Genomic DNA, 112,855 nt, shown 5'->3' with positions numbered 1-112,855 from the left:
TTGGCGGTTGTCACCTTCCACTCGGTCGAGGACCGGATGGTCAAACGCTTCTTCCAGCACCGCGCAGGCAAGACCGGCCGCGCAAACCGCTGGGCGCCGGAGCAGGAAGAAGCGCCGTCACAGTTCGAACTGGTCACCCGCAAGGCGGTGGGGCCGGACGATCAGGAACTGGCCGAAAACCCGCGCTCCCGTTCCGCCCGTCTGCGGGTCGGGCGCCGCACCGATGCTGAACCCGGGCCAATCTCGGCCAAGGAACTTGGAATGCCGCAGCTGAAAGAGGCGCGCAAATGAAGACTTTGCTGTATGCCGCAACTTGCCTGGCCGTCTTCGGCCTCGCCTTCTGGGCCTACCGCGAAAACTATGCCACCCAGCAGGTGCTGAAAGACACCCGCGCGCTGCAGCGTGAAATCGGCGCGGCGCAGGTCCGTCTGAGTGTGCTGCGCGCCGAATGGGCCTATCTCAACCGGCCGCAGCGCCTGCGCGATCTGGCCGACATCAACTTCGACAGCCTCGGTCTCTTGCCGCTGCGTCCGGATCAGTTCGGCCGCGTGGACGAGGTCTCCTACCCGGCGCCGCCGGAACTGGAGATCACCAACGAGGTCGAAGTCTCTGGCCTCAATGCCGGCCAGAACTCAGACGGGAGCCAGCCATGATCCGCACGCCGCTCCGCCCGCTGGCCCGCATCCTCCACGCCCGCGCAAGCGGTGAAAACCCGGATGTGATCGAAGAAGAAAACATCTCCCTGCGCCATCAGGAAATGCAGGTGCAGGCCCGCCAGCGCTCCGAAGGGCGGCTCCTGGTGCTGGGCCTGTTTTTCGTCTGCGCCTTCGGCGCCATCATCGCCCGCATGGGCATGACCGCAGTGTCGGAACCGGCCGAGCCCGTCGCCAGCGTCCCCGGCGCAGCCATCGCCGCGCAGCGCGCCGATATCGTTGACCGCAACGGCAGCCTGCTGGCCACCAATTTTGAAACGCACTCTCTCTATGCCCAGCCGCCGCAGATGATCGACCCAATCGGTGCCGCGGAAAAGCTGGTGGAGATTTTCCCCGATCTCGACCGCGGGCGCCTGATCAAGGATTTCACCGGCAAGCGCAAGTTTTTGTGGGTGAAGAAGAAAATCAGCCCTGAGCAGCTGCAGGCCGTCCATGACATCGGCGATCCCGGCCTAATGTTCGGCCCGCGCGAGATGCGCCTGTATCCAAACGGCAGCCTGGCGGCTCACGTGCTGGGCGGGGCCGGTTTCGGCAAGGAAGGCGTGAACGCCGCCGAGGTGATCGGCGTTGCCGGAGTCGAGCGCCAGTTCGACGATTACCTGCGCGATCCCGCCAACGCGGGCAAGCCGCTGCAGCTGTCGCTGGACCTCACCGTGCAAGCGGCGGCGGAGCAGGTGCTCTATGGCGGCATGAAGCTGATGAACGCCAAAGGCGCAACCTCGATCCTGATGGATGCCCACACCGGCGAGGTGATCTCGGTGGTCTCCTTCCCGGACTTCGACCCCAACGACCGGCCGCGCCCGCCGACCTCCGGCTTTGACCCCTCTGACAGCCCGCTGTTCAACCGCGCGGTGCAGGGCGTGTATGAGCTCGGCTCCACTTTCAAGATCTTCACCGCCGCGCAGGCGATGGACCTGGGCCTGGTCAACGCCGACACCGTGATTGACACCCGCGGGCCGCTGCGCTGGGGCCGCTTTGCGATCCGCGATTTCCGCAACTACGGAAACGAGATGTCGGTGACCAAGATCATCGTTAAATCCTCCAACATCGGCACCGCGCGGCTGGCACAGCAGATCGGGGTGGAACGGCAGAAAAGCTTCCTCGAAACGATGGGAATGCTGGAGCCGACGCCGTTTGAAATTTCTGAGGCTGCTGGCGGCAAGCCCCTTCTGCCCGCCAACTGGTCGGAGTTGTCTGCGATGACCATCTCCTACGGCCACGGCATCTCTACCACGCCGATGCATCTGGCGGCGGGCTATGCGGCGGTGGCCAATGGCGGCCTTTACGTGGCGCCGACGATTCTGAAACAGACCGCGCCGCAGCTGGGCCAGCGGGTGATGAGCGAGGCATCTGCCAGGGCCGCGCGCAAGATGTTGCGCAAGGTGGTCAGCGAAGGCACCGCCTCTTTTGCCGAGGTTGAAGGCTATCAGGTGGGCGGCAAGACCGGCACCGCTGACAAGCCCAAGCCCCGCGGCGGCTATTATGATGACAAGGTCATTGCCACTTTTGCCTCTATTTTCCCGGCACATGACCCCAAGTATGTGCTGATCGTGACGCTGGACGAGCCCTCCATCATCGCCCACGGCGAGGAGCGCCGCACCGCAGGCTGGACCGCCACCCCGGTGGCGGCTGAGATGATCGGCCGTGTCGCGCCGCTCTTGGGGCTGCGTCCGCAAGTTGAACCCGCAGAGGTGACTGGTATAACCCTCACCTCGAACTGACACAGGTGAGGGCCGCCATGAGCAGCAGCAGACCAGACCAGCCCCAGAACCAATTGAGACTGAGCCAATTGGGGCTTACTGCCCGCGGCGGCGCTGACCCGCAGATTTCCGGACTGGCAGTGGACAGCCGCGAAGTGCGCGAAGGCTTCCTGTTTGCCGCCCTGCCGGGCAGCCAGATGCATGGCGCCAAGTTCATTCCGGGCGCATTGGATAAGGGCGCAACTGCGATCCTGACGGATGCCGCAGGGGCGGAAATCGCCGCCAAGGTGCTGGACGAAAGCCACGCCGCCCTGGTGGTTGTCGAAGACCCTCGCCAGACGCTGGCCTATGCCGCCGCCCTGTGGTTCGGCGGCCAGCCGCAGACCGTGGTGGCAGTGACCGGCACCAACGGCAAGACCTCTGTTGCGACCTTTGTGCGCCAGATCTGGAGCGAGCTGGGCCATGAGGCCGTCAACATGGGCACCACCGGCATCGAAGGCGCCTGGAGCTACCCGTTGGCCCATACCACACCGGAACCCGTCACTCTGCACCGCGCGCTGGCCGCCGCGGCAGAGGCAGGCGTTACCCATGCGGCGATGGAGGCCTCCTCGCACGGGCTGGATCAGCGGCGTCTGGACGGGGTGCAACTGGCGGCTGCCGGCTTCACCAATTTCACCCAGGACCATCTGGACTACCACGAGACATTCGACGCCTATTTTACCGCCAAGGCGGGCCTGTTCCGCCGGGTGCTGCCGGATGAGGGCGTGGCCGTCATCAACATGAACGACCCGCGCGGCGCCGAGATGCGTGCCGTGGCCGCTGCCCGGGGGCAGGAAGTGATTTCGGTTGGCCGGGGCCTTGGCGATCTGAACCTGATGGGCATGCGCTATGACGGCACCGGGCAGGACGTGCGGTTCTCCTGGCATGACAAGCCGTATCAGGTTCGGCTGAACCTCATCGGCGGCTTCCAGGCGGAAAACGTGCTGCTCGCCTGCGGGCTGGTGATTGCCGGCGGCGAGGACCCGGAGCGGGTGTTTGAAACCCTGCCGCATCTGACCACCGTGCGCGGCCGGATGCAGCTGGCGGCATCGCGCGACAACGGCTCTGCCGTGTTTGTCGACTACGCCCATACGCCGGATGCCGTTGCCAGCGCCATCAAGGCGCTGCGCCCGCATGTGCTGGGCCGGCTGATTGCCATTGTCGGCGCAGGCGGCGACCGCGACACCACCAAGCGGCCGCTGATGGGGCAGGCTGCGCATGAGAACGCCGATGTGGTGATCGTCACCGACGACAACCCCCGCAGCGAAGACCCGGCCATCATCCGCGCCGCGGTCAAGGGCGGCGCGCCGGATTGCATTGAGATCGGAGACCGCGCCGAGGCGATCCTGCGCGGCGCTGACATGCTGCAGGCGGGTGATGCGCTGATCGTCTGCGGCAAGGGGCATGAGACCGGTCAGACCGTCGGCGACACGGTGCTGCCGTTTGATGATGTGGAGCAGGCCAGCATTGCCGTGGCAGCATTGGACGGGAGGATCGCATGACCCTTTGGACCGCATCTGAGGCCGCCGCCGCCACTGGCGGAAAGGCACAAGGGGACTGGGCTGTCTCCGGCCTGTCGATCGACACCCGCACCATCGAACCCGGCGACATGTTTGTCGCGTTGAAAGCCGCGCGCGACGGCCATGACTTCGTGGCGCAGGCGCTGGAGAAGGGTGCAGGCGCCGCACTGGTGTCCCGCGTTCCGGATGGGGTGCCTGCGGATGCGCCGCTCTTGATCGTTGAGGACGTGCAGGCGGGGCTGGAGGCCCTGGGCTGTGCCTCGCGCGCCCGCACGAACGCCAAGGTCGTTGCCGTCACTGGCTCGGTCGGCAAGACCTCGACCAAGGAAATGCTGGCGCGGATGCTCAGCGATCAGGGCCGCACTCATGCTGCGGTGGCCAGCTACAACAACCACTGGGGCGTGCCGCTGACGCTGGCGCGGATGCCGCGCGATACCGAGTTTGCGGTGATCGAGATCGGCATGAACCACCCCGGCGAAATCGCGCCGCTGGCAAAGCAGGCGCGCCCGCATGTGGCGATGGTGACCACCGTGGCCGCAGTGCATCTGGAGGCGTTTGAAAACGTTGAGGGTATCGCCCGCGAAAAAGCCGCGATCATGGAAGGGCTGGAGCCCGGCGGCGTCGCGGTTCTGAACGCCGACATTGCAGAGGCCGATGTGCTGCGGGATGTGGCCGCGGACCTGGGCGCAACCGCCCGCTGGTTTGGCGAAAGCGCAACCGATTACGCCCTGATGTCTGCCGGGATCGAGGGCGAGGAGACCGTTGCCCGCGCCACCACCGCGGGGCGCGAAGTTGAGCTGCATATTCAATCCCTTGGCGCCCATTTTGCGATGAATGCCTTGGGCGCTCTGGCCTGTGTCGAAGCCTTGGGTGCTGATCCGGTTAAAGCCGTTGAAAGCCTCGCCCTGTGGTCGCCGGTCAAGGGCCGCGGCGTGCGCGAGACTGTCCGGCTGTCAGGCGGTGCCATCACCCTGCTGGACGACAGCTACAACGCCAATCCGACCTCGATGGCGGCCGCGCTGGCGGTGCTGGCGGCCACGCCGGGGCAGGGGCGAAGGATCGCCTATGTCGGCGACATGAAGGAGCTTGGCCCGCAGGAGGCGGAGCTTCACGCCGGGCTGGCCGGTCTGGATGCGGTGCAGGGCATCGACAGGATCCACTGCATCGGCCCGCTGATGCAGGCGCTGCATGATGCCTTGCCGGAGGAAAAACGCGGCGGCTGGTATCAATCCAGCGCCGAGGCAGTGCCCGGCCTGGGTGATGAAATCCGCGGCGGCGACATCGTGCTCGCCAAGGGATCGCTCAGCATGGCACTGGCCAGGATTGTTGACGGCATCCGCGAAATGGGTCACTCCACCCCCACACAAGAAAACGCGTAAAGAACGAGGGAAGGGCTCAGATGCTCTATTGGCTGACCGCTTTGTCGGACGGGGGGGATGTTTTCAACCTCTTCCGCTACATCACATTCCGCGCAGGCGGCGCCTTCATGACCGCGCTGATCTTCGGCTTCCTGTTCGGCAAGCCGCTGATCAACGTGCTGCGCAAGCGCCAGGGCAAGGGCCAGCCGATCCGCGATGACGGGCCGGAGGGGCATTTTTCCAAGGCAGGCACCCCGACCATGGGCGGCCTTTTGGTGGTCGGCGCGCTGCTGACCGCAACCCTGATGTGGGCGCGCTGGGACAATCCCTTTGTCTGGCTGGTGCTGTTCGTGACACTGGCCTACGGCCTAATCGGCTTTGCCGATGATTACGCCAAAGTGTCCAAGCAGAACACCAAGGGCGTGCCCGGCAAGGTCCGGCTGGCGCTGGGGATCATGATTGCGGTGATAGCGGCGATCTGGGCTGCAGCCTATCATCCGGAACCTCTGCAAAACCATCTGGCTCTGCCGGTGTTCAAGGACACGCTGATCAATCTCGGGATCTTCTATGTGCCGTTCTCGATCTGCGTGGTGGTTGGTGCTGCCAATGCGGTGAACCTGACAGATGGCCTGGACGGTCTGGCGATCATGCCGGTGATGATCGCGGCAGGCACCCTGGGCGTCATCGCCTATGCGGTGGGCCGCGTCGACTTCACCGAGTATCTGGACGTGCATTACGTGCCGGGCACCGGCGAGATCCTGATTTTCTGCTCAGCGCTGTTCGGTGCCGGCCTCGGCTTCCTGTGGTACAACGCGCCGCCTGCGGCGGTGTTCATGGGCGACACCGGCTCGCTGGCCCTGGGCGGCGCGCTGGGCGCAATCGCCATTGCCACCAAGCACGAGCTGGTGCTGGCCATCGTCGGCGGCCTGTTTGTGGTCGAGGCGTTGTCGGTGATCATCCAAGTCCTCTACTTCAAGCGCACCGGGCGGCGGGTCTTCCTGATGGCGCCGATCCATCACCATTACGAGAAGAAGGGCTGGGCCGAGCCGCAGATCGTGATCCGCTTCTGGATCATCTCGCTGATCCTGGCGATGATCGGGCTGGCGACCTTGAAAGTGCGCTAAGACACGCCGTTTGGCTGCCGCGCCGTCACGCCGGCGGGGCAGTTTGAACTCTCATTTCATTGAACCGCCCGGGGCTGCTGCTGAGGGCGGTTTGTCTTTGAGGAAGAAGGCGGCGCCGCCGGAGGGGCGGAGCATCGGACAGCACTTGCCAAGGGGCTGAGCCCGTCTATCGGCCTATGCGGGCCCGCCCTGCACCCAATGAAGAGGTGGTCTGAGGGGGCCGGTCTCCTGATCTTCGCGTTGCAACGCTTGGAGACTAACCTGACGGAGTGAAGATGCGGTGAGGGCAGCGTACGGTGGGTACGCAACACCCGCGCGGCCTTCAGAACACCGACCAGTCCATTTCGCGCGCCAAAACCTCCATCGCCTCAGTACCAAGCTTGGAGTTGCCGTTGTGGTCCAGCCCCGGCGACCAGACCGCGATGCTGGCCTTGCCCGGCACAATCGCCAGAATGCCGCCGCCAACCCCGCTCTTGGCGGGCAGGCCGACGCGATAGGCGAACTCTCCCGAGCCGTCGTAATGGCCGCAGGTCAGCATCAGCGCATTGAGCCGCCGTACCCTGCCTTGCGACACCAGCACCGGTTTCGCACCACCGCCGATCAGGAAGCGGCCGGCCTTGGCCAGCTGTACTGTTGTCAGTTCAGTGGCGCATTGGTGGAAATAGGTGCCCAGTGTTTTCTCTGGCGTGTTTTTGAGGTTGCTGAAAGATGCCAGGAAATTGGCAAGGGCAAAGTTGCGGTGGCCGTGGCGGGTTTCCGAGCTGGCCACCGCCTTGTTGATGTGGATGTCCTCGTCCCCTGCAGCGGCGCGGATGAAGGCGAGGATTTCCGCCAGCGCTTCCTTGGGCGCGCGGCCGGCCAGCAGCTCATCCGTGGTGACGATGGCGCCTGCGTTGACAAAGGGATTGCGAGGGCGGCCGCGCTCATGCTCCAGCTGGACGATGGAATTGAAGGCGGTGCCCGAGGGCTCGCGCCCGACCCGGTTCCACAGCTGGTCGCCTGCGCGCCCCAGCGCGATGGCGAGGGTGAAGACCTTGGTGATGCTTTGGGCGGAAAACCGGGTCAGCGCGTCGCCCGCGTGGAACAGGCCGCCATCGGCAGTGGCCACCGCGATGGCGAACTGGTTGGGATCAACCTGCCCCAGCTCCGGGATATAGCTGGCGACGGCGCCGCGGTCGGTGTGGCTCTGCATTTCAGCACTGATCCGGTTTAGCAAAACCTGCATATCCGCAGCCAAGGGGCAATCCTTCCTTCTTGATTTGCGCGGAATCTCCGGCAAGGGCCGCGGCTTGTCAATCTGACGGCACTGGCAAAGGCCTGCGGGATCGGATAGCGGTTCTGGCAATAGACATATGGGAGGGCAGGTGATGATCCCGGTCAAAGGTTATGAAGGCGCGAAAGTTGCTGTGCTGGGTCTGGGGCGATCGGGCCTGGCAACCGCACGGGCCTTGCGGGCAGGCGATGCAGTGCCGCTGTGCTGGGACGACAACCCGGCCGCGCGCGAGGCAGCTGAGGCAGAAGGTTTTGACTGCCGCGACCTGCATAAAGCCGGTGCCTTTGACGATGTGGCGGCGCTGATCACCTCACCCGGCATTCCGCATCTCTATCCCAAGCCCAACCCGGTGATCCGCGCGGCGATTGAGGCGGGCGTACCGGTGGACAATGACATCGGGCTGTTCTTCCTCTCCTTTGCTGATGCTGAGTGGCAGATGTTTGAGCAGCCGCCCAAGGTGGTGGCGGTGACAGGCTCCAACGGCAAGTCGACCACGGTGGCGCTGCTGCACCACATCCTGCAGGAGGCGGGCCGCGACAGCCAGCTGGCGGGCAATATCGGCCGCGGCGTGCTGGACATCGACCCGCCGGGCGAGGGCGGCGTTGTGGTGCTGGAGCTGTCCAGCTATCAGACCGAACTCGCCCGCGCATTGACCCCGGATGTGGCGGTCTTCACCAACCTGTCGCCCGATCATCTGGACCGGCATGGTGGCATGGGCGGCTATTTCGCTTCCAAACGGCGCCTCTTTGCCGAAGGCGGGCCGGACCGCGCGGTCATTGGCATCGACGAGGATGAGGGGCTGTTCCTGGCGGGCCAGCTGTCCGAAGGGCTGGGGGACGACCGGGTGATCCGGGTGTCCGCCGCGCGCAAGCTGACCGGGCCGGGCTGGCAGGTCTTTGCCCGCAAAGGGTTCCTGAGCGAGTACCGCAAGGGGCGGCAGGCGGCCTCGGTCGACCTGCGTGAGATGATGGGCCTGCCGGGCGCGCATAATCACCAGAACGCCTGCGCGGCCTATGCTGCGGCGCGCACCCTGGGACTGGCGCCGCGGCTGATCGGCGAGGCGATGGCGACCTTCCCGGGCTTGCCGCACCGCAGCCAGACCATCGCCGAGGCAGATGGCGTGCGCTATGTGAATGACAGCAAGGCCACCAACCTGGACAGCGCGGTGAAGGCGCTGAGCGCCTTCAAGAACATCCGCTGGATCTGCGGCGGGCTGGAAAAGGACGGCGGGCTGGATGCGCTGAAGGGGCAGACCGGTAATGTGCAAAAGGCCTATGTGATCGGCCGCGAGGCGGCAGGGTTCGCGCTGCAGCTGGACGTGGAGGCGGAAGTCTGCACCACCATGGCCGCAGCGGTGGAGCGCGCCATGGAGGAGGCTGAGGCCGGTGATACGGTGCTGCTGGCACCCGCCGCTGCAAGCTTTGACCAGTACGACAATTTTGAGCAGCGCGGCGATGATTTCGTTTCAGAAGTGAAATCGCGGCTTGGCTAAGCCGCAGGAGGAAACAGGCATGACCGCAGGCTCTTCAACAGAAAACACCGTTATGCTGGCATTTCAGGTCATTCCGCGGCTGCGCGAGGGCAACAACTTTGAGGCGGTGGATGCGGCGATTGCCGTGGTGAAATCCGCAGGCGTGCCGTTCCAGGTGGGAGCGATGGAAACCACCATGAAGGGGGAGCTGGATCACCTGCTGGAGATCGTCAAGCAGGCAGAGAAAGCCTGCCTGGAGTTCGGCGCGGTGGAGGTGATCACCAATATCAAGATCCACACCACCACTCCCGAGGCGCATGACACCTTCTGCACCTATACCCGCGGCGTGACGCCGAGCAACAAGGTGTTCATCGGGGAATGAGCAAAGTCGGCGGGGCAGGATGCCCCGGCCGACTTCCTGAGCCAGTCTCACTGGTCGACTCACAGGCCGATGTCCCGCAGCAGGTGCTCGGGCAGGTGGCTCAGCCGCCTGCGGGCCAGCTGTTGACTGGCGGTTTGGCTGGCCTGATCGCCCCGGCGGCGGGGAGAGGCAAAAAATCCATTGATAACGTGCCAGAGGTTCATCTGCGAAAGCAATTCAGCCATGATGGCAATCCTTGTTCTGTATGAACAAGATGTGGGCGCTTGCTGCGCCAATGACCAATTGAATCTCAGCGGTGCTGGTATAAGCTCCCTTTATGGAACGCTCTGTAACTCCCTTGCCGCCGCTGCAGGCGGTGCGCGTTTTTGAGGCCGCGGCCAGGCTGGGCAGTTTCAGCCGCGCGGCGGAGGAACTTGCGATGACGCAAGCCGCGGTCAGTTACCAGATCAAGCTGCTGGAGGACCGGGCCGGCCAGCCCCTTTTCAAACGGTTGCCGCGCGGGGTGGAACCCACGGCCGCGGGCAAGCTGTTGCAGCGGCATGCTGCCGAGGCTCTGGACCTGCTGCGCCAAGGCTGGGCAGACCTGCGCGGCGGCGGCGAGGAGCTGGTGATCAGCACCCTCACCAGTTTTGCGGCCTTCATCCTGGCGCCTCGATTGGGGCAGTTTCAGGTCGCGCATCCGGGCATCACCACACGGGTGGACGTCAATCCGAGGGTGGCGGACTTGCTGGCGGGGGAGGCCACCGTCGCGATCCGGGCCGGGCGCGGCAGCTGGCCGGGGCTGGCGGCGGACCTGCTGATCCGCGGCAGCTATGCGCCGCTGATGACGCCTGCGCTGATGGAGGCCTATGGCCCCATAAGAGACCCCGCCGACCTGCTGCGGGTTCCGCGGGTGGATGCCGGCGACCCGGCCTGGGCCCTGTGGTTCCGGGCTGCGGGGGTGGCGCCGCCAAAACCGGCGGAGCAGCACAGCCTGGGCACCCAGATGCTGGAAGTGCAGGCGGCGCTTGCGGGCCAGGGCGCTTGCTTGCTGACACCGGCCTATGCCCGCGGCCTGATTGCCAGCGGCGCGCTGGTGCAGCCGTTCGATCTGGTGACGGAGGATGATATCTCTGTCTGGCTGGTTTACCCGGAGGCGCGCCGCGATGCCCCGGCCATAGCAGCCTTCCGCAGCTGGCTGCTGGCGGAGGTGGCAGAATTCGCCGGGTGAAGGCTGAATTGAGAGAAGGAGGATTTCATTCTCGCCCAAGAGGAAAACCCAGCAACTCAGCCTTTGGACATTTCCTGTGACAAAATCTTGAAGTAGCCGGGAAGAGTCTCTTTGAGCCGGTGGCGGCCTTCTGCTGTCAGCTTGGCCTTTTTTGACCGCCCGTCGGAAGGGCTTGCCGATATGGTTATCAGCCCGTCTTTCTGCAGCGATTGCAGGGTGCGGGTCATCACCGGTTTGGACACGTCGATGCGCTCGGCGATCTCGTTTGGACTCAGCCAGTCGCGGTCCGGTTCCCGGTCGATCACGATCAGCACAAGGAACCGCAGCTGGGACAGGCCTTGTGCTGCGAAAAAGGCTTCCAGGCTGCGGATCAGAAGGCTGGCGCGGCGCATCATCAGAAGCGCGCCGCTGATATGGGCCGGGTCGGCACCGTAAGCCTCGGCATAGGTGCCGACCATTTGCTGCGATGGCAGGTCCTTGAGGAAGAACATTCGCGTCAGGCCAGCGGGGTCATCTTGTGGATTTCCACCGGGGCGGCAAGCCAAGCCTCGTATTTGGCGAAGACCGGCGTGATGTAATCTGCTGCGTAATGCGCCGCCAAGGCGTCGTCGCTGGCCCATTCTTCGTCCAGATAGAAGCAATCGCCATCGCGGCCTTCGGCCAGCAGGAACTTCAGGCAGCCCGGTTCGGCCCGGGTCGGCTCCAGAATGTCCAGCAGGCTTTGGCGCACATCCTGCATGTGCTCCTGCTTCGGGGTGATTTTGGCGACTAATTGAAATGGGGAAGTCATGGCACGCTCCATTTAAGTTATCATGATAACTATATGAGCGGAGCATTGCCGGAAGTCAAGCCGAGTTCAGCCTTTGGCGGCGATGGCGGTGCCCGCGGCATGGCCCGACGCCCAGGCCCATTGAAAATTGTAGCCGCCGAGCCAGCCGGTCACGTCCACTGCTTCGCCGATTGCATAGAGCCCGGGGGCGGCCTTGGCCTCCATGGTTTTGGAGGAGAGGTCATCGGTGCAGATGCCGCCTAGGGTGACTTCGGCGGTGCGGTAGCCCTCGGTGCCGGCGGGCAGCAGATGCCAGGTTTGCAGGGCTTCGCTTAAGCCTTGAAGCGCGGCGTCGGACTGGTCCGCCAGGCGGCCCTTGAGGCCCAGCTGCGGGGCAAGGAAATCCACCAGCTTGCCGGGCAGGTGGCGGGAAAGTTCGGTTGTCAGGTCGCGGCGGCCTTCGGTCTGACGCTGGTCGCGCAGGAGAGCATAAAGCGGCGTTTCCGGGATCAGGTTGACCGTGATCTCCTCGCCCTCGCGCCAGTAGGAGGAGAGCTGCAGCACCGAAGGCCCGGAAAGGCCGCGGTGCGTGAACAAGAGCGCTTCGTCGAAGGAGGTGCGCGCGTTACTGAGACGCGCAGGAAGCGAGACGCCCGCCAGCGGCTGGAACCGCCCGTCGGGGAATGTGAAAGGCACCAGGCCTGCGCGGGTCTCTGTCACCTCAAGTCCGAACTGGCGGGCAAGGTCATAGGCGAGGCCAGTGGCGCCCATCTTGGGGATCGACTTGCCGCCGGTCGCCAGCACCAGGTTGCGGCAGGTGACGGTCTGCGCCTTGCCCTCGCGCAGCAGCCGGACGTTATAGCCGTCTGCGGTCCGCTCCACGGCCTCAACAGCGGTGTGCAGCCACAGGTCGGCGCCGGCCGCCCGCATCTCCTCAACCAGCATGGCGATGATCTGTTTGGAGGAGCCGTCGCAGAACAGCTGGCCCAGGGTCTTTTCGTGCCAGGCGATGCCGTGGCGGTCTACCAGTTCGATGAAATCCCACTGGGTATAGCGCGCCAGTGCCGATTTGCAGAAATGCGGATTGGCAGAGAGGTAGTTCTTCGCCTCTGCATACATATTGGTGAAGTTGCAGCGGCCGCCGCCGGAAATGCGGATCTTTTCACCCGGCGCCTTGGCGTGGTCAATCACCAATGTGCTGCCGCCCGCGCGGGCCGCGCACATCATGCCAGCCGCGCCGGCGCCGAGAATCAGGGTGTTTATCCGCATGGCGCGCATCCACCACGGAACTGGTGGTGGCGCAAGGGGCAGGCCGGCGGGCGCGGCCCGGCGGATTGGCGCTGGCAGGCGGGCGGCTTCCTGCCTGTCAAGACGGGCCGCCGCGCGGGCGGTGGATTCTTGCCGAACTGTGTTCTTTTTCTGGCGCCGCGGCTCACGAATCGTTACAGTTTCTGTGAGACCCCGAAAAATGGGGCGGAACGAGGCATATAGTGGCGGTATTCCCATGACTGAGATGGTCTATGGCGCGGTTCCCGTGCAGGCTGGTGAACCGATTCTTCCCAAGTGGTGGCGGACGCTGGATAAATGGACAATGTCCTGCATCCTGATGCTGTTCGTGATCGGGCTGCTGCTGGGGCTTGCCGCCTCGGTGCCGCTTGCAGAAAGAAACGGGTTCGGAAATTTCCACTATGTTCAGCGGCAGGCGGTTTTCGGCCTGACGGCGCTGATGGCGATGCTGATCACCTCGGTGATGTCGCCCACGCTGGTGCGGCGGCTGGCAGTGCTGGGTTTTGCCGTGGCCTTTGTGGCGCTGGCCTTCCTGCCGATTTTCGGCACCGATTTCGGCAAGGGCGCGGTGCGCTGGTACTCGCTTGGCTTTGCCTCGCTGCAGCCCTCGGAATTCCTGAAGCCCGGTTTCATCGTGGTGGCCGCCTGGATGATTGCGGCAAGCCAGCAAATCAACGGCCCGCCGGGCACGCTGATGTCCTTTGCACTGTGCATGATGGTGGTGATGATGCTGGTTTTGCAGCCGGATTTCGGCCAGGCGAGCCTGATCTTGTTCGGCTGGGGGGTAATGTATTTCGTTGCCGGGGCGCCGATGCTGCTGCTGGTCTGCATGGCCGCCGTGGTCGTGATGGGCGGTGTCTTCGCCTATAACAGCTCGGAACACTTCGCCCGCCGCATCGACGGCTTCCTGAACCCGGATGTCGATCCCACAACCCAGCTGGGCTATGCCACCAACGCGATCCGCGAGGGCGGGCTGTTCGGGGTCGGCGTTGGCGAGGGGCAGGTGAAATGGTCGCTGCCCGATGCGCACACCGACTTCATCGTTGCCGTCGCGGCAGAGGAATACGGGCTGGTGCTGGTGGCGGTGCTGATTGCGCTTTACGCCTCTATCGTGGTGCGCTCGCTGTTCCGGCTGATGCGCGAGCGCGATACCTTCATCCGCCTCGCAGGCACTGGCCTTGTGTGCATGTTCGGTGTGCAGGCGATGATCAACATGGGGGTTGCGGTGCGGCTCTTGCCCGCCAAAGGCATGACTTTGCCGTTTGTCAGCTATGGCGGATCTTCGCTGATTGCCACCGGGATCGCGGTGGGTATGCTCCTGGCCTTTACCCGGACGCGCCCGCAGGGCGGGATTGCCGATTACCTGAACGGCCGCGGCCGCTGACGAGATAAGAAAAGAGACCAGCTGCGATGGCACAGAAAATGCTTTTGATGGCTGCCGGGGGAACCGGCGGCCATATGTTTCCTGCACAGGCGCTGGCCGAGATGATGCTGGCACGCGGCTGGCGGGTGAAGCTGTCGACGGATGCGCGCGGCGCGCGCTACACCGCGTCCTTCCCCAGCGCAGTGGAAATCTCGCAGGTGTCCTCTGCCACTTTTGCCCGCGGCGGTCTGCTGGCCAAGGCGCTGGTGGCGCCGAAGATTGCCGGCGGCGTCCTGTCGATGGCGATGCAGATGCGCAGTGACCGCCCCGATGCGGTGATCGGCTTTGGCGGCTACCCGTCGATCCCGGCGCTGGGGGCGGCAACGCTGCTGAAACTGCCGCGGATGATCCATGAGCAGAACGGCGTGCTGGGCCGCGTCAACCAGATCTTTGCCACCCGCGTCGCGGGCGTGGCTTGCGGCACCTGGCCGACCGCGCTGCCAGAAGGCGTTGCGCATGAGCATGTGGGCAACCCGGTCCGCAGCGCGGTGAAGGAACGAGCCGGCGCCGGCTATATCCCGCCGGGGGATTACCCGATGTCGCTGCTGGTGATGGGCGGCAGCCAGGGTGCGCGCATCCTGTCCGACGTGGTCCCCGCTGCTGTGGCGGCGCTGCCGGAAGAGATCCGCAGGCACCTGCGCGTGTCGCATCAGGCGCGCGAGGAGGACCTGCAGCGGGTCAGTGCGTTTTATGCCGAACACGGCATAAATGCCGATGTGCAGACGTTTTTCACCGATGTGCCCGCTCGCATGTCGGAGGCGCAGCTGGTGATCTCGCGCTCAGGCGCCTCCTCGGTCGCGGATATCTCGATCGTCGGGCGGCCGTCGATCCTGATCCCCTTTGCCGCCGCTGCAGGCGACCACCAGAGCGCCAATGCCCGCGGTCTGGTCGATGCCAATGCTGCCGTGATGATTCCCGAAAGCGCCCTTGATATCCCGGTGCTGGCAGAGCATATGGGCGCGATTCTGAGTAACCCGCAGGCTGCCACCCAGATGGCAACCGCTGCACTGAGCGCCGGGGTCCCCGATGCCGCCGAACGTCTGGCAGCACTGGTGGAGCAACTGGCCGAGGAAGGATAACGATCATGAACCCTGCAACCAAACTGCCTGGCGACGTCGGCCCGATCCATTTCGTGGGTATCGGAGGCATCGGCATGTCGGGCATCGCCGAGGTGCTCTTGAACCTCGGCTACATGGTGCAGGGCTCGGACCTGAAGTCCTCCAAGATCACCCAGCGGCTGGAGAAGCTGGGCGCGCGGATTTTCGTGGGCCAGAAGGCGGAGAACCTTGAGGAGGCCGCGGTTGTGGTGATCTCCTCTGCAATCAAGCCGGGCAACCCGGAGCTGGACGAAGCGCGTCTGCGCGGCCTTCCGGTGGTGCGCCGCGCCGACATGCTGGCAGAGCTGATGCGGCTCAAGTCCAACGTCGCCATTGCCGGCACCCACGGCAAGACCACCACCACCACCATGATGGCCGAACTGATGGTGGCCGGCGGCTTTGACCCGACCATCGTCAACGGCGGCATCATTCACGCATATGGCTCCAACGCACGGATGGGGCAGGGCGAATGGATGGTGGTCGAGGCGGATGAGAGCGACGGCTCCTTCAACCGGCTGCCTGCAACCATCGCTGTAGTGACCAATATCGACCCTGAGCATATGGAGCACTGGGGCGACTTCGACACGCTGCGCGACGGCTTCCTGGAGTTTGTCTCCAACATCCCGTTCTACGGTGTGGCTGTCTGCTGCACCGACCACCCCGAGGTGCAGGCGCTGGTGGGCCGGATTTCCGACCGCCGGGTGGTGACCTATGGCTTCAATGCGCAGGCGGATGTGCGCGCCGTCAATCTGACCTACAAGGGCGGCGTTGCGCATTTCGACGTGGTACTGCAGGCCGAGGACCGGGTGATCGAGGGCTGCACCCTGCCGATGCCGGGGGACCACAATGTCTCCAACGCGCTGTCTGCGGTGGCAGTGGCGCGGCATCTGGGCATGAACAGTGTTGAGATCCGCGAGGCGCTGGCGGCCTTTGGCGGCGTCAACCGCCGCTTCACCAAGGTGGGCGAGGTGAACGGCGTCACCATCATTGACGATTACGGCCACCACCCGGTGGAGATTGCCGCAGTGCTGAAGGCGGCGCGCCAGGCTTGTGAGGGCCGGGTGATCGCGGTGCATCAGCCGCACCGCTATTCGCGCCTGTCGAACCTGTTCGAAGATTTCTGCGCCTGCTTCAACGAGGCGGACGTGGTGGCAATCGCCGAAGTGTTCGCGGCCGGCGAAGAGCCGATTGAGGGCGCCAGTCGCGATGACCTCGTCGAGGGGTTGATCCGCCACGGCCACCGCCACGCCCGTGCCATCTTGAACGAGGAAGATTTGGAGCGCCTGGTGCGCGAGCAGGCGCGCCCCGGCGACATGGTTGTCTGCCTTGGCGCCGGCACCATCAGCACCTGGGCCAACGGCCTGCCGGAACGGCTGGAGCGCTAAGAGGATGACGCTGTCACTGACCCTGGCCGCCGTCTGGGCGCTGGCAGCAAACGTGCTGGCGATGATCCCCAGCCGCGACAACCACTGGCGGCGGGCCTATGTGCTGATTGCGCTGGGCATTCCGTTGCTGGGGTATGTGACCTATGAAAACGGCCCCTGGTGGGGGCTGGCTGTGCTCTTGGCGGGGATGTCGGTGCTGCGCTGGCCGGTGCTGTATTTCGGGCGCTGGGTTAAACGCGCGTTGGGCCGGTAAAACTTCACAAAAGGGCTGCCGGATCGAAAGGTTTAACCTTTTCTTCCGGTTGGCCTGATACTCAGGCGGGAATACTCTTTGTAACCCGTTTGATGCCGGTACGTGCTTTCCGGCGGTGGAGGCAGGCAATGATCGCCGTTTCTGCAATTTGGCTGTCCTTTGGCCTGATGTGGCTGCTTGGCTTTTATTACCTCGGCCGCTTCCGGCGGCATTGGCTGGCGGCATTGGCTGCAGCAGGCTGGCTGGCCATGCTGGTCTGGCTGGAGCAGAAGCAGTGTTTTGCTGATCACATCCATGATTTCCGCGAGGTTGCGTTGTCCCTTTATTTCCGCGGCCATCTTGTTTACGGACTATGCGCGTTTGTAGGATGGAACTTGGGGCGGAAGCGGCGATGGCGGCGCAAGATCAAGCTATACTTCCGGCGGTGCGTGGCCGCCTTACTGGGCAGAAGCCGCTTGCGGAACTGACCTGGCTGCGGGTCGGCGGCCCGGCTGACTATCTGTTTCAGCCTGCGGATGTTGATGACCTGGCTGATTTCCTGCGCCAGCTGGACCCGGGCGTGCGGGTTTTTCCGATGGGCGTCGGCTCCAATCTGATCGTGCGCGACGGCGGCATGCGGGCTGTGGTGATCCGTCTGGGCCGCGGGTTCAACAGTATTGAAGCTGACGGCGATACAGTGACCGCGGGCGCCGCGGCGCTGGATGCGCATGTAGCGAAGCGCGCGGCGGATGCGGGGATTGACCTGACCTTCCTGCGCACCATTCCCGGCTCCATCGGCGGCGCGGTGCGGATGAACGCGGGCTGCTATGGCAGCTATACGGCGGATGTATTCGTGTCGGCTACCATCGTCACCCGCCAAGGCGAGATCCGGGAGATCGGCGCGGAAGAACTGGCTTTCCAATACAGGCAAACCGCATTCCCGGAGGGCGCGGTGCTGGTCTCAGCCACCCTGCGCGGCGCTAAGGGAGACCCGGAAGAGCTGCACGCCCGGATGGCGGCGCAGTTGCAGAAGCGGGACGATACCCAGCCGACCAGGGACCGCTCGGCCGGCTCCACCTTCCGCAATCCGGCGGGGTTCTCCTCAACCGGGCGCGCCGACGACGTTCATGACCTCAAGGCCTGGAAGGTGATCGACAACGCGGGCATGCGCGGTGCGCGGCGCGGCGGCGCGCAGATGAGCGAGAAGCATTCCAACTTCCTGATCAATACGGGTGGCGCAACTGCCGCAGATTTGGAGGGGCTGGGCGAAGATGTGCGGAAAAAGGTTTACGAGGATTCGGGCATCACGCTAGAGTGGGAAATCATGCGGATAGGTGATCCGCTTCCCGAATAACCGGAAATCTTGAGCGCCGGCAAAGGCTTCTGCACCGGCAGCTGGAGAAGGAACAGGGCTTGGCACAGGTCCGGGAAGCGGAAATCTTAACCGTGGTAAAGGCACTGTTAATGCACCGGTAAGATTTTGGGCGTTACGGTGCCGCACAGGCGGCAAGGCACCGCCGGTTTCAGGGGTGTCCAGCCCTGCAAGGATCAGCCGGGATAAATCCGGCGCAAAATTATAAGGCGGGCCTGCAACGGGTCCCAAGAAACAGGGGCAAAAAGCCCCGCGTATATTGAGGCGTTTCGTGGTGAGTAAGTCGAGCAGGGCACTCCCGAAAGTCGCGGTGCTGATGGGCGGACCGTCAGCCGAACGCGAGGTATCGCTGTCCAGTGGCCGTGAGTGCGCGGCCGCTTTGCGCGGTGAGGGATTCGAGATTGTCGAGGTGGATGCAGGCGCCGACCTGCACGCGCGCCTTTTGGATGTGAAGCCGGATGTGGTTTTCAACGCGCTGCACGGGCGCTGGGGCGAGGACGGCTGCGTCCAGGGCGTGCTGGAATGGCTGCAGATCCCCTATACCCACTCCGGAGTGCTGGCCTCGGCGCTGGCAATGGACAAGCAGCGCTCCAAGGAGGTTTACCGCGCCGCCGGGCTGCCGGTGGTTGAAAGCGGCCTGTTCGCCAAGGATGATGTGAGCGCAGGCCATGTCATGGCCCCGCCTTATGTGGTGAAGCCCAACAATGAGGGGTCCAGCGTCGGCATCTATATCGTGCATGAGGCCGCCAACGGTCCGCCGCAGCTGTCGCAGGAAATGCCGGCCGAGGTGATGGTCGAGACCTACGCGCCGGGGCGCGAGCTGACCACCACCGTGGTCGGGGACCGGGCGCTGACCGTCACGGACATTCTGACCGACGGCTGGTATGACTATGATGCCAAGTACAAGCCCGGCGGATCGCGCCATGTGCTGCCTGCGGATCTGCCGCGGGAAATCTTTGACCTGTGTCTGGAATACGCCCTGAAGGCGCATGAGGTGCTGGGCTGCCGCGGTGTCAGCCGCACCGATTTCCGTTGGGATGAGGCGCGCGGCGCCAGCGGGCTTGTTCTGCTTGAAACAAATACCCAGCCCGGCATGACGCCGACCTCGCTGGCGCCGGAGCAGGCCGCCCACTGCGGCATGACCTTTGGCCAGCTCTGCGCCTGGATGGTGGAGGATGCGTCATGCAACCGCTGAGGAGCTGGTTCCGCAAGCCGGAGGAAGGGCGCTGCGACCCGGCGCCGTCGAGGCTGAAGTACCGTTTGCAGCGCTGGATGCTGACGCCGGGCATCCGCTTCGGCCTGCGTTTCGGGGTTCCGTTTTGCCTGGTTTTTGCAGCCGGCAGCGCCTATCTGGCGGATGAGGCCCGGCGCGATACGCTGGTGGGGCTTTATAATGATGCCCGCGCCGCGATCCAGGAACGGCCCGAATTCATGGTCAAGGTGATGGCGGTGGACGGTGCCGGCGTCAGCGTGGCGCGCGACATCCGCGAGGTGGTGCCGCTGGATTTCCCGGTCAGCTCCTTCGATCTGGATCTGGAGCAGATCCGTGACGTAATCACCGGGCTGGACCCAGTAAAGACCGCCAGCGTCAGGATCCGTCCTGGCGGCATCCTGCAGGTCGATGTTGAGGAACGCGAGCCGGCGCTGATCTGGCGCAGCCGCGAGGGGCTGGCGCTGCTGGACGAAAACGGTATTCACGTGGCCGAGCTCGGCCGCCGCAGCCTGCATCCGGACCTGCCGCTGATTGCGGGCAAGGGGGCTGCCGGCCATGCGGCGCAGGCGCTGCGGCTGTTTGCGGCCGCAAAACCGCTGGGGCCGCGGCTGCGCGGGCTGGTGCGTGTCGGCGAACGCCGCTGGGACGTGGTGCTGGACCGCAAGCAGCGCATCATGCTGCCGGCCAAGAACCCGGTCCGGGCGCTGGAGCGGGTGCTGGCGGTCAGTGAAGTGCAGGATTTGCTGGAACGCGATGTGGCAGCGGTGGATATGCGTCTGGCTGGGCGCCCCACCGTGCGGATGACCGAAAACTCAGTGGAAAACTGGTGGCGGATCCGGCAGTTGAACGGGGGCGGGCAGTAACATGACAGATCTTTATCAATCGCAACGGGCGATGCGGCAGATGCGGCGTCAGGCGATGCAGCGCGGCGTGGTGGCCATTCTGGACGTGGGCAGTTCCAAGATCGCCTGCCTGGTGCTGCGCTTTGGCGGCACCGGGCGGCTCAGCGAGGACGGCTCCATCGGGGCCCTGGCCGGGCAGTCCGGGTTCCGGGTGATCGGCGCCGCAACAACCCGTTCGCGCGGCGTGCAGTTCGGCGAGATCAACGCCATGCAGGAGACCGAGCGTGCGATCCGCACCGCGGTGCAGGCGGCGCAGAAAATGGCAGAAGTGCGGGTCGATCATGTGATCGCCTGTTTCTCCGGCGCCAATCCGCGCTCCTACGGGCTGGATGCCAAGCTGGACCTTGAGGGGCAGGTGGTCTCCGAGCATGAGGTGGCGCAGGTGCTGGCCTCCTGCGAGGTGCCGGAATACGGGGCGGGGCGCGAGGTGCTGCATGCGCAGCCGGTGAACTTCGCACTCGACAACCGCTCCGGCCTGGGCGATCCGCGCGGCCAGATGGGGCAGACGCTGGCGGTCGATATGCACATGCTGACGGTGGACGCCATCGCGGTGCAGAACCTGGTGCGCTGCATCCAGCGCTGCGACCTGGAGCTGGCGGGGATTGCCTCCTCTGCCTATGCCTCCGGCTTTTCGGCGCTGGTCGAGGATGAGCAGGAACTGGGCGCGGCCTGTATCGACATGGGCGGCGGCGCCACGTCGATCTCGATCTTCATGAAGAAACACATGATCTACGCGGACGCAGTGCGCTTGGGCGGCGACCATATCACCAGCGACATTTCGATGGGCCTGGGGATCCCGATGGCCAATGCGGAGCGGATCAAGACCTTCAACGGCGGGGTGCATGCCACCGGCGCCGACGACCGTGAAATCATCGACATCGGCGGCGACACCGGCGACTGGGAGCACGACCGGCGCACCGTCAGCCGGGCGGAGCTGATCGGCATCATGCGCCCCCGCGTCGAGGAAATCCTGGAAGAGGTGCGGGCACGGCTGGATGCGGCCGGGTTCGAGTACCTGCCCAGCCAGCAGATCGTGCTGACCGGCGGCTCCAGCCAGATCATGGGGCTGGACGGGCTGGCCAGCCGCATTCTCGGCCAGCAGGTGCGACTGGGCCGCCCGCTGCGTGTCCATGGCCTGCCGCAGTCGGCCACCGGGCCGGGCTTTGCCTCAGCCGTGGGGCTGTGCCTGTTTGCCGCCCATCCGCAGGATGAATGGTGGGATTTCGAGATGCCCGCAGGCCGCCATCCGGCAGGCACCCTGGGCCGTGCGGTGCGCTGGTTCCGCGACAACTGGTAAAGCCGGGACGAGCGCCGCAAATCAATTCAGCCGGAACGGGCAAAGAGGGCGTGACAGCGCCCCGGTCACCCGTTAAGTTGTGCTTAACGCCCGCGGCAAACGCGGCGATTCAGCAGGCCGGGCAGTGGCCAGCCAAGTTTCGGAACCGACCTCCTCTGCAAAGCGATTTTGCGGCTGGAGAGGTTTTGTTGTGTGTGGCTTGTGCTCAATCCGCAATATCTGCTAGGGACGGCGAAATACCGCGGTTTTTGCCTTAGAATGAGGCCTTATTTTGTGGCTCGTCGTGCTTTTTGGGATGACGAAACCCCCTCTCCGCGGTAGATTATGGTGAATAGGACAGGAATAAGCCCTTTGCGGGAAGGGCAGGTAACACAGGCGGTATGAGCATGACGTTGAACCTTTCGATGCCCGGGAATGAAGAGTTGAAGCCGAAGATCACCGTGTTTGGTGTCGGCGGCGCTGGCGGCAATGCCGTCAACAACATGATCGCCAAGGAATTGGATGGCGTCGAATTCGTCGTGGCCAACACCGACGCGCAGGCGCTGCAGCAAAGCTCGGCCAAGAGCAGGGTGCAGCTGGGCATCAAGGTCACTGAAGGTCTGGGCGCAGGCGCCCGCCCGCAGGTGGGCTCCGCCGCAGCTGAGGAAAGCATCGAGCAGATCGTCGATCATCTGGCGGGCGCGCATATGTGCTTCATCACCGCGGGCATGGGCGGCGGCACCGGCACCGGCGCCGCTCCGATCATCGCGCAAGCCGCGCGGGAGCTGGGCGTCCTGACCGTGGGCGTTGTCACCAAGCCGTTCCAGTTCGAGGGCCTCAAGCGGATGCGCCAGGCCGAGGCTGGTGTGGAAAGTCTGCAGAAGGTGGTCGACACGCTGATCATCATCCCGAACCAGAACCTGTTCCGCCTCGCCAACGAGAAGACCACCTTCACCGAGGCATTCTCGATGGCGGATGACGTTCTGTATCAGGGCGTCAAAGGCGTGACCGACCTGATGGTCCGCCCGGGCCTGATCAACCTCGACTTTGCCGACGTTCGCGCCGTGATGGACGAGATGGGCAAGGCGATGATGGGCACCGGCGAGGGTGAAGGCGAGGACCGCGCGGTTCAGGCCGCCGAGAAGGCGATTGCCAACCCGCTGCTGGACGAAATCAGCCTTAAGGGCGCCAAGGGCGTGCTGATCAACATCACAGGTTCGCACGACCTGACCCTGTTTGAACTCGATGAGGCCGCAAACCGCATCCGCGAGGAAGTGGACCCGGATGCCAACATCATCGTGGGCTCCACCCTGGATACCGGCATGGAAGGCAAGATGCGGGTCTCCGTCGTCGCCACCGGCATCGACGCAACCGACGTGAACACCGACATGCCGGTGCCGCGCCGCCCGATGTCGGCGCCGTTGCGCCAGACTGTCAGTGTCGAGGAAAACCGCGCCGCGCCGCTGGAGCTGGAAACCCCGGTTCAGCAGCCCGCAGCCGCTGAGGCCGCGCCGGTTGCGGCTCCTGCCGCCGCAGCAGAGGCGCCTGCCGCCGCCGCGGCCCTGGAAGAGCCGTCTCTGTTCGAAGAAATGAACACGCAGCAGGCTGCTGATCAGGACCTGGTGGAAGAGGTCGTGGAAACCGTGGAGCAGATGGCCGACGATGGCCTGCCGCCCCCCGCGTACCAGCCTCAGGTGCCGGAGTTCCGTCCGCAGGCAGATGTTGCGGAAACCCCGCAAGCTGCCTTTGTCGCCCCCAAGGCGCCGGCACCGGGCACCCCGTCGCCGCAAGCGCTGGAGCGTTTGCAGGCCGCGGCCCAGCGGGTGCAGCAGCCCCAAGCTCAGCAGCCGCAGGCTCAGCAGCCAATGCGCCCGGCGGCCCCGGCTCCGCAGCAGCAACATCAGCAGCAGCAAGCCCAGCAGCAGCCCGAAGGGCAGCGCCGCTTCGGCCTCAACTCGCTGATCCACCGGATGACCGGCAGCAACGACGCCCCGGCCGCCAAACAGCAGCCGCAAGCGGTGCGCCAGCAGCCCTCCATGCACGCGCATGCACCGGCGGCCCAGCCGCAGCAGGCGCAGCAGCAGCAGGCGGATCCGGACCAGGAGCGCATCGAAATCCCCGCTTTCCTGCGCCGCCAAGCCAACTGACGCATCACATATCACGCTTCAAAAGCCGCCTTCGGGCGGCTTTTTCTTTTTTGTTAGCAATGGCTTGGTGTGTTCTGAGCGGTGTTTTGCCGAGCTGTTACAAGCATGTTTCAAACCGTTACAAAGATTGAGTTGTGCGTTTTTGAGCAAAACCTTAACTCTCATCCGCAACACGGCCCCCGAGGCCGGAAACAGTGAGACGAGGCGCAAAGTGCAGAACACGCTCAAAGCATCGGTGGCATTCGAAGGGGCCGGCCTGCATTCCGGCAAACCCGCACGCATGGTCCTGATCCCGGCTCCGGCGGGGCATGGCATCGTGTTCAAACGCACCGACATCGCCTTGGGCAATACCCTGGTTCCGGCCCGCTGGGATCTGGTTGAGCGCAGCCCGCTTTGCACCCGCCTGGTCAATGGCTCCGGCGTCAGCGTCTCCACCGTCGAACACATCATGGCGGCGCTGGCCGGCTGCGGCGTGCACAATGCGCTGATCGAAATCGACGGCCCGGAAGTGCCGATCGTCGATGGCTCCTCAGCGCCGTTCGTGCGCGGCATCATGAGCCAGGGCGTGCAGCGCCAGAACGCGCCGATCATCGCCTATGAAATCCTGAAGCCGGTAACGGTCGAGAAGGATGGCGCCCGCGCCACTCTGCTGCCCAGCGACCGGCTAACCATCGAATTCCACATCGACTTTGCCGAGGCCGCCATCGGCCGCCAGAGCAAGTCCCTGGACATGCGCAACGGCAGCTTTGCGCGTGAGCTGTGCGACAGCCGCACCTTCTGCCGCCAGGCAGATGTCGAAGCAATGCAGGCCAACGGCCTCGCCCTGGGCGGTGTGCCCGGTGAGAACGCCGTTGTGTTTGACGGAGAACGGGTCGAGAGCGGTGCGGGCCTGCGCCACTCGGACGAGCCTGTACGCCACAAGATGCTTGATGCGCTGGGCGATCTGGCGCTGGCCGGGGGGCCGATCTTGGGGCGCTATGTTGGAGAGCGCGCGGGGCACGCGCTGACCAACACCTTGCTGCGGGCCCTGTTTGCGGAGCCGGGTGCGGTCCGGGCCGTCGCCTGCGATGCAGCGATGACCGCACGGCTGCCGGGGCAGGGGCTGATCTGGTCGGAAATCCCGGCCGAACAGCGCCGCGTGGCATAAGGCAGAAAACCAAAGAACGAGCGGACAGACTGGCCCGGGACATAATCGTCCCGGGTCTTTTACCGCGGGTTTGCCTGCAGATGTGGGCCTGTGCTGCCGGCCGGCCTTGACCATCGCCGGCTTTCTCTGCCAAGTGAGGGCGGAAGTGGCGAAAGGCGTTTTGCGCGCCATTTGAATATGCTAGAGACGGCATAACCGGGGCGGACACCCGTAAGGCAAAGACGGTGAGGTGAGGCATTATGAACGGCATCTGGGCGGGAGCCAAAACCCTCGGCGCGGTTCTGCTGGTTGCAGCCCTTGCAGGCTGCGGCGGCGACGGCGGCGCAGTGAAGCGCGGCCAGTCGGTCGAGGCATTCTCTCCCGATCAGATCTATGAGCGCGGCGAGTTCGAACTGGCCAACCGGCGCCCCAAGGATGCTGTCTACTATTTCTCCGAGATCGAACGCCTGTATCCCTATTCCGAATGGGCCAAGCAGGCGGTGATCATGCAGGCCTTTGCCTATCACCGGATCAAGGACTACGAGAACAGCCGCGCTGCTGCGCAGCGGTTCATCGACTTCTACCCGGCGGATGAGGATGCGGCCTATGCCCAGTATCTGCTGGCGCTGAGCTATTATGACCAGATCGACGAAGTGGGCCGCGACCAGGGGCTGACTTTCCAGGCGCTGCAGGCGCTGCGCACTGTGATTGAGGTCTACCCGGACAGCGAATACGCCAACTCGGCGATCCTGAAATTCGACCTGGCCTTTGACCATCTGGCGGGCAAGGAGATGGAGATCGGCCGCTACTACCTGCGCCGCGGCCATTACACCTCTGCGATCAACCGCTTCCGGGTGGTGGTGGAGGATTTCCAGACCACCAGCCACACGCCGGAGGCGCTGCACCGTCTGGTCGAGTCTTACCTGTCGCTGGGGCTGACTGCCGAGGCGCAGACTGCAGCGGCTATTCTGGGTCACAACTTCCAGTCCACCGACTGGTATGAGGACAGCTACAGGCTGCTGACCGCAAACGGGCTCAAGCCCAAGGACCGCGGCAACAACTGGCTGAGCCAGATTTACCGTCAGACGATCAAGGGGCGGTGGCTGTAGCGGCCGCCGCGGCAATGGGGCGGGGCAATGCTGCGCGCGCTTGATATCCGGGATATCCTGATCATCGATCATCTGGAGCTGAATTTTCAGCCCGGCCTCAACGTGCTGACCGGCGAGACCGGGGCAGGGAAATCGATCCTTCTCGACAGCCTTGGCTTTGTGCTGGGCTGGCGCGGACGCGCTGAACTGGTGCGCCAGGGGGCGTCGCAGGGGGAGGTTCTGGCGGAGTTCGAGCTGAACGCGGACCACCCCGCACACGCGATCCTCGAGGAAGCCGGGCTGCCGGGCGGCACTGAGCTGATCCTGCGCCGGGTCAACACTGCCGAGGGGCGCAAGACCGCCTGGGTCAACGATCGCCGCTGCTCGGGTGAGGTGCTGCGGGCGCTGTCGGAGACTTTGGTTGAACTGCACGGCCAGCATGACGACCGCGGGCTGCTAAATCCGCGCGGCCACATGGCGCTGCTGGATCAGTATGCCGGTGTGCAGGACCTGCTGGCACAGGTGCGCAGCGCCTGGGGCGCGGCCGCAAAGGCGCGCAAGACGGTGGCGGCGACCCGCGCCGCGCTGAACGCCGTGAGGGCCGAAGAGGAATTCCTGCGCCACGCAGTGGCGGAGCTGGATAAGCTGGACCCGCAGCCGGGCGAGGACGAGGCGCTGGACACCCGCCGCCGCCAGATGCAGGCGGCGGAACGCATCCGCGGCGACATCGCCCGCGCCCACGCGCTGCTGAGCGAAGGCGCCGAGACGGCAATGGGCGAGGCGCAGCGCTGGCTGGAAGGCGTTGCGGGGCAGGAGGCCGAGGGCGGCCTGGATGAGCCGCTGGCGGCTCTCAGCCGGGCGATGATCGAACTCGGCGATGCCCAGGACGGGGTCGAACGGGTGCTGGACAGCCTGGATTTCAATCCCGGTGAGCTGGAGGACTGCGAGGAGCGCCTGTTTGCGATCCGCGGCCTGGCCCGCAAGCATGATGTGCAGCCGGATGAGCTGGCAGGCTACGCCGAAACCCTGCGCACCAAGCTGGCGGCACTGGATGCGGGCGATCAGGACCTGGCCGATCAGGAAGCCGCGCTGAAGGCCGCGGAGGCGGCCTATACCGAGGCCGCCAAGCAGCTGGGCGCGGTGCGCCGCCAAAGCGCTGCGGCGCTGGATAAGGCGGTGATGGCAGAACTGGCACCGCTTAAGATGGAACGCGCGGTGTTCGAGACCCGCATCACCACGGCAGAGCCGGGGCCGGAGGGCATGGACGCAGTGGCCTTTACCGTTGCCACCAACCCGGGCGCGCCCGCGGGGCCGCTGAACAAGATCGCCTCCGGCGGCGAGCTGAGCCGGTTCCTGCTGGCGCTGAAGGTCTGCTTGCGCGGCGAGAATTCCAGCAAGACATTGATTTTCGACGAGATCGACCGCGGCGTCGGCGGTGCGACGGCCGATGCCGTGGGCCGGCGCCTGCGCAGCCTGGCGGGCGGCGGGCAGGTGCTGGTGGTCACGCACTCGCCGCAGGTTGCAGCGCTTGGCGGCCATCACTGGCAGGTGCGCAAACAGGTGGTTGACGGCATGACCCTGTCGCAGGTGGTGCCGTTGGCCGAGGCCGAGCGGGTGGATGAGCTTGCCCGGATGGTGTCCGGTGATACCATCACCGAGGAGGCCCGCGCCGCGGCCCGCGCGCTGCTGGCGGGATGACCCGCCGACGCCAAAGCCTGGGTGAGGGTTCTTTAACCGGACTGTGGCAACTAGGGGCCACAGAAAACAAAAAGACCCGCTGACAGGTTATGGTGCAAGAAATCCGTTCGTCCCTTTCCGCAATATCGCTGCAATGGCTGGCTGGCCTTAAGGACATCTGGCGGGTGCTGCGCCACCGCGGCCCCAGCCAGTTCCAGTTCTGGCTGATCGCGCTCATGATCGGCATCGCCGCGGGTTTTGCGGCACTGTTCTTCCGCAAGGGGATCGCAGCGCTGCAGGCCTGGGTCTATGGCGCGCCGGATGTCGACTACCTGCATTCCTACGCGCAGGACCTGCCCTGGTATGTGCTGGTCAGCATTGCTGCAGGCGGCGGGCTGGTGGTGGGGCTGATCCTCGACCGTTTCACCCCGGATGCCCGGGTGCGGTCTGTTGCCGACGTTATCGAGGGCGCGGCACTGCATGACGGACGGGTGGAGCACAAGGAGGGCCTGGCCTCGGCGCTGGCGTCCTTCATCACGCTGTCGACCGGCGGCTCTACGGGCCGGGAAGGGCCGGTGGTGCATCTGGCCGGGGTGATTTCCACCTGGGTCAGCAACCGCATCAACGCCGACGGCATCACCGGGCGCGACCTCTTGGGTTGCGCGGTGGCCGCGGGTGTCTCTGCCAGCTTCAACGCGCCGATTGCGGGGGCGCTGTTTGCGATGGAGGTGGTGCTGCGGCATTTCTCCGTCAACGCCTTTGCGCCGATCGTGGTGGCCTCGGTCGCGGGCACTGTGATCAACCGGCTGGAATACGGCGACGTGACCGAGTTTACCCTCAACACGCCCGGCGCGCTGCAATTCTATGTGGAGTTGCCCGCCTTTCTGATCCTCGGACTGATCTGCGGCTTGGTGGCCGTGGCGCAGATGCGGGCGATCTTCTTTGCCGAGAAGGTGGGCAACACGGTGCAGCAGCGCCTGTCGCTGCCGCGCTGGCTGCGCCCTGCGGTGTCCGGGGCGATGCTGGGTGTGATTGCTGTCTGGTTCCCGCATATCATCGGTGTCGGCTATGAAACTACCGTTCTGGCACTGACCGGAGGCCTGCTGCTGGGGCAGGCGGTGATCTTCACCGTGGTCAAGACCGCCGCTGTGGCCATCACCATGGGCGGGCGCATGGGCGGCGGGGTTTTCTCGCCCTCGCTGATGATCGGCGCACTGACCGGGCTGGCCTTCGGGCTGATTGCCACTTCGGTGCTGCCGGATGTGTCCGGCACCCACACGCTTTACGCCTTTGCCGGCATGGGGGCGGTGGCCGCCGCGGTGCTGGGCGCGCCGATTTCCACCACACTCATTGTGTTCGAGCTGACCGGCGACTGGCAGATCGGCCTGGCGGTGATGGTGTCGGTCTCCATGTCCACTGCACTGGCCTCGCGGCTGGTGGACCGGTCGTTCTTCCTGACCCAGCTGGAGCGGCGCGACATCCACTGCGCGGCAGGCCCGCAGGCCTACCTGCTGGGCATGATCCGGGCCGGTGCGGTGATGCGGCCGATGGGCGACAGCCGTTGCGCCAGCCTGGAGGAGTGCGAGGCGCTGGTGGAAGAGGGGTTGTGCATCCGGGCCGCTGCCTCGCTGGAGGCGGCGATGCCGGTGTTTGACCGGGCCGACGCGGCCTATCTGCCGGTGGTCATGGAAGAAGAGGGAAGGGAGCAGGTCATTGGTGCGCTCTATCATGTGGATGCGCTGAAGGCCTACAACCGTGCCCTCGCAGCCACAGCCGCCGAGGAGCACAGGTAGGCCGGCGCAAGAGTTGCAGCGCTGCCCGCAACAACCCGCGGCGGTTTAGGGGAAACATTCCCCCTTGTTCCCCGGATATGTGAGATTTTGGATACAGGTTAAGGTTTAATTAATCTGTGCATTGCCCTGCGGCAATGTCTGGCTCACCATTACGTGAGAAAATCGCAAAAATACTCACATTGGCAGGCACCAAAATGCGAAAATTCGAAACTGGCCCGCAAGAGGCTGGTACGAAACACAAGGCGAACGAGCGGGAAAACGAACGGGCAGCACTGGAAGCAGTGATCAACTATGCGATCCAATGCGCGCGCGAGACGGATATCCTGGGGGCTGGAGACTCTCTGGAGCAAGCCAGGCAGAATCTCAGCCGGGCCGTCCTGACCTGAACCCCTCCCTCTGAGCCGGCAGGCAGACAGATGCTGTGCGCGGCAGCGGCAGGGTAAGGCTGGCCTCATTCTCCCGAATATGAAAACACCGGCGCCAGGGCACCGGTGCGTGGTTTTTCAAACTTTTTGCCGTCAGGCCGGGCGGCATTGCGGCCGGCAGGCTGGCTCAGACTTGCTCCACCTTGACGGAGTCGCTCAGCACAAAGGCCAGATGGCCCTTGATCTGCGCCACGTCTTCCTTGGGATCCTCATAGCTCCAGGCAGCGTTCTCCGTCACCGAGGACTTGTTGGCGATCGAGAAATAGCTGGCGTCGCCCTTGTGCGGGCAATGGGTGGTCTTGCTGGTGCGGTCCAGGAATGCCATCGCGATGTCTTCGCGCGGGAAATAGATGACCGGATCCAGATCGCCCTCAGACAGCTCCAGTGCATTGGAGGTTTCCCCCAATACGGCGCCGCCGGAGCGGACAGTCCAGGTGCCTTCGGCCTTGCGGATACGGATAGTGGTCATGCGTGTTTTCCCATTCTCTTCGTTCGTGTCGTCTTGTGTTCAGCCTATGTAACACAGCGGTGTCACAAGGGGGCGGTTGCGGCATCAAGCCACGCCTTTGCGGCGGGGCTGAGTTGCGGGCCGATTTTTGCCAGAACCTCCTGGTGATAGCTGTCGAGCCAGTCTTTCTCGTCTGCTGTCAGCATGGAGACATTCACCAGCCGCCGGTCAACCGGGGCAAAGGTGAGTGTGCGCCAGCACAGCATGTCGCGCTCCGGGTCGCTGGTGTCAAGAGCCGGGGCGGTTTCAACAACCAGAAGATTCTCGATCCGGATGCCAAAGGCGCCTTCGCGGTAGTATCCCGGCTCATTGGACAGGATCATCCCGGGTTCAAACGGCACATGGCTGGTGCGCGCCAGACGCTGCGGGCCTTCATGGACGCTGAGGTAGGCGCCGACGCCGTGGCCGAGGCCATGGTTGAAGTCCTGGCCTGCCAGCCACAGCGGCATCCGTCCGATGCATTCGATGTCGCGGCCCGCCAGCCCCTTGGGCCAGCGCAAGCGGGACATGGCGATCATGCCCTGCAGCACGCGGGTAAAGGCAGTGCGCTCCTCCTCGCCGGGCGAGCCGATGGCGATGGTGCGGGTGATATCCGTGGTGCCGTCCAGATACTGGCCGCCGCTGTCCATGACCAGCAGATGGCCGTCCTCCAGCCGTGTGTCGGTCTCCTCGGTCACGCGGTAATGCATAACAGCGCCGTTCTCGCCGGTGCCTGCGATGGTTTCAAAGCTGATGTCGCGCAGGGCCGGGTCTTCGCGGCGCAGGGCCTCCAGCTTCTTCACCACGTCGATCTCAGTAATGGTGCCGGGCGCCTGCGCATCCAGCCAGGCCAGCATCTCCACAATCGCGGCACCGTCGCGCAGATGCGCCGCGGCGCTGCCCGCGATCTCGGCCCCGTTTTTGCGCGCCTTGGGCAGGGCGCAGGGATCGCCGGCGGGCACCAGCCGTTCGCCCAGCTTGTCTGCCACGATCTGCGGCACGGTGCCGGAATCGGCGGCGACGGAGCCATTGAGGGCGGCCGTGGCCTTGAGGAAGTCCTCAGGCGCATGAATGGTGACGGAGCTGTCGAAATGGCCTTCAAGCCCTTCCAGTTTCTTTGCCGCCATGAACAGGTCCACCCGCGCGTCGTCGTGCAGGATGGCAAAGCCATGCGCCACCGGGTTGCGGGCCACGTCGGCGCCGCGGATGTTCAGCAGCCACATGATGCTGTCGGGCAGAGTGATGACCGCCGCCGATTGGCCTGCATCGCGGAGACCCTTGGCCAGCCGCGCGCATTTGTCAGCGGCGCTTTCGCCTGCGTAGTCCAGCGGGTGCGCGGTTACCGGGTTCATCGGCGGCGCCGGCTGGTCGTCCCAGATCCGGTCCACCAGGTTATCGCATTGCACCAGGGTGATGCCGCTGCCTTTCAACTCCTTTTCCAGCGAGGTGATCTGTCCGGCGGCATGCAGCCAGGGGTCAAAGCCCACCTTGCCGCCACTGGGCAGCTGTTCTTTCAGCCAGTCCGCCAGCTGCACATCGGGCCACGGCACCGGCGTGTAATCCGCAGCCACCTGCCGTTTCACTTGGGTGCGGTAACGTCCGTCAATGAAGACGCCCGCGATGTCCTGCAGCACCGCGCAAAAGCCCGCGGAGCCGGTGAAACCGGTGAGCCAGCTAAGGCGCTCATCATGGGGCGCGACATACTCGCCCTGATGGGCGTCGGCGCGCGGCACCAGGAAGCCATCGAGACCTTCCGCCGTCAGTTCCTTACGCAGAGCCGCCAGCCGGGGCGGGCCCTGGTCCGGGCGGGCGGTCACATCAAAGGTCTGATACATCGGCGTCTCTCCTGCTTAGAGGGCGGGGCGGCAGCAGGGGAAACCCTGAGGGCCGCAGCAAAGAAAAGGCGCGGGGCTGAGCCGCCGCGCGCCCCTTCTTGTCCCAAATACCCCTGCGGCTGGCAAGGGCGGCTGCGGAGAGATTTGCAGGGACCTGACGGAACAAGCGAAAGAGCTTGAAACGGGGGAGTGCTCCCGCCCGGCCTTGGCGCATCCAAGATGCGCTGCGGCCCGTTGGGCCATGCGCCGGATGCAGTGCATCCGGCGCCGCCGCGCGCGTCAGCGCGCGGCCATGCCCAAGGCTGAAGACGGTATCTGCAGATGCAGGCTAAAGGCGCGGGAGTGCGCCCTTGCAATTGTCCGGTACAGGATCAGCTGGCGCGCTTGATGCCCATGACGCGGGCACGGGCGCACGGGTCGCTGTCAAACAGGGCGGCCAGTTGTTCGGTCATCGCGCCGGCGAGCTGCTCAACGTCAGTGATCGTCACCGCGCGCTCGTAGTAGCGGGTCACGTCGTGGCCGATGCCGATCGCCAGCAGCTCTACCTGCTTGCGCTTTTCCACCATCGCAATCACGTCGCGCAGGTGCTTCTCCAGGTAGTTCGCCGGGTTCACCGAGAGCGTCGAATCATCCACCGGCGCGCCGTCGGAGATCACCATCAGGATCTTGCGGGCCTCGCGCCGCGCCACCATCCGCCGGTGCGCCCATTCCAGCGCCTCGCCGTCGATGTTCTCCTTCAAGAGGCCCTCTTTCATCATGAGCCCGAGGTTGGTGCGGGTGCGGCGCATCGGGGCGTCGGCGCCCTTATAGATGATGTGGCGCAGATCGTTGAGGCGGCCGGGCTGCTGCGGGCGGCCCTCGTTCAGCCAGGCCTCGCGCGCCAGTCCGCCTTTCCAGGCGCGGGTGGTGAAGCCGAGGATTTCGACCTTCACGTTGCAGCGCTCCAGCGTGCGGGCAAGGACATCGGCGCAGATCGCGGCGATGGAGATCGGGCGGCCGCGCATCGAGCCGGAGTTGTCGAGCAGCAGCGTCACCACGGTGTCGCGGAACTCAGTGTCCTTTTCGACCTTGAAGCTCAAGGGCGTGGTCGGGTTGGCGACAACACGCGCCAGACGGCCTGCGTCCAGGATGCCTTCCTCGCGGTCAAACTCCCACGACCGGTTCTGCTGCGCCTGCAGGCGGCGCTGCAGCTTGTTCGCCAAGCGGCTGACGGCGCCCTTCAGCGGCTCCAGCTGCTGGTCGAGATAGGCGCGCAGGCGCTCCAGCTCGGCAGGCTCGGCCAGTTCCTCGGCGTTGATTTCCTCATCATCGGCATCCCGGAACACTTTGTAGTCCGGATCAGCGTCAGAGACAGGCGGCGGGGCAGGCGGCTCCAGCGGCGCCTCGCCGTCGGGCATCTCCACGTCCTCGGACAGCTCATCATCGGCCATCTCGTCCATCGAGACCTGGGCCTGGCTCTCGTCCTGCTGCTGCTCCTGGCTCTGCTCCGGCGACGCGTCGGCCTGCTCCTCCTCGCTGTCGTCCTGGCCGGTGCTGTCCGGGTCCTGTTGCTCCTCGGCGTTGTCTTCGGCCTCGTCGTTTGCCTCGTCGTCCAGCTCATCCGGGTCGTCGCCCAGCTGGTCGCCGTAGCCAAGGTCAGAGATCACCTGCCTTGCCAGCTTGGCGAAGGCGGCCTGGTCGGCAATGGTTTCGTCCAGGTTCTCCAGCGTGCCGCCGGCCTGAGATTCGATGAAGCCGCGCCACAGCTCCATGATATTGCCTGCACCTTCGGGCAGCTCGCGGCCGGTCGCCAGATGGCGCACCAGATAGCCTGCGGCGGCAGCCAGCGGCGCCTCGGAGGAGGACTTCATCTGGTCATAGCCGCGGCGGATCGACTCGTTGCGGATTTTCACGTCGATATTGGACGCGGTGCCCGGCATGTGGCGCGCGCCCATCGCCTCGCAGCGGGCGGTTTCCATCGCCTCATAGAGGTCGCGGGCCATTTCGCCCTGCGGCACGTATTTGGCGTGAGTGGCGTCGTCGTGGAACTTGTGGCGCAGCGCCAGCGCATCCGCGGTGCCGCGGGCAAGCAGCACCTCCTCACGCGTCATCCGGCGGGAGACCTGCGGCAGCCGCATGGTATCGCCTGTGAGGCCCGAGGGATCGACCGTGTAGCTGACCGTCAGTTCCGGGTCGTTGGCCATCACCTTGGTGGCCTCAGACAGGGCCTTCTTGAACGGATCGGCAGGGTTGTCGTTGGGCTTTTTAGCCATTGAACGCACTCCAGATCGACACCGTCAGGAACAAAAGGGCGCATTCCCAACGCAGCCGTATCAAATGACTGTGTTGACTGCCCGTCATTGCTGACGGATCAGTCTTCTTCCAACCAGTTTTGTCAAACAACCAGACTGCGTCAAGCGCGACCCAAATGGCTGCTATGACGAAAATCGGCGTCACCCCAGGCTCACGCTCGCAGCGCTTTCCGGCAGCTCCTCGTCAAAGCAGCGCTGGTAGAATTCGGCCACGGTCTGACGCTCCAACTCGTCGCATTTGTTCAGGAACGACAGGCGGAAGGCATAGCCCACGTTGCGGAAGATCTCGGCGTTCTGGGCCCAGTTGATCACAGTCCGCGGCGACATCACGGTCGACAGGTCGCCGTTCATGAAGGCGGTGCGGGTGAGGTCGGCAACGGTCACCATCTGAGAGATCTTCTTGCGGCCCTCGGCGGTGTTGTAATGCGGGGCCTTGGACAGAACGATGGCGCTTTCGGCGTCATGGCTCAGGTAGTTCAGGGTGGAGACCAGCGACCAGCGGTCCATCTGCGCCTGGTTGATCTGCTGGGTGCCGTGGTACAGACCGGTGGTATCGCCGAGGCCAACGGTGTTGGCGGTGGCAAACAGGCGGAAGAACGGGTTCGGGGTGATGATCTCGTTCTGGTCCAAGAGGGTCAGCTTGCCGTCATGCTCCAGCACCCGCTGGATCACGAACATCACGTCGGCGCGGCCCGCGTCGTATTCGTCGAATACGATGGCAACCGGATTGCGCAGCGCCCAGGGCAGGATGCCCTCGTGGAATTCAGTGACCTGCTTGCCGTCGCGCAGCTTGATCGCGTCCTTGCCGATCAGGTCGATCCGGGAGATGTGGCTGTCCAGGTTCACCCGGACAGAGGGCCAGTTCAGCCGTGCCGCGACCTGTTCGATATGGGTCGACTTGCCGGTGCCGTGGTAGCCCTGGATCATTACGCGGCGGTTGTGGCTGAAGCCCGCAAGAATTGCCAGCGTGGTTTCCGGGTCGAACTTGTAGGTGTGGTCCATCGCCGGAACGCGCTCAGAGCCCTCGGCAAAGCCCTTGACCGTCATGTCGGTGTCGATCCCGAACACATCGCGCACCGAAATTGTCTCGGTCGGTTTCGCATTCATGTCCACAAATCCGTCGGTCATCGCAGTCGGTCCTTATCCCTCTTCCCTGCTGTCAGGGGCCAATTCGCGGGATTGGTGCCTGATCTGGGCCGCGCGCGCAAGGGAAAGTCGCGCTTGAAACCAGCTGAAGGGGTGATTGGCGCCTAACTGGACGGGCTGAACGGCGGGCGCTGACCGGATCGCAGCCGCGGCCTTTACGTCAAAGCGCCCCCAGCCGGGCAGCAGGGGGCGCGTTTTGCCGGTTATGTCTAGCTTTTGGGGGGACAGCTGCATCCGGCATGTCCTTGCGTAACCGGTCGCAACGGGGTGCGTCAAAGAAATAAAATTTCTATCATAAACTTTCGGCAAAAGACCGCGCATCGCAACTGGCGCTGCCGCAAGAAAAAGGGCGGCTGCCGCCGCCCGTCCTTCCGGAAATCTGCCCGTGGCTTACTTGAAGCTGCGGCTGTCCTTGATCTGGTCCCAGGCCCAGCGGACCTCCTGCAGCTGTTCTTCCTGGCTGCGGTCGCCGCCATTCATGTCGGGATGCAGCACCTTGATCAGCTTCTTGTAGGCCTTGCGGATGTCGGCCTTGGACCAGTCGTCCTTTGCCTCCAGGATCTCGATCGCGCGGCGCTCGGTAGGCGGCAGGCGGCGGCCTGCCTTGGCGGCGCGGCCCGGGTTCTGGGTCGCATTGGCGCCCAGCACCTGATGCGGGTCCTCGATGCCCAGCCGGGCCCAGGCGCGGGCCTCCGGATCGCCCATCGGCTTGGTCTCGCGCTCCCACACCTTGTCCTTGGAGCGCTGCGCGTTCAGCTCTGCCTCGGTGGTGCCTTCAAAGAAGTTCCACTGGTTGTTGTACTCGCGCACGTGCTCCTGGCAGAACCAGAAGAAGTCATCCAGCACATCCGGTGCTTTGGGGGCGCGGAACTTGCCGGCTTCCTCGCAGCCGTCCTTGTCGCACACGCGCTGGGACGTCTCGGAGGCACCGCTGGCTGCGCGCCGCCCGCGCGGATTCTTCTTCTTGGCGGAGCGGACGGACATATCGAAGCCAAAGGGATCGGATTTGGACATGGGCGCACCTTCTAGACGCATCTGTTCGACTCGGAGGCAGCAGTTTAGTCTAAGGGGCGTCAGATTGAAGGGGGCGCAGGCAAAAAAGATGGGGATGAGCGGAAAATGAGTGTGAAGCAGGAAATGGAAGCGGCGCTGCAGGCGGCGTTTGAGCCAACCGCACTGGAAGTGGTGAATGAAAGCCACAAACACGCGGGCCACGCAGGCGACGATGGCTCCGGCGAGAGCCATTTTGCAGTGATGATCCGCGCCGGGGCCTTTCAGGGCATGAACCGGGTGCAGCAGCACCGCGCAGTGCACAAGGCGCTGGGCGGCATCGTGCCGCGCATTCACGCGCTGGCGCTGGATATCGGCGCCTGAGGCCAAAGAGCGGCGGGCCGATTCGCCCGCCCTGCGAAGCAAGGCGCCAAACGGGCGGGCAATCTGCCCGCCATTCCAATGATTTACTTGTCGTTGCCGTCTTTAAGGCCGGCCCGCGCCTTCAATGCCGCGGTCATGCCGGAGACCGGGCTCAGCTCCTCAACCCCGTCATCGGCCTGCATCTTTGCGGCACCAGGGCCAGGCACCTGTTCCGCTTCCGGCGGTGCCTCAGGGTCGCCTGCCGCCGCCGTCAGTCGAGGTGTTTCCGGTTCGCTGTGACGGAATTCCACCGACGGTGCGGCAGGCTCCTTGCGGGTGCTCGCGGCCTTCTCAGCAGGCTTGTCCGCCGCCAGCGCGCGGCGGAACACCATCACGTTGCGCCAGTTGGTGGCCGAGCCCATCATGCCGGAGCGCTCCTCGCTCGGCAGCAGCTCGGCGCGCTGGAATTCCCAGCCCTCAGCAGCCATCTCGTTGAGCAGGATCTCGATCGAATTGGCAAAGCGCGCCTCCGGTGTCTTCACCCCCTTGGCCTTGGTGCCCTTGGCCGGGGCGGGGACAACCTTGTATTCAAATGCTTGCATGAACGTCTCCTGTCTTGCGGGCAGGTTTAGCGGAATGGGGGGAGCGGTCAAGACGCGGCAGCGGGCAGGTGTGCTGCAGGCGGCCGTTTTCCGGGGCCGCCCGCCGGGTCAGCCTTTTTCCGCCGCTTTCTGCACCAGGGTCAGACAGACCTCCGTGGCTTTGGCCATGTCCTGCACCGAAATCCACTCCAGCGGCCCGTGCACACTCTGCATGCCTGTGAAGATATTGGGTGTCGGCACCCCGAGCTCGGTCAGCCGTGAACCATCTGTGCCGCCGCGGATCGGGGCAGAGATAGGCTCGATCTCATGTGCACGGCAGGCTGCCAGTGCCAGTTCCACCGGGGTCATGTCGTTTTCCAGCCAATAGCGCATGTTCCGGTATTGCGGGAAGATTTCGCAGGTGATCTCCGCCCGCTGCTCGGTGGCTTGCACCGCCTCGCAGACACCGCGCAACAGGGCGCCCTTGGCCGCCAGACCGTCCATTTCAAAGTCACGCAGGATCAGCTTGATCTCCATCTCTGAAGACCCGCCATTCATGTCGGTGATATGAATGAAGCCCTCGCGCCCGTCAGTGGTTTCCGGCGTCATGGTGGCCTGCGGCAGGGTCTGCACGATCTTCGCCGCCAGATGCGCGGCGTTGACCATCTTCTCCTTGGCCCAACCGGGGTGGATCGACACGCCCTTGATGCTGACCACCGCACGGTCGGCAGAGAAGCTCTCATAGACGATCTCCCCCGCGTCGCCGCCGTCCAGCGTATAGGCGAAATCCACGCCCAGGTTTTTGGGTAGATCCTCGCCGACCCCGCGGCCGATCTCCTCGTCCGGGGTGAAGGCAAGGCGGATCTTCGGATGTTTGATCTCCGGGTTCGCCAGCAGGTGCCGCGCCAGGGTCATTACAATGGCAACCCCCGCCTTGTCGTCAGCGCCCAGCAAGGTGAGGCCGGAGGCGGTGATCAGATCATCGCCCTGTTTGGAGGCCAGATAAGGGGATTTCTGCGGAGACAGCACCAGGTCCGGGTTGTCGGGATAGGTGATATCACCGCCGTCATACCCTTTGATCACCCGCGGCTTGACGCCGGTGGCATTGAACTGCGGCGCGGTATCCACATGGGCGAGAAGGCCGATGGCCGGCCCCGGCGCTGTGGCGGGAATGGTGGCCAGTACCACGCCGTAATCCGTCAGCGTCACGTCGGCGGCACCAATCTCCTGCAGCTCTGCCACCAGCAGGTTCAGCATGGCGAACTGGATTTCGGTGCTGGGAGTGGCGGCGGATGTCTCGTCGCTCTGGCTGTCGATGGCGGCGTAGCGGACCAGACGGTCCTCAAGTTCCTGATCGAAATTGGGCTGCATGAAACCTCCGGGATTTTGGCAGGAGGAAAGCCCTTGGCGCGGCGAAGGTCAAGGCGGGGAATTCCGCTGCAGCGGCGGGGAAAGGCACCGCCCGGTGCACAGGGAGTGTACAGGGGGTGCACGCATGTCACCCCCCTTCCGGTCACAAAAAAGGGCGCCGCAAGGGGCGCCCTTTCGCTATAGGATGTGCAGCGGATCAGCCGCCCAGTTTCTTGGCGACCAGCTCGTTCACTGCCTTGGGATTGGCCTTGCCGCCGGTGGCTTTCATCACCTGGCCGACGAACCAGCCTGCCAGCTTCGGGTTCACCTTGGCCTTCTCCACCTGCGCCGGGTTGGCGGCGATGATCTCGTCCAGGGCGGTCTCGATGGCGCCGGTATCCGTCACCTGCTTCATGCCGCGTTCTTCGACGATCTGCGCCGGGTCGCCGCCTTCGGTATAGACGATTTCAAACAGGTCCTTGGCGATCTTGCCAGAGATGGCGTCAGAGGCGATCAGGTCGATAATGCCGCCCAGCTGGGCCGGGGAGACCGGGGATTCGGTGATCGCGTGGTCTTCTTTCTTCAGGCGGCCGAACAGCTCGTTGATCACCCAGTTGGCAGCCAGCTTGCCGCTGCGGCCCTTGGCGGTTTCTTCAAAGAAAGCCGCCGATTCCACATCCGCGGTCAGCACCGAGGCGTCATAGTCGCTGAGGCCGAAGTCGTTGATGAAACGCGCCTTTTTCTCGTCCGGCAGCTCCGGCAGATTGGCGGCGATTTCATCGACCCAGGCCTGCTCGATTTCCAGCGGCAGCAGATCGGGGTCGGGGAAATAGCGGTAATCATGCGCTTCTTCCTTGGAGCGCATGGAGCGGGTTTCGCCCTTGTCCGGGTCATACAGACGGGTTTCCTGCTCGACCTTGCCGCCGCCTTCGATGATGGCGATCTGACGGCGGGCCTCGACCTCGATGGCCTGCTGGATGAAGCGCATGGAGTTCATGTTCTTGATCTCGCAGCGGGTGCCGAGATGGCTGAAGTCCTGGGTTTCCTGATACTTCTCGTACTGGCCGGGCAGGCAGACCGAGACGTTCACGTCAGCGCGCAGGTTGCCGTTTTGCATGTTGCCGTCGCAGGTGCCCAGGTACTGCATGATCTGGCGCAGCTTGGCGATATAGGCAGCGGCTTCCTCCGGACCCCGGATGTCGGGGCGCGAGACGATCTCCATCAGGCAGACGCCGGTCCGGTTCAAGTCCACGAACGACATGTTGGGGTCCATGTCGTGGATCGACTTGCCGGCGTCCTGCTCCATGTGGATACGCTCGACGCGGACGTTGCGCGCGGTGCCGTCGCCCAGTTCCACCAGCACTTCGCCTTCGCCCACAATGGGATGATAAAGCTGGGAAATCTGGTAGCCCTGCGGCAGGTCAGGATAGAAATAGTTTTTGCGGTCAAAGGCCGACCACAGGTTGATGCCGGCCTTGAGGCCCAGGCCGGTGCGCACCGCCTGTTCGACGCAGTATTCGTTGATCACCGGCAGCATGCCGGGCATTGCCGCGTCGACAAAAGCCACGTTCGAATTCGGCTCTGCGCCGAACTTGGTGGAGGCACCGGAGAACAGCTTCGAATTGGAGCTGACCTGAGCATGCACCTCCATGCCGATGACCAGTTCCCAGTCATGCTTGGCGCCCGCGATCACCTTGGGCTTGGGGAGTTCATATGTCAGGTCGAGCATGGTTTTCCGCCGTATCCGAATGTCCAATGTTGGCAAGCGTTCTAGGCCAGTGCGGCAAGGGGGGCAAGAGCCGCAGGGATGGGAAACTGCGGCTAAGGGGCGGAATATGGAAAGTTGCATCCAGATGGCGGAGCGGGCACCGGACAGCGGCGGCTCCGAAGAGCCGCCGCGGCGTGCAGTCAGGCAGTGGCCAGCAGCCGGCTGCTGCGGCGCAGAGCGCCCAGGGAGAACAACTGGAAGGCAATGAACACCGGTACGAAGTATTCCGGGAACAGGGCCAGAGGATAGGCGTTGATGATGTTGGGGTTATCAAAGGCCATCAGCTGCAGGGCTCCTGCCGAGGTTGCGATGCCAAGGCTGACCGCCACTGCGAAATCCAGCAAGCCGATGTAGCTGGCGCGGCGGACCAGGGCCTCGGCATTGGCGTCGCCGCGGTTCAGCGCGCGCATGGCCTGAATTGCCGCAATGCCTGCCAGAACGTCGCCGATGCCTGCGGGCAGTGCAAACTGCCAGGGCAGGTCGCCCATCAGCCAGCCGATCAGAAACACGCCGCCCATCAGACGAAGGCTTTGAATGCTGATCAGATGCGCGTGGCTGAGCCCGTGCAGAATGGCCCGTCCCGTTGCCGTCAGCCGGCCCATGGCCCAGAGCAGGAAAGCCCCGCCGATGAGCGGCATCAGCGCGTAGGGCGGATCAGTGATCTCGAGTGGCGGCATGAGAATGCCGGCTTGGGCCAAACCTGTGACCAGCGGGAACCACAAGCCAAGAACGGCAGCGGTGACAGTTACTCCGGTTGCGGCTTGCCTCAGCGGCAGGCCGGATCTTAGGGCGCCGATGCTGACAAGGCCGATTGCAAAGGCAGGCAGGATGACGGCGAAGGCCTGAACATAAACGGTGGCGAGAGATTCGAACATTTCTGTGACTCCTACTGGGCTGGAAATCTGTTGGTCCTTGCGTGATAGTGACTATCAAATAAGTAGTGACTTCACATTTGCAAGCTGAGTGCTTAAATTTTGCCCATGAACCAGCAGCCACGTGAAAATTGCCCGGTTCTGCGGGCGTCGAATGTTATGGGGGACCAATGGGTCCTGTTGATACTGCGCGAGTTCTTTTTAGAAGGTCCGCGCCGGTTCCAGGATTTGCAGGACATTTTGAAGATTTCACCGAACACCTTGTCAGGCCGGCTGCGGAGGCTGGAGGAAAACGGTGTGCTTGAGCGCCAGGCCTATTCGCAGAACCCGCCGCGATGGGAGTACCGCCTGACCAAAAGAGGCGAGGCGCTGGCCCCGGTCATGAGTGCGATCCGTGCTTGGGGGGAGGCCCATACACCGGATCTGCCGGACACGCCTTGATGCTGCTGGCGGGGTGCCGCCAGACACGCATTGAGCCCTTGGCGCGGCGCGGGCAGGCAGATAGAACTGGCAGCCCGAGCAGAATTTTGAGGAGGCCGCCTTGGACACATCCGCCCGCATCAGCCAGACCATTGCCACGGAAATCGGTGCCGCCGCCAAGCAGGTGAGCGCTGCGGTGGCGCTGCTGGACGAAGGTGCCACGGTACCCTTTGTTGCGCGCTACCGGAAGGAGGCGACCGGCGGGCTGGACGATACCCAGTTGCGCACCCTGGCGGAGCGGCTGGCGTATTTACGGGAACTGGAAGCGCGCCGCGCCGCCATCATTGAGTCGATCAAGGGGCAGGAAAAGCTGACCGACGATCTGGCGGCCTCGATTGCCAAGGCGGAAACCAAGGCGCAGCTGGAGGATATCTATCTGCCCTACAAGCCGAAGCGGCGCACCAAGGCGATGATTGCAAAGGAAAACGGGTTGGAGCCGCTGGCAGATGCCATCCTGGGCGACCGCAGCGCCGACCCGGAGAGGCTGGCCGAAGGCTATGTGACCGAGGCTGTGACCACGGTGAAGGACGCGCTGAACGGCGCGCGGGATATCCTGACCGAGCGGCTGACGGAAAACGCCTCCCTGCTGGGGCGGCTGCGGGAGTTCCTGCAGCGGGAGGCCGTGCTGACCGCCAAGGTGATTGAGGGCAAGGAGCAGGAGGGCACCAAGTTCTCTGACTACTTCGCCCATTCGGAGCGCTGGGCGGATGTGCCCTCGCACCGGGCGCTGGCGATGCTGCGCGGCTCCAACGAAGGCGTGCTGACGCTGGACGTCGGGCCAGAGCCGGAAGAGGGCGTGGCCCGGGCGGAAGGAATGGTTGCGGCAGAACTGGGCGCGGGCGGCAATGGGCCGGGCGACAAGTGGCTGCGCAAGGTGGCGGGCTGGACATGGCGGGTGAAGCTGTCACTGTCGATGATGCTGGAACTGATGGGTGATCTGCGCGGCCGCGCGCAGGAGGACGCCATTCAGGTTTTTGCCCGCAACCTCAAGGACCTGCTGTTTGCAGCTCCGGCCGGTGCGCGGCCGACCCTCGGGCTGGATCCGGGCATCCGCACCGGCGTCAAAGCGGCAGTGGTTGATGCAACCGGGAAACTGGTGGCCACAGAGACCTTGTACCCGTTCCAGCCGAAGAACGATCTGCGCGGGGCGCAGGTGTCGATTGTGAAGCTGATCGCCGAACACGGAGTGGAGCTGATCGCCATCGGCAACGGCACCGCCAGCCGCGAGACCGAGCGGATGGTGGCGGAGGTGCTGAAACACTTGCCTGCCAAGATCAAAGTACCGACCAAAGTGGTGGTGAGCGAGGCCGGCGCCTCGGTCTATTCCGCCTCCGAACTGGCGGCGCGGGAGTTCCCGGATCTGGACGTATCCTTGCGCGGCGCAGTGTCGATTGCCCGGCGCCTGCAGGATCCGCTGGCGGAGTTGGTGAAGATCGAGCCCAAGAGCATTGGCGTCGGCCAGTACCAGCATGATGTGGACCAGCATAAACTGTCGAAGTCGCTGGAGGCGGTGATCGAGGACGTGGTGAACGCGGTCGGCGTCGACCTTAATATGGCGTCTGCGCCGCTCTTGTCCCATGTTTCGGGACTTGGCCCAGGTCTGGCAGAGGCGATTGTGGCGCACCGGGACATCAACGGCGCGTTTACTTCGCGCAAGGAATTACTGAAGGTGGCGCGGCTTGGCCCCAAGGCGTTTGAGCAATGTGCGGGCTTCCTGCGCATCCGCGATGGCAAGGAGCCGCTGGATGCATCCTCGGTCCACCCCGAAAGCTATGATGTGGCCCGCAAGATCGTCGCTGCCTGCGGCCGCGACATCCGCCAGATCATGGGCGACGGCGCGGCACTGAAGCCCCTGCGGGCGGAGGAGTTTGTCGGCGGCGAGGTAGGGCTGCCCACCGTGCGCGACATTTTCCAGGAATTGGAAAAGCCGGGCCGCGACCCGCGCCCGTCCTTTGTCACGGCATCGTTCAAGGACGGCGTGGAGGAGATCACAGATCTGAAGCCCGGGATGGTGCTGGAGGGCACCGTGACCAATGTGGCGGCCTTTGGCGCCTTTGTGGATATCGGGGTGCATCAAGACGGGCTGGTGCATGTCAGCCAGCTGGCCGACCGGTTTGTGAAGGACCCGCATGAGGTGGTGAAGACCGGTCAGGTGGTCAAGGTCACCGTCACCGAGGTGGATGTGCCGCGCAAGCGGATCGGGCTGACCATGAAGAAGGACGGCGGCGCTTCTGCCAAGGCAGAGCGCAATGCGCGCGGGGCCTCCAAGGGGGCAGTGCCGCGACGGGGCGGTAAGCCGGGCGGAACCCAGGGCCGCAAAGGCAGGATGTCTGCCGGGCCCAAGGGCGGGCAGGCGTCCGGTCAGGGCCCAGGCCAAAGTACTGGCGCACTGGGTGCAGCCTTGATGGATGCCTTCAAGAAGAAATGAGGAAACGGGGCCGTGGCCCCGTTTTCTTTTTCAATTAGGCGCGTTTCCCAATTCAATGGGGATTGTCAGGCGGGGCTGAGGTGCAGTCCCTTTTCGGTGAAGGAGATCTTCTGGCCGCTTTCGATCTCCTCGCGGAACTGGACGGCGAGGGCTTGCAGTGCGCCGGCATGCCCGCGGGCGGCAAAGCGGCTGACGGAGCGGATCAGCGCGCTGTTGTCGAAGCCTTCCTCCGCGTGTGCCCAGATCAGCGGGTGAAGCTCTGTCAGGTGATCGCGGATCAGCCAGTCGGCAGCCCCTGCAATCCTGAGCCGCGGCACGTCGGCTTGCAGGTCCTGTCCCATGTCCTTGGGCAGGGCAACGGTGCAATAGGCGGCCAGCAGGTTGATCATTTCCTGCGACGCGTCGGCCTGGACGATGTCGCGCAGCCCGTCCAGGAAGAAGCGGGTGTCGACACGGGCGCAGGCCTGGCTGTCGAGGGTGATGGCGTCAAAGTATACCCAAGTGTAGCCGCCTGCGCCCCATGTGGCTTCGGTGCGGGCAGCGGTGCGGCGCGCCTCCAGCTCCAGCGCGGCGTAGGAACCGGCGCTGCGCGGCAGCATATGGGTGCCAAGCGCCCGCATGTGGCGGTGATTGGCAGGCGCCAGGTCAATCAGCGCGCTGTAGGTGTCCGCCACCTGCAGGGTGCCGGTGCTGCGGCCGGCAAAGAGCGCGCATTGCGCGGCCAGCAGAAACGGGCTGTTCCGGCTGTCCCCTGCAATCGGCTCCAGCAGCGTGGCGGCACGGTCGAAATGGGCGGCGCAGCGGCGCTGGTTCGAGGCCGGCGTATCCTGCCCGCCGGTTCCGCGCCAGGCCCAGCCGATATCAATGTGGGCAAGCGCCACCAGGGCGGTCAGATAGGGATCGTGCCGGTTCTCCGCGCGCAGCGCCTCAAAGGCCATCAGGCCGCGGATCAGGGCGCGGCTGCGGGCGTCGTGATTTTCGGCCAGCGCGTGTTCCGTGGCGGTCACCACATCGGCGCGGGCGCCAAAAGCAATGAGATCGGCCAGCGGCATCCCGCAGCGGGTGGCAGCGCGGGTTTCGTCGGCCGTGCGGATCTGCCGGGACAGGTCGTCCCAGCGTTCCTGCCGGGCCAAAAACTGGCCGCGGTCCTGGGCCTCGGTGCCTTCGGGGGCGTCCTGCGCGCTCAGGACCGTGATGGACAGGCAATCCTCCGGGCGCTGGGCCAATGGCTGTTCCGCTGGGGCTGGCGCCTGGCGTGCAGCAGGCCTGGACCGGCTGGAAACCAGGCCTGAAATCCGGGAGAAGAGATCCAGTGCCTGTCGAGACTGTGTGAGCATTTGTGCTTCCTGATGAGTGGCAGCTTATCGTTGCTGCCAGTTTCGTCAGGCAATGGGGCGCAAAGATGGCGGCACTGAGGAAGTTAACGCGCCTAGGCGGTTAATCGCGTATTGCTGTCTAAAATCCAAAGTGGAATTGGCGTGCTTTTGACGGACGGGGTCAAAACGCGGTGAAGTGGTGGCGTTCAGTGCGCAGGCCGCGGGCCTGAAACACGGCGTCAGCTTCAGCGTGGGGCGGCGTGGCTTCCTGGGGCAAGCGGATGCGCTTGCCGCTGCGAAGGATCAGGGTTGCGCGGACGGAGAAGTCCCAGCGGGTATCGAACCGCACACGGTCGATTTCATCCAGTTCTGCATGTCCTGCCAGTTTTCCGGTGAACCATTCGACCCTGTTCGGGAACACCTTCAGCCCGGACACCGGGTTTCGGACCAGATCGGCGATCGCGGGCAGGACCGGCAGGGCAAGCAGGATTACGAGCCAAAGCGCGGCATCCAGCACCAGCCACAGGACCATTAGCGCGGCCAGCCAGCCGCCAGTTGCCAGAATGGCAGCGGGGGAGCGGCCCCGGCGGGAGAAACTGTAGTCCTCCGCCGGGGGGCATGTTTCAGGCGTTTCAGGCATCCAGGATCCGGGTCACCATTTCATTGGTGTCGCGGCTGAGGCCCTCAGTCCCGGCAATCCGGCTGAGTTGGGCGCGGATCAGCGATTGGCGGCCCGCGTCATAGCGCTTCCAGGTTTGGAAGGCGGCACACATGCGGGCGGTGGTTTGCGGGTTCAGACTGTCCAGTGCAATCAGGTTGTCGGCCAACAGCTGGTAGCCCTCGCCGCTGGCATGGTGAAAGCCTGCGTGATTGCCCGCCAGCGCGCCCATCACGGCACGGAAACGGTTGGGGTTTTTCATGTCAAACAGCGGGTGTTTTGTGAGCGCGGCTGCGGCTGCGGCGGTCTTCTCTGGCGCGGCGCAGGCGATCTGCAGTGCAAACCATTTGTCCATTACCAGCCGGTCGTCCTGCCACTGATCAAAGAATGCCTGGCTTTGCGCTTCGCCGTTCTCTGCCTTCATCAGCGCGCCAAGGGCGGCATATTGCTGGGTCATGTTATCGGCAGAGGCATACTGGCGCGCAGCCTGTTCGCCGCCGTCCAGCCGGGTCAGCAGCGACAGGATGCGGCTGTTGAGCGCGCGTTTTCCAGCAGCTTCAGCGTCGGGAGAGTAGGGACCATCGACCGTTGTCGCCGCATAGAGGCGGGGCAGGCTGGTTTCCAATTGCTGTGCCAGTGTCTGGGCGAAGGTCTCTGCCGCGTCATAGATTTTCTGGGGATCAGGGGTATAGCCGCGCTCATGCAGGGTCTGCGCAATGTCCGACTGGCTGGGAGGCGACAGCACCAGCGCGCGGAAGGCCGGGTCCTGATTATCATCGCGCACCAGTTTTTCCAGCGCATCCAGATAGGCCGCATCTGGAGCGGCGCCGTCCAGCACCATGGCAACGCGGGTTTCCTTGGCCAGCGCATTGCCGGCCTCCCAGCGATTGAACGGGTCGGTGTCATGGGCCAGCAAAAAAGCACGCTCGGCATTGGTAGTTTCACGCTCCAGGACGACCGGGGCGGAGAATTCGCGCAGGATGGAAGGAACCGGCTTGGTGGCGAGACCGTCGAAGGTGAAACTCTGCTTCGCCTCGGTCAGCTCCAGCACCTGCGTTGCGCGCACCTCATCGCCATTGGGCGACAGCAGGCCCACCGCGACCGGGATCACCCGCGGATCCTTCTCCGGCTGGCCAGGGGTCGGGGGCGTCGATTGCTCAAACGTCAGGGTATAGGTGCCGTCTGCATAGTCCTCGGAGACTTTCACCCGCGGGGTGCCGGCCTGGCTGTACCACAGCTTGAACTGGCTGAGGTCGCGGCCGGTGGCATCCTCGAACACCTTCAGCCAGTCCTCGATGGTGCAGGCCTGGCCGTCGTGGCGCTCGAAGTAGAGCTTCAGGGCCTTGTAGTAATTGTCATCCCCAACCAGCCGCTTGAGCATGCCAATCACCTCGGCACCTTTTTCATACACGGTGGCGGTGTAGAAGTTGTTGATCTCCTGGAATTGCTCGGGGCGCGGCGGATGGGCGAGGGGACCGTTGTCCTCCGGGAACTGACGGGCGCGAAGCGTAATCACGTCGTCGATGCGCTTCACCGGCTCAGAGCGCATGTCGGCGGTGAACTGCGCGTCGCGGAAAACGGTCAGGCCTTCCTTGAGGCAGAGCTGGAACCAGTCGCGGCAGGTGATGCGGTTGCCGGTCCAGTTGTGGAAGTATTCATGGGCAATAATTGCCTCAATACGTTCGAAATTGGCATCTGTGGAGGTCTCAGGCGACGCCAGAACGCAGGAGGAATTGAAAATGTTCAAGCCCTTGTTCTCCATCGCACCCATGTTGAAGTCGTCCACGGCGACGATGTTGAACAGCTCCAGGTCGTATTCCAGGCCGTAGACGTCCTCGTCCCATTTCATCGACTTCTTCAGCGCTTCCATGCCGAAGGCGCATTTGCCCTCATCACCGGGACGGACCCAGATGTTCAACTCAACCTTCTTACCGGACTTGGTGGTGAAACTGCCGGGATGGTTCACCAGATCGCCCGCCACCAGCGCAAACAGATAGGCCGGTTTCGGCCAGGGATCGTGCCATTCGGCCCAGCCTTCGCCCGCGCCCATCGGGTTGCCGTTGGACAGCATCACCGGCTCGTCGCCCTCGATCCGCACGGTGAAGGTGGACATCACGTCTGGGCGGTCGGGGTAATAGGTGATCTTGCGGAAACCCTCGGCCTCGCACTGGGTGCAATACATGCGGTTTGACATGTAAAGCCCTTCCAGCGCGGTGTTGCTGGCCGGGTTGATTTCCACCTCGGCTTCCCAGGTGAAGGGGGCGCTGGGCACGTCGCATTTGAGACCGCCATCGACCAGTTCCGGCGTGACCGCCTGACCGTCAATCTTAGCGGAGATCAGTTTCAGTTCTTCGCCGTGCAGAAAGAAGGTCCTGTCCGCCGCATCCGGTTTCGGGGCAAAGCGGATCTTGCTGATGACGCGGGTTGTTTCCGGCGCCAGGCGGAAGGTCAGGTGAACGCCTTCTACGTCAAACCCAAAGGGCGTGTAATCTTTCAGGTAGAAGGTCTGGGGCGTGTCTTTGGCCATTCTCGTTCTCCTCTGCACTGCTTCTTTTCAGGTGTAGAGGATAGGGGCGGGACTGCAAGCGGATTGGCGGTTGAAATTCGGCTTCCGGAAAATCCGCAGCACTTTCTTGAAAATCAAGAAATTGAGTTCGGTTTCACCGATGGGGTGTTTTGTTGCTGAGTGGAAACTTCTGCCCTAGTTAGGTGTCAGCATACAGTGGTGTACCGCCAGAAGGAGCAAGTCATGAGCCAGGTCGAGAAACAGGGAATTCAGGTGGCGCCTGAGCTGGTGGAGTTTATCGAAAAACAGGCGCTGCCAGGCAGCGGGATCGAGGCGGAAGCTTTCTGGAAAGGCCTGGCGGAACTTGTGAACACCTTTGGACCGGAAAACCGGGCGCTGCTGGCCAAGCGGGAAGAGATCCAGGCCAAGATCGACGCCTGGCACATCGCCAACCGCGACAAGCCGCATGACCATGACGCCTACAAGGCGTTTCTGGCGGACATTGGCTACCTGCTGCCGGAGGGCGGCGATTTTGAGATCGAGACCCGGAACGTGGATCCGGAGATTGCCAAGGTTCCGGGGCCGCAGCTGGTGGTGCCGATCACAAATGCCCGCTACGCGCTGAATGCTGCCAATGCGCGCTGGGGGAGCTTGTATGACGGGTTCTACGGCACCGATGCCATGGGAACCCCGGCGCCCAAGGGCGGCTATGACAAGGGCCGCGGCGCGCGGGTTGTGGCGCGGGCGCGGGTGTTCCTGGACGAGGCCTTTCCGATCAGCGGCGCCAGCCACGCCGACGTGCGCCGCTACCATGTTCAGGAGGGCCAGCTGCTCATTGACGACCTGCCGCTGGCACAGCCGGAGAAGTTTGCAGGCTACCGCGGCAATCCCAAGGCACCGGAAGCTGTGCTGCTGCGCAACAACGGGCTGCATGTGGAGTTGGTCTTTGACCGCGCCCACGCCATCGGTGCCCGCGATCAGGCAGGTCTGGCCGACGTGCGGCTGGAAAGTGCAATGTCGGCCATTATGGACTGCGAGGACTCGGTCGCCTGCGTCGATGCCGCGGACAAGGTGCAGGCATACTCCAACTGGCTAGGCCTGATGAAGGGCGATCTGGAGGCAGAGCTGGAGAAGGGCGGCAAGACCATCACCCGCCGCCTGAACCCGGACTTCGGTTATACCGCGCCGGACGGCTCTGCCATGTCGGTGAAGGGCCGCGCCCTGTTGTGGGTGCGCAACGTCGGCCACCTGATGACCAACCCGGCGGTGCTGGATCAGAACGGCAACGAGGCCTACGAGGGCCTGCTGGACGCGCTGATCACCGTGATGATTGCCAAACATGACCTGAAGCGGGAGGGGGGCAACTCGTCCCATGGTTCAGTGTATGTGGTGAAGCCCAAGATGCACGGGCCGGAGGAAGTGGCGTTCACTGACCGCATTTTCGCCAAGGTCGAGGATATCCTGGGCCTGCCGCGTCACACCGTGAAAATCGGCATCATGGATGAGGAGCGCCGCACCTCGGTTAACCTCAAGGAATGCATCCGCGCCGCCAAGCACCGGGTGGCCTTCATCAACACCGGTTTCCTCGACCGCACCGGCGACGAGATCCATACCTCCATGGAGGCAGGCCCGTTCAGCCGTAAGGACTTCATCAAGCGCAAGGGCTGGATCGGCGCCTATGAAAATCTGAACGTCGACATCGGCCTGGAATGCGGCCTGTCTGGCAAGGCGCAGATCGGCAAGGGTATGTGGGCAATGCCGGACATGATGGCGGCAATGCTGGAGCAGAAGATCGAGCATCCAAAATCCGGCGCCAATTGCGCCTGGGTGCCAAGCCCGACCGCCGCAACGCTGCACGCGCTGCATTACCACAAGGTGGATGTGCTGGCAGTGCAGGAGAAGCTGAAAGAGGGTGGCCGCCGCGCCCATGTGGACGGCATCCTGGAAATCCCTCTGGCGACCTACCGCAAATGGACCCCGCGCCAGATTGCCCGCGAGGTGGACAACAACGCGCAGGGCATCCTCGGCTACGTGGTGCGCTGGGTGGATCAGGGCGTCGGCTGCTCCAAGGTGCCGGACATCAACGACGTCGGCCTGATGGAAGACCGCGCCACCTGCCGTATTTCGGCGCAACACATTGCCAACTGGCTGCACCATGGCGTTGTGTCTGAGGAGGAAGTCATGGGCTCCCTGCGCAAGATGGCCAAGGTGGTGGATGAGCAGAACCGCGGCGACAATACCTACCGCGCGATGGCGCCGGGCTATGACAGCATTGCTTTCAAGGCGGCCTGTGATCTGGTGTTCAAGGGACGGGTGCAGCCCTCCGGCTATACCGAACCTGTGCTGCATGCCCGCCGGCTGGAGCTGAAGGCACAGGAAGCCGCAGCCTGACTGCGGCAAACTGACCGGATGAAACAGTTTCCCCGCAAAAAGGGGTAGTCAAAGGGGGCCTTTTGGCCTCCTTTTCTGTTCCGTAACGTCAGGAGAGGAGGCTGAACACATGTCTGGGATTTCACTGGAGCAGGCACGCACCATCATCCGCGTGGCGCTGGACAAGGGGCATGAGCTGAACCTGAAGCCGCTGTCGGTGGTGGTGCTGGATGCTGGCGGCCACGTGCAGGCGTTTGAGCGCGAAGACGGTGCCGCACCGGGCCGCTTCCCGATTGCGCATGGCAAGGCCTATGGCTCGGTGATGCTGGGCATGGCCGGCAGCGCCCAAATGGCACGGGCAGAGGCGCAGGCCTATTTCATGGCAGCGGTGAACGGTGTTTACGGCGGCCAGGTGGTGCCGGTGCCGGGCGGCGTGCTGGTGCGCGGCGCAGACGGCGCGGTGATCGGCGCAGTTGGCGTGACCGGCGACACCTCTGACAACGACGCGATTGCCGCGATGGCCGGCATCGAAGCCGCTGGCCTGAAAGGTGAAATCTAACCCTCCCGTGCGCCTGTGAACACTCTGTTGCGCCGTCACTGCGGTTGAACCCGGCCCCTCGCGGAGCTAGGTTTTCTGTCAGGGAACGGAGACAAGCACGACATGGCGCGACCCAAAGTAGGCATAATCGGCAATTCCTATCTGCTGAACGATCAGTATCCCGTGCATGCGGGCGGGACGATGAACTCCGAGGCGATTGCCGAGGTGGCGGGCTGTATGCCGCTGATGATCCCCTCAGACCCGCGGTTTGTGACAGTGGCGGAACTGCTGGATACTTTCGACGGTTTCCTGCTGACCGGCGGGCGCCCCAACGTGCATCCCAACGAATACGGCGAGGCCGAGACAGAGGCGCATGGCGCCTTTGACCGGGCGCGCGATGCGATCACCCTGCCGCTGGTGCGCGCCTGCGTGGAGCGCGGCCAGCCGTTCCTGGGAATCTGCCGCGGTTTTCAGGAGGTGAACGTTGCGATGGGCGGTACCCTGCACCCGGAAATCCGCGACCTGCCGGGGCGGATGAACCACCGGATGCCGCCGGACGGTACGCTGGAGGAAAAATTCGCCCTGCGCCACACAGTCAAGTTCAATTCCGGCGGGGTGTTTCACCGCCTGTTCGGGGCCGAAGAGGTGATGACCAACACCCTTCACGGCCAGGGTATCAAGCGCCCCGGCGCGCGGGTTGTCATCGACGGCCACGCGCCGGATGGCACGCCGGAGGCCGTCTATGTCAAGGATGCGCCGGGGTTCACCTTGTCGGTGCAATGGCACCCAGAGTGGGAAGCGGCAGCGGACCCGGTATCGCGGCCGCTGTTTGAGGCTTTCGGGGATGCGGTGCGGGCTTGGGCGGACGCGGGGATGCGGGCCGGTCTTCAAAAATCCGCATAAGAAGGTCTCTGGTACCTCAGGCCTAAGGCGGGAGGCGGTCCGCCCGTCAGGGCAGACCGCATTGGGGCTTCAGATCAGCAGATCAAAGTCATGCATCAGCGGCAGCCGCCGGGCGCGCTTGCCGGTAAGGTCGAATAGCGCATTTGCCAGTGCCGGGGCTGCTGGCGGGGTGCCGGGCTCGCCTGCGCCGCTGATATGCGACTGCTCTTCCAGAATACGCACCTCCACCTCGGGCATCGTATGCATGCGGATAGCGTCGTAATCGGGGAAGTTCCCTTGCTCCGCCGCACCTTCGGCAAAGGTGATCTCCCCGAACATCGCAGCTGACAGCCCGTAGGCCATGCCGCCAAACATCTGTGCTTCAAGGTTCTGCGGATCCAGCGCAACGCCTAGGTCGGCGGCGATCCAGGCCTTCTTGAGGCGGATCAGCCCGTCTTCCTCTGCCACCTCAATTACCTGAGCCACAGGGGTGCCGAAGCTGTAAGTCATGGCAACGCCCCGGCCTACGCCGTCAGGCGCGTTGCCGGTCCAGCCGGACATTTCCTTGACTGTTTCCAGCACCTTGGCTGCAGGCGCCCATTCCTGGCGTGTGAGGGTCAGCCGGAATTCCAGCGGGTCGGCTCCGGCCGCATGGGCCATTTCGTCCATGAAGCTTTCCATGAAGAAGCCGTTGAAGGACGCCCCGACAGACCGCCAGGCGCCGATCGGGACCTGCAGGTCCGCAGCGTGGCCGCGGATGCGGTAGTTGGGGATGCCGTAGGGCTGGTTGAAGGCGCCGTCGACAAGTGCTGTGTCTGGACCCGCAGGGGTCATGCCGAACCAGCGGCTCATCAGCTGCGGGGTCAGTGCCTGGCTGGCGATCTGGCCGTCCAGCAGGACTGCGCTGCCGTCCTTCACGGCGCCGCGCATCCGGGCCATGGCGCCGGGGCGGTAGAAGTCATGGGTCATGTCCTCTTCCCGGCTCCAGGTGAGCTGCACCGGGGTGCCCCGCATCTGCCGCGCTAGCTTGGCGGCATAGACCGAGAAGTCCATCTCGCCGCGTCGCCCGAAGCCGCCGCCCATCAGCAGGGTGTTCACCTCGACCTGCTCGGGTTCGATCCCCGACGCATCGGCACAGTGGTTGCGGGTGAGAAGCGGCCCCTGGTTGCCGCTCCAAAGCTGCAGTTTGCTGCCATCGTAGAGCGCGGTGGCGTTCAGCGGCTCCATCGTCGCGTGGGCCAGGAATGGCACCTCGTATTCGGCGGACACTTCCTGCGCGCCTTGGGGAAGTGCAGAGACATCGCCATCGTCGCGCAGGGTGGAGTTCGGCTCGGCGTCAAAGGCGGCGCGGATTGCGTTATGGATTTCCGCTTGCGTACCCGGAATGGGAGCAGGCCCCCAGTCTGCGGCGACCGCCTCGGTGGCCTGGATGGCCAGCCAAGTGTTGCTTCCAACCACGGCAAAGGCGTTGCCCAGATCCACCACTTGTTCGACGCCCGGCATCTGCAGCGCTTCGCTGGCATCAAAGCCGTTCATTGCGCCGCCAAGGTGGGGGTTCGCCTTGAGGGCCGCGAACTTCATCCCCGGCAGGCGGATGTCGATGCCGAATTTTGCGGTGCCAGTGGCCTTGCCGGGCATGTCCACACGCGGCTGCGCCTTGCCCAGAAGCTTCCATTCGCTGCGGTGGCGCAATTGGGCCTCGACCGGTTCCAGCCCGGCGGCCTCTGCAGCCAGTTCGGTATAGGCAATCTCGACGTTGCCGGGGGCAATCACCTTGCCGTCTCTGGTGGACAGCTGGCTGCTGGCAATCCCCAGCCGGTTGGCCGCAGCAAGCTTCAGCGTTTCCCGTGCAGAGGCGCCCGCGGCACGCATCCGTTCATACCCGTCCTTCATCGAGGAAGAGCCGCCGGTCACCTGCATGTCCATTAGCTTGCCCGCATGGCCAAGCGCTTCACCCAGCGAATGCACAAAGCGGGACTTGTCGTATCCCTTGGAGGGGATCACCTCGCCCAGCAGGGCGGAGTTGTAATAGGCGGTGGCGGCAGGGCCGTGGATGACTTCCACCTGATCCAGCGTCACATCCAGTTCTTCGGCGATCAGCGCGGCCCAGGTGGTGTGCACGCCCTGGCCCATCTCGGCGCGCGGGGCGATCAGGGTGATCTTGTCGTTTGAAATCATCACAAACGGGTTGAACGCCGCTTCGCCTTCGGCCGGTTTCAGCGGGTTCGGAGCAGGGCGGCTGACGTAATAGGCACCGAAGGCAACGCCGCCCACAATTGCGGCAGAGCCGATCAGGAAGGAGCGGCGGGCTATTTTCTTGAAGCTGGCCATGGATTACGCCTCCTGCATCTTCTGCGCGGCAGAATGGATGGCGGCACGGATGCGCGGGTAGGTGCCGCAGCGGCACAGGTTGCCCTGCATCGCTTCGTCAATCTCTGAATCAGATGGCGCCGGGTTTTCCGCCAGCAGGCTCGCCGCCTGCATGATCTGGCCGGACTGGCAATAGCCGCATTGGGCCACCTGATGTTCCACCCAGGCCTGCTGGATTGCCGCCATGGCGTCCGGCGTGCCGAGGCCCTCGATCGTTGTGACCTCTCCCCAGACATCCGACAGCGCCACTTGGCAGGAGCGCACCGCCTCGCCGTCGATATGGACGGTGCAAGCGCCGCAGGCAGCCACGCCGCAGCCGAACTTGGTGCCGGTGAGGCCGACCTCATCCCGCAGAACCCAGAGGAGGGGCACATCATCAGGCAGATCCACCTGATGGGTTTTTCCATTGATGCGCAGGTCTGTTGGCATGGCGGGACTCCCTTGCTGTGCTCCTGACAAAAATAACGAGTTTTGTCAGGGTGTCAATTGACATTTTTTACAAACAATGTCAGAAGCAGAAACATGAACATGGCAGGCATTGATCCGAAGCAGCAGGCAATCCTTGAGGCCGCCTGGATGGCGTTCTCAACTTACGGGTTCCGCAAGACCTCGATGGATGACATCGCCAAGGGCGCGGGCATGTCGCGGCCTGCTCTGTACCTGCATTTTAAGAACAAGGATGCGATATTCCGGGCCTTGGTGACCGCTTATTACGGCAACGCCGCTGCAGGTGTCCGCGCCGCGCTGGCCGGGCCGGGGCCGCTGCCGGACCAGTTGCAGGCCGCCTTTGCAGCCCAGGGCGGTGAAGCGGTTCAGCAGATGATGGCCTCGCCGCACGGGATGGAGTTGTTCGAAGTCACCAAGCACGTGGCCGGGGCAGAAATCGAAGCAGGCGAGGCCGCCCTGAGCGGGATCTATGCGGACTGGCTGCAGCAGCAGGTTGCGGCCGGGCGGGCGGTGCTGAGCGGCGAGGCGTCGGTGATTGCCCGAACCCTCTGCGCGTCATTGAAGGGGATCAAGCAGACCGCCGCGGACTACGAGTCTTATCAGGCAGGGGTGCGCCAGCTGGCTGCCCTGGCCGGAGCCGGGCTGACGCCGCGGTGAGGCGGGCCGGACAGGCCGGCCCGTAAGTGTCTCAGAGTTCGGTGCGCAGGTGCCACAGCTCCGGGAACAGCTCCACCTCCAGCATCCGCTTCAGATAGCTGACGCCGCCGGTGCCGCCAGTGCCGCGCTTAAAGCCGATGACGCGCTCCACCGTGGTGACATGGTTGAAACGCCAGCGGCGGAAATAATCCTCGAAATCCACCAGTTTCTCGGCCAGTTCATACAGCTCCCAGTGGGCCTCGGTATCGCGGTAGACCTCGGTCCAGGCGGCCTGCACCGCCTCATGCGGCTGATAGGCCTCCGACACATCCCGGTTCACCACCTCTTCCGGCAGGGTGAAACTTTGCGCCAATGCCTTCAGTGCCACATCGTACAGTGACGGCTGTTCCAGTTCCGCCTCCAGCAGCGCCAGAATGTCTGCACGGTGGGCGTGCGGCCGCAGCATCGCCTTGTTGCGGTTGCCGAGCATGAATTCGATCTGCCGGTACTGGTGCGACTGAAAGCCGGAGCTTTGGCCCAGCTCATCCCGGAAGGCGGTGTAGTCCGACGGCGTCATCGTGCGCAGCACGTCCCAAGCCGAGTTCAACTGCTCAAAGATGCGGGCGACACGGGCCAGCATCTTGAACGCCTGCCGTGCTTCGCCGCCTAGAAGCCGGTTGCGGGCGGCGGAAAGCTCATGAATGGCCAGCCGCATCCACAGTTCAGAGGTCTGATGCTGGATGATGAACAGCATTTCATCATGGGTGTCGGTCCATGTCTTCTGCGCGTTCAGAAGCATATCGAGCGACAGGTAATCGCCATAGGACATGCGTCCGTCAAAGGACATCTGGGCGCCGTCTTCGGCGGGATCATAGGGTTTGCTCATCGGAGTCGTTCCTTTTCCTAAAGTCAGTATATGTCAGGGAAAGGAATGCGTCCTCCGGTTCAGGGTGCCGCATTGGGCCAGGCGGCGCCACAGCGCGACCCAGCCCGCCGGGCGGCAGAGCGGCAGGTGATATGAACGGCGCAGCCGCATCAGGTGACGGCGTGGTGGACCATGTATTCCGGCCGGTCCCACAGGGCGTTGGTCATTACATCGGCAATGATTTCTGACGCGGCGCGGACGTCGCCCTCGTCAATATACAGCGGGGTAAAGCCGAAGCGCATGATGTCAGGCGCCCGGAAGTCGCCGATCACACCGCGGGCAATCAGCGCCTGCATCGCGGCATAGCCTTCGTCAAACTTGAACGACACCTGGCTGCCGCGGAAGGCGGGATCGCGGGGCGAGGCCAGCTCCAGCTGCGGGCAGCTTTCCTCAACAAGAGCGATAAACAGGTTGCACAGTTCGATGGATTTGGCGCGCACCGCGTCCATCTCCGCCATGTCCCAGATATTCATCGCCGCCTCCAGCGCGGTCAGCTGCAGGATCGGCGGGGTGCCGACGCGCATCCGGTCGATGCCGCTGCCGGGCCGGTAGTCCAGGTCGAAGGCAAAGGGGGCCTCATGCCCCAGCCAGCCCGACAGGGCGGGGCGGACGGTCTCTGCGTGGCGCGGCGAGACATAGATGAAGGCCGGCGCGCCGGGGCCGCCATTCAGGTACTTGTAGGTGCAGCCCACTGCAAAATCCGCCTTGCACCCGGCCAGATCGACCGGAATGGCGCCGGCGGAGTGCGCCAGATCCCAGACCGTCAGCACGCCGTGGGCATGGGCCTCTTCGGTCAGCGCCTTCATGTCGTGCTTGCGCCCCGTGCGGTAGTCCACCTCGGTGATCATCAGCACTGCGATCTCATCGGTGATGGCGTCCTCCACCGCCTCCGGGTCGACCACCCGCAGCTCATAGTCCGGCCCGAGTGACTTCAGCAGCCCGTCTGCCATGTACAGGTCAGTGGGAAAGTTGCCGTTGTCCGACAGCACCACCTTGCGCCCCGGGTTCAGCTCCAGCGCCGAGGCAACCGCCTGATAGACCTTGATCGACAGTGTGTCGCCCATCACCACATGGCCCGGCTCCGCCCCGATCAGCCGCCCGACCCGGTCTCCCAGCGCCTTGGGCTTGTCCATCCAGCCGGCCTTGTTCCAGCCGGTGATCAGCATCTGGCCCCATTCGTCCTGCATCATCGCCGCGACCCGGTCCTTGGCAGCACGGGGCAGGGGGCCAAGCGAGTTGCCATCCAGATAGATCACCCCGTCGGGCAGGTCGAACATCGCTTTGGTTGCGGCAAAATCGGTCATGGAGGGCCTCGCGTCTGGTCGGTATTTTAAGCTTGAAGCTTTTCCGGTTTGCTATCTCATCCTGGACGTTCTGTCCAGTGCCTAGCGCTCGGCCGACTTCGGGTCCGGTATCCCGAACTCGGCGCGCTTCTTCTTCGACAGCTTGGCTGTCACCATCTCATAGGACAGGGTGATCTGCTCCTTCAGCTCCGTATCGGTCAGCCCGTTTTCATCATATTGCTGCAGCCACTTCATCCCCCGCGATGCCAAGTAAGGGGCCGGACGGACGCCGGGGCGCTCCTGCAGCACCTCATAGGCGATGTCGCCAGCCTTGAAGGTAAAGGCGTCCCTGCCATCGGCCCAGCCGCAGACTGCAAACAGCTTGCCGCCCGCTTTCCAGACGTCTGCATTGCCCCATTGCACCACATGCTCCGCCGCAGGGAAGGTGGCGCAGAACTCATTGAATGCCTTGCGGTCCATCACATCTGCCCTCCGGCGATTTCGATGCACTGGCCGTTGACCGACCCCGACCCGGGGCCGCACAGCCACAGGGCCGCCGCCGCCACTTCCTCCGGCTCGATCAGCCGCTTGTGGCGGTTGGCGTTGACCATCACGTCCAAGGCCTCCACCGCATTCAACCCGGCGCGCTGGGCGATCGAGGTGATGTTGCGTTCGACAATCGGCGTGTCCACGTATCCGGGGCAAAGCGCGTTGAAGGTGAAGGGCGTGCCCAGGTAGTCCTCGCTCAGCGCGCGGGTCAGTCCGACCAGCCCGTGTTTGCTGGCGGTGTAGCAGGCGCCGCCTTTCAGGCCTCGAAGGCCTGCAATGGACGACACGGTGATGACCCGGCCCCAATCGGTCTGCCGCATGGATTTGAAGCTCTCCCGGATGGTCAGGAAAGCGCCATCCAGATTGGTGGCCATCATGTCGCGCCAGAATTCCATCGAGGTCTTGTGCAGCGCCGCGCCTTCAGCGATGCCGGCATTGGCAACGCAGATCTGGACGGGGCCGCGGGCCGCCACGGCTGCGTCCACCTTGGCCGCTACATCCTCTTCGTCGCGCACATCCATAGCCATGGGATGCAGCCCTTCGGTGGCGGCATCCTCCAGCACCTCCTGCCTGCGGCCAGTGATGGTGACCTGTGCCCCTTCCGCCGCCAAGGCCCAGGCAATTGCGAGCCCGATCCCAGTGCCGCCGCCGGTCACTAGCGCGTGTTTGCCTTGCAAAGTCATGATTTCAGGCCTCCCTGTTTCGCCGGTCAGCCTATCCAGGGGCAGCCTTCTGGCAAGACCGCCGTACCGTCACGGCCCCATTTGAGGGCAAAATACGTGTTTCTGTGGCGGCCGCACCGGCAGGCGGGCTGTGGACGCCAAACAGTACACAAAGAAATACATAGGCATCCGGACAAATCTATGCAGGATCATGCCGCATGCGGGAATGGATTCGCCGTTTTCGTGGCATCTGGGGCAAATTGTCCTTTTCTTTCAATCCCGGCCAATGCGGGCTGGACGAGCACGCCGGATAAGGGAAGGTTGCCCGCGATGGGTGATATTTCAGACAGAATTCTGCAACGGAGCAGGGCATGACACGGTGGCTGGATGTTCCGCCAGTCTGGCTGGCCGTCTTTGTTGCGGCGGCTTGGCTGCAGGCGGATCGTTTCTCATTCGGCCTCTCCTTTGGCGGCGCCTGGGCAGAATTTCTGGCGGGCATCCTGGTGGGCGGCGGTATCCTGCTGGCGCTGCTGGCAATCACCGAAATGCGGCGTCAGAAAACCACCGTGATCCCGCACCGGACGCCAAGCCGCCTGGTGCAATCGGGGATCTTCAGCCGCAGCCGCAACCCGATCTATCTGGGCGACGTTCTGATCTTGGCGGGCCTTATCCTGTGGTTTGATGCGGTGCTGTCGCTGCCACTGATCCCGGTCTTCCTGTGGCTGCTGGAAAAGCGGTTTGTCATTCCGGAGGAAAACGGGATGCGGCGGGAATTCCGGGCGGACTGGGCCCGGTACGAACAGAAGGTGCGCCGCTGGATGTGACGTCAATGCGGCGATGCGGCATGACTTTGCGGCAATGCGGCAAAATCCTTGCGCAATAATGTTGCGCAATGTAGAGACAATTATTGTGATCCGAACCCGGAGCTGCTGGCACGGGCAAGACGAGGGGGACCAAAAAGGTGAAAATAGGTACACCAAAGGAAACATTTGCGGGTGAAAACCGGGTCGCGATGACGCCGGATTCTGCCAAGCAGCTGCAGAAGCTGGGGTATGAGTGCGCGATTGAGACCGGGGCCGGCGCGGCAGCGGGCTTTTCCGATGCGGCCTATGAGGCAGCAGGGGTTGAGGTCATCAAGACCCCGGCGGCGCTGTGGAAGGCGTGTGATATCGTCGCCAAGGTGCGCCAGCCGGACGCAACCGAGCTGAAGCGGCTGACCAAGGGCAAGACGCTGATCTCCTTCTTCAACCCGGCGGGGAATGAAGAGGGGATGGAACTGGCCAAGTCGAAGAAGGCCAATGTCATCGCCATGGAAATGGTGCCGCGGATCTCCCGTGCCCAGAAGATGGACGCGCTCAGCTCGATGGCCAATATCGCGGGCTACCGCGCGGTGATCGAGGCGGGCAACAACTTCGGCCGCTTCTTCACCGGCCAGATCACCGCCGCAGGCAAGGTGCCGCCCGCGAAAGTTCTGGTGGTCGGCGCCGGCGTTGCCGGTTTGGCGGCCATCGGCACCTCGACCTCGCTGGGGGCCGTCACCTATGCCTTCGACGTGCGGCCGGAAGTGGCTGAGCAGGTCGAGTCGATGGGCGCCGAGTTTGTCTACCTCGATTTCGAGGAGGAGCAGCAGGACGGCGCCGCCACCGGCGGTTATGCGGCGGTCTCCTCGCCAGAGTTCCGCGAAGCGCAGCTCGCCAAGTTCCGCGAGCTGGCGCCGGAAATGGACATCGTCATCACCACCGCGTTGATCCCCAACCGCGAGGCGCCGGAGCTGTGGACCGAGGATATGGTCGCAGCAATGAAGCCGGGCTCGGTGATCGTCGACCTGGCAGCGGAAAAGGGCGGCAACTGCAAGCTGACCGTCGCGGATGAGAAGATCGTGACGGACAACGGCGTCACCATTATCGGCTACACCGATTTCCCGTCCCGGATGGCGGCCCAGTCCTCGTCGCTTTACGCCACCAACATCCGCCACATGATGGCAGACCTCACGCCGGAGAAAGACGGCCAGGTCAACCACAACATGGAAGACGACGTGATCCGCGGTGCCACCGTGGCGTTTGAGGGCGAGATCACCTTCCCGCCGCCGCCGCCCAAGGTGCAGGCGATTGCCGCCAAGCCCAAGGAAACCGTGCCGGAGCTGACGCCGGAAGAAAAGCGTGCCAAGGAAATCGAAGCCTTCAAGGCCCAGACCAAGAGCCAGGTCACCATGCTGGCAGGCGGCGGTGCGCTCCTGCTGCTGGTCGGGCTGTTCGCGCCGGTGAGCTTCATGCAGCATTTCATCGTCTTTGCGCTGGCCTGTTTCGTGGGCTTCCAGGTGATCTGGGGCGTTGCGCACTCGCTGCACACGCCGCTGATGGCTGTGACCAACGCGATCTCCTCGATCATCATCCTGGGCGCCTTGATGCAGATCGGATCAGGCAGCTTCCTGGTGATCCTGCTGGCGGCGCTCAGCGTTTTCATGGCCGGGATCAACATCTTCGGCGGCTTCCTCGTCACCCGGCGCATGCTCGCCATGTTCCAGAAATCTTAAAAGAGGGGCCGAACAAATGGATTACGGTTTCACCACCGCCGCCTATGTCGTTGCGGCTGTTCTTTTCATCCTGTCGCTGGGTGGCCTGTCGAACCAGGAAAGCGCCAAGCGCGCGGTCTGGTACGGCATTGCCGGCATGGGGCTGGCGGTTTTCGCCACCCTGATCGGCCCCGGCTCCGGCCTGTGGCTGCTGTCGATCCTGCTGATCGCCGGCGGCGGCATCATCGGCACCTATGTCGCCAAGAAGGTCCAGATGACCGAGATGCCGCAGCTGGTGGCCGCGATGCACTCGCTGGTCGGCCTCGCGGCGGTCTTCGTTGGCTTTATTGCTCATTTCGAGATCGGCAATGTGGCGGCGGCTGTTGCTGCGGGCAGCACCGATGACCTCGGCACCTTTGCCAAGCTGATCGCCAAGAAGACCCCGGCAGAGATCTCTTTCCTGCGGGTCGAGCTGTTCCTCGGCATCTTCATCGGCGCCATCACCTTCACCGGTTCCGTGATTGCCTTCGGCAAGCTGGCGGGCAAGGTGACTTCGGCCGCAACCAAGCTGCCGGGGGGCCACATGCTGAATGCGGGCGCGGCGGGCCTCTCCTTCCTCTGCCTGATCTGGTACTTCAGCTCCGGCGGCTTCCTGCCTCTGTTCCTGATGACCCTGGCGGCGCTGTTCATAGGCTACCACCTGATCATGGGCATCGGCGGCGCCGACATGCCGGTGGTGGTCTCGATGCTGAACAGCTACTCCGGCTGGGCCGCGGCGGCGATCGGCTTCTCGCTTGGAAATGACCTGCTGATCGTGGTCGGCGCCCTCGTGGGCTCCTCCGGTGCGATCCTCAGCTACATCATGTGCAAGGCGATGAACCGTTCCTTCGTCAGCGTGATCCTGGGCGGATTCGGCGGCACCACCGGTCCCGCGATGGAAGTGGAAGGCGAACAGATCGCCATCGACGCCGACGGTGTTGCCACAGCCCTGGACGAAGCGGACAGCGTCATCATCATCCCCGGCTACGGCATGGCAGTGGCGCAGGCGCAGCAAAACGTCGCCGAACTGACCCGCCGCCTGCGCGCCAAGGGCAAAGACGTGCGCTTTGCGATTCACCCGGTCGCAGGCCGCCTGCCGGGCCACATGAACGTGCTGCTGGCCGAAGCCAAGGTGCCCTACGACATCGTGCTGGAAATGGATGAGATCAACGAGGACTTCCCGGAAACGGATGTTGCCATCGTCATCGGCTCCAACGACATCGTGAACCCGGCCGCCCAGGAAGACCCCAACTCGCCCATCGCCGGCATGCCGGTTCTGGAGTGCTGGAAGGCGAAGCAAGTCTTCGTCTCCAAACGCGGCCAGGGCACAGGCTACTCCGGCATCGAGAACCCTCTGTTCTTCAAGGAAAACACCCGCATGTTCTATGGCGACGCGAAAGCAAGCCTCGATACGCTGCTGGGCCTGGTCCAGTAAGGAAGGGCTTCAAACCAAGAGAAAAGGCGCTCCACCCGGGGCGCCTTTTTTGCTTCCTTGGCAGCGCTCCTGGCTGGCTTTGTATACCGTTGCATTCCGCTAACGCATTGAAATAAAACATTTCTGTACATCTTTTCTTGGCCGGAGTATGGTCCGCGGCATTGCCCCGGAGACCAAGAATGCCGCCGATCCAGGATCACCCGCTGCGCTACCAGCTGACCAATGAGCTGCACGCCCGCCCGTTCCCGACCATGACCTCTCCCTGCACGGTGGTCTACCTGGCTGTGAAGCAGCCGCAGGAGGCTGTGCACCGGGACCGGATGCAGGACATGCAGCACCTGATCCAGCTGCTGGACCGTCACGGCGCGCCGCATCCCAAACCAGGGGCGACCCATCACACCGCGCAGATCGGACGGCATATGCTGAAGTGGGAGCAGCACACTGAGTTTGTCAGCTACACCGTCTATAGTGATGGTGTCAGCTCGCGCGCCTTTGATCCGGCGGATTTCGATGTCTTCCCGGCAGACTGGCTGACCGAGGCGCCGGGCCAGCGGATCACCTCGGCGCTGATCCGGGTGGTGCCGCGGGCGGCGCCTGCGGTGCTGAAATCCACCATGCACGACTGGTTCGTGCCGGAAAGCCTGACCGCTTCGCAGGTGCTGGATGACAGTGCGGTGGTGGCCGGCGATTTCCGCATCGACCCGGCGGGCCATGTACGCTTTGCCATCTTCCCCAATACGGACACCGGCGCCCAGCGGGTCGGCCGGATCGTGCAGCGGCTGTGCGAGATCGAGACCTACCGGGCGATGTCGATGCTGGGCTTTTCCCGCGCCCGCGGCCTGTCGCCGGTGATCGGAAAGCTGGACACCCGCCTCAGCCAGATGATGGCGGAGATGACGGCCGGCTCCAAACCAGCAGAGGAAATCCTGACCCAGCTGCTGGCGGTTTCCGCCGAACTTGAGGCAATGGCGGCGCAGTCCGCCTTCCGTTTCGGGGCCACCGGCGCCTATGACGCGCTGGTCAGCCAGCGCATCAGCCTGCTGCGCGAGGAACGCCATGAGGGGTTCCAGACCTTTGCCGAGTTCATGCTGCGCCGGTTTGAACCTGCGATGCGGACGGTGAACTCCACCGAGAAGAGGCTGGATACGCTGGCCAGCCGGGCGCGCAGGGCAGGGGAACTGCTCAGGACCCGGGTGGATGTGGAACGCTCGGCTCAGAACCAGGCGCTGCTTGCCAGCATGGACCGCCGCGCCGATATCGCCCTTCGCTTGCAGCACACGGTCGAAGGTCTGTCGGTGGTGGCTGTCAGCTATTATGCGATTTCACTGGTCTCTGACTTCTTGTTCCCGCTGGCCGAGCGCTATGGGCTGACCAAGAAGGTGCTGATTGCCGCGGTCACCCTGCCGGTCATTGGCCTGGTGTGGATGGGTATCCAGCGGATCCGTAAAAAGCTGCACTGAGGCCTCCCGCATCCTGGTAAAAGAAAAGGGCCGCCTGATTGGGCGGCCCTTCTTTGTTTCTAAAATGCCTGCTCAGCGGCCCCGGATCCGCGGGTCCAGCGCGTCGCGCAGACCATCGCCCAGGTAGTTCACGCTCAGCACCGTCAGCGAGATCGCCATGCCGGGCCAGAACACCCGCTCCGGATGCTGCTGCAGGTAATCGGTGGCATCAAACAGCAGCCGTCCCCAGGTTGGGAAATCCGGCGGGAAGCCGAGGCCAAGGAAGGACAGCGACGATTCGGTGATGATCGCGGTGGCAATGCCCAGGGTGGCCGAGACCATGATCGGCGACAGCACGTTAGGCAGGATATGCCGTGTGATCAGCCCGCTGTTGGTGGTGCCGATGGAGCGCGCCGCCATTACGAACTCGCGCTCCTTCAGTGCCAGCACATCGCCGCGCACAATCCGCGCGGTGGGCATCCAGCTGGTCACCCCGATGGAGATCACGATCAGGATGAAAATCCCCTGTTCCGGCCCGAACGTGGCGTTCAGCGGCTCGCGGAACAGCAGCATCATGACCAAGAGCAGCGGTAGCAGCGGCAGCGCCAGGAACAGGTCGGTCAGGCGCATCAGCGGCCCGTCCAGCTTCTTGAAGAAGCCGGCCATCACCCCGATGAAAGAGCCCAGGAACAGCGCCAGCAGCATCGCGGTCAGGCCCACCGACACTGAGGTCGCGCCCCCCGCCATCATCCGGGCCAGCATGTCGCGGCCCAGCTGGTCGGTGCCGAAGGGATGTGCCCAGCTCGGACCCTGGTTGCGGGCGCGGATGTCGATCTGGGTGGCTTCAAGCTCCCAGAAAAACGGGCCGAGATAGACCGCCAGAATGATGAACAGGAACAGCGCCCCGCCCATCAGCGCCCCGCGGTGGGATTTGAACTGGTCCCAGACGTCCAGCCACTGGCTGCGCGGCGGCTTGTGCAGCTCTTCCAGCGCTCCGGCGGCCGGAACCGCGGTCGAGGCCGGTGCCATGCCTTCATCCGGCACAAAGCGTTCCTTGTCAGTCATAGCGGATCCTCGGGTCAAGAATGCCGTACAGCACGTCGGCGATCAGGTTGAACAGCACGATCAGCACCGCAAAGATGAAGGTCAGCGTCTGCACCATCGGCAGATCGTTTGCCTGGATGGCGCCGATCAGCAGCTGGCCGATGCCGTTCACCTTGAACACCTGCTCGGTGATGATGGCGCCGCCGAAGATCGAGGGGATCCCCAGCGCAATTACGGTGACCACAGGGATCATCGAGTTGCGCAGCACGTGGACCATGACCACCACATATTCGCTCAGGCCCTTGGCGCGGGCGGTGCGCACGTAGTCCTGGTTGAGATTGTCCAGCATCGAGGCGCGCATGAAGCGGGAGAGCTGCGCGGTGATCTGCAGCGCCAGCACCATCACCGGCATGATCATCTGCTTCAGCTGGTAGACAAAGCTGTCCCAGCTGTCGACCACATGGGTGGTGTCATAGATCGACGGGAACCAGCCCAGCTGCACCGAGAAGATCACGATCACCAAGACGCCGGAGAAGAACGGCGGCACCGAGAAGCCGACCATCGACACGAAGGTGCCCATCTGGTCGAACCAGCTGTACTGGCGGTAGGCGGAATAGATGCCGATCGGCAGCGCAATCAGGATGGCGACAACATAGGCGGTGCCGACCACCCACAGGGTCTGCGGGATGCGCTGCACCACGATGTCCATCACCGGCGAGCGGGTCTGCCAGGAGATCACCCTCAGCTGCCCTTCTGCAAGGCTGGTGCCGAAGATGTTGTCGATCAGAACCTGCGGCTCAATCCAGAAGAACTGCACCAGCCATTTCCAGAACCGGATGTGCATCGGTTCGCCCAGGCCCAGGGCCAGGCGCATCTTTTCTTTGACTTCGGCGGGGACGGTCAGGGGAACCTGCGCCATCGGGTCGCCGGGGGCGAGCTCCAGGAGCAGGAAGATCACGAGGCTGATGAACAGCAGTGTCGGAACTGCCAGGATCAGCCGCCGGATTGTAAAGGTCAGCATCTGCTAAGCGCCTTTGCAACTTGTATTGAATTCGGAACAGGTGGGGAGAAGGCCCCGCGTCCAAGCCACGCGCAGCGCTGCAATGCAGCCCTGCAGATGGCAAGAGGCCCCGGCATGTGCCGGGGCCCCGGGAAGCAAGCCAGGCTTACTTGATGCGGTACCAGTCAGCTGCGTTCCACAGCTCGCTGTCCCAGACGTTCAGGTCGACACCGCCCAGGGTGTTGGAATGCGCCGACAGGCGGCCGCGGTGAACCAGCGGGATCATACCGCCGTTTTCGACCATGATGTCGTTCAGGCGGCGGCCGATCTCGGCGCGCGCTTCCAGACCGGCGGTCTTGCTCAGCTCGGCGTGCAGCTGGTCGAACTCCTCGTTGCAGAAGCGCGAGATGTTCTCACCCTGCCACTGGGATTCCGGCTTCGGCGCCTTGTCGCACAGACCGTTGCCCAGGTAGGACTGCGGGTCGGTGCCGTCGAAGTTGTTGGCGTACATTTCGACGTCAGCATAGAAGCGCTGGAAGGTGTCGGGTGAGCCCGGGTCGCCGCCAAAGAAGACGGACGCGTTGATGTTGCGCAGCTCGGTCTCGATGCCGATCTGGCTCCACCACTCCTTGATCAGCGCCTGGAAGTCCTGGCGGACAGCGTTGGTCGAGGTCTGGTACAGGATCTTCATCGGCTTGCCGTCCGGGGTCTCCCGCACGCCGTCGCCATTGGTGTCCTTGTAGCCGGCCTCTTCCAGCATCGCCTTGGCGCCTTCGATGTCCTGCGTGTCGCACTGGAAGGTGTCAGACGCAAAGGCCGCAGGTGCAGGCACCCAGTTGCAGCTGACCTTGCCGGCCTTGCCGTAACCGATTTCCACCAGCAGCGGACGGTCGATGGCCATCGACATCGCCTTGTAGACCGCCGGGTCTTTCAGGAACGGGTGCGGGTGCTTGGCAGTGGCGCGCTCGCCTTCCGGCAGCTCCGGCGACGGGTCGGTCTGGTTCAGCATGATGCGTTCCACCAGCGAGCCGAAGCCCGCAACCGGCTTGCCTTTGCCGCCTGCTTCCATCTGCGCAATCACTTCCGGTGCCAGCTGCAGGTTCCAGGCATAGTCGAACTCGCCGGTTTCCATTACAGCGCGGCCAGCCGCGGTTGCATCCCCGCCGCCTTTGAACAGCACCTTGGCGAACGCCGGCTTGGCCGGGTCGCGGTAATTGTCGTTGGCGGACATGGTGATCACGTCGTTCGGCTTGAACTCATCCACCACAAACGGGCCGGTACCGATCGGGCCAAAGTTCGCCTCGGTGCATTCCGGGGCCTTGGCGCCCATGCAGTTTTCGAACTGGGCCTTCTGCAGGATCGGGCTTTCGCCGCCCACAAACGGGCCATAGGGGAACGGGGTCGGCTTGTCGAAGGTGACCTTGACGGTCAGATCGTCCACGACCTCGACGCCGGTGACGCCCTGGAACTTGGTCAGCTGCGCGCAGCCCCCTTCGGGATGCATGCAGTAGTCGGCGGTGAACTTCACGTCATGGGCGGTGAAGTCGGTGCCGTCGGACCATTTGATGCCCGGTGCAACCTTCCAGGTGATCGAGGTCAGGTCTTCGCTGACGCCGCCGTTTTCCACGGTGGGGATTTCCGACGCCAGATAGGGGATCATGTTGCCCTGCGGGTCATAGCGCGCCAGCGGCTCGATCACCAGCGATGCCGACTGCACGTCCTTGGTGCCGCTCGACAGGAACGGGTTCAGGATCGACGGCGCCTGCCAGTAAATGATGTTGACCTGGCCGTCGGACCCGCGCTCTGCAAAGGCTGCAGGCGCCAGAGAGGCCGCGGCAACGGCACCCATCAATAGGGATTTCAGTTTCATCACACACTCCTTGTCGGACACGTTTCGTGTCTTTTTGTTGGCCGGGCCGGCTCAGGCCCGGAGGGTTGCCGCATTGCTGCGGAAGTGTAGCATTGGGCCTGCAGGCACAGGGAAAACCTTGGAGCTATAATCCCTTAACACTTTACCGGAGACACCGGCGTGTGACAGCTTGCAGACAACCACGGGGGTATCGAAACGCTTTTGCCGGCAAATTGCAAATTCCAATTTCGAAGAGCCCATGCATTATTTGCATGAGCATTTTGAAGGAAAGTAGAGTTTACTCCGGAACCTGAGGCTGCCTTTGAACGCGGCCCGGACAAAATAGAACCAGGGAGCCGTCATGCTGGACAACGCCATTGCGTCCATAAGAAATCTGCGGGTGGAGTTTCAGACCAAGGACGGCCCGGTGGTCGGGGTGGAGGATGTCTCCTTTGACGTCAGCCCCGGCGAAACCGTTTGTATCGTTGGTGAATCCGGTTCCGGAAAATCGGTTTCCTCGCTGTCGCTGATGCGGCTGGTGGAGTTCGGCGGCGGCGAGATCGCGGGCGGCGAGCTGCTGTTCAACCGCCGCGGCGGCGAGCGCTCCAACCTCGCAACCACTGAACAGGAGCTGATGAAGCAGATTCGCGGCAACGAGATCGGCATGATCTTCCAGGAGCCGATGACCGCGCTTAATCCGGTGTTCACCGTCGGCCGCCAGCTGACCGAAGGCCTGCGCATCCACAAGAAGATGTCGCAATCTCAAGCGGAGGAGCGGGCGCTTGAACTGCTGCGCCAGGTCCGTATCCCGGAACCGGAACGCCGCCTGAAACAATACCCGCACGAACTGTCGGGCGGCATGCGCCAGCGGGTGGTGATTGCGATGGCGATGGCTTGCGAGCCGCGGCTTCTGATCGCGGATGAGCCGACCACCGCGCTGGACGTGACCATTCAGGCGGAAATCCTGGCGCTGATGGACCGGCTGAAGTGCGAGACCGGCACCGCGGTGATGTTCATCACCCACGACATGGCGGTGGTGGCCCAGATGGCCGACCGTGTGGTTGTCATGTTCCGCGGCAACAAGGTTGAGGAAGGCACGGTCGAGGAGATCTTCGAAAACCCCAAGCACGACTACACCAAGGCGCTGCTGGCGGCGGTTCCGAAACTGGGCGAGATGCGCGGCAAGCATTTCCCCGAGCCGATGAAGTTGATGGGCGTCGAGAACCAGAAGATCGAGCCAATCAAGGGCACCGATGAGGTGCTTCTGGAGGTGAAGAACCTGACCACGCGCTTTCCGGTCAAAGGCGGCTTGCTGCGCCGCACCATCTCCAACGTGCACGCGGTGGAAGATGTGTCCTTCAAGGTGTTCAAAGGCCAGACCCTGTCGCTGGTCGGCGAATCCGGCTGCGGCAAGTCCTCTGCGGGCCGCTCGATCCTGCGTCTGGTGGAACCGCAGTCCGGCGAAGTGAACTTCGAGGGGCGCAACGTGCTGGGCTTCAACGCCTCTGAAATGCACAAGGCGCGCCAGGACATGCAGATGATCTTCCAGGATCCTTTTGCCTCTCTGAACCCGCAGATGCAGCTGATCGATCAGGTGGCGGAACCCTTGCGCAACTACGGGCTGGCGTCAGGCTCCGAATTGCACGACCGGGTGGCCAGCCTGTTCGACCGCGTCCATCTGCCGCGCAGCTTCATGCGCCGCTACCCGCACGAGATGTCCGGTGGCCAGCGCCAGCGGATCGCCATCGCGCGCGCACTTGCCCTGAACCCCAAGCTGATTGTCGCGGACGAGGCGGTCTCGGCACTCGACGTATCGGTGCAGGCGCAGGTCCTCAATCTGATGATGGAACTGCAGGCGGAACTGGGCCTCTCGTTCCTTTTCATCAGCCATGACATGGCGGTGGTGGAGCGCGTCAGCCATCAGGTGGGCGTCATGTACCTGGGCCGCATCGTGGAAATCGGCCCGCGCGAGCGCGTCTTCGAAAACCCGCTGCACGCCTATACCCAGGCGCTGATGAAAGCGGTCCCGATCGCTGACCCGCGCCAGCGCAAGTCGGAGAAGGAACTGAATTTCAAACCGATCCCGTCACCGATCCACGAGGTCGGCTACCAGCCGGAACCATCGGAATACCTGGAGCTGGAGCCCGGCCATTTCGTGCTGACCACTGACAGCGGTTACTGATCATGGCCGCAAAACTGACCCCGCTGGAGATCATGGAACGCCTGGTCTCCTTCCCGACCGTGAGCCGGGACACCAATCTGCCGCTTGTCGACTGGGTGCAGGGATATCTGTCCTCCCACGGCATCGAAAGCCACCGCTGGACAGACCCGGATCAGCCTCACAAGGCCGCCGTCTTTGCCCATGCCGGTCCGTGGGAAGAGGGCGCGGTTGTGCTGTCCGGCCATACCGATGTGGTGCCGGTAGACGGCCAGCCCTGGGACACCGATCCGTTTACGGTAGTGGAAAAGGACGGCAAATACTTCGGCCGCGGCACCTGCGACATGAAGGGTTTTGACGCGCTGGCGATTTGGGCGCTGGTGGAGGCGCATACCCAGGGTGTCACACGGCCGCTGCAACTGGCGCTGAGTTTTGACGAGGAGATCGGCTGCACCGGCGCCCCTCCGATGATCGAAGCCATGCAGGCCGTACTGCCCAAGGGCTCCGCGGTGATCGTGGGCGAGCCCTCGATGATGCAGGCGGTCACCGGCCACAAGGGCGGCACCGGCTATGACACCCATCTGGTAGGCTTTGAGGTGCATTCCTCGCTCATGCACACCGGCGTCAGCGCCATTATGCAGGGCGCGAAACTGATCGACTGGGCCAACCAGAAAAATGCCGAAAACATGGCCAAGGAGCCCGGCGAGGTGCAGGCGATGTTCACCCCGCCCTGGACAACCTGCCATGTCGGCATGATCGAGGGCGGCACCGCCCATAACATCACCGCCAAGGACTGCCGCTTCCTGATGGATTTCAGGGTGGTGCCGGGGGAGAACGCGGGCGATTGGGAGGCTGCCTACCTGCAAAAGATACGCGAGGTCGAGGCGGAGATGCAGGCCATCCATCCGGAGGCCCGCATTGATGTGTCCAAGCACTTCGACGTGCCCGGGCTGGTGCCGGAACAAAACGGCGAGGCCGAGGCGCTGGTGCGCCGGGTAACCGGCGACAACGGCTCCCATGTGGTCAGCTACGGCACCGAGGCAGGCCAGTTCCAGAAGGCTGGTTACTCTGCAGTGATCTGCGGTCCCGGCGACATCGCGCAGGCGCATCAGCCCAATGAGTACATCACGGTCGCCCAGTTCGACGCGGGCCATGACTTCATGCGCAAGCTGGTGGAGAAACTGCGCGGCTACTTCCCGCTGCCTTGAAACGGCGCGTTTCGTGCTCAGATTGGTGCTGCAAGTGTATCAGGGGGTGCACAGATGGTGCACAAGGGGTGCACGCATGGCACCCCCGCTTCCGGCATGTTCCGCCGCGTCCCGGCGGGGCTGGATACTTGCGAAGCTAAGTTTTTTCGCGGACAGTTTGCCGCAACGGAACCTGAAACAGAAAAAGGGAGGGGAAAATGCCGGCCAAGAACCGCTTTGCCGAGATGCACCAGGAGATCACAGCCTGGCGCCATCACCTGCACGAGAACCCCGAACTGATGTACGAGGTGCATGAAACCGCTGCCTTTGTGGTGGAGCGGCTCAAGGAATTCGGTATCACCGATATCACCACCGGCGTCGGCCAGACCGGCGTGGTTGCGGTGATCGAAGGCAAGACCAATGCCTCCGGCCGCGCCATCGGCCTGCGTGCTGACATGGACGCGCTGCCGATCCCCGAGGCCTCAGGCGTGGACTACGCCTCTAAGACGCCTGGCGTGATGCACGCCTGCGGCCACGACGGCCATACCTCGATGCTGCTGGGTGCGGCTAAATACCTTGCAGAGACACGGAATTTCGACGGCAAAGCTGTGCTGATCTTCCAGCCGGCCGAGGAAGGCGGCGCTGGAGGCAAGGCGATGTGCGACGACGGGCTGATGGACCGCTGGGGCATTCAGGAGGTCTATGGCCTGCACAATATGCCGGGCCTTCCGGTGGGCGAATTTGCCATCCGCCCGGGTCCGCTGATGGCGTCCTCGGACGAGTTCATCATCACCGTCACCGGCAAGGGCGGCCACGCCGCTGCACCGCATGAGGCGATTGATACGACGCTGGTGGCCTCGCAGATCGTGGTCTCGCTGCATTCGATCGTCTCGCGCAACGTGGACCCGATCAAACGCGTGGTGCTGACCGTCGGCACCTTTGAAACCGACAGCACGGCGTCGAACGTGATTGCCCATACTGCCAAGCTGCAAGGGACCGTGCGCACTTTGGACCCCGAGTACCGTACCCAGGCCGAGGGCTGGGTGCGCCGGGTGGCTGAGAGCACGGCGGCGGCCTTCGGCGCCACGGCGGAGGTCGAATGGGTTCCGGGCTATCCCGTTACAATCAATGACGAAAGCGGCACTACCCATGCGATTGAGGCGGCGCAGGCGGTCTCTGCCAAGGTCGATGCCGAGACCCCGCCGATCATGCCGTCCGAGGATTTCTCCTACATGCTGGAGCAGCGCCCTGGCGCCTATATTTTCCTCGGCAACGGCGACACCCAGATGTGCCACCACCCGGCCTATTTCTTTGACGACGAGGCGATCCCGCTGGGATGCAGCTGGTTTGCCGAGCTGGTGGAACGAAGAATGCCCGCGGCCTGAGGCTGCGGGGGAAAGACAACCAAAGGAGTGAGAAATGCCGGTCAAGAACCGCTTTGCCGAACTGCAGGATGAAATTACCGCCTGGCGCCGTGACATCCACGAAAATCCGGAAATCCTGTTCGAAACCCACCGCACCAGCGCGCTGGTGGCAGAGAAACTGCAGGAGTTCGGCTGCGACGAAGTGGTGACCGGCATTGGCCGCACCGGCGTGGTTGGCGTGATCAAGGGCAAGGCGGACACATCCGGCAAAGTGATTGGCCTGCGTGCCGACATGGACGCGCTGCCGATCCATGAGCAGACCGGGCTGGATTATGCTTCCAAGACCCCCGGCGCGATGCATGCCTGCGGCCATGACGGACACACCGCGATGCTGCTGGGCGCCGCCAAGTACCTGTCGGAAACCCGCAATTTCGACGGTACCGTGGTAGTGATTTTCCAGCCCGCCGAAGAGGGCGGCGGCGGCGCCAAGGTAATGTGTGACGACGGGCTGATGGACCGCTGGGGTGTGCAGGAGGTTTACGGCCTGCACAACTGGCCGGGCCAGCCGCTCGGCTCTTTTGCCATCCGCCCCGGTTCCTTCTTTGCCGCCACCGACCAGTTCGACATCACATTTGAGGGCCGCGGCGGCCATGCCGCCAAGCCGCATGAGACCATCGACACCACCGTTCTGGCCGCGCAAGCCGTGCTGGCGCTGCAGACCATTGCCTCGCGCAATGCCGACCCGGTGCATCAGATTGTTGTTTCCGTGACCTCGTTTGAGACCTCTTCCAAGGCGTTCAACGTGATCCCGCAGAAGGTGCAGATCAAGGGCACCGTGCGAACGATGTCAAAGGACATGCGCGATCTGGCTGAGAAGCGGATCAACGAGGTGTGCACCGGTATCGCCGCCACCTTTGGCGGCACTGCGGACATCACCTATCACCGCGGCTATCCGGTGATGGTGAACCACGAGGAACAGACCGAGTTCGCCGCAAAGGTGGCGGCCAGCGTGTCCGGCTCCTGCGGGGATGCGCCGCTGGTGATGGGCGGCGAAGACTTTGCCTTTATGCTGGAGGAGCGCCCCGGCGCCTATATCCTGATGGGCAACGGCGACACCGCGATGGTGCATCACCCGGAGTACAACTTCAACGACGACGCGATCCCTGCGGGCTGCAGCTGGTGGGCGGAGATCGTCGAGCAGCGGATGCCTGCGGCCTGATCTGAGACGGAGGAGGGGGCCGTCTGCCCCCTCTTGAGCCTGCGGCTCAATTCACCCCCGAGGATATTTCCGGCCAGATGAAGAGGGATCAGGTTGCGCTGCGGCGCTGGGGTCAGTGCTCCAGCAGTTCGCGGTATATGGCGACCAGGGTTTCGGCCTCTTTCCCCAGCGCGAAATTGGTCATGGCGTGTTTGCGGGCCGCCGCGGACCACTCGGCCAGCCGGCCATCGGTGGACAGGACTTCGTTGATTGCCTCCACCATCTGTGCGGTTTCGCCCGGGTCGATAAGCAGGCCAGTCTCATGCGGCGCGATCAACTCCTCGAAGGCACCGACACGGGTGGCCACGGCCGGCACGCCGCAGGACATCGCTTCGAGCGGGGTGAGGCCGAACCCCTCCCAGCGCTGAGGAGCAACGTAGAGGTCCAGCGCCTGGTACCAGCGGGACACCTCCCAAACAGGTACCTCTGGCGGGAACAGCAGCCGTTCCGACAGGCCGGCAGCCTCGACCTTGGCGCGCAGTTCTTTTTCGAACGCCACGTGTTTTTCCGTCGCGCGGCCCATAACCAGGCCCACCGCATTGGGGTGTGCTTTCAGCACCTCCAGCATGGCGTCGACAAAGATGTCGGTGCCTTTCTGCGCCCGGATCCGGCCATAGCAGCCGATCAGGATGGCGTCTTCGGGCAGGCCCAGCTCCCGCCGCAGCGCCTCCTTGTCGGCGGGCGGCGTGAACTCGTCGGTGTTGATCCCGTGGTGCACCACCTGCGCGGGCTTCTCCAAGTAGGCAGCGCCCTTGGCCGAGGTGGCAATCACCCGGTCCATCTGCGAGATAAGCCACTTGGTATAGCCGGAGTGATGCCGCTGCGAAGCGGAGGTGAACAACAGCTTCAGCCGCTTGCCCAGGAGGTATTTCAGTGCCAGCCCGCCCAGCATTTCCACATTGCGGCGGGCGTGCCAGACGCGGGCGCCTGCGGGGCCGTTGCGGTTCATCAGGATAAGCTGTGCAGCCGAAAGGTGCGGCATGTCCCCCGGCAGGCCGCTGCCTGCGGTGGCAATGGCGATCTGCTGGCGCTGCAACGGCACCAGTCGCACGATGGTGGAGGTGACGCCGGACAGACGGCGCTTGAAATTCGGTGCGATGACTTCGATCTCGTTGGCGTCAACCAGTGCCATCAGGGTCTCCTATCAGGCAGCAGCGCCAGCAGGGCGTCCACCGTCTTGTCCAGTTGATCCGACTGCCGCGAGATGAAAGCCCCGGCGGCATCGCGGGCGGCGAGGAAGGCGTCCGGCTGCTCCAGCCACTTGGCAACCTGATCTGCCAGCTCCGCAGCGGAGCGGACCTCTGCCGCGGCACCTAGGGCGGACAGTTCGGCATAGGTCTCGGCGAAATTGTAGTGTCCTGTGCCGGTGATCACCGCGGCGCCTGCCTGCATTGGCTCAAACGGGTTGTGTCCGCCGATTTCACGCAGGGAACCGCCCAGGAACACCAGCGGGCACAGCGCATACCAGGTGCCGACCTCGCCGAGCGTGTCGGCCAGATAGACCTGCGTTTGGGTGCCGGGCATCACGCCCTTGCTGCGCCGTGCGCAGCTGAGGCCCGTGTCCTTGACGAGCTTTTCAACCGCGTCGCCGCGTTCCGGGTGCCGCGGAGCGAGCAGCAGGAAGAGGTCCGGGTGCTTTTTCAGCAGCGTCTTGTGGGCCTCCAGCACGGTTTCCTCCTCTCCCTCATGTGTGGAGGATGCGACCCAGACGGCGCGCTCGCCGATATTGCCGCGTACCTTGTCTAGGGTGTCCTGATCGACCGGCAAGGGCGCGGAGACGGCCTTGAGATTGCTTCCGGGACGGATGCGGTCCGGTGCGGCGCCCATCGTTTGCAGGTTGGCGGCGGTCTTCTGGTTCTGGGTGACCAGAAGCGCGAACTGATCGAGGATGAAGCGGGCGGTATCAGGACGTTTTGTCCAGCCCGCCACCGACTTGTCTGACAGCCGTGCATTCAGAAGCACCAGCGGGCAGCCGGTTTTGCGGGCGCGCACCAGCATTTGCGGCCACAGCTCGCTTTCGACAAACACCGCCAGATCGGGTTTCCAATGAGCCAGAAAACGGTCGACGGCGGCGGCGGTGTCCAGAGGCGGGAACTGGTGGCGGCAGCGCGGCGGCATCCGTTTGGCGATCAGCTCAGCCGAGGTGGGCGTGCCGGAGGTGATCAGGAACTCTGCGTCCGGCGCCTGTTCGCCCATACGGGCAATCAGCGTCAGCACTGACAGGCTTTCGCCAACCGAGGCGGCATGGAACCAGATCAGCTGCCCGGCGGGGCGGGGCAGGGAGGCGTGGCCGAGGCGTTCACGCACCCGTTCTTCCGGCAGGCCGTAATCGCGCAGCTTGCCGGCAACCTTGCGCCAGGCCAGGGGGGCGATCAGCGTGCTGACACCGCAATACAGGGAATAGAGCAGCGTCCGTTGCGCTGGAGCAGTCTGGGCCATGATCAGCCGCCGGTGTGGCTCATGTGGCGGGACATCTGGCCGCCGGCCTCCTGCCGGGAGTAGTCGAAATCATGGCCGCGGGGCTTGTCGCCGATCGCGGCGCGGATTGCGGCCTCCAGCACGCCGGCGCCTTCCTCATTAGCGCGCAGGGGCGCCCGCAGGTCAGCTTTGCCTTCCTGGCCGAGGCAGGTGTAGATCTCGCCGGTGCAGGTCACCCGCACCCGGTTGCAGCTTTCGCAGAAATTGTGCGACAGCGGGGTGATAAAGCCAATCTTCTGGCCGGTTTCCTCCAGCCGCACATAGCGGGCCGGGCCGCCGGTGCGCTCTGCCAGATCAGTCACGGTGTAGTGGTTTTCGTATTCCTTGCGGACATCCTTCAGCGACCAGTACTGGCCGATGCGCTCCATGGCGCCGATATCCTCGCCCATCGGCATCACTTCGATCCAGGTAAGGTCTAGGCCTCGTTCGGCGCACCAGGCCGTGATCCGGGGCAGTTCTTCTTCGTTGAAACCCTTGAGCGCCACCGCGTTGATCTTGACCTTGAGGCCCGCCTTCTGCGCCGCATCAATGCCCTTCATCACCTGCGGCAAGCGGCCCCAGCGGGTGACATCGGCAAACTTCTGTTCGTCCAGCGTGTCGAGCGAGATGTTCACCCGGCGCACCCCGGCGGCATAAAGCTCATCAGCGTATTTCACCAGCTGCGAGCCATTTGTGGTCAGCGTCAGTTCTTTCAAGGCCCCGGTTTCCAGATGGCGGCTCATCGACTGGAAAAAAGTCATGATGCCGCGCCGCACCAGCGGCTCTCCGCCAGTGATCCGCAGCTTCTCGACGCCCAGCCGGATGAAGGTGGAGCAGAGCCGGTCCAGTTCCTCCAGCGTCAGCAGATCCTTCTTGGGCAGAAAGGTCATGTTTTCCGACATGCAGTAAACGCAGCGGAAATCGCAGCGGTCGGTGACCGAGACACGCAGGTACGTGATTGCGCGGGCGAAGGGATCGATAAGGGGTGCCGTCATGCCTCCTAGGTAAAGCGGGGCACCGCCCGCGGCAAGGGGGGACCGCATTTGTGACTGGCAAAGAGTTTCGCAGCTGGCTAGGGTCGCCTCATGCGTATGACAGTCATTTCCCTTGCTTCGATTTCCCTGCTGGCGGCCTGTAACGGGATCCAGCTGAATTCCTCCATTCTGAACGGCGGCGGCGGACAATCAGCCACCGCGCCACAGGACCCGGTTCTGCAGCCCGCTCCTGGCGTTGATGCGGCCACGGCGGAGCCGCTGGCGCCAACGTCGCCTTCCGCGCCTTCCTTCCTCGGCTCCGCCACCACAGTGGCCTCGCTGGGCGATCCGTCACTGCCGGGGTTGTGGATGGAAACACCGCTGGTGGCGGCCGAACAGCAGGCGCTGATCCGTTCCAACCGAAACACCCAGGTGGTGGTGACGCTGAAGCCCATCCCGGGCGAGGCATCCGGCGGCAGCCGTCTGTCGATCGGCGCGATGCGGGCGCTGGGCCTGCCGCTGACGGAACTGGCCGAGCTGCAGGTGCTGCCCCCCGCGGGCTGAACTGCCCTTTTGAAACGGCAATAGCGCCCGCCTGCTTAGGCGGGGCGGGCGCTGACCGGCTCAGGCCGGGACGGATCTTTTGCTGGTCTAAGCGTCTTTCAGGTACTTCGCCGCTTCCTTGCGGGCAAACCCCTTCATGTTTTGCCCATGTTCCGCCAGGAATGCGCGGGTGCGGTCTGCATCGTGTTTGCTGAGGTCGCGTAGCCACCAGGCGACGGCCTTTTGGATGAACCAGTCGCGGTCGGGCACATAAACTGCGGCCCATCCCAGGATGCGTTCGCGGGCTTGCTGATCAGCGGGCTTCAGATTGTTCATCTTGGCCCAGGGCAGGGTGGCGACCAGCGCCGCGCGGCGGGTCCACATGTGGTCCGATTGGCTCCAGCCTTCCACCGCATCCAGACGCGCCGGGTCCGCCAGCAGCCGCTTTGAAATGGCAGAGCAAGCGTGATCGGCAATCGCCCAGCTGTCAAACTGCGGCACCCAGGATTGCAAGAGCTCCCAGACTGGCTGATCCTCCTTGATCCGGGCCTGGGTCAGCAGCTTGCCTGCTGCAATACGGGCCTCGAAGATATCGGAGTCCCACAGGGCGCGGGCCAGATCCACGCGCTCCGCCACGCTCAAGGCATGACGCCAGGATTTGGTCAGCTCATTGGTGGCCGGGTTGGGCACCCCCAGCACTTCGCGGGCTTGCTTGTGATAGGCCGCCATTTGCTCTGCCCGGCCGGGTTCAGCCTGGGCTTTGAGCGCATCAAGATAGGGATCAATCATGTGTTTCCTTGACCGCGACCGTCACACCGGCACGCCGGTCGGCTTGCCGTCGATGGTGGTCTGGTTTTTCTCTTCCCAATAGGCGCGGATATCCGCGTCCGATTTTCCGTCGACCCACTTCTGCATTGTGTCGCGTTCGGACTGGTATTCCATGAAGGGCACCGCATAGCCGCAAGAGGTCTGCACCATGTCGACCGAAACATCAAAAATCTGCCGGGCGCTGCGGTGGGCAGGAAACAGGGCGGCGAGTGCTTCCCAGCCGTTGTCCCCGGCATGCAGAACCTTTGCAGTGCCATAGGCGCGCAGGATCATCGGGCGGGTGGTGAAGGAGCACCACATCAGGGTCATCCGGTTCACCTCCCTGAGGTGGCCCGCGGTTTCATTGCCGCTGCCGGTCAGGTTCATCCAGACGATCCGGTCCGGCCCCATCACCCGCAGCGAGTCCATCCCCTTGGGGGAGATGTTAACACGGCCCTCCGGCCCGGCGGATCCGGTGAAGAACATGTGCTGATCTTCAATGAATTTGCGGTGCGCCTCTTCTATCTGCGGGAACTGCTTGGCCATCGCTCACTCCACCGTCACCGATTTCGCCAGGTTGCGCGGCTGGTCCACGTCGGTGCCTTTGGCAACCGCCGTGTGATAGGCCAAGAGCTGCGCCGGAATGGCATAGAGGATCGGTGACAGCGCTTCCTTGACCTGCGGCATCCGGATCGCGCACCAGACGTCGTCGCCGGCCTCATCAATGCCATCCTGGTCGGAGATCATCAGCACCTTGCCCTTGCGCGCCAGCACTTCCTGCATGTTGGAAACTGACTTGTCGAACAGCGAGTCCTTGGGCGTCAGCACCACCACCGGCATGTTCTTGTCGATGAGGGCAATGGGGCCGTGCTTCAGCTCGCCGGAGGCATAAGCTTCGGCGTGGATGTAGCTGATTTCCTTCAGCTTCAAGGCGCCTTCCAGCGCCAGCGGGAACATCAGGCCGCGGCCCAGGAACAAGACGTCACGGGCTTCGCTGACCTTCTGCGCCGCCAGGCGGATTGCCTCGTTCTGCTCCAGCGCGGAGGACAGCACATTGGGCAGACCGCGGATCGCAGTGGCGTATTCGGCCTTTTCCTCAGGCGAAAGGTGCCCGCGGTCGCAGGCGGCCTTGAGCGCCAGCGCCAGCAGCACGGTCAGTTGGCAGGTGAACGCTTTGGTAGAGGCCACGCCGATTTCCGGCCCGGCAAAGATCGGCAGTGCTAGATCGCTTTCCCGTGCAATGGAGCTTTCAGGGACGTTCACGACCGACAGGATCTTGTCCGCCTTTTCCTGGCAGTAGCGCAGCGCTGCCAGGGTGTCGGCAGTCTCGCCCGATTGCGACACGAACAACGCCAGCGTTTTGCCCGGGACCGGCGGCTCGCGGTAGCGGAATTCGGAGGCGATATCGACCTCGACCGGCAGGCGCGCAATCTGCTCGAACCAGTATTTGGCGGTCAAACAAGCGTAGTATGCCGTGCCGCAGGCGACCATCGTTAAGCGTTCGACTTGCGAAAAATCCACCTCGCCGGGCAGGCGCACGGCGTTTTCCTCAACCGGCAGGTAATGACGGATCGCCTCGGCAATCACATGCGGCTGCTCGGCGATTTCCTTGGCCATGAAATGCTTGTGGCCGCCCTTGTCGACTTGGGTGGAGTCAATTTGGATGGTCTTTGTTTCGCGGTTCACCAGCTCGCCGTTTGCGCCGCGGATCTCGGCACCGGCGCGGGTGACAACCGCGCGGTCGCCTTCTTCCAGATAGGTGATCCGGTCGGTCAGCGGCGCCAGGGCAATTGCGTCGGAACCCACGAACATCTCGCCGTCGCCATGGCCGATCGCCAGCGGAGAGCCTTTGCGGGCGGCGATGATCAGGTCTTCCTCGCCGTCAAACAGGAAGGCCAGGGCAAAGGCGCCCTCCAGCTGGTCCAGCGTCTTGAAAGCGGCATCAACGGGGGAGTGACCCTCTTTCAGATACCGCTCCGTCATCAGCGCGACGGTTTCGGTATCGGTCTCGGTGCGGAACTCCATGCCGCAGTTCAACAGCTCTGCGCGCAGTTCCTTGTAGTTTTCGATAATGCCGTTGTGCACCACTGCGACGGAACCGGCGCGGTGGGGGTGGGCGTTGCTGACCGACGGCGCGCCATGGGTGGCCCAGCGGGTGTGGCCGATGCCGGCCTTGCCGGCCAGCGGCTCATGCACCAGAAGGTCAGAGAGGTTCACCAGCTTGCCCACGGCGCGGCGGCGGCGCAGGGCGCCGTCATTCACCGTGGCAATGCCTGCGCTGTCATAACCGCGGTATTCCAGCCGCTTCAGTGCCTCGACCAGGATCGGGGCGGCCTCGTGATTGCCCAGTACGCCGACAATTCCGCACATCACTTGGCTCCCTTCTGCAGGCGGGCCTTCTTGGCGCGCAGCATATCCATCAGCTTGCGCGCGCGGCCCGGTTTGTTGCTCTGTTCGGCGCGGGCAATGGCCAGGTCGCCGTCTTCCACGTTTTTGGTCACCACCGCGCCGGTTGCGGTCATCGCCTCGTTGCCGACGCGGACCGGCGCCACCAGCATGGTGTTGGACCCGATAAAGGCGCGGGCGCCGATTTCGGTGCGGTGCTTCATCACCCCGTCATAGTTGCAGGTAATCGTGCCTGCGCCAATATTTGTCGCTTCGCCGACAGAGGCATCGCCGATGTAGCTGAGGTGGTTGACCTTGGCGCCTTCGGCAATCTCGGCGTTCTTGATCTCGACAAAGTTGCCGATGTGGGTGTTTTCAGCTAGCTCCGCGCCGGGGCGCAGGCGGGCATACGGCCCGACTTTGGCACCGCGGCTGACATGGCAGCCCTCCAAATGCGAGAACGCGCGGATTAGCGCGCCGCTTTCCACCGTTACACCGGGCCCAAAGACCACGTTCGGCTCGATCACGGTGTCGCGGCCGATGAAGGTGTCAAAGGCGAAATAGACGGTTTCAGGTGCCATCAGGGTGACGCCCAGCTCCATCAGGTCTGCCCGGGCGCGGGCCTGGAACAGCGCATCCGCCTGCGCCAGTTCGGCGCGGGAATTGACGCCCAGCGTTTCCGCCTCATCGCAGGACACGGCGGTCACGTTGAGACCCTCGCGCCGCGCCAGCTCCACCAGGTCGGTCAGGTAGTATTCGCCCGATGCGTTTTCATTGCCGACCTTGGCGATCAGATCAAACATCGCGCTGGCCTTGCCCGCCATCAGGCCGGAGTTGCAGAAGGCAATAGCGCGCTCCGCCTCAGTGGCGTCCTTGAATTCGACAATCTTCTCCAAGCTGTCGCCCTGCATCACCAGGCGGCCATAGCGGCCCGGATCGGCAGCTTCGAACCCCAGCACCACGAGGTCGGCACGCTGGCGGGCTTCGACCATGCGTTCCAGCGTCTCAGCGCTGACAAAGGGCGTGTCGCCATAAAGCACAACCACATCGCCCGCGAACCCGTCCAGCGCGGCGCGGGCCTGGTCAACCGCATGGGCGGTGCCCAGCTGCTCCTCTTGCAGGACAACTTCGGCTTCTTCGTAGATATCAGAGACTGCCTTGCGGACCTTATCCGCCCCGTGGCCTGCCACGATGATGGTGCGCTCCGGCGCCAGCGTGCGGCCCGCGGCCATCGCGTGCTCCAGCATCGGCGCCTGGGCAATCGGGTGCAGCACTTTGGGGAGGTCGGAGTTCATCCGCGTGCCTTTTCCGGCCGCCAGGATGACAAGGGCAATGCTCATAATCGCTTTTCTCTTTGTCTTTTTAGCGCTCCCGTTTTATCCGCTAACAGGCGGGGCGCAAGGGATAGCGCCATCAAACAAGATTGCGGCCTGCAACATGCGGCGGCGGAAAAGTGCCGAAAGGGCAGGACATGCGAACGGTAATCTTCGATCTTGACGGCACGCTGGCGGATACCTCGGGTGATCTGCTGGCCGCGGCCAATGCCTGCTTCCGGCAGATGGGCCTGGGTGACGTGCTAGACCGGCCGGAGGACGCAGCTGTTGCCCTGCGCGGCGGCCGGAACATGCTGGCGACCGGTCTCAAACGGGCGGGCCGGTTTGATCAGGCCACCGTTGATGAGTTCTATCCGGTGCTGCTGGAAGCTTACCGTGACGCCATCGACCACCACACCGTGCTGTATCCCGGAGCGATGGAGGCTGTGGAAACCCTGAAAACCGCAGGTTTCGGTGTCGGCATCTGCACTAACAAGCCTGAGGGGCTGGCGGATAAGCTGATGCGCAGCCTCGGCGTGCGCGATGCCTTTGCCTCGCTGGTTGGCGCCGACACTTTGCCGGTACGCAAGCCCGATCCCGAGCCGTTGTTCGAGGCTGCCCGCCGTGCGGGCGGCGACCCGGCCCGGACCCTGCTGGTGGGGGACAGTGACACCGACCGCAACACTTCGGCCAATGCGGGCGTGCCGTCGGTACTGGTGACCTTCGGCCCCTCCGGCGATAACATGGCCGCGCTGAAGCCGGAGGCGCTGCTCGACCGGTTTGAGGACCTTCTGGAGGTCGCAGACCGGCTGATTGCGTGATCCCGCAACTCAGTTTCGGGAAAATCGTCTGTCCTGCTTCCCCCTTGACCGCTGGCCGCCCGCGGCTCACAAACGCCGCATGAGCGAGACATTTTCCGGGTCATTCACCCAGCAGGAACCCATCCCCGAAGACGCCATCGAGGCCGCACTGGCGGTGCTTCGCAGCGGGCGTCTGCACCGCTACAACGTCGCTGCGGGCGAAGAGGGCGAAACCGCGCTGCTGGAGCAGGAGTTCGCGGCGCAGATGGGTGCGAAGTACTGCCTGGCCGTGGCATCAGGTGGGTATGCGCTCGCGACGTCACTGCGCGCTGTCGGGGTGAAGCCCGGTGACAAGGTGCTGACAAATGCCTTCACCCTGGCGCCGGTGCCGGGATCGATTGCCTCTGTCGGGGCGGAGCCGGTGTTTGTCGAAGTGACGGAAAGTCTGACCATTGATCTGGACGATCTGGCGGCCAAGGCGGGTCAGGCCAAGGTGCTGATGCTGTCGCACATGCGCGGGCATCTGTGCGACATGGACCGGCTGATGGAAATCTGTGATGCCGCTGGCGTCACAGTGATCGAGGATTGCGCCCACACCATGGGCGCCACCTGGAACGGGGTGCTGTCGGGCAAACATGGAGCGGTCGGCTGCTACTCTTGCCAGACCTACAAGCATGTGAATTCCGGCGAGGGCGGGCTGCTCATCACCGATGACGAAGAAATCGCCGCCCGCGCCATCATGATGTCCGGCTCCTACATGCTCTATGGCCGCCACTTGGCTGTGCCGGGACCTGAGGTGTTTGAACGGGTGAAATACGAGACCCCCAACATCTCCGGCCGGATGGACAATCTGCGCGCCGCTATCCTGCGGCCGCAGCTGCGTGACCTGGACACCCAGGTGCAGCGCTGGAACGACCGCTACCGTGCGGTGGAGGAGGGGCTGCGCGGCACGCCGGGCCTGACGGTAGTGGAGCGTCCCGCCCGGGAGGTCTATGTTGGCTCCTCGATCCAGTTCCTGCTAATGGACTGGTCCGAAGAGGCGGTGCAGGTAGCGGTCCGCCGCTGTGCCGCACGCGGGGTGGAGCTGAAGTGGTTCGGCACGCCGGAACCGGTGGCGTTCACCTCCCGCTACGACAGCTGGCGCTATGCGGACACCCCGCGGCTGCCGCAAAGCGACCGCATTCTGGCGGGCATCATCGACATGCGGGTGCCGTTGACCTTCAGCCTGGAAGACTGCGCGCAGATCGCCCGCATCATCCGCGCCGAGGTCTCCGCCGTCTATCAGTCGGCCTGATAGAGCGGCACCGTCGAGATCGAAACTTTGGCCGACCCGTCAGTCAGCTCCGCCGCGTGGGCCGCATAGATCAGAGTCTGGTTGGCCTCGTCGAAGATCCGTTTCACGCGCAGTGACTTCAGGATGATGGAGCGCGACGCGCGGAACACATCCTCGCCGTCGCGGCCGCGGTCGATGTCGCCCAAAGTAATGGGGCCGGTCTGGCGGCAGGCGATTGAGGCATTCGAGGGATCTTCGAACCAGTTGCCCTTGGACAGCCGGTCGATAAACCCGCGCTCGAAATAGGCGATATGGCAGGTTACGCCTTCGACCTTGGGGTCCGCGATGGCTTCGATGATGATGTCGTTGCCCACCCAATCAACGCCGATCTCGCCAACCTCTTCAGCAGAGGCGGGCAGGCTCAGCAGGCAAAATGCGGCAGTCAGGGCGGGGGTTGCTCGTGTCATTTGAAACTCCTCTGGATTACAGGCAGGCACGGTTTTCCGCGTCTGTCTCTTAACGCCCGCAAGCGGGGAAAGATCCCTGCCGGCCGAACTGCCAACCGGAATTCTACGAGAATTCCGGCCCGGAAAACACGTGTTTTTCGTTCCGTTTTCTGTGCCGGAAAACGGAGTCTTCTGGTTTCGGGCGGTCATGCGGCTTGGACGCTGCGTTCGTGGCTGCTGGACCGCCATTGACCCGAATCGAAGGCTCCTCTATTGAATTGAACAACTGTTCATATAATCAGCTCTGGCCTGGAGGATCTGCGGGATGTTCAACGCAAGCATGACTTTCGATCTTGGTGAGGACGTGAACGCGCTGCGCGATGTGGTTCACCGCTGGGCGCAGGAACGTGTCAAGCCGATGGCGCAGGAGATCGACCAGAAGAACGAGTTCCCGGCGGAGCTGTGGCAGGAGATGGGTGAGCTGGGTCTCTTGGGCATCACGGTGCCGGAGGAGTTCGGCGGTGCCGGCATGTCCTATCTGGCCCATACTGTCGCGATTGAGGAAATCGCCCGCGCAAGCGCCTCTGTGTCGCTGTCCTATGGCGCGCATTCCAACCTCTGCGTCAACCAGATCAAGCTGAACGGTAACGCTGAGCAGAAGGCGAAATACCTGCCGCGGCTGCTGTCCGGCGAGCATGTGGGTGCGCTGGCGATGTCCGAGGCGGGTGCCGGTTCCGACGTGGTGTCGATGAGCCTGCGCGCGGAAAAGCGCAATGATCACTTCCGCCTGAACGGCAATAAGTACTGGATCACCAACGGCCCCGATGCCGATACACTGGTGGTCTACGCCAAGACCGATCCGGAAGCCGGCTCCAAGGGCATCACAGCCTTCCTGATCGAAAAGGAATTCAAGGGCTTCTCTACCTCCAAGCACTTCGACAAGCTGGGCATGCGCGGCTCCAACACCGCTGAACTGGTGTTTGAGGACGTGGAAGTCCCGTTCGAAAACATCCTGGGCGAAGAGGGCAAGGGCGTGCGCGTGCTGATGTCCGGCCTCGATTACGAACGCGTGGTGCTGGCAGGTATCGGCACCGGTATCATGGCGTCCTGCATGGACGAGATGATGCCCTACATGGCGGAACGCAAGCAGTTCGGCCAGCCGATCGGGAACTTCCAGCTGATGCAGGCCAAGATCGCCGACATGTACACCGCGATGAACACCGCGCGGGCTTATGTCTATGAGGTCGCAAAGTCCTGCGACAAGGGCACGGTTACCCGTCAGGACGCAGCCGCCTGCTGCCTATATGCTTCTGAGGTCGCGATGACACAGGCGCATCAGGCGGTGCAGGCCTTCGGCGGTGCGGGCTACCTGTCCGATAACCCGGTGGGCCGCATCTTCCGCGATGCCAAGCTGATGGAGATCGGCGCGGGCACCAGCGAAATCCGCCGGATGCTGATCGGCCGTGAGCTGATGGGCACCATGTAAATGTAAAACCCCGAGCATCCGTTGGGACGCGCGGGGTCTGAAACAGACCCGGCGGCACGAGGCAAGCCGCCAGACCTTTACCGGATCACCAAGGATCAGAAGCGGTGCACGTAAGCGAAGTTCACGACAACCGGATCGATCTCTGCGGTACCGATGCTGGCGCCGTTCAGGGTCGCGTCGGAGTCGATGTCCATCCAGCGGACGTTGAACCGCAGCGCGCCATTGTCGGAGATCTGGTAGTCGGCACCCGCGTTCACCGCGATGCCAAAGCTGTCGTCCAGCTTGAGCGTGCCAAGCGCGGTCTCTTCCTCAAAGAAGGTGGTGTAGTTCAGGCCAAGGCCGAGGAACGGCTTGATCACACCTTGGGTGGGGAAGTGGTAGTTGACCGACAGGGTCGGCGGCAGCTGCTTGGCAGACGCCGCGTAGGCGCCGTTCAGGTTGATATCGTGCTCAAACGGCGAGGCCGCCAGCAGTTCGACGCCCCAGTTGTCACGGAAGAAGTACTCAACGGTCAGCGACAGCGCGGTGCCGTCATCAATGTCAGCCAGCGCGCCGGCCAGGGTGCCGTTGCCGGACTTTGGATTCACGTTGGCGATACCAACGCCGACGGTCCAATCGCCTTGCTCCTGAGCCAAGGCGGGGGCGGCCATTGCGGCCAGGGCGGAGGTCAGCGCAAGCGCGGAAACCATGCGTTTCATGGGGTGCGTCCCTTTTCTTGTGTTTACCCGACAGTGATGCACCCGCAGGCGGCCGAAAACTCTGATCTGAGTCAAAACTGTCCGGTGCTACCTGTTGAAAACACAGCAAAATGCCGCATAGCCGCTATGCGTTTCAGGAATGCCTAAATATGCATGTTGAGCGTAACATTCCGGGGTTTCGCGCAGATGGCAGCTGGGACTTGCCAGAGCATCTCAGCATGGCGGCGCAATGCCTGGCGCAGCCAGCCGATGCGCTGGCACTGATTGACATGACCGGCCCCGCGCGCCGGGACATTACTTATGGCGAACTGGCGGCAATGACAGACGGGCTGGCGCGCTATCTGCTCACCCGCATCCAGCCGGGCGACCGCGTGGGCGTGCTTCTCAGCCAATCGCCCTGGTGCGCCGCTGCGCATCTGGCGGTGTGGAAGGCTGGCGGCATTTCGGTGCCACTGTTCAAGCTGTTCAAACACGATGCGCTGGCCTCGCGCGCCGGCGACGCGGGCGTGCGGTTTGTTTTCACCGATGCCGAGGGCGCGGATCTGCTGGGGGATCTGGCCGAGGCCGTGATGGCCGACACAGCCGGGATTGACGGCGGCCCGGTGCCTTTCGCCGACACCACCCCGGAAACCCCGGCGGTGCTGATCTACACTTCCGGCACCACCGGCAGCCCCAAAGGCGCGCTGCACGGACACCGGGTGCTGACCGGCCATCTGCCGGGTGTCTCCATCAGCCACGACCACCTCGGCCAGCCCGGCGATGTGCTCTGGACCCCTGCGGACTGGGCCTGGATCGGCGGTCTTTTCGACGTGCTGATGCCGGGTCTGGCGCTGGGCGTGCCGGTGGTTGCGGCGCGGCTGGACAAGTTCTCGCCCGAAGCCTGCGCGGAACTGATCGCCAAGGCCGGTGTCCGCAACATTTTCTTCCCGCCAACCGCGCTGCGGATGCTCAAGGCAGCCGGGCAGGGGCTCCACGGCCTGCGTTCTGTTGCCAGCGGCGGAGAGCCCCTGGGCGCGGAGATGCTCGCCTGGGGCCGGCGTCAGCTGGGGGTGACCATCAACGAGTTCTACGGCCAGACCGAATGCAACATGGTGGCCTCCTCCTGTGCCGCCGATTTCGAGCCTCGTCCGGGCTGCATCGGCAAGGTGGTGCCGGGGCACGGACTGGGGGTGATTGACGAAGCGGGCAACCCCACGCAGGGCGAGGGCGATGTCGCCATCCGCCGCGGCTCGGCCTCTATGCTGCTGGAATACTGGAACCGGCCCGAAGAGACCGCCGCGAAGTTCCGTGGTGACTGGCTGGTGACCGGCGATCGCGGCACCTGGGAGGATGATTACCTGCGGTTTGTCGGCCGCGAGGATGACGTGATCACCTCCGGCGGCTACCGCATCGGCCCGGCGGAGATCGAAGACTGCCTGCTGACCCATCCGTCCGTCGCGACGGTGGGCGTGGTCGGCAAGCCCGACCCGCTGCGCACCGAAATCGTGAAGGCCTATGTGGTGCTGAAAGCCGGAGCAGAGGCCAAGGAGAAAGAACTGCAGGACTACGTCAAAGACCGCCTCGCACACTATTCCTACCCGCGCGAGGTCGCGTTCCTGGACGCGCTGCCGATGACCGTGACTGGCAAGGTGATCCGCAAGGAATTGAAGATGCGGGCGGCGGAGGATGCCGAATGAACCAAGGTGTTGCATACCCGGCGTACGCTGCCCCAACCGGATTTAAAGATCTCAACCCTATAACGGGAGAGTGGACATGAAACTCACATCCAAGGCGATGCCCTCTTCGGAAGGCTTCAAGCAGAACCGCGAGGCGCATCTGGACGCGCTTGCGCAGATCAGCGAGGCGGCAGAGGCCGCGCGCATGGGCGGCGGCGAGAAATCCCGTGCCCGGCACGAAAGCCGCGGCAAGATGCTGCCGCGCCGCCGGGTGGCGAACCTGCTTGATCCTGGCTCTCCGTTCCTGGAGATTGGCGCCACCGCGGCGCATGCCATGTATGATGGCGCCGCACCTTCGGCTGGCGTGATCGCGGGTATCGGACGGGTGCATGGCCAAGAGGTCATGGTGGTCTGCAACGACGCCACCGTGAAGGGCGGCACCTATTACCCGATGACGGTCAAGAAACACCTGCGCGCGCAGGAAATCGCTGAGGAAAACCGTCTCCCCTGCATCTATTTGGTCGACTCCGGCGGCGCCAACCTGCCCAACCAGGATGAGGTCTTCCCCGACCGCGACCACTTCGGGCGCATCTTCTACAACCAGGCCCGGATGTCGGCCAAGGGCATCCCGCAGATCGCGGTCGTCATGGGCTCCTGCACCGCGGGCGGCGCCTATGTGCCGGCGATGTCGGACGTCACCATCATCGTGAAGGAGCAGGGCACCATCTTCCTGGCCGGCCCGCCGCTGGTGAAGGCCGCAACGGGCGAGGTGGTCAGCGCTGAGGACCTGGGCGGCGGGGATGTGCACACGCGCCTCTCCGGTGTGGCGGATTACCTGGCCGAGGATGACGCCCATGCGCTGGCGCTGGCGCGGCGTGCGGTGCAGTCGCTGAATATCACCAAGCCGCTGACGGTGAACTGGGCCAGCCCGGAAGAACCGGCTTACGACCCCGAGGAAATCCTCGGCGTGGTTCCGGGCGACCTGCGCACGCCTTATGATATCCGCGAGGTGATTGCGCGGCTGGTCGACGGCTCCCGCTTTGACGAGTTCAAGCCGCGCTTTGGCGAGACGCTGGTCACGGGCTTTGCCCACCTCAAGGGCTGCCCGATCGGGATCATCGCCAACAATGGCGTGCTGTTCTCAGAAGCCGCCCAGAAAGGCGCGCATTTCGTGGAGCTGTGCAGCCAGCGCAAGATCCCGCTGGTGTTCCTGCAGAACATCACCGGCTTCATGGTCGGCCGGAAATATGAAAATGAGGGTATCGCCCGCCACGGCGCCAAGATGGTGACGGCGGTGGCGACCACCAATGTTCCGAAGGTGACCATGCTGGTCGGCGGTTCCTTTGGTGCGGGCAACTACGGCATGTCGGGCCGCGCCTATTCCCCGCGTTTCCTGTGGACCTGGCCGAACTCCCGCATCTCGGTGATGGGTGGCGAGCAGGCGGCGGGCGTGCTGGCGACCGTGAAACGCGACGCTATCGAACGCCAAGGCGGCAGCTGGAGCGCTGAGGAAGAAGTGGAGTTCAAACGTCCCACCATCGACATGTTCGAGGAGCAGAGCCACCCGCTCTATGCCTCCGCGCGGCTCTGGGATGACGGCATCATCGACCCGCGCAAATCCCGCGACGTGCTGGCCCTGTCGCTCAGCGCCGCGTTGAATGCCCCGATCGAAGACACGCGCTTCGGCGTCTTCCGGATGTGAGGATCTCCCATGTTTGACAAAATCCTGATTGCCAACCGCGGAGAGATTGCCTGCCGCGTGATGGAAACCGCCCGTGCCATGGGGGTGCGGACAGTGGCCGTTTACTCCGACGCCGATGCGGCTTCGAAACATGTGGCGCTGGCGGATGAGGCCGTGCACATTGGCGGCCCGGCCCCGGCGGACAGCTATCTGAAGGGCGACGAAATCATCCGCGTTGCCAAGGAAACCGGCGCCCAGGCGATCCACCCGGGCTATGGCTTCCTGTCGGAAAACCCGAAATTCGTCGAGGCAGTGGAGGCCGCGGGCCTCACCTTTATCGGGCCGTCGGCGGATGCGATCCGTAAGATGGGTCTCAAGGACGCCGCCAAGGCGCTGATGGAAGAGGCCGGCGTGCCGGTGGTGCCGGGCTATCACGGCACCAATCAGGACCCGGAGTTCCTGGCCGGCGAAGCGGAGAAAATCGGCTATCCGGTTCTGATCAAAGCGGTGGCCGGCGGCGGCGGCAAGGGGATGCGGCTGGTTGAGGCGCCCGCCGAATTCGCCGAGGCGCTGAAAAGCGCGCAGGGCGAGGCAACCACCGCCTTTGGCAACCCGGATGTGCTGATCGAGAAGTACATTCAGCAGCCCCGCCATATCGAGGTGCAGGTTTTCGGCGACGGGGCTCATGCGGTGCATCTGTTTGAACGCGACTGCTCCCTGCAGCGCCGTCATCAGAAGGTGATCGAGGAAGCGCCGGCACCGGGGATGACTGCGGAAATGCGCGCAGCGATGGGCGAGGCCGGCGTGCGTGCGGCTGAGGCGATCGGCTACAAGGGCGCAGGCACCGTGGAGTTCATCGTCGACGGTTCTGACGGGCTGCGCCCGGACGGGTTCTGGTTCATGGAAATGAACACCCGCCTGCAAGTGGAGCATCCGGTCACGGAACTGATCACTGGCGTTGATCTGGTCGAGTGGCAGCTGCGCGTTGCCTCCGGCGAGAGCCTGCCTGCCAAGCAGGAAGACCTCACCATCACCGGCCATGCTTTTGAGGCGCGGCTTTATGCTGAGGACGTGCCGAAGGGCTTCCTGCCCGCAACCGGTACGCTGACCCATCTGTCCTTCCCGGCAGAGGCCCGCGCCGACAGCGGTGTGCGGGCAGGGGACACAATCAGCCCCTGGTACGACCCGATGATCTCCAAGGTGATCGTGCACGGCTCCACCCGCAAGGTGGCGCTGTCGCGGCTGGCCCGCGCGCTGGAGGAAACGCAAGTCGGCGGTACTGTCACCAACCTGGCCTTCCTTGGCGCACTGGCGGCGCATGAGGGGTTTGCCAATGGCGACGTGGATACCGGCCTGATTGCCCGCGATCTGGACGCGCTGACCGCAGCGCCGGTGGTGGAGCTGCGCCACAAGGCGGCGGCCGGTATGGTGGCGCTGGACCTGGTGGAGGCCGCACCGGACACCGGCTTCACCCTCTGGGCGCCCTTGCACCGGGCCGTTGCCCTTTCCCATGCGGGCGAGGAGTTTACGGCGGATGTGCAGGTGGACGGGCCGGACCGGCAGCTTTGGACCATTGATGGCGAAGCTGTCGTGGCCGAACGCAGCCAGGGCCAGTGGCGCATTGATGAGCGCCGGATGCCCGCGGTGTCGCAGTCGGGAAACCTGATCACCGTGCATGATGCCTACGGTCTGGAGTTCACCGCGGTTGACCCGCTGGACCGCGATGCGGCCGCGGGCGGCGACAGCAATGTGATCGAGGCGCCGATGCCGGGCCTCGTGAAGGCGGTCTTTGCCGAAGCAGGCCAGGCGGTGAAAGAGGGCGACCGGCTTGCCATTCTGGAAGCGATGAAGATGGAGCACTCGCTGCTGGCGGCCCGCGACGGCGTGGTGGCCGAGGTTCTGGCCGCTGCCGGCGCCCAGGTTGAGGCCGGCGCGGCGCTGGTGCGGCTGGAAGAAGAAGACGGCTGACCCGGGTCCGGGGCGGCGCGCCTGCCGCCCCCGCTGCGGTTTGAGTATTTTTGGAAAGATGAAGCCGGAGGGCATTCTATGGGCGAATTTGCCGAAATCTTCGAGGTTGGCCCGCGCGACGGGCTGCAGAATGAAAAGCGCGAGATTCCGGTTGCGGAAAAGGTGGCGCTGACTGATTGCCTCAGCCGCGCCGGGTTCAAGCGCATCGAGGTCGCCAGCTTCGTATCGCCCAAATGGGTGCCGCAGATGGCGGGCAGCGCGGAGGTGCTGGCGGGCATCACCCGCGCGCCCGGCGTGCGCTATGCCGCCCTGACACCTAACATGCGCGGCTATGAGGATGCGGTAGCCGCCAAAGCGGATGAGATCGCGGTGTTTGCGTCCGCTTCCGAAGGGTTTTCCAAGGCCAACATCAATGCCACCATCGAGGAAAGTATCACCCGTTTCCTGCCCATTCTTGAGGCCGCTAGGGAGATCGGCTTGCCAGTCCGTGGCTATGTCTCCTGCGTGACCGACTGCCCTTTTGACGGAGCCACGCCGCCCGGGAAGGTGGCGGAGGTGGCCGAACGGCTGTTCTCGCTCGGCTGTTACGAGATCTCGCTTGGCGACACCATCGGGCAGGGCACCCCGGAGGCGATCACTGCGATGCTCAAGGCTGTCACCGCGCGGGTGCCCGCGGCTCAGCTGGCGGGCCACTACCACGACACCGCGGGCCGGGCGCTCGACAATATCGAGGCCTCGCTGGCGCAGGGCGTGCGGGTGTTCGATGCGGCCGTTGGCGGTCTCGGCGGCTGTCCGTATGCACCGGGGGCGGCGGGCAATGTGGCAACCGAAGCTGTGCACAAGCGCCTGACCGAGCTGGGCTATGACACCGGCCTGGATGCGGAGGTGCTGGAAGAAGCCGCGGCGCTGGCCCGGGCCATGCGCGGCCTGCAATAAGATTTGAGCGGAGACACAAGATGTTCGAGACAATCACCCTGAACACCGACGCCCGCGGCGTCTGCACCCTGACCCTGAACCGGGCCGAAAAGCACAACGCCATGTCCGGCCTGATGCTGCAGGAGCTGACCCAGGCGGCGAAACAGCTGGCTGAGGACGAGACCATCCGGGTGGTGGTGCTGACTGGTGCCGGCAAAAGCTTTTGCGCAGGCGGCGATCTGGGCTGGATGCGGGCGCAGATGGATGCGGATGCCGAAACCCGCGCGCGCGAGGCGCGGGTGCTGGCGGAAATGCTGATGGCGCTTAACACCCTGCCGAAGCCCTTGATCGGTGCGGTGCAGGGCAACGCATTCGGCGGCGGTGTCGGAATGGCGTCGGTTTGCGACGTGGCCATTGGCGCGGATCATCTGAAGATGGGCCTGACCGAGACCAAGCTGGGACTGATTCCCGCCACCATTGGGCCTTACGTGATCGCCCGCATGGGCGAAGCCAAGGCGCGCCGCGTGTTCATGTCAGCGCGTCTGTTCGGTGCAGAGGAGGCGGTGGAGCTTGGCCTGCTGGCCAAGGCCGTGCCCGCGGACCAGCTGGCGGAGGCGATTGAGGCAGAGGTCGCGCCTTACCTCAACTGCGCCCCCGGTGCAGTGGCGGCGGCCAAGAAGCTGGCCCGCGATCTGGGCCCACGGCTGGACGACGGCGTGATCGACCATACAATCAAGGCGCTTGTGGAGCGTTGGGAAGGGCCGGAAGCAGGCGAGGGCATTGCGGCCTTCTTTGAAAAACGAAAACCAGCCTGGCAAAGCTGAAAACAGGCATAATTGACTCACGTTTTCACGGCGGCTGCAGTTTCCACTGCAGCCGCTTTTCTTATGAAAACACTTGGGAATTATCCCTGTGTTGCAACAGTGCTTTTTCTATCCAAACCCCTGTGGATTAACGTCGCTTTAGTTGACGCTCCCCGGGCACGGGGGTATGCACAGTCCAAATCAACACGCCAATTGACGCCGCGCGGAAATCCGCCCGGGGAAAGGAGCTGCTCTTGGAAGAGATGTTGAGGGAATACCTGCCTATTCTGGTCTTCCTGGCCGTCGCGGCAGGTTTGGGGATTGTCCTTATCCTGGCAGCCGTCGTCTTGGCGGTCCGCAACCCGGACCCGGAAAAGGTCAGCGCCTATGAATGCGGTTTCAACGCCTTTGACGATGCCCGCATGAAATTCGATGTCCGGTTTTATCTGGTGTCGATTCTCTTCATCATTTTCGACCTGGAAATCGCTTTCCTGTTTCCCTGGGCCGTCGGTTTCAAGGACATCAGCGACCTCGGCTTCTGGTCGATGATGGTGTTTCTGGGCGTGCTGACCATCGGCTTTGCCTATGAGTGGAAGAAAGGGGCCCTGGAATGGCAGTGATGACCGGACCCAACACGGCGGGCGTGGACAAGGAAGTTGTCACCCGGGCCATCAATGCTGAGCTTCAGGACAAGGGTTTCCTGCTCACCTCGGCTGAGGACATCATCAACTGGGCGCGCACCGGCTCCTTGCACTGGATGACCTTTGGTCTGGCCTGCTGCGCGGTGGAGATGATGCACACCTCGATGCCCCGCTATGACGCCGAACGCTTCGGCATCGCACCGCGCGCATCGCCTCGCCAGTCGGACGTGATGATCGTCGCAGGCACCCTCACCAACAAGATGGCGCCGGCCCTGCGCAAGGTCTACGACCAGATGCCCGAGCCGCGCTACGTGATCTCGATGGGCTCCTGCGCCAACGGCGGCGGCTATTACCACTACAGCTACTCCGTGGTGCGCGGCTGCGACCGGGTTGTGCCGGTCGACGTCTATGTGCCCGGCTGCCCGCCGACAGCTGAGGCGCTGCTGTATGGCCTGATGCAGTTGCAGCGCAAGATCCGCCGCACCGGCACCCTGGTGCGCTAAGGAAGGGGCGGAGACAACATGAGCGAAGCACTGAAAGAACTGGGCGCCCAGATCGAAGCCAAACGCCCCGATTGCGTGGTGGCCTGGGATGTGTCCTTTGACGAGCTGAATATTGACGTCACACCCTCGAACATCGCCGGTCTGGTGGAGTTTCTGAAGCTGGACGCCAACTGCAAGTTTTCGACCCTGGTGGATATCACCGCAGTGGACTACCCCGACCGCGCCAAGCGGTTCGACGTGGTCTACCACTTCCTGTCGATGTACCGGAACCAGCGCATCCGCCTGCGCGCCGCGGTGCGCGAAGATGAGATGGTGCCCTCGATCGTGGACGTGCACCCCTCGGCCAACTGGTTCGAGCGGGAAGTCTACGACATGTTCGGCATCCTGTTCTCCGGCCACCCGGACTTGCGCCGTCTGCTGACCGACTACGGCTTCCGCGGATACCCGCTGCGCAAGGATTTCCCGACCACCGGTTACACCGAGGTCCGTTATGACGAGGCGCAGAAGCGCGTGGTCTACGAGCCGGTGAAGCTGGTGCAGGAATACCGCCAGTTTGATTTCATGTCACCGTGGGAAGGTGCTGAATACATCCTGCCCGGCGACGAGAAGGAGGGGGCGCAATGATGGACGGCTCCAAATTTGACGACGGCAGCGTTGACGCGCTGAGCGGCGAGCAGAAGATCCGCAACTTCAACATCAACTTCGGCCCGCAGCACCCTGCGGCGCACGGGGTTCTGCGTCTGGTGCTCGAACTCGACGGCGAGATTGTCGAGCGCTGCGACCCGCATATCGGCCTGCTGCACCGCGGCACCGAGAAGCTGATGGAAAGCCGCACCTATCTGCAGAACCTGCCGTATTTCGACCGCCTCGACTATGTGGCGCCGATGAACCAGGAGCACGCCTGGTGCCTGGCCATCGAAAAGCTGACCGGCACCGAAGTGCCGCGCCGCGGGCAGCTGATCCGGGTGCTCTACTCGGAAATCGGCCGGGTGCTGAACCACCTCCTCAACGTCACCACGCAGGCGATGGACGTCGGCGCGCTGACCCCGCCGCTGTGGGGCTTTGAAGAGCGCGAAAAGCTGATGATCTTCTACGAGCGGGCCTGCGGCGCGCGCCTTCACGCGGCTTACTTCCGCCCCGGCGGCGTGCATCAGGACCTGCCGGATGAGCTGCTGGACGATATCGACCTCTGGGCGATGGAATTCCCCAAGGTTCTGGACGATATCGACGGCCTCTTGACCGAAAACCGCATCTTCAAACAGCGTAACTGCGACATCGGTGTGGTGACCGAGAAGGACATCCAGGAATACGGTTTCTCCGGCGTTATGGTGCGCGGCTCCGGCCTCGCATGGGACCTGCGTCGCGCGCAGCCCTATGAATGCTATGACGAGTTCGAGTTCCAGGTGCCGATCGGCAAGAACGGCGACTGCTACGACCGCTACCTCTGCCGGATGGAAGAGATGCGCCAGTCGACCTCGATCATCCGCCAGGCGATTGCCAAGCTGCGCGAAGCCACTGGCGACGTGCTGGCCCGCGGCAAGCTGACCCCGCCCAAGCGCGGCGACATGAAGACCTCGATGGAAAGCCTGATCCACCATTTCAAGCTGTACACCGAAGGTTTCCACGTTCCGGCGGGCGAGGTTTACGCCGCCGTCGAGGCGCCCAAGGGTGAATTCGGCGTCTATCTGGTGGCGGACGGGTCCAACAAACCCTACCGCTCCAAGATCCGCGCGCCGGGCTTCCTGCACCTGCAGGCGATGGACCACGTTGCCAAGGGCCACCAGCTGGCCGACGTCGCCGCCATCATCGGCACCATGGACGTCGTTTTTGGAGAGATTGACCGCTAATGCTTCGCCGTCTGCATTCCGAACAACCCGACAGCTTTGCCTTCACCCCGGCCAATCAGGCCTGGGCCGAGGCGCAGATCACCAAGTATCCTGAGGGGCGCCAGGCCTCTGCGGTTATTCCGCTTTTGTGGCGCGCGCAGGAACAGGAGGGCTGGGTTACCAAACCCGCGATTGAAGCCATCGCCGATATGCTCGGCATGGCCTATATCCGGGTGCTCGAGGTTGCTTCTTTTTACTTCATGTTCCAGCTGCAACCGACGGGTTCCGTTGCCAATATCCAGATCTGCGGCACCACGTCCTGCATGATTTGCGGCGCCGAGGACCTGGTTGCGGTCTGCAAGGAAAAGATCGCCGAGAAGCCGCATACCCTGTCGGCGGACGGCAAGTTCACCTGGGAAGAGGTCGAGTGCCTGGGCGCCTGCACCAACGCCCCGATGGCGCAGATCGGCAAGGACTACTACGAGGACCTGACGGTCGAGAGCTTCACTAAATTGCTGGACGATCTAGCAGCAGGCAAGGTGGTTGCACCGGGCCCGCAGAACGGCCGTTATGCAGCTGAGCCGAAATCGGGTCTGACTTCGCTGACCGAGTTCGACAGCGGCAAGACGCAATACAACGCAAGCGCGCAGCTGGCGATGGACATCAAGGATGGCGTCAAGCGCATCCAGGGCGATGAAGTGCCGCTGCTGACCCCTTGGGTCGGCAAGGACGGCGTCGTTGCAGGCCGTGCCGCCGAAGGCCAGCCGCCGAAAGCACCGGAAGCGCCGAAGCCCGCCGTGAAGCAGGCGGAGGAAGCCGCCAAGGCGGCACCCAAGAAGGCCGCCGCCAAGGAACCCGCTTCGCCGGAAGGTGCTGCGGCGAAACCCGCGGCAGACAGCCAGGCAGAGGAAAGCCAGCCCGAGGTCCTGAAAGAGGCCCGCGGCGGCCTGCCGGATGACTTGAAGCTCCTTAAGGGCGTCGGTCCCAAGCTGGAAGAAAAGCTGAACGAACTGGGTTTCTTCCACTTTGACCAGATTGCCGAATGGACCGGGGCCGAGGTCGCCTGGGTTGACGCGCGGCTCAAGTTCAAAGGCCGGATCGAACGGGACGGCTGGATCGAACAGGCCAAGCGCCTTTCGGTGGGTGACGAGACCGAGTTTGCGAAACGTGCCAAAGAAGAGCACATCTACGACGACAAAGAAGACTGATCGGATGCGGCCCGGCCGGGCCGCCTTCGGGTGATAGGGAACAGATGAGCAAGGAACAGGATCAGGCCATTGCAGCAAAAGGCCGGCACATCGCATTGGTGATCGCCGGGACCATTTCGCTGTGGATCGTGGTCTCGCTGTTCATCGGCCCCATGCTCGGGCTGCCGGGGCGCTATGCGCTCTTGTTCGACTTCGCCGCGCTGGCGGGCATGATCTATGCCCTGGTCAACATATTTCAACTCTGGCGCATGCGCCGGGACAGCCAAAGGTAGGCACACATGCTGAAGGATCAGGACCGGATCTTTACCAACCTTTACGGGATGCACGACCGCAACCTGGCGGGCGCCAAGGCGCGCGGCCATTGGGATGGCACGGCCGGCATTATCGAAAAGGGCCGCGACTGGATCATTCAGACCATGAAGGACTCCGGTCTGCGGGGCCGCGGCGGTGCGGGCTTCCCGACCGGCCTGAAATGGTCCTTCATGCCCAAGGAAAGCGATGGCCGCCCGGCGTATCTGGTGATCAACGCGGATGAATCCGAGCCCGGCACCTGCAAGGACCGCGAAATCATGCGCCACGATCCGCACACGCTGATCGAGGGCGCGCTTATCGCCTCCTTCGCGATGAACGCGCATACTTGCTACATCTACCTGCGCGGCGAATACATCCGCGAGCGCGAAGCGCTGCAGGCCGCGATTGACGAATGCTATGACAAGGGCCTCCTGGGTAGGAACGCGGCAGGCTCCGGCTGGGATTTCGACGTCTTCCTGCACCATGGGGCAGGGGCCTATATCTGCGGCGAGGAAACCGCCCTGATCGAAAGCCTTGAGGGCAAGAAGGGCATGCCCCGGATGAAGCCTCCGTTCCCGGCAGGTGCGGGCCTTTACGGCTGCCCGACCACTGTGAACAACGTGGAATCCATCGCCGTTGTCCCGACCATCCTGCGCCGCGGCGCCGACTGGTTCGCTTCCTTCGGGCGCCAGAACAACGCGGGCACCAAGCTGTTTGCGATTTCCGGCCACGTCAACAACCCCTGTGTGGTTGAAGAAGCGATGTCGATCTCCTTTGAGGAGCTGATCGAGAAGCATTGCGGCGGCATCCGCGGCGGCTGGGACAACCTGCTGGCGGTGATCCCCGGCGGCTCATCTGTGCCGTGCGTGCGCGGCGAGAATATGCGCGACGCGATCATGGATTTCGACTACCTGCGCGGCGAGCTGGGCTCCGGCCTCGGCACTGCGGCGGTGATCGTGATGGACAAGCAGACCGACATCATCAAAGCAATCTGGCGGCTGTCCAAGTTCTACAAGCACGAAAGCTGCGGCCAGTGCACGCCCTGCCGCGAAGGCACCGGCTGGATGATGCGCGTCATGGACCGCCTGGTGAAGGGCGAGGCCGAGCTGGAAGAGATCGACATGCTGTGGGACGTGACCAAGCAGGTCGAGGGCCACACCATCTGCGCCCTTGGCGATGCGGCGGCCTGGCCGATCCAGGGCCTGATCAAGAACTTCCGCGAGGAAATCGAAGACCGCATCAAGGCCCAGAAGACCGGCCGCATGGGCGCAATGGCGGCGGAATAACTGATGGAAGCCTTTGCTGCATACTCCCACGCTTTGGCCGCGCTGGTGATCTTTACCCTGATCACCCTGGCGCTGTCGCCGTTTTCGGCGCTGGCCAAGCAGAAGGCGGGCCTCGCTCCGGGCGCCACGCCGCAGCAGGATTATGCGGACAAGGCCTACCGGCTGAACCGGGCCTATTTGAACGGCTGCGAGACGCTGCCGGCCTTCCTGACCGTAACGCTGGTTGCAATCCTGGCTGGCGCGGCGCCGTTCTGGGTGAACCTGCTGGCGTCTGTGGCGGTGGTGTCCCGTGTGTTCATGATTTTTATTCACCTGCAGGGCATCGGCAAACCGCACAGCGGCCCACGCTCTGTTTTCTACGTTCTCGGCTGGGCCTGTATGGCGGGTCTGGCAATCCTGGCATTGGCGGCAGTATTTTGAGCATGATGAAAACATACCGGATGGCCGTGCCTGCGGCCTGCCTGGCGGCTCTGGCGCTGGTTTCGGCCTGCGGCACCTCTACGACCAACAAGAACCGCGAGCTGTATGACGGCGTGGCGTTCAAGGCGAAGGCCAAGCCAATCGACAAGAAGACAAACCCCGCGGTGTTCCAGATCGACATCAAGGGCGTTGAGCGTTCGGTCAAAGGCGCGCGGGAAGCGGCGGCCCATGGCGGCACCACCTACTGCGTGACCACTTACGGGTCCTCAAAGATTGACTGGGCCAACGATCCGCGTGACGAGGAGACCCCGCTGACCATCACCGATGGCCGCGCTGTGTTTCAGGGGACCTGCACCCCGTGAGCGGATTTCCGGCATATCAGGGCCTTACGGTCCGGCTGCTATTGCATAGCAGCACCGCGCGCCTGCGCATGGGGGCTTCGAAACTGAAGGAGACCCATGCCATGCGTGCCCTGATTGCCGCTGTTCTGTCCACGGTTGTTGCCCTGCCTGCCGCAGCGCTGGCGAAACCGTCACTTCGCGATGTGCAGGAAATCGAAGACCCCCTGTTTGCCGTTGCCGTGGCCAAGGAAGTCTCGGATTACTGCGACGATATTTCCCCGCGTTACCTGAAAGGGCTGGGCGAGTTGCGCCGGCTCAAAGCGCGCGCAAACGCGCTGGGGTACTCGGACTCGGAAATCCGCAGCTACATCGAATCTGATGCCGAAAAGGCCCGGATGCGCGCCAAGGGAGAACAGCTCCTGGCGCAGAACGGCGTTGACTACGGCGAACCCGAAACATTCTGCGCCTATGGCCGCGCAGAGATTGAGAAAAACAGCGCGATCGGCGTGTTACTGAGGGCGAAATAGACCATGTCTGACCTCCGCAAGATCAACATTGACGGAACCGAGATCGAGGTGGATGGGGCCATGACCCTGATCCAGGCCTGTGAGGAGGCCGGCGTCGAGATCCCGCGCTTCTGCTACCATGAGCGGCTGTCGATTGCCGGCAACTGCCGCATGTGCCTGGTTGAGGTCGTGGGCGGCCCGCCGAAGCCTGCTGCCTCCTGCGCGATGCAGGTGCGCGATTTGCGCCCCGGTCCCGAGGGCCAGGCGCCGCAGGTGAAAACCAACTCGCCGATGGTCAAGAAAGCCCGCGAAGGCGTGATGGAATTCATGCTGATCAACCACCCGCTGGATTGCCCGATCTGCGACCAGGGCGGCGAATGCGACCTGCAGGACCAGGCGATGGCCTATGGCCTGTCGGGCAGCCGCTTCAAGGAAGCCAAGCGCGCGGTGGACGATCTGGACCTCGGTCCGCTGGTCTCCACCACCATGACCCGCTGCATTTCCTGCACCCGCTGTGTGCGCTTCACCACTGAGGTCGCAGGCATCACCCAGATGGGTCAGACCGGTCGCGGTGAGGATGCGGAGATCACTTCCTATCTGAACCAGACGCTGCGATCGAACCTGCAGGGCAACATCATCGACCTGTGCCCGGTGGGCGCGCTGACGTCCAAGCCCTATGCCTTCACCGCCCGTCCGTGGGAGCTGACCAAGACCGAAACCATCGACGTGATGGACGCGCTGGGGTCGAACATCCGCGTGGATACCAAGGGGCGCGAAGTCATGCGCATCCTGCCGCGCAACCACGATGGCGTGAACGAGGAATGGATCAGCGACAAGACCCGCTTTGTCTGGGACGGGTTGCGCCGCCAGCGCCTCGACCGTCCTTACGTGCGCGTCGATGGCAAGCTGAAGCCCGCGACCTGGGCGGAGGCGCTGTCTGCCGCGGCAACCGCCATGAAAGGCAAGAAGGTTGCAGGCTTGATTGGCGATCTGGTGCCGGTCGAGGCAGCCTTCGCGCTGAAGCAGCTGGTTGAGGGGCTGGGCGGCAAGGTTGAATGCCGCACCGACAACGCCCGTCTGCCGATCGGCAACCGGGCGGGCTATGCCGGCACGGCCACCATCGAGGATCTCGATGAGGCTGAGATGATCCTGCTGATCGGCACCAACCCGCGCGATGAGGCGCCGGTTCTGAACGCGCGCATCCGCAAGGCCTGGGCCAAAGGCGCCGAAGTTGCGCTGATCGGCCCTGCAGCGGATCTGACCTATGAATACTACCACGCAGGCACCGGCCGCGACGCACTCAGCGACATGATCGCCAAGGGCGTCTCAGACGAGACCCGTGACGCCAAGAAAACTGTAGTCATTGTGGGACAGGGCGCCCTGCGCGAGGCCGATGGTCTGGCGGTGATGGCTGCGGCCCAGAAGATGGCGGAACTGTCCGGCTCCAAGCTGATGGTGCTGCACACCGCGGCCTCCCGCGTTGGTGCGATGGATATCGGTGCAGTGACCGAAGGCGGCATGGCAGCTGCTATCGATGGGGCAGAGGTGATCTATAACCTCGGCGCCGATGAGGTGGAAATCGACGCAGGCGCCTTTGTGATCTACCAGGGCTCCCACGGCGACCGCGGTGCGCACCGCGCCGACGTGATCCTGCCGGGCGCGACCTACACCGAGGAAAACGGCCTGTTCGTGAACACCGAAGGCCGCCCGCAGCTGGCGATGCGCGCAGCCTTTGCGCCGGGTGAGGCCAAGGAAAACTGGGCCATCCTGCGCGCGCTCAGCGCCGAAGCAGATGCCAAGCTGGGCTATGACTCGCTGGCGCAGCTGCGCCAGGCGCTGGTCGCCGAAGTTCCGCATCTGGCCCGGATCGACGAAGTGGCCGAAAAGGACGGCGAGCCGCTGGAGCAGGACAAGCTTGGCAACGCCGACTTCCTGCCTGCGATCAAGGACTTCTACCTGACCAACCCGATCGCCCGCGCATCCCAGCTGATGGCGGAACTGTCGGCAGGCGTGAAAGCCCGCGGAAACGAGGCAATGGCCGCCGAATGATCCGCCTCGCCCTCATAACGCCCTTTCTGCTGGCCGCCTGCGCAATGGCGCCTGGCAGCGGAGGCGAGCGGCCCGTCCCGGCTTACGAAGGGGTGGAAACCAGCCTGCTGGAGGGCGATCTGGTGCAATTTCACGTCTCCATGCGCGGTGCCGCCGCGCCGGAAGACATTGAGAACTATGCGGAATGCGCCGCCGCGCAATACGCGCTGATCCGGGGTTACGGATTTGCGCGCCATGTGCGCACAACTTTGACACAGGCTGGGGGCAAATCTTCCGCGGATGCGGTTTACCTGATTTCGCCCTCTCTGCCGCGCGGGCTGCGCACCATCGACGCTGATGTCGCGGTTGCGGATTGCGCGGCAAACGGAATACCCACGGTGTGAGGACCTATGGCTGATTTCTTTAACACTCCAGGCGGCATCGCTGTTCTGATCCTGGCGCAAGTGCTTGCAGTTGTTGCCTTTGTGATGATCTCGCTCCTGTTCCTCGTCTACGGGGACCGAAAGATCTGGGCCGCGGTCCAGATGCGCCGGGGCCCGAACGTGGTGGGCGTCTACGGCCTGCTGCAATCGGTGGCCGACGCGCTGAAATACGTGGTCAAGGAGGTGGTGATCCCGGCCGGTGCCGACCGCACCGTCTTCATCCTGGCGCCGATGACCTCCTTCGTGCTGGCGATGATCGCCTGGGCTGTGATCCCCTTCAACGACGGCTGGGTCCTGTCGGACATCAATGTCGCCATCCTTTACGTCTTCGCGGTCTCCAGCTTGGAGGTTTACGGCGTGATCATGGGCGGCTGGGCGTCTAACTCGAAATATCCGTTCCTGGGCTCGCTGCGGTCCGCCGCACAGATGATCTCCTACGAGGTTTCCATCGGCCTGATCATCATCGGCGTGATCATTTCAACCGGCTCGATGAACTTCGGTGACATCGTGCGCGCGCAGGATGGCGATCTGGGCCTGTTGAATTGGTACTGGATCCCGCACTTCCCGATGGTCTTCCTGTTCTTCATCTCGGCGCTGGCAGAAACCAACCGCCCGCCGTTCGACCTGCCGGAAGCGGAGTCCGAACTGGTCGCGGGCTACCAGGTGGAATACTCGGCAACCCCGTTCCTCTTGTTCATGGCCGGTGAATACATCGCCATCTTCCTGATGTGCGCACTGACCTCTCTGCTGTTCTTCGGTGGCTGGCTGTCCCCGATCCCGGGCCTGCCTGATGGCGTCCTGTGGATGGTTGCCAAGATGGCGTTCTTCTTCTTCCTCTTCGCAATGGTAAAGGCGATCACCCCGCGCTACCGCTATGACCAGCTGATGCGCCTGGGCTGGAAAGTGTTCCTGCCGTTCTCGCTGGCCTGGGTGGTTTTCGTGTCCTTTGCTGCAAAATTTGACTGGTTCTGGGGCATCTTCGCCCGCTGGACCGTGGGAGGCTAACTGATGGCGAACATCGACTACACCCGCGCCGCCAAATACTTCCTGCTGCAGGATTTCTGGGTCGGCTTCAAACTGGGGCTGAAGTATTTCTTCGCCCCCAAGGCCACCCTGAACTACCCGCACGAGAAGGGCCCGCTGTCGCCCCGCTTCCGCGGTGAGCACGCGCTGCGCCGCTACCCCAACGGCGAGGAACGCTGCATTGCCTGCAAGCTCTGCGAGGCGGTCTGTCCGGCGCAGGCGATCACCATCGACGCGGAACCGCGCGAGGACGGCAGCCGCCGCACCACGCGTTATGACATCGACATGACCAAATGTATCTACTGCGGTTTCTGCCAGGAAGCCTGCCCGGTGGATGCGATTGTCGAAGGCCCGAACTTCGAGTTCGCCACCGAGACCCGCGAGGAGCTGTTCTACGACAAGGAGAAGCTGCTTTCGAACGGGGAGCGCTGGGAAGCCGAGATCGCCCGCAACCTGGAAATCGACGCGCCGTACCGATGACTGATCCTAAGAACCCTTTTGAGGCCATGATGGCGCAGGCCCAGCAGATGGCCAAGGCGTTCAACCCGGCGCTGGAGAGCTTCTCGCCTTCCGAGGCGTTCAAGGAGTTCGAAGCGCTGTGGCCCACCATGCCCAAAGAGGTCATGGAAATGATGTTCGGCAACACCGTCAACAAGGACGGGCTGGATGCCAAGACCCGGCTGCTGCTGACACTGGCCGGGCTGACAATGCAGGGCGCACAAGCTGACAGTGCTGTGCGCCAGACCGTGCGCCACGCCCTCGCGGCCGGCGCCAAGAAACAAGAGATCGTGGAAACGATCGGACAAATGTCGGTGTTTGCCGGCATTCCGGCCATGAACCGGGCGCTGGATCTGGCGCAATCGGTCATGGACGACAAAAGGGACGATGAGACATGAGCGTTTTTGCCTTCTACCTCTTCGCCATCAGCGCCATCACCGGCGGGCTGTTCACCGTGATCAGCCGCCAACCGGTCCATTCGGTGCTGTGGCTGATCCTGGCCTTCCTTTCCTCGGCCGGGCTGTTTGTGCTGCTGGGCGCGGAATTCGTCGCCATGCTGCTGGTCATCGTCTACGTGGGCGCGGTCGCGGTGCTGTTCCTGTTTGTGGTGATGATGCTGGATGTGGATTTTGCCGCGCTGAAGGCAGAGATGGCGCGCTACATGCCACTGGCGCTGCTGATCGGCCTGGTGATCCTGATGCAGTTCGTGATGGCCTTCGGCGTCTGGGAAACCGCCCACAAGGCGCCTGAGCTGCTCGCCAATCCGGTGCCTGCGGACCGCCACAACACCGAGGCGCTCGGCCTCATCATCTATGATCAATATTTCCTTCTGTTCCAGCTGGCGGGCCTGATCCTGCTGGTGGCGATGATCGGCGCAATCGTGCTGACCCTGCGCCACCGCACCGACGTCAAGCGCCAGGACGTGGTCGCGCAGATGATGCGCGACCCGGCCGCCGCGATGGAGCTCAAGGACGTGAAACCGGGGCAGGGGCTGTGATCCAATGATTGGACTTGAACATTATCTGACCGTCGCGGCGACGCTGTTCGTCATCGGCATCTTCGGGCTCTTCCTGAACCGCAAGAACGTGATCATCCTCCTGATGAGCATCGAACTGATGCTCCTGGCGGTGAACATCAATCTGGTCGCATTCTCCAGCTTCCTGGGCGATCTGGTGGGGCAGGTCTTCACCCTGTTCGTGCTGACCGTGGCCGCGGCTGAGGCCGCCATCGGTCTTGCGATCCTGGTCTGCTTCTTCCGCAACCGCGGCACCATCGCCGTCGAAGACGTCAACGTGATGAAGGGCTGAAGACACATGGAAACCATCCTCCTCTTTGCCCCGCTGGTTGGCGCGATTATCTGCGGTTTCGGCCACAAGATGATCGGCGAGAAGGCCGCCACCGTGACCGCCACAGCGCTGCTGTTCCTGGCGGCGCTCCTCAGCTGGATCACCTTCCTGACCTTTGACGGGCAGACCGAGACCATCCAGATCCTGCGCTGGATCGAAAGTGGCACCCTGTCGACCGATTGGGCGATCCGCCTGGACCGGCTGACCGCGATCATGCTGATCGTGATCACCACGGTCTCGTCGCTCGTGCACCTCTACTCCTTCGGCTACATGGACCATGATCCGCAGTGGAAAGAGGGCGAGAGCTACAAACCGCGCTTCTTTGCGTACCTGTCGTTCTTCACCTTCGCGATGCTGATGCTGGTGACCTCCGACAACCTGGTGCAAATGTTCTTCGGCTGGGAAGGCGTTGGTGTCGCTTCCTACTTGCTGATCGGCTTCTACTACCGCAAGCCTTCGGCCAATGCGGCGGCGATGAAAGCGTTTATCGTCAACCGCGTCGGCGACTTCGGCTTTGCGCTGGGGATCTTCGGCCTGTTCTTCCTGACCGACAGCATCAACCTGTCCGACATCTTTACGGCGGCCCCCACGTTGGCGGAGACCCAGGTCTCCTTCCTGTGGACCGAGTGGAATGCGGCGAACCTGCTGGCCTTCCTGCTGTTTGTCGGTGCGATGGGCAAATCGGCGCAGCTGATCCTGCACACCTGGCTGCCGGACGCGATGGAAGGCCCGACCCCAGTGTCGGCGCTGATCCACGCCGCGACCATGGTGACCGCAGGCGTGTTCCTGGTCTGCCGCATGTCGCCGCTGATCGAGTTCGCGCCTGAGGCCGCGGCCTTCATCACTGCCCTTGGCGCGGCAACCGCCTTCTTCGCGGCCACCGTCGGCCTTGTGCAGAACGACATCAAGCGCGTGATCGCCTATTCGACCTGCTCGCAGCTGGGCTACATGTTCGTTGCGGCTGGTGTCGGCATGTATTCCGCGGCGATGTTCCACCTGTTCACCCACGCCTTCTTCAAGGCGATGCTGTTCCTTGGCGCCGGGTCGGTGATCCACGCAATGCACCACGAGCAGGACATGCGGAACTACGGCGCGCTGCGCAAGAAGATCCCCTATACCTTCTGGGCGATGATGATCGGCACGCTGGCCATCACAGGTGTCGGCATTCCGCTGAGCGGCTGGGTTGGCTTTGCGGGCTTTGTGTCCAAGGACGCCATCATCGAAAGCGCTTATGCGGGCGGCTCGATGTTCGGCTTCTGGGCGCTGGTAATCGCAGCCTTCATGACCTCGTTCTACTCCTGGCGCCTGATCTTCATGACCTTCTACGGTGAGGCGCGCGGCGACAAGCACACCCACGACCACGCCCATGAAAGCCCCTGGACCATGCTGGTGCCGCTGGGCGTGCTAGCCCTGGGAGCGATCTTCTCGGGCATGCTGTGGTACAGCAGTTTCTTCGGCCACGCTGATCAGGTCGGCAAATTCTATGGCATCCCGGTGGCGGAAGCGTCTGCTGCTGCGCATGGCGAAGAAGCCGGTCACGGCGAAGAGGCCACGCATGGCGATGACGCTGCGCACGGTGAAGAGGCCGCCCACGGCGAAGACGCGCCACACGGCGGCGAGCACCACTATGTGTTTGCCGGCAAGCCGGGCGAGGGTGCACTTTACATTGCGCCGGACAACCACATCCTGGAGGATGCCCATGCGGCACCGAAATGGGTGAAGCTGTCCCCCTTCGCTGCCATGATCGGCGGCCTGGTGCTGGCGCTGTGGTTCTACATCTGGAACCCGTCGCTGCCCGCGCGCCTGGCCAAGCAGCAGCGTCCGCTGTACCTGTTCCTCTTGAACAAGTGGTACTTTGACGAGATCTACAACGTGATCTTCGTCAAGCCAGCCGTGGCGCTCGGCCGCTTCTTCTGGAAACGCGGCGATGGCAATACCATCGACGGCTTCCTGAACGGTCTGGCCATGGGCGTTGTGCCCTTCTTCACCCGTCTCGCTGGACGCGCACAGTCCGGCTACATCTTCACTTATGCCTTCTGGATGGTGCTGGGCATTGCAGCCCTGGTCACCTGGATGTCGATCGGCGGAGGAGCGCACTGATGGACAATCTCCTTTCTATTGTCACCTTCATCCCGGCGCTCGCGGCGGCCATCCTGGCCCTGTTCCTGCGCGGCGAGGATAAGGCGGCGCAGCGCAACGCCAAGTTTGTTGCGCTCTTTGCCACCACGATCACCTTCCTGGTGAGCCTGGGGATTTATTCGCAGTTCGATCCGGCCAACACCGGCTTCCAGTTCGTCGAGGACCGGGCCTGGATCTTCGGGCTCAAGTACAAGATGGGCGTTGACGGCATCTCGGTTCTGTTCGTGATGCTGACCACCTTCATCATGCCGCTGACCATCCTGGCCAGCTGGTCGGTCACTGATCGGGTGAAGGAATACATGATCGCCTTCCTGCTGCTGGAGACCCTGATGCTGGGTGTCTTCATGGCGCTGGACCTGGTTCTGTTTTACTTGTTCTTCGAGGCAGGCCTCATTCCGATGTTCCTGATCATCGGCATCTGGGGCGGCAAGGAGCGGATCTACGCGTCCTTCAAATTCTTCCTCTACACCTTCTTCGGCTCGGTGCTGATGCTGGTGGCGATGGTCTTCATGTATGTGGATGCCGGCACCACCGATATTGAAACCCTTCTGACCCACAGCTTCTCGGCGGCGTCGTTCGACGTCTTGGGCATCCATGTTCTGGGCGGCGCGCAGACACTGATGTTCCTGGCCTTCTTCGCCTCCTTCGCGGTGAAGATGCCGATGTGGCCGGTGCACACCTGGCTGCCGGACGCGCACGTGCAGGCGCCGACCGCGGGCTCAGTGGTGCTGGCGGCGATCCTGCTGAAAATGGGCGGCTACGGTTTCCTGCGCTTCAGCTTGCCGATGTTCCCGGTGGGCGCGGACGTGATGACCGATGTGGTCCTGTGGATGTCCGCGATTGCGGTGGTCTACACCTCGCTGGTGGCGATGGTGCAGGAAGACATGAAGAAGCTGATTGCCTACTCCTCGGTTGCGCACATGGGCTTTGTCACCATGGGCATCTTTGCCGCCAACCAGCAGGGTATTGACGGCGCCATCTTCCAGATGCTGTCGCACGGCTTCATCTCCGCCGCTCTCTTCCTTTGCGTGGGTGTGATCTATGACCGGATGCATACCCGCGACATTGACGCTTATGGCGGTCTGGTTATCCGGATGCCGGCTTATGCGCTGGTGTTCATGTTCTTCACCATGGGCAACGTCGGCCTGCCGGGCACTTCGGGCTTTGTCGGTGAATTCCTGACCCTGATGGGCACCTTCCAGAAGAACACCTGGGTAACCGCGGTGGCGGCAACCGGCGTGATCTTCTCGGCGGGTTACGCGCTGTGGCTGTACCGCCGCGTAGTGTTCGGCGACCTGATCAAGGGCAGCCTGATGGGCATCCGCGACATGACCGCGCGTGAGCGTTTCGTCTTTGCGCCGCTGGTCGTCATGACCCTGCTTCTGGGCGTTTACCCGTCGCTGGTCACCGACATCATCAGCCCTTCGACCGAGGCGCTGATTGCAAACTTCAACCAGTCTCTGGCTGCTGCGGACACTGCGCCCGCCGCGACCCAGATTGCTTCGCACTAAGGGAGCATCAGGCAGATGATCCAAGCTGATCTTACCGTAATCCTGCCAGAGATCGTTCTGGCGCTTTACGCCATGGCGGCGCTGCTTGGCGCCGTCTACACCGGCAAGGACAAGCTGGCGGTGCCGCTGGTCTGGAGCACGGCCGGGCTGCTGGCGCTGGTTGCCTTCTGGATCGCCTCCAGCCCGGCCGGTACCCAAACGGCATTCAACGGCATGTTCATCGACGACGGCTTCTCGCGCTTTGCCAAGGTGGCGCTGCTCTTGGGCGCATCCGCTGTGCTGCTGATCGGCCAGGACTACATGGCGCGCCGCGGCATTTTGCGGTTCGAATACCCGGTCCTGGTGGCGCTGGCCGCTGTCGGCATGATGATGATGGTTTCCGCTGGTGACCTGATGTCCCTCTATATGGGGCTGGAGCTGCAGTCGCTGTCGCTCTACGTCGTGGCCGCGATGCGCCGCGACAGCGTCAAGTCGACCGAGGCGGGCCTCAAGTACTTTGTGCTGGGCGCACTGTCCTCCGGCCTGCTGCTTTATGGCGCCTCGCTGGTCTATGGCTTTGCCGGCACCACCCAGTTCGCGGGCATCATCCAGGTGGCGGAGCAGGGGCATATGTCCATCGGCATGCTGTTCGGCCTGGTCTTCATGATCTCGGGGCTTGCGTTCAAGGTTTCTGCGGTTCCGTTCCACATGTGGACCCCGGACGTCTATGAGGGCTCGCCGACCCCGGTCACTGCTTTCTTTGCCACTGCACCGAAAGTGGCGGCCATGGGGTTGTTCGCCCGGGTGCTGTTCGACGCCTTCGGCGGCGCAATTGCTGACTGGCAGCAGATCATCGTGGTGCTGTCGGTGCTGTCGATGTTCCTGGGCGCCATTGCGGCGATCGGCCAGCGCGACATCAAACGGCTGATGGCATTCTCCTCCATCGCCCACATGGGCTATGCGATGATCGGCCTGGCGGCGGGCACCGAACAGGGCATCACCGCGATGCTGGTGTACCTTGCAATCTATATCACAATGAACATCGGCACCTTCTCCTTCATCCTGATGCTGGAAAAGGACAGCAAGCCTGTGACAGATATTCAGGCCCTGAACCAGTTCGCCGCGCGCGAGCCGGGCAAGGCGCTGGCGGTGCTGATCCTGATGTTCTCGCTGGCTGGCGTGCCGCCGATGCTGGGCTTCTTTGCCAAGTTCGGCGTATGGCAGGCGGGTATTGATGCGGGCCTGATGACGCTGGTCATTGCCTCCGCCGTCGCTTCAGTCATCGGCGCCTTCTACTACCTGCGCATTGTCTTCTACATGTACTTCGGCACTGGCGAAGACGATGTGGAGGCCAAGGGCTCTCCGGTTCTGGGCGTGGCGCTGATGGCCTCTGCGGCGTTGATGCTGGTGGGCGTGGTCTACCAATTCGGCATCGACAGCGCCGCCGCTGCCGCGGCAGCAACCCTTGTAAATTGATCTGCTTTTCAGGCAGGCTAGGGAGGCCCGGTCTTGTGACCGGGCCTTTCCGCATCTAAGGAGCGCATATGAGTTGGCCAGCAGGATATGGAAAACGGGTGCTTGATGAGGTGGACAGCACCCTGAACGAAGCTGCCCGCATCGCAGATGAGCTGTCCGGGCCGGA

The 112,855-nt window shown here is 63.7% G+C and carries 104 protein-coding genes (2 of these 104 running past the window's edge); 69 read left to right on the top strand and 35 right to left on the bottom strand.

The features are described from left to right. The 6 genes in view from rsmH to mraY are tightly spaced (at most 20 nt apart) and all read left to right on the top strand, a layout consistent with a single transcriptional unit that may run on beyond the window. A protein-coding gene (gene rsmH, locus RA26_RS02790; protein WP_039179383.1) for a 16S rRNA (cytosine(1402)-N(4))-methyltransferase RsmH crosses the window boundary here: on the top strand, positions 1 to 291 show its final stretch. The gene continues 702 nt to the left of window position 1, outside the view; the window shows 291 of its 993 coding nt (coding positions 703-993); its start codon lies off the left edge, out of view; its stop codon occupies positions 289 to 291. Beyond that, positions 288 to 653: a cell division protein FtsL gene (gene ftsL / locus RA26_RS02785; RefSeq protein WP_039179380.1), complete on the top strand. Its 366-nt coding sequence runs from the start codon at positions 288 to 290 to the stop codon at positions 651 to 653. The genes rsmH and ftsL overlap by 4 nt, the downstream gene beginning before the upstream one ends. After that, positions 650 to 2,434, top strand: a complete 1,785-nt coding sequence (locus tag RA26_RS02780; RefSeq protein WP_039179378.1) for a peptidoglycan D,D-transpeptidase FtsI family protein — start codon at positions 650 to 652, stop codon at positions 2,432 to 2,434. Before ftsL ends, RA26_RS02780 begins: the two co-directional genes overlap by 4 nt. A gap of 17 nt (positions 2,435 to 2,451) precedes the next feature. After that, positions 2,452 to 3,954: a UDP-N-acetylmuramoyl-L-alanyl-D-glutamate--2,6-diaminopimelate ligase gene (locus tag RA26_RS02775; protein ID WP_039179376.1), complete on the top strand. Its 1,503-nt coding sequence runs from the start codon at positions 2,452 to 2,454 to the stop codon at positions 3,952 to 3,954. Beyond that, positions 3,951 to 5,351 carry a UDP-N-acetylmuramoyl-tripeptide--D-alanyl-D-alanine ligase gene (locus RA26_RS02770; protein ID WP_039179373.1) on the top strand — a complete coding sequence of 467 codons (1,401 nt, stop codon included), beginning with the start codon at positions 3,951 to 3,953 and terminating at the stop codon, positions 5,349 to 5,351. The genes RA26_RS02775 and RA26_RS02770 overlap by 4 nt, the downstream gene beginning before the upstream one ends. A gap of 20 nt (positions 5,352 to 5,371) precedes the next feature. Continuing rightward, complete coding sequence (gene mraY / locus RA26_RS02765; protein ID WP_039179370.1) at positions 5,372 to 6,454, top strand: phospho-N-acetylmuramoyl-pentapeptide-transferase; 1,083 nt, start codon at positions 5,372 to 5,374, stop codon at positions 6,452 to 6,454. A 322-nt stretch (positions 6,455 to 6,776) separates the two neighbouring features. Here the strand turns inward: mraY and RA26_RS02760 are convergent, their stop codons facing one another. Continuing rightward, positions 6,777 to 7,679, bottom strand: a complete 903-nt coding sequence (locus tag RA26_RS02760) for a glutaminase (RefSeq protein ID WP_052272286.1) — start codon at positions 7,677 to 7,679, stop codon at positions 6,777 to 6,779. Positions 7,680 to 7,821: 142 nt separating this feature from the next. On the opposite strand from RA26_RS02760, the gene murD reads away from it, so the two are divergent. Continuing rightward, positions 7,822 to 9,219, top strand: a complete 1,398-nt coding sequence (murD, locus tag RA26_RS02755) for a UDP-N-acetylmuramoyl-L-alanine--D-glutamate ligase (RefSeq protein ID WP_039179365.1) — start codon at positions 7,822 to 7,824, stop codon at positions 9,217 to 9,219. A 19-nt stretch (positions 9,220 to 9,238) separates the two neighbouring features. Continuing rightward, a complete protein-coding gene (locus RA26_RS02750) occupies positions 9,239 to 9,580 on the top strand; it encodes a thiamine-binding protein (RefSeq protein WP_039179362.1) in 342 nt (113 codons plus the stop codon). 59 nt (positions 9,581 to 9,639) lie between these two features. Here RA26_RS02750 and RA26_RS22585 read toward each other — a convergent pair whose 3' ends face one another. Next, complete coding sequence (locus tag RA26_RS22585; protein WP_152612549.1) at positions 9,640 to 9,804, bottom strand: DUF1127 domain-containing protein; 165 nt, start codon at positions 9,802 to 9,804, stop codon at positions 9,640 to 9,642. Between the two features lie 92 nt (positions 9,805 to 9,896). On the opposite strand from RA26_RS22585, the gene RA26_RS02745 reads away from it, so the two are divergent. After that, complete coding sequence (locus RA26_RS02745) at positions 9,897 to 10,790, top strand: LysR substrate-binding domain-containing protein (protein WP_039179359.1); 894 nt, start codon at positions 9,897 to 9,899, stop codon at positions 10,788 to 10,790. A 56-nt stretch (positions 10,791 to 10,846) separates the two neighbouring features. Here the strand turns inward: RA26_RS02745 and RA26_RS02740 are convergent, their stop codons facing one another. The 3 genes from RA26_RS02740 to RA26_RS02730 all read right to left on the bottom strand — a co-directional run bounded on the left by RA26_RS02740 (position 10,847) and on the right by RA26_RS02730 (position 12,828). Beyond that, entirely contained in the window at positions 10,847 to 11,281 is a 435-nt protein-coding gene (locus tag RA26_RS02740; protein ID WP_039179356.1) for a MarR family winged helix-turn-helix transcriptional regulator, read from the bottom strand. A 5-nt stretch (positions 11,282 to 11,286) separates the two neighbouring features. Then, positions 11,287 to 11,580 carry a putative quinol monooxygenase gene (locus RA26_RS02735; RefSeq protein WP_039179353.1) on the bottom strand — a complete coding sequence of 98 codons (294 nt, stop codon included), beginning with the start codon at positions 11,578 to 11,580 and terminating at the stop codon, positions 11,287 to 11,289. Positions 11,581 to 11,646: 66 nt separating this feature from the next. Further along, on the bottom strand, positions 11,647 to 12,828 hold the full coding sequence (locus RA26_RS02730) for an NAD(P)/FAD-dependent oxidoreductase (protein WP_039180008.1): 1,182 nt from the start codon (positions 12,826 to 12,828) through the stop codon (positions 11,647 to 11,649). A gap of 235 nt (positions 12,829 to 13,063) precedes the next feature. Here RA26_RS02730 and ftsW point away from each other — a divergent pair, with 235 nt between their 5' ends. The 15 genes from ftsW to RA26_RS02655 all read left to right on the top strand — a co-directional run bounded on the left by ftsW (position 13,064) and on the right by RA26_RS02655 (position 29,963). After that, the gene (ftsW, locus tag RA26_RS02725; RefSeq protein ID WP_039179350.1) at positions 13,064 to 14,230 is read left to right on the top strand and encodes a putative lipid II flippase FtsW; all 1,167 of its coding nucleotides are present in this window, start codon (positions 13,064 to 13,066) and stop codon (positions 14,228 to 14,230) included. Positions 14,231 to 14,256: 26 nt separating this feature from the next. Further along, on the top strand, positions 14,257 to 15,348 hold the full coding sequence (locus RA26_RS02720; protein ID WP_039179347.1) for a UDP-N-acetylglucosamine--N-acetylmuramyl-(pentapeptide) pyrophosphoryl-undecaprenol N-acetylglucosamine transferase: 1,092 nt from the start codon (positions 14,257 to 14,259) through the stop codon (positions 15,346 to 15,348). 5 nt (positions 15,349 to 15,353) lie between these two features. Beyond that, positions 15,354 to 16,751 (top strand): UDP-N-acetylmuramate--L-alanine ligase, encoded by a 1,398-nt coding sequence (murC, locus tag RA26_RS02715; protein ID WP_039179344.1) that lies wholly within the window; start codon positions 15,354 to 15,356, stop codon positions 16,749 to 16,751. Positions 16,752 to 16,755: 4 nt separating this feature from the next. Then, positions 16,756 to 17,004, top strand: a complete 249-nt coding sequence (locus RA26_RS02710) for a DUF2484 family protein (RefSeq protein WP_039179341.1) — start codon at positions 16,756 to 16,758, stop codon at positions 17,002 to 17,004. 128 nt (positions 17,005 to 17,132) lie between these two features. Beyond that, entirely contained in the window at positions 17,133 to 17,471 is a 339-nt protein-coding gene (locus RA26_RS02705; protein ID WP_039179338.1) for a hypothetical protein, read from the top strand. Continuing rightward, the gene (murB, locus tag RA26_RS02700) at positions 17,396 to 18,337 is read left to right on the top strand and encodes a UDP-N-acetylmuramate dehydrogenase (protein WP_039179336.1); all 942 of its coding nucleotides are present in this window, start codon (positions 17,396 to 17,398) and stop codon (positions 18,335 to 18,337) included. Before RA26_RS02705 ends, murB begins: the two co-directional genes overlap by 76 nt. Before the next feature lie 334 nt (positions 18,338 to 18,671). Continuing rightward, positions 18,672 to 19,550 carry a D-alanine--D-alanine ligase gene (locus tag RA26_RS02695; RefSeq protein WP_241482576.1) on the top strand — a complete coding sequence of 293 codons (879 nt, stop codon included), beginning with the start codon at positions 18,672 to 18,674 and terminating at the stop codon, positions 19,548 to 19,550. Then, on the top strand, positions 19,538 to 20,431 hold the full coding sequence (locus RA26_RS02690) for a cell division protein FtsQ/DivIB (protein WP_039179332.1): 894 nt from the start codon (positions 19,538 to 19,540) through the stop codon (positions 20,429 to 20,431). Before RA26_RS02695 ends, RA26_RS02690 begins: the two co-directional genes overlap by 13 nt. 1 nt (position 20,432) lies before the next feature. Further along, positions 20,433 to 21,767: a cell division protein FtsA gene (gene ftsA / locus RA26_RS02685; RefSeq protein ID WP_039179331.1), complete on the top strand. Its 1,335-nt coding sequence runs from the start codon at positions 20,433 to 20,435 to the stop codon at positions 21,765 to 21,767. A 386-nt stretch (positions 21,768 to 22,153) separates the two neighbouring features. Further along, complete coding sequence (gene ftsZ, locus RA26_RS02680; protein ID WP_039180005.1) at positions 22,154 to 23,893, top strand: cell division protein FtsZ; 1,740 nt, start codon at positions 22,154 to 22,156, stop codon at positions 23,891 to 23,893. 211 nt (positions 23,894 to 24,104) lie between these two features. After that, on the top strand, positions 24,105 to 25,040 hold the full coding sequence (gene lpxC, locus RA26_RS02675; RefSeq protein ID WP_039179328.1) for a UDP-3-O-acyl-N-acetylglucosamine deacetylase: 936 nt from the start codon (positions 24,105 to 24,107) through the stop codon (positions 25,038 to 25,040). Positions 25,041 to 25,279: 239 nt separating this feature from the next. After that, a complete protein-coding gene (locus RA26_RS02670) occupies positions 25,280 to 26,128 on the top strand; it encodes an outer membrane protein assembly factor BamD (RefSeq protein WP_039179327.1) in 849 nt (282 codons plus the stop codon). A gap of 27 nt (positions 26,129 to 26,155) precedes the next feature. After that, a complete protein-coding gene (gene recN, locus RA26_RS02665; RefSeq protein WP_039179326.1) occupies positions 26,156 to 27,805 on the top strand; it encodes a DNA repair protein RecN in 1,650 nt (549 codons plus the stop codon). A gap of 89 nt (positions 27,806 to 27,894) precedes the next feature. Further along, positions 27,895 to 29,577, top strand: coding sequence for a chloride channel protein (locus RA26_RS02660; RefSeq protein ID WP_039179324.1), 1,683 nt, complete (start codon positions 27,895 to 27,897; stop codon positions 29,575 to 29,577). 194 nt (positions 29,578 to 29,771) lie between these two features. Next, positions 29,772 to 29,963: a hypothetical protein gene (locus RA26_RS02655; protein ID WP_039180003.1), complete on the top strand. Its 192-nt coding sequence runs from the start codon at positions 29,772 to 29,774 to the stop codon at positions 29,961 to 29,963. Positions 29,964 to 30,129: 166 nt separating this feature from the next. Here RA26_RS02655 and RA26_RS02650 read toward each other — a convergent pair whose 3' ends face one another. The 5 genes from RA26_RS02650 to RA26_RS02620 form a co-directional block, all read right to left on the bottom strand. Next, positions 30,130 to 30,471: a DUF427 domain-containing protein gene (locus RA26_RS02650; protein WP_039179322.1), complete on the bottom strand. Its 342-nt coding sequence runs from the start codon at positions 30,469 to 30,471 to the stop codon at positions 30,130 to 30,132. Between the two features lie 62 nt (positions 30,472 to 30,533). After that, positions 30,534 to 32,324, bottom strand: coding sequence for an aminopeptidase P family protein (locus tag RA26_RS02645; RefSeq protein ID WP_039179320.1), 1,791 nt, complete (start codon positions 32,322 to 32,324; stop codon positions 30,534 to 30,536). Positions 32,325 to 32,695: 371 nt separating this feature from the next. Continuing rightward, positions 32,696 to 34,576: a cobaltochelatase subunit CobT gene (gene cobT / locus RA26_RS02640; RefSeq protein WP_039179318.1), complete on the bottom strand. Its 1,881-nt coding sequence runs from the start codon at positions 34,574 to 34,576 to the stop codon at positions 32,696 to 32,698. A 180-nt stretch (positions 34,577 to 34,756) separates the two neighbouring features. Beyond that, on the bottom strand, positions 34,757 to 35,743 hold the full coding sequence (gene cobS, locus RA26_RS02630) for a cobaltochelatase subunit CobS (RefSeq protein ID WP_039179315.1): 987 nt from the start codon (positions 35,741 to 35,743) through the stop codon (positions 34,757 to 34,759). Between the two features lie 408 nt (positions 35,744 to 36,151). Beyond that, the gene (locus tag RA26_RS02620; protein ID WP_039179312.1) at positions 36,152 to 36,775 is read right to left on the bottom strand and encodes a DnaJ domain-containing protein; all 624 of its coding nucleotides are present in this window, start codon (positions 36,773 to 36,775) and stop codon (positions 36,152 to 36,154) included. A 105-nt stretch (positions 36,776 to 36,880) separates the two neighbouring features. On the opposite strand from RA26_RS02620, the gene RA26_RS02615 reads away from it, so the two are divergent. After that, positions 36,881 to 37,135, top strand: a complete 255-nt coding sequence (locus RA26_RS02615; protein WP_039179310.1) for a BolA family protein — start codon at positions 36,881 to 36,883, stop codon at positions 37,133 to 37,135. An 83-nt stretch (positions 37,136 to 37,218) separates the two neighbouring features. Here RA26_RS02615 and RA26_RS02610 read toward each other — a convergent pair whose 3' ends face one another. From RA26_RS02610 to RA26_RS22020, 4 genes are all read right to left on the bottom strand, one after another. Beyond that, the gene (locus RA26_RS02610; RefSeq protein ID WP_039179308.1) at positions 37,219 to 37,716 is read right to left on the bottom strand and encodes a DUF4177 domain-containing protein; all 498 of its coding nucleotides are present in this window, start codon (positions 37,714 to 37,716) and stop codon (positions 37,219 to 37,221) included. Between the two features lie 108 nt (positions 37,717 to 37,824). Next, a complete protein-coding gene (pepT, locus tag RA26_RS02605) occupies positions 37,825 to 39,066 on the bottom strand; it encodes a peptidase T (RefSeq protein ID WP_039179306.1) in 1,242 nt (413 codons plus the stop codon). Positions 39,067 to 39,262: 196 nt separating this feature from the next. Continuing rightward, entirely contained in the window at positions 39,263 to 40,774 is a 1,512-nt protein-coding gene (gene gatB, locus RA26_RS02600) for an Asp-tRNA(Asn)/Glu-tRNA(Gln) amidotransferase subunit GatB (protein WP_039179304.1), read from the bottom strand. 179 nt (positions 40,775 to 40,953) lie between these two features. Further along, complete coding sequence (locus RA26_RS22020) at positions 40,954 to 41,688, bottom strand: hypothetical protein (RefSeq protein WP_052272285.1); 735 nt, start codon at positions 41,686 to 41,688, stop codon at positions 40,954 to 40,956. A 105-nt stretch (positions 41,689 to 41,793) separates the two neighbouring features. On the opposite strand from RA26_RS22020, the gene RA26_RS02590 reads away from it, so the two are divergent. After that, complete coding sequence (locus RA26_RS02590) at positions 41,794 to 42,126, top strand: winged helix-turn-helix transcriptional regulator (RefSeq protein WP_039179301.1); 333 nt, start codon at positions 41,794 to 41,796, stop codon at positions 42,124 to 42,126. Between the two features lie 100 nt (positions 42,127 to 42,226). Continuing rightward, positions 42,227 to 44,593 carry a Tex family protein gene (locus RA26_RS02585; protein ID WP_039179298.1) on the top strand — a complete coding sequence of 789 codons (2,367 nt, stop codon included), beginning with the start codon at positions 42,227 to 42,229 and terminating at the stop codon, positions 44,591 to 44,593. 65 nt (positions 44,594 to 44,658) lie between these two features. On the opposite strand, the gene RA26_RS02580 is transcribed toward RA26_RS02585, so the two are convergent. The 3 genes from RA26_RS02580 to pepN all read right to left on the bottom strand — a co-directional run bounded on the left by RA26_RS02580 (position 44,659) and on the right by pepN (position 49,094). Next, positions 44,659 to 45,930 carry a hypothetical protein gene (locus RA26_RS02580; protein WP_039179295.1) on the bottom strand — a complete coding sequence of 424 codons (1,272 nt, stop codon included), beginning with the start codon at positions 45,928 to 45,930 and terminating at the stop codon, positions 44,659 to 44,661. A gap of 160 nt (positions 45,931 to 46,090) precedes the next feature. Beyond that, positions 46,091 to 46,549 (bottom strand): hypothetical protein, encoded by a 459-nt coding sequence (locus RA26_RS02575; RefSeq protein WP_039179292.1) that lies wholly within the window; start codon positions 46,547 to 46,549, stop codon positions 46,091 to 46,093. After that, positions 46,542 to 49,094, bottom strand: a complete 2,553-nt coding sequence (pepN, locus tag RA26_RS02570) for an aminopeptidase N (protein ID WP_039179289.1) — start codon at positions 49,092 to 49,094, stop codon at positions 46,542 to 46,544. Before pepN ends, RA26_RS02575 begins: the two co-directional genes overlap by 8 nt. Before the next feature lie 222 nt (positions 49,095 to 49,316). Here pepN and RA26_RS02565 point away from each other — a divergent pair, with 222 nt between their 5' ends. The 3 genes from RA26_RS02565 (at position 49,317) to RA26_RS02555 (ending at position 52,884) form a co-directional block, all read left to right on the top strand. Further along, on the top strand, positions 49,317 to 51,464 hold the full coding sequence (locus RA26_RS02565; protein ID WP_039179287.1) for a malate synthase G: 2,148 nt from the start codon (positions 49,317 to 49,319) through the stop codon (positions 51,462 to 51,464). Positions 51,465 to 51,573: 109 nt separating this feature from the next. After that, positions 51,574 to 52,002 (top strand): GlcG/HbpS family heme-binding protein, encoded by a 429-nt coding sequence (locus tag RA26_RS02560; RefSeq protein WP_039179284.1) that lies wholly within the window; start codon positions 51,574 to 51,576, stop codon positions 52,000 to 52,002. 102 nt (positions 52,003 to 52,104) lie between these two features. Beyond that, positions 52,105 to 52,884 carry a gamma-glutamyl-gamma-aminobutyrate hydrolase family protein gene (locus tag RA26_RS02555; RefSeq protein WP_039179281.1) on the top strand — a complete coding sequence of 260 codons (780 nt, stop codon included), beginning with the start codon at positions 52,105 to 52,107 and terminating at the stop codon, positions 52,882 to 52,884. A gap of 69 nt (positions 52,885 to 52,953) precedes the next feature. On the opposite strand, the gene RA26_RS02550 is transcribed toward RA26_RS02555, so the two are convergent. Both RA26_RS02550 and RA26_RS02545 read right to left on the bottom strand, forming a co-directional pair. Beyond that, the gene (locus RA26_RS02550) at positions 52,954 to 55,194 is read right to left on the bottom strand and encodes a xanthine dehydrogenase family protein molybdopterin-binding subunit (protein ID WP_039179279.1); all 2,241 of its coding nucleotides are present in this window, start codon (positions 55,192 to 55,194) and stop codon (positions 52,954 to 52,956) included. Positions 55,195 to 55,197: 3 nt separating this feature from the next. Beyond that, complete coding sequence (locus RA26_RS02545; protein WP_039179276.1) at positions 55,198 to 55,662, bottom strand: (2Fe-2S)-binding protein; 465 nt, start codon at positions 55,660 to 55,662, stop codon at positions 55,198 to 55,200. A 93-nt stretch (positions 55,663 to 55,755) separates the two neighbouring features. On the opposite strand from RA26_RS02545, the gene RA26_RS02540 reads away from it, so the two are divergent. Beyond that, entirely contained in the window at positions 55,756 to 56,337 is a 582-nt protein-coding gene (locus RA26_RS02540; RefSeq protein ID WP_039179272.1) for a TetR/AcrR family transcriptional regulator, read from the top strand. 31 nt (positions 56,338 to 56,368) lie between these two features. On the opposite strand, the gene kynA is transcribed toward RA26_RS02540, so the two are convergent. From kynA to RA26_RS02520, 4 genes are all read right to left on the bottom strand, one after another. Beyond that, positions 56,369 to 57,202: a tryptophan 2,3-dioxygenase gene (gene kynA / locus RA26_RS02535; RefSeq protein ID WP_039179269.1), complete on the bottom strand. Its 834-nt coding sequence runs from the start codon at positions 57,200 to 57,202 to the stop codon at positions 56,369 to 56,371. A gap of 149 nt (positions 57,203 to 57,351) precedes the next feature. Then, entirely contained in the window at positions 57,352 to 58,545 is a 1,194-nt protein-coding gene (kynU, locus tag RA26_RS02530; protein ID WP_039179266.1) for a kynureninase, read from the bottom strand. Positions 58,546 to 58,626: 81 nt separating this feature from the next. Beyond that, positions 58,627 to 59,004, bottom strand: a complete 378-nt coding sequence (locus tag RA26_RS02525; protein ID WP_039179263.1) for an MmcQ/YjbR family DNA-binding protein — start codon at positions 59,002 to 59,004, stop codon at positions 58,627 to 58,629. Further along, positions 59,004 to 59,756 (bottom strand): SDR family NAD(P)-dependent oxidoreductase, encoded by a 753-nt coding sequence (locus RA26_RS02520; RefSeq protein WP_039179259.1) that lies wholly within the window; start codon positions 59,754 to 59,756, stop codon positions 59,004 to 59,006. Before RA26_RS02520 ends, RA26_RS02525 begins: the two co-directional genes overlap by 1 nt. 350 nt (positions 59,757 to 60,106) lie before the next feature. On the opposite strand from RA26_RS02520, the gene RA26_RS02515 reads away from it, so the two are divergent. The 4 genes from RA26_RS02515 (at position 60,107) to RA26_RS02500 (ending at position 65,181) form a co-directional block, all read left to right on the top strand. Further along, positions 60,107 to 60,559 (top strand): methyltransferase family protein, encoded by a 453-nt coding sequence (locus tag RA26_RS02515; protein WP_039179256.1) that lies wholly within the window; start codon positions 60,107 to 60,109, stop codon positions 60,557 to 60,559. Between the two features lie 137 nt (positions 60,560 to 60,696). Next, entirely contained in the window at positions 60,697 to 62,268 is a 1,572-nt protein-coding gene (locus tag RA26_RS02510) for a Re/Si-specific NAD(P)(+) transhydrogenase subunit alpha (protein ID WP_039179254.1), read from the top strand. A 16-nt stretch (positions 62,269 to 62,284) separates the two neighbouring features. Next, the gene (locus RA26_RS02505) at positions 62,285 to 63,721 is read left to right on the top strand and encodes an NAD(P)(+) transhydrogenase (Re/Si-specific) subunit beta (protein ID WP_039179253.1); all 1,437 of its coding nucleotides are present in this window, start codon (positions 62,285 to 62,287) and stop codon (positions 63,719 to 63,721) included. 179 nt (positions 63,722 to 63,900) lie between these two features. Continuing rightward, complete coding sequence (locus RA26_RS02500) at positions 63,901 to 65,181, top strand: DUF3422 family protein (RefSeq protein ID WP_039179250.1); 1,281 nt, start codon at positions 63,901 to 63,903, stop codon at positions 65,179 to 65,181. Between the two features lie 72 nt (positions 65,182 to 65,253). Here the strand turns inward: RA26_RS02500 and RA26_RS02495 are convergent, their stop codons facing one another. The 3 genes from RA26_RS02495 to RA26_RS02485 form a co-directional block, all read right to left on the bottom strand. Then, on the bottom strand, positions 65,254 to 66,225 hold the full coding sequence (locus RA26_RS02495) for an ABC transporter permease (RefSeq protein WP_039179248.1): 972 nt from the start codon (positions 66,223 to 66,225) through the stop codon (positions 65,254 to 65,256). Further along, entirely contained in the window at positions 66,218 to 67,225 is a 1,008-nt protein-coding gene (locus RA26_RS02490) for an ABC transporter permease (protein WP_019296023.1), read from the bottom strand. Before RA26_RS02490 ends, RA26_RS02495 begins: the two co-directional genes overlap by 8 nt. A 145-nt stretch (positions 67,226 to 67,370) precedes the next feature. Continuing rightward, entirely contained in the window at positions 67,371 to 69,074 is a 1,704-nt protein-coding gene (locus RA26_RS02485) for a peptide ABC transporter substrate-binding protein (RefSeq protein WP_039179245.1), read from the bottom strand. 340 nt (positions 69,075 to 69,414) lie between these two features. On the opposite strand from RA26_RS02485, the gene RA26_RS02480 reads away from it, so the two are divergent. From RA26_RS02480 to RA26_RS02465, 4 genes are all read left to right on the top strand, one after another. Then, entirely contained in the window at positions 69,415 to 71,235 is a 1,821-nt protein-coding gene (locus RA26_RS02480) for an ABC transporter ATP-binding protein (RefSeq protein ID WP_039179242.1), read from the top strand. 2 nt (positions 71,236 to 71,237) lie between these two features. Beyond that, complete coding sequence (argE, locus tag RA26_RS02475; protein ID WP_039179240.1) at positions 71,238 to 72,419, top strand: acetylornithine deacetylase; 1,182 nt, start codon at positions 71,238 to 71,240, stop codon at positions 72,417 to 72,419. Positions 72,420 to 72,616: 197 nt separating this feature from the next. Continuing rightward, complete coding sequence (locus tag RA26_RS02470; RefSeq protein WP_039179238.1) at positions 72,617 to 73,783, top strand: M20 aminoacylase family protein; 1,167 nt, start codon at positions 72,617 to 72,619, stop codon at positions 73,781 to 73,783. Positions 73,784 to 73,817: 34 nt separating this feature from the next. After that, positions 73,818 to 74,981, top strand: coding sequence for a M20 aminoacylase family protein (locus RA26_RS02465; RefSeq protein ID WP_039179235.1), 1,164 nt, complete (start codon positions 73,818 to 73,820; stop codon positions 74,979 to 74,981). A 112-nt stretch (positions 74,982 to 75,093) separates the two neighbouring features. On the opposite strand, the gene RA26_RS02460 is transcribed toward RA26_RS02465, so the two are convergent. From RA26_RS02460 to moaA, 3 genes are read right to left on the bottom strand one after another with little or no spacing between them, the layout of a single operon-like run. After that, a complete protein-coding gene (locus RA26_RS02460) occupies positions 75,094 to 76,152 on the bottom strand; it encodes a glycosyltransferase family 4 protein (protein WP_039179232.1) in 1,059 nt (352 codons plus the stop codon). Next, positions 76,152 to 77,459, bottom strand: a complete 1,308-nt coding sequence (locus tag RA26_RS02455; RefSeq protein WP_039179230.1) for a 3-deoxy-D-manno-octulosonic acid transferase — start codon at positions 77,457 to 77,459, stop codon at positions 76,152 to 76,154. The genes RA26_RS02460 and RA26_RS02455 overlap by 1 nt, the downstream gene beginning before the upstream one ends. 2 nt (positions 77,460 to 77,461) lie before the next feature. Next, a complete protein-coding gene (gene moaA, locus RA26_RS02450) occupies positions 77,462 to 78,472 on the bottom strand; it encodes a GTP 3',8-cyclase MoaA (RefSeq protein ID WP_039179227.1) in 1,011 nt (336 codons plus the stop codon). Between the two features lie 90 nt (positions 78,473 to 78,562). On the opposite strand from moaA, the gene RA26_RS02445 reads away from it, so the two are divergent. Then, positions 78,563 to 79,015 carry a hypothetical protein gene (locus tag RA26_RS02445; RefSeq protein WP_039179224.1) on the top strand — a complete coding sequence of 151 codons (453 nt, stop codon included), beginning with the start codon at positions 78,563 to 78,565 and terminating at the stop codon, positions 79,013 to 79,015. A gap of 87 nt (positions 79,016 to 79,102) precedes the next feature. Here the strand turns inward: RA26_RS02445 and RA26_RS02440 are convergent, their stop codons facing one another. The 4 genes from RA26_RS02440 to glmU are packed head-to-tail and all read right to left on the bottom strand — an operon-like array spanning position 79,103 to position 83,526. Next, the gene (locus RA26_RS02440; protein WP_039179220.1) at positions 79,103 to 79,783 is read right to left on the bottom strand and encodes a DNA alkylation repair protein; all 681 of its coding nucleotides are present in this window, start codon (positions 79,781 to 79,783) and stop codon (positions 79,103 to 79,105) included. A gap of 21 nt (positions 79,784 to 79,804) precedes the next feature. Next, complete coding sequence (locus tag RA26_RS02435; protein WP_039179216.1) at positions 79,805 to 80,347, bottom strand: pyridoxamine 5'-phosphate oxidase family protein; 543 nt, start codon at positions 80,345 to 80,347, stop codon at positions 79,805 to 79,807. Between the two features lie 3 nt (positions 80,348 to 80,350). Further along, positions 80,351 to 82,171, bottom strand: coding sequence for a glutamine--fructose-6-phosphate transaminase (isomerizing) (gene glmS, locus RA26_RS02430; protein WP_039179214.1), 1,821 nt, complete (start codon positions 82,169 to 82,171; stop codon positions 80,351 to 80,353). After that, the gene (glmU, locus tag RA26_RS02425) at positions 82,171 to 83,526 is read right to left on the bottom strand and encodes a bifunctional UDP-N-acetylglucosamine diphosphorylase/glucosamine-1-phosphate N-acetyltransferase GlmU (RefSeq protein ID WP_039179212.1); all 1,356 of its coding nucleotides are present in this window, start codon (positions 83,524 to 83,526) and stop codon (positions 82,171 to 82,173) included. The genes glmS and glmU overlap by 1 nt, the downstream gene beginning before the upstream one ends. Positions 83,527 to 83,657: 131 nt before the next feature. Between glmU and RA26_RS02420 the strand changes: the two genes are divergently transcribed. Beyond that, the gene (locus tag RA26_RS02420) at positions 83,658 to 84,320 is read left to right on the top strand and encodes an HAD-IA family hydrolase (protein WP_039179208.1); all 663 of its coding nucleotides are present in this window, start codon (positions 83,658 to 83,660) and stop codon (positions 84,318 to 84,320) included. A 79-nt stretch (positions 84,321 to 84,399) separates the two neighbouring features. Next, positions 84,400 to 85,593: a DegT/DnrJ/EryC1/StrS family aminotransferase gene (locus tag RA26_RS02415; protein ID WP_039179206.1), complete on the top strand. Its 1,194-nt coding sequence runs from the start codon at positions 84,400 to 84,402 to the stop codon at positions 85,591 to 85,593. Here RA26_RS02415 and RA26_RS02410 read toward each other — a convergent pair. After that, positions 85,581 to 86,039, bottom strand: coding sequence for a CreA family protein (locus RA26_RS02410; protein ID WP_052272284.1), 459 nt, complete (start codon positions 86,037 to 86,039; stop codon positions 85,581 to 85,583). The genes RA26_RS02415 and RA26_RS02410 overlap by 13 nt on opposite strands. A 304-nt stretch (positions 86,040 to 86,343) precedes the next feature. Between RA26_RS02410 and RA26_RS02405 the strand changes: the two genes are divergently transcribed. Then, on the top strand, positions 86,344 to 87,504 hold the full coding sequence (locus RA26_RS02405) for an isovaleryl-CoA dehydrogenase (RefSeq protein ID WP_039179203.1): 1,161 nt from the start codon (positions 86,344 to 86,346) through the stop codon (positions 87,502 to 87,504). 95 nt (positions 87,505 to 87,599) lie between these two features. Here the strand turns inward: RA26_RS02405 and RA26_RS02400 are convergent, their stop codons facing one another. Further along, positions 87,600 to 88,202: an OmpW/AlkL family protein gene (locus RA26_RS02400; RefSeq protein ID WP_039179201.1), complete on the bottom strand. Its 603-nt coding sequence runs from the start codon at positions 88,200 to 88,202 to the stop codon at positions 87,600 to 87,602. Positions 88,203 to 88,351: 149 nt separating this feature from the next. On the opposite strand from RA26_RS02400, the gene RA26_RS02395 reads away from it, so the two are divergent. From RA26_RS02395 to RA26_RS02270, 26 genes are all read left to right on the top strand, one after another. Next, positions 88,352 to 89,878 (top strand): AMP-binding protein, encoded by a 1,527-nt coding sequence (locus RA26_RS02395; protein ID WP_039179981.1) that lies wholly within the window; start codon positions 88,352 to 88,354, stop codon positions 89,876 to 89,878. 76 nt (positions 89,879 to 89,954) lie between these two features. Continuing rightward, the gene (locus RA26_RS02390) at positions 89,955 to 91,559 is read left to right on the top strand and encodes a carboxyl transferase domain-containing protein (protein WP_039179198.1); all 1,605 of its coding nucleotides are present in this window, start codon (positions 89,955 to 89,957) and stop codon (positions 91,557 to 91,559) included. 9 nt (positions 91,560 to 91,568) lie between these two features. After that, positions 91,569 to 93,506 carry an acetyl/propionyl/methylcrotonyl-CoA carboxylase subunit alpha gene (locus tag RA26_RS02385; RefSeq protein ID WP_039179195.1) on the top strand — a complete coding sequence of 646 codons (1,938 nt, stop codon included), beginning with the start codon at positions 91,569 to 91,571 and terminating at the stop codon, positions 93,504 to 93,506. Between the two features lie 78 nt (positions 93,507 to 93,584). Further along, a complete protein-coding gene (locus RA26_RS02380) occupies positions 93,585 to 94,442 on the top strand; it encodes a hydroxymethylglutaryl-CoA lyase (RefSeq protein ID WP_039179192.1) in 858 nt (285 codons plus the stop codon). A gap of 20 nt (positions 94,443 to 94,462) precedes the next feature. Continuing rightward, positions 94,463 to 95,245: a crotonase/enoyl-CoA hydratase family protein gene (locus RA26_RS02375; protein WP_039179190.1), complete on the top strand. Its 783-nt coding sequence runs from the start codon at positions 94,463 to 94,465 to the stop codon at positions 95,243 to 95,245. A 233-nt stretch (positions 95,246 to 95,478) separates the two neighbouring features. Continuing rightward, positions 95,479 to 95,844 (top strand): NADH-quinone oxidoreductase subunit A, encoded by a 366-nt coding sequence (locus RA26_RS02370; RefSeq protein WP_019295998.1) that lies wholly within the window; start codon positions 95,479 to 95,481, stop codon positions 95,842 to 95,844. Continuing rightward, the gene (locus RA26_RS02365; protein ID WP_019295997.1) at positions 95,835 to 96,368 is read left to right on the top strand and encodes a NuoB/complex I 20 kDa subunit family protein; all 534 of its coding nucleotides are present in this window, start codon (positions 95,835 to 95,837) and stop codon (positions 96,366 to 96,368) included. Before RA26_RS02370 ends, RA26_RS02365 begins: the two co-directional genes overlap by 10 nt. A gap of 18 nt (positions 96,369 to 96,386) precedes the next feature. Then, positions 96,387 to 96,992, top strand: coding sequence for an NADH-quinone oxidoreductase subunit C (locus RA26_RS02360; protein WP_019295996.1), 606 nt, complete (start codon positions 96,387 to 96,389; stop codon positions 96,990 to 96,992). Then, positions 96,992 to 98,215: an NADH-quinone oxidoreductase subunit D gene (locus tag RA26_RS02355; RefSeq protein WP_193747580.1), complete on the top strand. Its 1,224-nt coding sequence runs from the start codon at positions 96,992 to 96,994 to the stop codon at positions 98,213 to 98,215. The genes RA26_RS02360 and RA26_RS02355 overlap by 1 nt, the downstream gene beginning before the upstream one ends. Then, a complete protein-coding gene (locus RA26_RS02350; protein ID WP_039179186.1) occupies positions 98,215 to 99,402 on the top strand; it encodes an NADH-quinone oxidoreductase subunit E in 1,188 nt (395 codons plus the stop codon). The genes RA26_RS02355 and RA26_RS02350 overlap by 1 nt, the downstream gene beginning before the upstream one ends. Before the next feature lie 44 nt (positions 99,403 to 99,446). Beyond that, entirely contained in the window at positions 99,447 to 99,674 is a 228-nt protein-coding gene (locus RA26_RS02345) for a DUF5337 domain-containing protein (RefSeq protein WP_019295993.1), read from the top strand. Positions 99,675 to 99,680: 6 nt separating this feature from the next. Next, a complete protein-coding gene (nuoF, locus tag RA26_RS02340; protein ID WP_039179182.1) occupies positions 99,681 to 100,979 on the top strand; it encodes an NADH-quinone oxidoreductase subunit NuoF in 1,299 nt (432 codons plus the stop codon). Positions 100,980 to 100,982: 3 nt separating this feature from the next. After that, entirely contained in the window at positions 100,983 to 101,399 is a 417-nt protein-coding gene (locus RA26_RS02335) for an MAPEG family protein (protein ID WP_039179179.1), read from the top strand. A 2-nt stretch (positions 101,400 to 101,401) separates the two neighbouring features. Continuing rightward, a complete protein-coding gene (locus tag RA26_RS02330) occupies positions 101,402 to 101,761 on the top strand; it encodes a hypothetical protein (protein WP_241482572.1) in 360 nt (119 codons plus the stop codon). Positions 101,762 to 101,862: 101 nt separating this feature from the next. Beyond that, positions 101,863 to 102,267, top strand: a complete 405-nt coding sequence (locus RA26_RS02325; protein ID WP_039179978.1) for a DUF5333 domain-containing protein — start codon at positions 101,863 to 101,865, stop codon at positions 102,265 to 102,267. A 3-nt stretch (positions 102,268 to 102,270) separates the two neighbouring features. Beyond that, the gene (nuoG, locus tag RA26_RS02320; RefSeq protein WP_039179174.1) at positions 102,271 to 104,295 is read left to right on the top strand and encodes an NADH-quinone oxidoreductase subunit NuoG; all 2,025 of its coding nucleotides are present in this window, start codon (positions 102,271 to 102,273) and stop codon (positions 104,293 to 104,295) included. Then, positions 104,292 to 104,678, top strand: a complete 387-nt coding sequence (locus tag RA26_RS02315) for a hypothetical protein (protein WP_039179172.1) — start codon at positions 104,292 to 104,294, stop codon at positions 104,676 to 104,678. Before nuoG ends, RA26_RS02315 begins: the two co-directional genes overlap by 4 nt. Before the next feature lie 6 nt (positions 104,679 to 104,684). Beyond that, entirely contained in the window at positions 104,685 to 105,722 is a 1,038-nt protein-coding gene (nuoH, locus tag RA26_RS02310) for an NADH-quinone oxidoreductase subunit NuoH (RefSeq protein ID WP_039179168.1), read from the top strand. A gap of 3 nt (positions 105,723 to 105,725) precedes the next feature. Then, entirely contained in the window at positions 105,726 to 106,220 is a 495-nt protein-coding gene (nuoI, locus tag RA26_RS02305) for an NADH-quinone oxidoreductase subunit NuoI (protein ID WP_019295985.1), read from the top strand. Next, positions 106,217 to 106,636: a carboxymuconolactone decarboxylase family protein gene (locus tag RA26_RS02300; protein WP_039179167.1), complete on the top strand. Its 420-nt coding sequence runs from the start codon at positions 106,217 to 106,219 to the stop codon at positions 106,634 to 106,636. Before nuoI ends, RA26_RS02300 begins: the two co-directional genes overlap by 4 nt. Then, positions 106,633 to 107,235 (top strand): NADH-quinone oxidoreductase subunit J, encoded by a 603-nt coding sequence (locus RA26_RS02295; RefSeq protein WP_039179164.1) that lies wholly within the window; start codon positions 106,633 to 106,635, stop codon positions 107,233 to 107,235. The genes RA26_RS02300 and RA26_RS02295 overlap by 4 nt, the downstream gene beginning before the upstream one ends. Before the next feature lie 4 nt (positions 107,236 to 107,239). Beyond that, positions 107,240 to 107,545: an NADH-quinone oxidoreductase subunit NuoK gene (gene nuoK, locus RA26_RS02290; RefSeq protein ID WP_008553673.1), complete on the top strand. Its 306-nt coding sequence runs from the start codon at positions 107,240 to 107,242 to the stop codon at positions 107,543 to 107,545. A gap of 6 nt (positions 107,546 to 107,551) precedes the next feature. After that, positions 107,552 to 109,684, top strand: a complete 2,133-nt coding sequence (gene nuoL / locus RA26_RS02285) for an NADH-quinone oxidoreductase subunit L (protein WP_039179161.1) — start codon at positions 107,552 to 107,554, stop codon at positions 109,682 to 109,684. Further along, positions 109,684 to 111,234 (top strand): NADH-quinone oxidoreductase subunit M, encoded by a 1,551-nt coding sequence (locus RA26_RS02280; protein WP_039179158.1) that lies wholly within the window; start codon positions 109,684 to 109,686, stop codon positions 111,232 to 111,234. The genes nuoL and RA26_RS02280 overlap by 1 nt, the downstream gene beginning before the upstream one ends. Positions 111,235 to 111,249: 15 nt before the next feature. Next, positions 111,250 to 112,689, top strand: a complete 1,440-nt coding sequence (gene nuoN, locus RA26_RS02275) for an NADH-quinone oxidoreductase subunit NuoN (protein WP_039179155.1) — start codon at positions 111,250 to 111,252, stop codon at positions 112,687 to 112,689. 68 nt (positions 112,690 to 112,757) lie between these two features. Next, on the top strand, positions 112,758 to 112,855 hold the 5' end (the start) of the coding sequence (locus tag RA26_RS02270; RefSeq protein ID WP_039179152.1) for a biotin--[acetyl-CoA-carboxylase] ligase. It continues 649 nt past the right edge of the window; the window shows 98 of its 747 coding nt (coding positions 1-98); its start codon is at positions 112,758 to 112,760; the stop codon falls past the right edge of the window.

Source organism: Leisingera sp. ANG-M7, assembly GCF_000813965.1.
Lineage (GTDB): Bacteria > Pseudomonadota > Alphaproteobacteria > Rhodobacterales > Rhodobacteraceae > Leisingera.
The sequence above is the reverse complement of the archived record's forward strand: the minus strand, read 5'-3'. Positions and strand labels throughout refer to the sequence as shown.

Coding starts and splice junctions, on each gene's coding strand:
- ftsL (WP_039179380.1), top strand. CDS start 288: ATGAAGACTTTGCTGTATGCCGCAACTTGCCTGGCCGTCTTCGGCCTC.
- RA26_RS02780 (WP_039179378.1), top strand. CDS start 650: ATGATCCGCACGCCGCTCCGCCCGCTGGCCCGCATCCTCCACGCCCGC.
- RA26_RS02775 (WP_039179376.1), top strand. CDS start 2,452: ATGAGCAGCAGCAGACCAGACCAGCCCCAGAACCAATTGAGACTGAGC.
- RA26_RS02770 (WP_039179373.1), top strand. CDS start 3,951: ATGACCCTTTGGACCGCATCTGAGGCCGCCGCCGCCACTGGCGGAAAG.
- mraY (WP_039179370.1), top strand. CDS start 5,372: ATGCTCTATTGGCTGACCGCTTTGTCGGACGGGGGGGATGTTTTCAAC.
- RA26_RS02760 (WP_052272286.1), bottom strand. CDS start 7,679: ATGCAGGTTTTGCTAAACCGGATCAGTGCTGAAATGCAGAGCCACACC.
- murD (WP_039179365.1), top strand. CDS start 7,822: ATGATCCCGGTCAAAGGTTATGAAGGCGCGAAAGTTGCTGTGCTGGGT.
- RA26_RS02750 (WP_039179362.1), top strand. CDS start 9,239: ATGACCGCAGGCTCTTCAACAGAAAACACCGTTATGCTGGCATTTCAG.
- RA26_RS22585 (WP_152612549.1), bottom strand. CDS start 9,804: ATGGCTGAATTGCTTTCGCAGATGAACCTCTGGCACGTTATCAATGGA.
- RA26_RS02745 (WP_039179359.1), top strand. CDS start 9,897: ATGGAACGCTCTGTAACTCCCTTGCCGCCGCTGCAGGCGGTGCGCGTT.
- RA26_RS02740 (WP_039179356.1), bottom strand. CDS start 11,281: ATGTTCTTCCTCAAGGACCTGCCATCGCAGCAAATGGTCGGCACCTAT.
- RA26_RS02735 (WP_039179353.1), bottom strand. CDS start 11,580: ATGACTTCCCCATTTCAATTAGTCGCCAAAATCACCCCGAAGCAGGAG.
- RA26_RS02730 (WP_039180008.1), bottom strand. CDS start 12,828: ATGCGGATAAACACCCTGATTCTCGGCGCCGGCGCGGCTGGCATGATG.
- ftsW (WP_039179350.1), top strand. CDS start 13,064: ATGACTGAGATGGTCTATGGCGCGGTTCCCGTGCAGGCTGGTGAACCG.
- RA26_RS02720 (WP_039179347.1), top strand. CDS start 14,257: ATGGCACAGAAAATGCTTTTGATGGCTGCCGGGGGAACCGGCGGCCAT.
- murC (WP_039179344.1), top strand. CDS start 15,354: ATGAACCCTGCAACCAAACTGCCTGGCGACGTCGGCCCGATCCATTTC.
- RA26_RS02710 (WP_039179341.1), top strand. CDS start 16,756: ATGACGCTGTCACTGACCCTGGCCGCCGTCTGGGCGCTGGCAGCAAAC.
- RA26_RS02705 (WP_039179338.1), top strand. CDS start 17,133: ATGATCGCCGTTTCTGCAATTTGGCTGTCCTTTGGCCTGATGTGGCTG.
- murB (WP_039179336.1), top strand. CDS start 17,396: ATGGCGGCGCAAGATCAAGCTATACTTCCGGCGGTGCGTGGCCGCCTT.
- RA26_RS02695 (WP_241482576.1), top strand. CDS start 18,672: ATGGGCGGACCGTCAGCCGAACGCGAGGTATCGCTGTCCAGTGGCCGT.
- RA26_RS02690 (WP_039179332.1), top strand. CDS start 19,538: ATGCAACCGCTGAGGAGCTGGTTCCGCAAGCCGGAGGAAGGGCGCTGC.
- ftsA (WP_039179331.1), top strand. CDS start 20,433: ATGACAGATCTTTATCAATCGCAACGGGCGATGCGGCAGATGCGGCGT.
- ftsZ (WP_039180005.1), top strand. CDS start 22,154: ATGACGTTGAACCTTTCGATGCCCGGGAATGAAGAGTTGAAGCCGAAG.
- RA26_RS02670 (WP_039179327.1), top strand. CDS start 25,280: ATGAACGGCATCTGGGCGGGAGCCAAAACCCTCGGCGCGGTTCTGCTG.
- recN (WP_039179326.1), top strand. CDS start 26,156: ATGCTGCGCGCGCTTGATATCCGGGATATCCTGATCATCGATCATCTG.
- RA26_RS02660 (WP_039179324.1), top strand. CDS start 27,895: ATGGTGCAAGAAATCCGTTCGTCCCTTTCCGCAATATCGCTGCAATGG.
- RA26_RS02655 (WP_039180003.1), top strand. CDS start 29,772: ATGCGAAAATTCGAAACTGGCCCGCAAGAGGCTGGTACGAAACACAAG.
- RA26_RS02650 (WP_039179322.1), bottom strand. CDS start 30,471: ATGACCACTATCCGTATCCGCAAGGCCGAAGGCACCTGGACTGTCCGC.
- RA26_RS02645 (WP_039179320.1), bottom strand. CDS start 32,324: ATGTATCAGACCTTTGATGTGACCGCCCGCCCGGACCAGGGCCCGCCC.
- cobT (WP_039179318.1), bottom strand. CDS start 34,576: ATGGCTAAAAAGCCCAACGACAACCCTGCCGATCCGTTCAAGAAGGCC.
- cobS (WP_039179315.1), bottom strand. CDS start 35,743: ATGACCGACGGATTTGTGGACATGAATGCGAAACCGACCGAGACAATT.
- RA26_RS02620 (WP_039179312.1), bottom strand. CDS start 36,775: ATGTCCAAATCCGATCCCTTTGGCTTCGATATGTCCGTCCGCTCCGCC.
- RA26_RS02615 (WP_039179310.1), top strand. CDS start 36,881: ATGAGTGTGAAGCAGGAAATGGAAGCGGCGCTGCAGGCGGCGTTTGAG.
- RA26_RS02610 (WP_039179308.1), bottom strand. CDS start 37,716: ATGCAAGCATTTGAATACAAGGTTGTCCCCGCCCCGGCCAAGGGCACC.
- pepT (WP_039179306.1), bottom strand. CDS start 39,066: ATGCAGCCCAATTTCGATCAGGAACTTGAGGACCGTCTGGTCCGCTAC.
- gatB (WP_039179304.1), bottom strand. CDS start 40,774: ATGCTCGACCTGACATATGAACTCCCCAAGCCCAAGGTGATCGCGGGC.
- RA26_RS22020 (WP_052272285.1), bottom strand. CDS start 41,688: ATGTTCGAATCTCTCGCCACCGTTTATGTTCAGGCCTTCGCCGTCATC.
- RA26_RS02590 (WP_039179301.1), top strand. CDS start 41,794: ATGAACCAGCAGCCACGTGAAAATTGCCCGGTTCTGCGGGCGTCGAAT.
- RA26_RS02580 (WP_039179295.1), bottom strand. CDS start 45,930: ATGCTCACACAGTCTCGACAGGCACTGGATCTCTTCTCCCGGATTTCA.
- RA26_RS02575 (WP_039179292.1), bottom strand. CDS start 46,549: ATGCCTGAAACGCCTGAAACATGCCCCCCGGCGGAGGACTACAGTTTC.
- pepN (WP_039179289.1), bottom strand. CDS start 49,094: ATGGCCAAAGACACGCCCCAGACCTTCTACCTGAAAGATTACACGCCC.
- RA26_RS02565 (WP_039179287.1), top strand. CDS start 49,317: ATGAGCCAGGTCGAGAAACAGGGAATTCAGGTGGCGCCTGAGCTGGTG.
- RA26_RS02560 (WP_039179284.1), top strand. CDS start 51,574: ATGTCTGGGATTTCACTGGAGCAGGCACGCACCATCATCCGCGTGGCG.
- RA26_RS02555 (WP_039179281.1), top strand. CDS start 52,105: ATGGCGCGACCCAAAGTAGGCATAATCGGCAATTCCTATCTGCTGAAC.
- RA26_RS02550 (WP_039179279.1), bottom strand. CDS start 55,194: ATGGCCAGCTTCAAGAAAATAGCCCGCCGCTCCTTCCTGATCGGCTCT.
- RA26_RS02545 (WP_039179276.1), bottom strand. CDS start 55,662: ATGCCAACAGACCTGCGCATCAATGGAAAAACCCATCAGGTGGATCTG.
- RA26_RS02540 (WP_039179272.1), top strand. CDS start 55,756: ATGAACATGGCAGGCATTGATCCGAAGCAGCAGGCAATCCTTGAGGCC.
- kynA (WP_039179269.1), bottom strand. CDS start 57,202: ATGAGCAAACCCTATGATCCCGCCGAAGACGGCGCCCAGATGTCCTTT.
- kynU (WP_039179266.1), bottom strand. CDS start 58,545: ATGACCGATTTTGCCGCAACCAAAGCGATGTTCGACCTGCCCGACGGG.
- RA26_RS02525 (WP_039179263.1), bottom strand. CDS start 59,004: ATGGACCGCAAGGCATTCAATGAGTTCTGCGCCACCTTCCCTGCGGCG.
- RA26_RS02520 (WP_039179259.1), bottom strand. CDS start 59,756: ATGACTTTGCAAGGCAAACACGCGCTAGTGACCGGCGGCGGCACTGGG.
- RA26_RS02515 (WP_039179256.1), top strand. CDS start 60,107: ATGACACGGTGGCTGGATGTTCCGCCAGTCTGGCTGGCCGTCTTTGTT.
- RA26_RS02505 (WP_039179253.1), top strand. CDS start 62,285: ATGGATTACGGTTTCACCACCGCCGCCTATGTCGTTGCGGCTGTTCTT.
- RA26_RS02500 (WP_039179250.1), top strand. CDS start 63,901: ATGCCGCCGATCCAGGATCACCCGCTGCGCTACCAGCTGACCAATGAG.
- RA26_RS02495 (WP_039179248.1), bottom strand. CDS start 66,225: ATGACTGACAAGGAACGCTTTGTGCCGGATGAAGGCATGGCACCGGCC.
- RA26_RS02490 (WP_019296023.1), bottom strand. CDS start 67,225: ATGCTGACCTTTACAATCCGGCGGCTGATCCTGGCAGTTCCGACACTG.
- RA26_RS02485 (WP_039179245.1), bottom strand. CDS start 69,074: ATGAAACTGAAATCCCTATTGATGGGTGCCGTTGCCGCGGCCTCTCTG.
- RA26_RS02480 (WP_039179242.1), top strand. CDS start 69,415: ATGCTGGACAACGCCATTGCGTCCATAAGAAATCTGCGGGTGGAGTTT.
- argE (WP_039179240.1), top strand. CDS start 71,238: ATGGCCGCAAAACTGACCCCGCTGGAGATCATGGAACGCCTGGTCTCC.
- RA26_RS02470 (WP_039179238.1), top strand. CDS start 72,617: ATGCCGGCCAAGAACCGCTTTGCCGAGATGCACCAGGAGATCACAGCC.
- RA26_RS02465 (WP_039179235.1), top strand. CDS start 73,818: ATGCCGGTCAAGAACCGCTTTGCCGAACTGCAGGATGAAATTACCGCC.
- RA26_RS02460 (WP_039179232.1), bottom strand. CDS start 76,152: ATGGCACTGGTTGACGCCAACGAGATCGAAGTCATCGCACCGAATTTC.
- RA26_RS02455 (WP_039179230.1), bottom strand. CDS start 77,459: ATGGCCCAGACTGCTCCAGCGCAACGGACGCTGCTCTATTCCCTGTAT.
- moaA (WP_039179227.1), bottom strand. CDS start 78,472: ATGACGGCACCCCTTATCGATCCCTTCGCCCGCGCAATCACGTACCTG.
- RA26_RS02445 (WP_039179224.1), top strand. CDS start 78,563: ATGCGTATGACAGTCATTTCCCTTGCTTCGATTTCCCTGCTGGCGGCC.
- RA26_RS02440 (WP_039179220.1), bottom strand. CDS start 79,783: ATGATTGATCCCTATCTTGATGCGCTCAAAGCCCAGGCTGAACCCGGC.
- RA26_RS02435 (WP_039179216.1), bottom strand. CDS start 80,347: ATGGCCAAGCAGTTCCCGCAGATAGAAGAGGCGCACCGCAAATTCATT.
- glmS (WP_039179214.1), bottom strand. CDS start 82,171: ATGTGCGGAATTGTCGGCGTACTGGGCAATCACGAGGCCGCCCCGATC.
- glmU (WP_039179212.1), bottom strand. CDS start 83,526: ATGAGCATTGCCCTTGTCATCCTGGCGGCCGGAAAAGGCACGCGGATG.
- RA26_RS02420 (WP_039179208.1), top strand. CDS start 83,658: ATGCGAACGGTAATCTTCGATCTTGACGGCACGCTGGCGGATACCTCG.
- RA26_RS02415 (WP_039179206.1), top strand. CDS start 84,400: ATGAGCGAGACATTTTCCGGGTCATTCACCCAGCAGGAACCCATCCCC.
- RA26_RS02410 (WP_052272284.1), bottom strand. CDS start 86,039: ATGACACGAGCAACCCCCGCCCTGACTGCCGCATTTTGCCTGCTGAGC.
- RA26_RS02405 (WP_039179203.1), top strand. CDS start 86,344: ATGTTCAACGCAAGCATGACTTTCGATCTTGGTGAGGACGTGAACGCG.
- RA26_RS02400 (WP_039179201.1), bottom strand. CDS start 88,202: ATGAAACGCATGGTTTCCGCGCTTGCGCTGACCTCCGCCCTGGCCGCA.
- RA26_RS02395 (WP_039179981.1), top strand. CDS start 88,352: ATGCATGTTGAGCGTAACATTCCGGGGTTTCGCGCAGATGGCAGCTGG.
- RA26_RS02390 (WP_039179198.1), top strand. CDS start 89,955: ATGAAACTCACATCCAAGGCGATGCCCTCTTCGGAAGGCTTCAAGCAG.
- RA26_RS02385 (WP_039179195.1), top strand. CDS start 91,569: ATGTTTGACAAAATCCTGATTGCCAACCGCGGAGAGATTGCCTGCCGC.
- RA26_RS02380 (WP_039179192.1), top strand. CDS start 93,585: ATGGGCGAATTTGCCGAAATCTTCGAGGTTGGCCCGCGCGACGGGCTG.
- RA26_RS02375 (WP_039179190.1), top strand. CDS start 94,463: ATGTTCGAGACAATCACCCTGAACACCGACGCCCGCGGCGTCTGCACC.
- RA26_RS02365 (WP_019295997.1), top strand. CDS start 95,835: ATGGCAGTGATGACCGGACCCAACACGGCGGGCGTGGACAAGGAAGTT.
- RA26_RS02360 (WP_019295996.1), top strand. CDS start 96,387: ATGAGCGAAGCACTGAAAGAACTGGGCGCCCAGATCGAAGCCAAACGC.
- RA26_RS02355 (WP_193747580.1), top strand. CDS start 96,992: ATGGACGGCTCCAAATTTGACGACGGCAGCGTTGACGCGCTGAGCGGC.
- RA26_RS02350 (WP_039179186.1), top strand. CDS start 98,215: ATGCTTCGCCGTCTGCATTCCGAACAACCCGACAGCTTTGCCTTCACC.
- RA26_RS02345 (WP_019295993.1), top strand. CDS start 99,447: ATGAGCAAGGAACAGGATCAGGCCATTGCAGCAAAAGGCCGGCACATC.
- nuoF (WP_039179182.1), top strand. CDS start 99,681: ATGCTGAAGGATCAGGACCGGATCTTTACCAACCTTTACGGGATGCAC.
- RA26_RS02335 (WP_039179179.1), top strand. CDS start 100,983: ATGGAAGCCTTTGCTGCATACTCCCACGCTTTGGCCGCGCTGGTGATC.
- RA26_RS02330 (WP_241482572.1), top strand. CDS start 101,402: ATGATGAAAACATACCGGATGGCCGTGCCTGCGGCCTGCCTGGCGGCT.
- RA26_RS02325 (WP_039179978.1), top strand. CDS start 101,863: ATGCGTGCCCTGATTGCCGCTGTTCTGTCCACGGTTGTTGCCCTGCCT.
- nuoG (WP_039179174.1), top strand. CDS start 102,271: ATGTCTGACCTCCGCAAGATCAACATTGACGGAACCGAGATCGAGGTG.
- RA26_RS02315 (WP_039179172.1), top strand. CDS start 104,292: ATGATCCGCCTCGCCCTCATAACGCCCTTTCTGCTGGCCGCCTGCGCA.
- nuoH (WP_039179168.1), top strand. CDS start 104,685: ATGGCTGATTTCTTTAACACTCCAGGCGGCATCGCTGTTCTGATCCTG.
- nuoI (WP_019295985.1), top strand. CDS start 105,726: ATGGCGAACATCGACTACACCCGCGCCGCCAAATACTTCCTGCTGCAG.
- RA26_RS02300 (WP_039179167.1), top strand. CDS start 106,217: ATGACTGATCCTAAGAACCCTTTTGAGGCCATGATGGCGCAGGCCCAG.
- RA26_RS02295 (WP_039179164.1), top strand. CDS start 106,633: ATGAGCGTTTTTGCCTTCTACCTCTTCGCCATCAGCGCCATCACCGGC.
- nuoK (WP_008553673.1), top strand. CDS start 107,240: ATGATTGGACTTGAACATTATCTGACCGTCGCGGCGACGCTGTTCGTC.
- nuoL (WP_039179161.1), top strand. CDS start 107,552: ATGGAAACCATCCTCCTCTTTGCCCCGCTGGTTGGCGCGATTATCTGC.
- RA26_RS02280 (WP_039179158.1), top strand. CDS start 109,684: ATGGACAATCTCCTTTCTATTGTCACCTTCATCCCGGCGCTCGCGGCG.
- nuoN (WP_039179155.1), top strand. CDS start 111,250: ATGATCCAAGCTGATCTTACCGTAATCCTGCCAGAGATCGTTCTGGCG.